Annotated in this window: 120 protein-coding genes, 2 pseudogenes and 1 riboswitch (1 of these 123 only partly in view); of the genes and pseudogenes, 33 read left to right on the top strand and 89 right to left on the bottom strand. The window is 35.2% G+C overall.

Annotated features, from left to right (window positions below; translation table 11 throughout):
• Positions 1-976, bottom strand: partial view of a Na+/H+ antiporter NhaC gene (gene nhaC, locus FOT98_RS16415; RefSeq protein WP_063263642.1) — the 5' portion only. The gene continues 428 nt to the left of window position 1, outside the view; only the first 976 of its 1404 coding nucleotides appear in the window; the start codon lies at positions 974-976; its stop codon lies beyond the left edge, outside the window.
• 329 nt (positions 977-1305) lie between these two features.
• Positions 1306-1965 (bottom strand): class I SAM-dependent methyltransferase, encoded by a 660-nt coding sequence (locus tag FOT98_RS16405; protein WP_063263644.1) that lies wholly within the window; start codon positions 1963-1965, stop codon positions 1306-1308.
• Positions 1966-2219: 254 nt separating this feature from the next.
• Here FOT98_RS16405 and FOT98_RS16400 point away from each other — a divergent pair, with 254 nt between their 5' ends.
• Together FOT98_RS16400 and FOT98_RS16395 are read left to right on the top strand one after the other, a co-directional pair.
• On the top strand, positions 2220-3185 hold the full coding sequence (locus FOT98_RS16400) for a DMT family transporter (RefSeq protein ID WP_063263645.1): 966 nt from the start codon (positions 2220-2222) through the stop codon (positions 3183-3185).
• Between the two features lie 16 nt (positions 3186-3201).
• Positions 3202-3876: a GntR family transcriptional regulator gene (locus FOT98_RS16395; protein WP_063263727.1), complete on the top strand. Its 675-nt coding sequence runs from the start codon at positions 3202-3204 to the stop codon at positions 3874-3876.
• A gap of 53 nt (positions 3877-3929) precedes the next feature.
• Here the strand turns inward: FOT98_RS16395 and fbpA are convergent, their stop codons facing one another.
• Positions 3930-4100 (bottom strand): Fur-regulated basic protein FbpA, encoded by a 171-nt coding sequence (gene fbpA / locus FOT98_RS16390; RefSeq protein ID WP_000098301.1) that lies wholly within the window; start codon positions 4098-4100, stop codon positions 3930-3932.
• A gap of 193 nt (positions 4101-4293) precedes the next feature.
• Positions 4294-5193, bottom strand: coding sequence for a cation diffusion facilitator family transporter (locus FOT98_RS16385; RefSeq protein ID WP_063263646.1), 900 nt, complete (start codon positions 5191-5193; stop codon positions 4294-4296).
• A gap of 265 nt (positions 5194-5458) precedes the next feature.
• On the opposite strand from FOT98_RS16385, the gene FOT98_RS16380 reads away from it, so the two are divergent.
• On the top strand, positions 5459-6532 hold the full coding sequence (locus FOT98_RS16380; protein ID WP_063263647.1) for a beta propeller repeat protein: 1074 nt from the start codon (positions 5459-5461) through the stop codon (positions 6530-6532).
• Between the two features lie 39 nt (positions 6533-6571).
• Here the strand turns inward: FOT98_RS16380 and FOT98_RS16375 are convergent, their stop codons facing one another.
• Together FOT98_RS16375 and FOT98_RS16370 are read right to left on the bottom strand one after the other, a co-directional pair.
• Positions 6572-7672, bottom strand: coding sequence for a DUF4179 domain-containing protein (locus FOT98_RS16375; protein WP_063263648.1), 1101 nt, complete (start codon positions 7670-7672; stop codon positions 6572-6574).
• Complete coding sequence (locus FOT98_RS16370) at positions 7669-8235, bottom strand: sigma-70 family RNA polymerase sigma factor (RefSeq protein ID WP_000840022.1); 567 nt, start codon at positions 8233-8235, stop codon at positions 7669-7671. The genes FOT98_RS16375 and FOT98_RS16370 overlap by 4 nt, the downstream gene beginning before the upstream one ends.
• Before the next feature lie 270 nt (positions 8236-8505).
• On the opposite strand from FOT98_RS16370, the gene asnB reads away from it, so the two are divergent.
• Positions 8506-10329 (top strand): asparagine synthase (glutamine-hydrolyzing), encoded by a 1824-nt coding sequence (gene asnB / locus FOT98_RS16365; RefSeq protein ID WP_063263649.1) that lies wholly within the window; start codon positions 8506-8508, stop codon positions 10327-10329.
• 42 nt (positions 10330-10371) lie between these two features.
• Here asnB and FOT98_RS16360 read toward each other — a convergent pair whose 3' ends face one another.
• On the bottom strand, positions 10372-11199 hold the full coding sequence (locus tag FOT98_RS16360; protein WP_063263650.1) for a PP2C family serine/threonine-protein phosphatase: 828 nt from the start codon (positions 11197-11199) through the stop codon (positions 10372-10374).
• Between the two features lie 125 nt (positions 11200-11324).
• On the opposite strand from FOT98_RS16360, the gene FOT98_RS16355 reads away from it, so the two are divergent.
• From FOT98_RS16355 to FOT98_RS16345, 3 genes are read left to right on the top strand one after another with little or no spacing between them, the layout of a single operon-like run.
• Positions 11325-11735 carry a MarR family winged helix-turn-helix transcriptional regulator gene (locus FOT98_RS16355; RefSeq protein ID WP_063263651.1) on the top strand — a complete coding sequence of 137 codons (411 nt, stop codon included), beginning with the start codon at positions 11325-11327 and terminating at the stop codon, positions 11733-11735.
• Positions 11719-12048, top strand: coding sequence for a DUF3147 family protein (locus tag FOT98_RS16350; RefSeq protein WP_061680584.1), 330 nt, complete (start codon positions 11719-11721; stop codon positions 12046-12048). The genes FOT98_RS16355 and FOT98_RS16350 overlap by 17 nt, the downstream gene beginning before the upstream one ends.
• Before the next feature lie 36 nt (positions 12049-12084).
• Positions 12085-12924 carry an alpha/beta hydrolase gene (locus tag FOT98_RS16345; RefSeq protein WP_063263652.1) on the top strand — a complete coding sequence of 280 codons (840 nt, stop codon included), beginning with the start codon at positions 12085-12087 and terminating at the stop codon, positions 12922-12924.
• A 35-nt stretch (positions 12925-12959) separates the two neighbouring features.
• Here FOT98_RS16345 and FOT98_RS16340 read toward each other — a convergent pair whose 3' ends face one another.
• The 6 genes and pseudogenes from FOT98_RS16340 to FOT98_RS16315 form a co-directional block, all read right to left on the bottom strand.
• Positions 12960-13331 (bottom strand): hypothetical protein, encoded by a 372-nt coding sequence (locus FOT98_RS16340; RefSeq protein WP_000461767.1) that lies wholly within the window; start codon positions 13329-13331, stop codon positions 12960-12962.
• Between the two features lie 247 nt (positions 13332-13578).
• Positions 13579-14148 carry a histidine phosphatase family protein gene (locus FOT98_RS16335; RefSeq protein WP_063263653.1) on the bottom strand — a complete coding sequence of 190 codons (570 nt, stop codon included), beginning with the start codon at positions 14146-14148 and terminating at the stop codon, positions 13579-13581.
• A 121-nt stretch (positions 14149-14269) separates the two neighbouring features.
• Positions 14270-14419 (bottom strand): annotated as a pseudogene (locus FOT98_RS16330) (serine hydrolase); the annotation flags it as partial.
• Positions 14420-14520: 101 nt separating this feature from the next.
• Positions 14521-15156: a cupin domain-containing protein gene (locus tag FOT98_RS16325; protein WP_063263654.1), complete on the bottom strand. Its 636-nt coding sequence runs from the start codon at positions 15154-15156 to the stop codon at positions 14521-14523.
• 162 nt (positions 15157-15318) lie between these two features.
• On the bottom strand, positions 15319-15480 hold the full coding sequence (locus FOT98_RS16320) for a hypothetical protein (protein WP_061680580.1): 162 nt from the start codon (positions 15478-15480) through the stop codon (positions 15319-15321).
• A gap of 65 nt (positions 15481-15545) precedes the next feature.
• Positions 15546-15662 carry a hypothetical protein gene (locus tag FOT98_RS16315; RefSeq protein WP_002075341.1) on the bottom strand — a complete coding sequence of 39 codons (117 nt, stop codon included), beginning with the start codon at positions 15660-15662 and terminating at the stop codon, positions 15546-15548.
• Between the two features lie 41 nt (positions 15663-15703).
• Between FOT98_RS16315 and FOT98_RS16310 the strand changes: the two genes are divergently transcribed.
• On the top strand, positions 15704-16126 hold the full coding sequence (locus FOT98_RS16310) for a YfmQ family protein (protein ID WP_061680579.1): 423 nt from the start codon (positions 15704-15706) through the stop codon (positions 16124-16126).
• A gap of 58 nt (positions 16127-16184) precedes the next feature.
• Here FOT98_RS16310 and FOT98_RS16305 read toward each other — a convergent pair whose 3' ends face one another.
• The 4 genes from FOT98_RS16305 to FOT98_RS16290 are packed head-to-tail and all read right to left on the bottom strand — an operon-like array spanning position 16185 to position 21122.
• On the bottom strand, positions 16185-17495 hold the full coding sequence (locus FOT98_RS16305) for an MBL fold metallo-hydrolase (protein WP_080467879.1): 1311 nt from the start codon (positions 17493-17495) through the stop codon (positions 16185-16187).
• On the bottom strand, positions 17441-19114 hold the full coding sequence (locus tag FOT98_RS16300; RefSeq protein WP_063263656.1) for an ABC transporter permease: 1674 nt from the start codon (positions 19112-19114) through the stop codon (positions 17441-17443). Before FOT98_RS16300 ends, FOT98_RS16305 begins: the two co-directional genes overlap by 55 nt.
• A gap of 12 nt (positions 19115-19126) precedes the next feature.
• The gene (locus FOT98_RS16295) at positions 19127-20152 is read right to left on the bottom strand and encodes an ABC transporter substrate-binding protein (RefSeq protein WP_063263657.1); all 1026 of its coding nucleotides are present in this window, start codon (positions 20150-20152) and stop codon (positions 19127-19129) included.
• Complete coding sequence (locus FOT98_RS16290) at positions 20130-21122, bottom strand: ABC transporter ATP-binding protein (protein ID WP_063263658.1); 993 nt, start codon at positions 21120-21122, stop codon at positions 20130-20132. Before FOT98_RS16290 ends, FOT98_RS16295 begins: the two co-directional genes overlap by 23 nt.
• Before the next feature lie 162 nt (positions 21123-21284).
• Here FOT98_RS16290 and FOT98_RS16285 point away from each other — a divergent pair, with 162 nt between their 5' ends.
• On the top strand, positions 21285-22178 hold the full coding sequence (locus FOT98_RS16285) for a LysR family transcriptional regulator (protein WP_063263659.1): 894 nt from the start codon (positions 21285-21287) through the stop codon (positions 22176-22178).
• A 40-nt stretch (positions 22179-22218) separates the two neighbouring features.
• Here FOT98_RS16285 and FOT98_RS16280 read toward each other — a convergent pair whose 3' ends face one another.
• Both FOT98_RS16280 and FOT98_RS16275 read right to left on the bottom strand, forming a co-directional pair.
• The gene (locus FOT98_RS16280; RefSeq protein ID WP_063263660.1) at positions 22219-22743 is read right to left on the bottom strand and encodes a COG3014 family protein; all 525 of its coding nucleotides are present in this window, start codon (positions 22741-22743) and stop codon (positions 22219-22221) included.
• Between the two features lie 126 nt (positions 22744-22869).
• A complete protein-coding gene (locus FOT98_RS16275) occupies positions 22870-24138 on the bottom strand; it encodes an MFS transporter (protein WP_063263661.1) in 1269 nt (422 codons plus the stop codon).
• Between the two features lie 119 nt (positions 24139-24257).
• Here FOT98_RS16275 and FOT98_RS16270 point away from each other — a divergent pair, with 119 nt between their 5' ends.
• The 5 genes from FOT98_RS16270 (at position 24258) to FOT98_RS16250 (ending at position 27198) form a co-directional block, all read left to right on the top strand.
• Positions 24258-25472 carry a helix-turn-helix domain-containing protein gene (locus FOT98_RS16270; protein WP_063263662.1) on the top strand — a complete coding sequence of 405 codons (1215 nt, stop codon included), beginning with the start codon at positions 24258-24260 and terminating at the stop codon, positions 25470-25472.
• Between the two features lie 66 nt (positions 25473-25538).
• Positions 25539-25718, top strand: a complete 180-nt coding sequence (locus FOT98_RS16265) for an H-type small acid-soluble spore protein (protein WP_016088502.1) — start codon at positions 25539-25541, stop codon at positions 25716-25718.
• Positions 25719-25895: 177 nt separating this feature from the next.
• Positions 25896-26231, top strand: coding sequence for an antibiotic biosynthesis monooxygenase family protein (locus FOT98_RS16260; RefSeq protein ID WP_063263663.1), 336 nt, complete (start codon positions 25896-25898; stop codon positions 26229-26231).
• Between the two features lie 2 nt (positions 26232-26233).
• Positions 26234-26827: a dienelactone hydrolase family protein gene (locus FOT98_RS16255; RefSeq protein ID WP_063263664.1), complete on the top strand. Its 594-nt coding sequence runs from the start codon at positions 26234-26236 to the stop codon at positions 26825-26827.
• A gap of 11 nt (positions 26828-26838) precedes the next feature.
• The gene (locus tag FOT98_RS16250; protein WP_080467880.1) at positions 26839-27198 is read left to right on the top strand and encodes a hypothetical protein; all 360 of its coding nucleotides are present in this window, start codon (positions 26839-26841) and stop codon (positions 27196-27198) included.
• Positions 27199-27222: 24 nt separating this feature from the next.
• On the opposite strand, the gene FOT98_RS16245 is transcribed toward FOT98_RS16250, so the two are convergent.
• From FOT98_RS16245 to FOT98_RS16165, 17 genes are all read right to left on the bottom strand, one after another.
• Positions 27223-27393, bottom strand: a complete 171-nt coding sequence (locus FOT98_RS16245) for a DUF3951 domain-containing protein (RefSeq protein WP_000602236.1) — start codon at positions 27391-27393, stop codon at positions 27223-27225.
• 62 nt (positions 27394-27455) lie between these two features.
• The gene (locus FOT98_RS16240; protein WP_063263665.1) at positions 27456-27767 is read right to left on the bottom strand and encodes an AzlD domain-containing protein; all 312 of its coding nucleotides are present in this window, start codon (positions 27765-27767) and stop codon (positions 27456-27458) included.
• Positions 27758-28483, bottom strand: coding sequence for an AzlC family ABC transporter permease (locus FOT98_RS16235; RefSeq protein ID WP_063263666.1), 726 nt, complete (start codon positions 28481-28483; stop codon positions 27758-27760). Before FOT98_RS16235 ends, FOT98_RS16240 begins: the two co-directional genes overlap by 10 nt.
• Positions 28476-29312: a TrmB family transcriptional regulator gene (locus tag FOT98_RS16230; RefSeq protein WP_063263667.1), complete on the bottom strand. Its 837-nt coding sequence runs from the start codon at positions 29310-29312 to the stop codon at positions 28476-28478. Before FOT98_RS16230 ends, FOT98_RS16235 begins: the two co-directional genes overlap by 8 nt.
• Before the next feature lie 177 nt (positions 29313-29489).
• Entirely contained in the window at positions 29490-30788 is a 1299-nt protein-coding gene (locus FOT98_RS16225; RefSeq protein ID WP_063263668.1) for an NtaA/DmoA family FMN-dependent monooxygenase, read from the bottom strand.
• Positions 30789-30955: 167 nt separating this feature from the next.
• A complete protein-coding gene (locus tag FOT98_RS16220) occupies positions 30956-31729 on the bottom strand; it encodes a flagellar basal-body rod protein FlgG (protein ID WP_080467881.1) in 774 nt (257 codons plus the stop codon).
• Between the two features lie 42 nt (positions 31730-31771).
• The gene (gene flhF, locus FOT98_RS16215; RefSeq protein WP_063263669.1) at positions 31772-33082 is read right to left on the bottom strand and encodes a flagellar biosynthesis GTPase FlhF; all 1311 of its coding nucleotides are present in this window, start codon (positions 33080-33082) and stop codon (positions 31772-31774) included.
• A gap of 14 nt (positions 33083-33096) precedes the next feature.
• A complete protein-coding gene (gene flhA, locus FOT98_RS16210) occupies positions 33097-35163 on the bottom strand; it encodes a flagellar biosynthesis protein FlhA (RefSeq protein WP_063263670.1) in 2067 nt (688 codons plus the stop codon).
• A gap of 24 nt (positions 35164-35187) precedes the next feature.
• Positions 35188-36234, bottom strand: a complete 1047-nt coding sequence (flhB, locus tag FOT98_RS16205; RefSeq protein WP_063263671.1) for a flagellar type III secretion system protein FlhB — start codon at positions 36232-36234, stop codon at positions 35188-35190.
• Positions 36235-36244: 10 nt separating this feature from the next.
• A complete protein-coding gene (locus FOT98_RS16200) occupies positions 36245-37006 on the bottom strand; it encodes a flagellar biosynthetic protein FliR (RefSeq protein ID WP_144291088.1) in 762 nt (253 codons plus the stop codon).
• A 15-nt stretch (positions 37007-37021) separates the two neighbouring features.
• Positions 37022-37297: a flagellar biosynthetic protein FliQ gene (locus tag FOT98_RS16195; RefSeq protein WP_001098080.1), complete on the bottom strand. Its 276-nt coding sequence runs from the start codon at positions 37295-37297 to the stop codon at positions 37022-37024.
• A 33-nt stretch (positions 37298-37330) separates the two neighbouring features.
• Positions 37331-38089 carry a flagellar type III secretion system pore protein FliP gene (locus FOT98_RS16190; RefSeq protein WP_001220586.1) on the bottom strand — a complete coding sequence of 253 codons (759 nt, stop codon included), beginning with the start codon at positions 38087-38089 and terminating at the stop codon, positions 37331-37333.
• Positions 38086-38406, bottom strand: a complete 321-nt coding sequence (locus tag FOT98_RS16185; RefSeq protein ID WP_000121176.1) for a hypothetical protein — start codon at positions 38404-38406, stop codon at positions 38086-38088. Before FOT98_RS16185 ends, FOT98_RS16190 begins: the two co-directional genes overlap by 4 nt.
• 12 nt (positions 38407-38418) lie before the next feature.
• Positions 38419-38778: a flagellar motor switch protein FliN gene (fliN, locus tag FOT98_RS16180; RefSeq protein WP_048566843.1), complete on the bottom strand. Its 360-nt coding sequence runs from the start codon at positions 38776-38778 to the stop codon at positions 38419-38421.
• A gap of 10 nt (positions 38779-38788) precedes the next feature.
• A complete protein-coding gene (gene fliM / locus FOT98_RS16175) occupies positions 38789-39775 on the bottom strand; it encodes a flagellar motor switch protein FliM (RefSeq protein ID WP_063263673.1) in 987 nt (328 codons plus the stop codon).
• A 14-nt stretch (positions 39776-39789) separates the two neighbouring features.
• Positions 39790-40014: a flagellar motor switch protein FliN gene (locus tag FOT98_RS16170; RefSeq protein ID WP_000775712.1), complete on the bottom strand. Its 225-nt coding sequence runs from the start codon at positions 40012-40014 to the stop codon at positions 39790-39792.
• Positions 40015-40077: 63 nt separating this feature from the next.
• Complete coding sequence (locus tag FOT98_RS16165; RefSeq protein ID WP_063263674.1) at positions 40078-40863, bottom strand: lytic transglycosylase domain-containing protein; 786 nt, start codon at positions 40861-40863, stop codon at positions 40078-40080.
• A gap of 256 nt (positions 40864-41119) precedes the next feature.
• Here FOT98_RS16165 and FOT98_RS16160 point away from each other — a divergent pair, with 256 nt between their 5' ends.
• Positions 41120-42217 (top strand): flagellin N-terminal helical domain-containing protein, encoded by a 1098-nt coding sequence (locus FOT98_RS16160; RefSeq protein WP_063263675.1) that lies wholly within the window; start codon positions 41120-41122, stop codon positions 42215-42217.
• A gap of 531 nt (positions 42218-42748) precedes the next feature.
• Here FOT98_RS16160 and FOT98_RS16155 read toward each other — a convergent pair.
• The 22 genes and pseudogenes from FOT98_RS16155 to FOT98_RS16050 all read right to left on the bottom strand — a co-directional run bounded on the left by FOT98_RS16155 (position 42749) and on the right by FOT98_RS16050 (position 61891).
• On the bottom strand, positions 42749-43696 hold the full coding sequence (locus FOT98_RS16155) for a DNA-binding domain-containing protein (protein ID WP_063263676.1): 948 nt from the start codon (positions 43694-43696) through the stop codon (positions 42749-42751).
• A 768-nt stretch (positions 43697-44464) separates the two neighbouring features.
• Entirely contained in the window at positions 44465-45373 is a 909-nt protein-coding gene (locus tag FOT98_RS16150; RefSeq protein ID WP_000075956.1) for a chemotaxis protein, read from the bottom strand.
• Between the two features lie 128 nt (positions 45374-45501).
• Positions 45502-45987: a hypothetical protein gene (locus FOT98_RS16145; protein WP_063263677.1), complete on the bottom strand. Its 486-nt coding sequence runs from the start codon at positions 45985-45987 to the stop codon at positions 45502-45504.
• A gap of 336 nt (positions 45988-46323) precedes the next feature.
• Positions 46324-46659, bottom strand: a complete 336-nt coding sequence (locus tag FOT98_RS16140) for a DUF3964 family protein (RefSeq protein ID WP_063263678.1) — start codon at positions 46657-46659, stop codon at positions 46324-46326.
• Between the two features lie 49 nt (positions 46660-46708).
• The gene (flgE, locus tag FOT98_RS16135; protein ID WP_063263679.1) at positions 46709-48058 is read right to left on the bottom strand and encodes a flagellar hook protein FlgE; all 1350 of its coding nucleotides are present in this window, start codon (positions 48056-48058) and stop codon (positions 46709-46711) included.
• Positions 48059-48074: 16 nt separating this feature from the next.
• Entirely contained in the window at positions 48075-48659 is a 585-nt protein-coding gene (locus FOT98_RS16130) for a flagellar hook assembly protein FlgD (protein WP_063263680.1), read from the bottom strand.
• Positions 48660-48662: 3 nt separating this feature from the next.
• Positions 48663-49871: a flagellar hook-length control protein FliK gene (locus FOT98_RS16125; protein WP_080467883.1), complete on the bottom strand. Its 1209-nt coding sequence runs from the start codon at positions 49869-49871 to the stop codon at positions 48663-48665.
• The gene (locus tag FOT98_RS16120) at positions 49864-50274 is read right to left on the bottom strand and encodes a hypothetical protein (protein WP_063263681.1); all 411 of its coding nucleotides are present in this window, start codon (positions 50272-50274) and stop codon (positions 49864-49866) included. The genes FOT98_RS16125 and FOT98_RS16120 overlap by 8 nt, the downstream gene beginning before the upstream one ends.
• 117 nt (positions 50275-50391) lie before the next feature.
• The gene (locus FOT98_RS16115; protein ID WP_063263682.1) at positions 50392-51696 is read right to left on the bottom strand and encodes a flagellar protein export ATPase FliI; all 1305 of its coding nucleotides are present in this window, start codon (positions 51694-51696) and stop codon (positions 50392-50394) included.
• Complete coding sequence (locus FOT98_RS16110; RefSeq protein ID WP_063263683.1) at positions 51693-52376, bottom strand: FliH/SctL family protein; 684 nt, start codon at positions 52374-52376, stop codon at positions 51693-51695. Before FOT98_RS16110 ends, FOT98_RS16115 begins: the two co-directional genes overlap by 4 nt.
• Positions 52363-53367 (bottom strand): flagellar motor switch protein FliG, encoded by a 1005-nt coding sequence (fliG, locus tag FOT98_RS16105; protein ID WP_063263684.1) that lies wholly within the window; start codon positions 53365-53367, stop codon positions 52363-52365. The genes FOT98_RS16110 and fliG overlap by 14 nt, the downstream gene beginning before the upstream one ends.
• Positions 53368-53380: 13 nt before the next feature.
• Complete coding sequence (locus tag FOT98_RS16100; RefSeq protein ID WP_063263685.1) at positions 53381-54961, bottom strand: flagellar M-ring protein FliF C-terminal domain-containing protein; 1581 nt, start codon at positions 54959-54961, stop codon at positions 53381-53383.
• Between the two features lie 22 nt (positions 54962-54983).
• The gene (gene fliE, locus FOT98_RS16095; RefSeq protein WP_063263686.1) at positions 54984-55283 is read right to left on the bottom strand and encodes a flagellar hook-basal body complex protein FliE; all 300 of its coding nucleotides are present in this window, start codon (positions 55281-55283) and stop codon (positions 54984-54986) included.
• 17 nt (positions 55284-55300) lie between these two features.
• Positions 55301-55714: a flagellar basal body rod protein FlgC gene (gene flgC / locus FOT98_RS16090; protein ID WP_000484674.1), complete on the bottom strand. Its 414-nt coding sequence runs from the start codon at positions 55712-55714 to the stop codon at positions 55301-55303.
• A gap of 20 nt (positions 55715-55734) precedes the next feature.
• Positions 55735-56206: pseudogene (gene flgB, locus FOT98_RS16085) on the bottom strand (flagellar basal body rod protein FlgB).
• A gap of 316 nt (positions 56207-56522) precedes the next feature.
• Positions 56523-56795: a hypothetical protein gene (locus FOT98_RS16080; RefSeq protein WP_063263688.1), complete on the bottom strand. Its 273-nt coding sequence runs from the start codon at positions 56793-56795 to the stop codon at positions 56523-56525.
• A complete protein-coding gene (locus FOT98_RS16075; RefSeq protein WP_001149522.1) occupies positions 56785-57153 on the bottom strand; it encodes a flagellar export chaperone FliS in 369 nt (122 codons plus the stop codon). The genes FOT98_RS16080 and FOT98_RS16075 overlap by 11 nt, the downstream gene beginning before the upstream one ends.
• Before the next feature lie 22 nt (positions 57154-57175).
• A complete protein-coding gene (locus tag FOT98_RS16070) occupies positions 57176-58573 on the bottom strand; it encodes a flagellar hook-associated protein 2 (RefSeq protein WP_063263689.1) in 1398 nt (465 codons plus the stop codon).
• Between the two features lie 19 nt (positions 58574-58592).
• Positions 58593-59456, bottom strand: coding sequence for a flagellar hook-associated protein 3 (locus FOT98_RS16065; protein WP_063263690.1), 864 nt, complete (start codon positions 59454-59456; stop codon positions 58593-58595).
• Between the two features lie 185 nt (positions 59457-59641).
• Positions 59642-60940: a flagellar hook-associated protein FlgK gene (gene flgK, locus FOT98_RS16060; RefSeq protein WP_063263691.1), complete on the bottom strand. Its 1299-nt coding sequence runs from the start codon at positions 60938-60940 to the stop codon at positions 59642-59644.
• A gap of 17 nt (positions 60941-60957) precedes the next feature.
• Positions 60958-61410 (bottom strand): hypothetical protein, encoded by a 453-nt coding sequence (locus FOT98_RS16055; RefSeq protein WP_063263692.1) that lies wholly within the window; start codon positions 61408-61410, stop codon positions 60958-60960.
• Positions 61411-61426: 16 nt separating this feature from the next.
• A complete protein-coding gene (locus tag FOT98_RS16050) occupies positions 61427-61891 on the bottom strand; it encodes a YaaR family protein (protein WP_000946323.1) in 465 nt (154 codons plus the stop codon).
• Between the two features lie 143 nt (positions 61892-62034).
• On the opposite strand from FOT98_RS16050, the gene FOT98_RS16045 reads away from it, so the two are divergent.
• Both FOT98_RS16045 and FOT98_RS16040 read left to right on the top strand, forming a co-directional pair.
• Positions 62035-62532 carry a hypothetical protein gene (locus tag FOT98_RS16045; protein WP_063263693.1) on the top strand — a complete coding sequence of 166 codons (498 nt, stop codon included), beginning with the start codon at positions 62035-62037 and terminating at the stop codon, positions 62530-62532.
• Positions 62533-62571: 39 nt separating this feature from the next.
• On the top strand, positions 62572-63354 hold the full coding sequence (locus FOT98_RS16040) for a CheR family methyltransferase (RefSeq protein ID WP_063263694.1): 783 nt from the start codon (positions 62572-62574) through the stop codon (positions 63352-63354).
• Positions 63355-63436: 82 nt separating this feature from the next.
• Here the strand turns inward: FOT98_RS16040 and FOT98_RS16035 are convergent, their stop codons facing one another.
• The 7 genes from FOT98_RS16035 to FOT98_RS16005 form a co-directional block, all read right to left on the bottom strand.
• Positions 63437-64153 (bottom strand): hypothetical protein, encoded by a 717-nt coding sequence (locus FOT98_RS16035; RefSeq protein WP_063263695.1) that lies wholly within the window; start codon positions 64151-64153, stop codon positions 63437-63439.
• Positions 64154-64180: 27 nt separating this feature from the next.
• On the bottom strand, positions 64181-65527 hold the full coding sequence (locus FOT98_RS16030) for an Ig-like domain-containing protein (RefSeq protein ID WP_063263696.1): 1347 nt from the start codon (positions 65525-65527) through the stop codon (positions 64181-64183).
• Between the two features lie 29 nt (positions 65528-65556).
• Complete coding sequence (locus FOT98_RS16025; protein ID WP_144291087.1) at positions 65557-67188, bottom strand: flagellar motor switch protein; 1632 nt, start codon at positions 67186-67188, stop codon at positions 65557-65559.
• 188 nt (positions 67189-67376) lie between these two features.
• Positions 67377-69389, bottom strand: coding sequence for a chemotaxis protein CheA (locus FOT98_RS16020; RefSeq protein WP_063263698.1), 2013 nt, complete (start codon positions 69387-69389; stop codon positions 67377-67379).
• 129 nt (positions 69390-69518) lie between these two features.
• The gene (locus FOT98_RS16015) at positions 69519-69887 is read right to left on the bottom strand and encodes a response regulator (RefSeq protein WP_000940577.1); all 369 of its coding nucleotides are present in this window, start codon (positions 69885-69887) and stop codon (positions 69519-69521) included.
• A 150-nt stretch (positions 69888-70037) separates the two neighbouring features.
• Complete coding sequence (locus FOT98_RS16010; protein ID WP_063263699.1) at positions 70038-70715, bottom strand: OmpA family protein; 678 nt, start codon at positions 70713-70715, stop codon at positions 70038-70040.
• 22 nt (positions 70716-70737) lie between these two features.
• Positions 70738-71571, bottom strand: coding sequence for a flagellar motor protein MotP (locus FOT98_RS16005; protein WP_063263700.1), 834 nt, complete (start codon positions 71569-71571; stop codon positions 70738-70740).
• Positions 71572-71743: 172 nt separating this feature from the next.
• Between FOT98_RS16005 and FOT98_RS16000 the strand changes: the two genes are divergently transcribed.
• Positions 71744-72346: an HD domain-containing protein gene (locus FOT98_RS16000; protein WP_061680533.1), complete on the top strand. Its 603-nt coding sequence runs from the start codon at positions 71744-71746 to the stop codon at positions 72344-72346.
• Between the two features lie 25 nt (positions 72347-72371).
• On the opposite strand, the gene hfq is transcribed toward FOT98_RS16000, so the two are convergent.
• Positions 72372-72560: an RNA chaperone Hfq gene (gene hfq / locus FOT98_RS15995; RefSeq protein ID WP_000400659.1), complete on the bottom strand. Its 189-nt coding sequence runs from the start codon at positions 72558-72560 to the stop codon at positions 72372-72374.
• Positions 72561-72614: 54 nt separating this feature from the next.
• Complete coding sequence (locus tag FOT98_RS15990) at positions 72615-72833, bottom strand: aspartyl-phosphate phosphatase Spo0E family protein (protein ID WP_063263701.1); 219 nt, start codon at positions 72831-72833, stop codon at positions 72615-72617.
• 238 nt (positions 72834-73071) lie between these two features.
• On the opposite strand from FOT98_RS15990, the gene FOT98_RS15985 reads away from it, so the two are divergent.
• The 6 genes from FOT98_RS15985 (at position 73072) to FOT98_RS15960 (ending at position 77715) form a co-directional block, all read left to right on the top strand.
• Entirely contained in the window at positions 73072-73191 is a 120-nt protein-coding gene (locus tag FOT98_RS15985; RefSeq protein ID WP_000120179.1) for a YjcZ family sporulation protein, read from the top strand.
• Between the two features lie 166 nt (positions 73192-73357).
• Entirely contained in the window at positions 73358-73825 is a 468-nt protein-coding gene (locus tag FOT98_RS15980) for a VOC family protein (RefSeq protein ID WP_063263702.1), read from the top strand.
• 7 nt (positions 73826-73832) lie between these two features.
• Entirely contained in the window at positions 73833-75047 is a 1215-nt protein-coding gene (locus tag FOT98_RS15975; RefSeq protein WP_063263703.1) for an MFS transporter, read from the top strand.
• A 128-nt stretch (positions 75048-75175) separates the two neighbouring features.
• A complete protein-coding gene (locus FOT98_RS15970; protein WP_063263704.1) occupies positions 75176-75625 on the top strand; it encodes an ArsR/SmtB family transcription factor in 450 nt (149 codons plus the stop codon).
• Positions 75626-75644: 19 nt separating this feature from the next.
• Positions 75645-76865 (top strand): MFS transporter, encoded by a 1221-nt coding sequence (locus FOT98_RS15965; RefSeq protein ID WP_063263705.1) that lies wholly within the window; start codon positions 75645-75647, stop codon positions 76863-76865.
• A 124-nt stretch (positions 76866-76989) separates the two neighbouring features.
• On the top strand, positions 76990-77715 hold the full coding sequence (locus tag FOT98_RS15960; RefSeq protein ID WP_063263706.1) for a sulfite exporter TauE/SafE family protein: 726 nt from the start codon (positions 76990-76992) through the stop codon (positions 77713-77715).
• 90 nt (positions 77716-77805) lie between these two features.
• On the opposite strand, the gene FOT98_RS15955 is transcribed toward FOT98_RS15960, so the two are convergent.
• The 6 genes from FOT98_RS15955 to FOT98_RS15930 form a co-directional block, all read right to left on the bottom strand.
• Positions 77806-78417, bottom strand: coding sequence for a flagellar motor switch protein FliG (locus FOT98_RS15955; RefSeq protein ID WP_063263707.1), 612 nt, complete (start codon positions 78415-78417; stop codon positions 77806-77808).
• Between the two features lies 1 nt (position 78418).
• Positions 78419-78964: a sigma-70 family RNA polymerase sigma factor gene (locus FOT98_RS15950; RefSeq protein ID WP_063263708.1), complete on the bottom strand. Its 546-nt coding sequence runs from the start codon at positions 78962-78964 to the stop codon at positions 78419-78421.
• A 187-nt stretch (positions 78965-79151) separates the two neighbouring features.
• Positions 79152-79736 carry a DJ-1/PfpI family protein gene (locus FOT98_RS15945; RefSeq protein ID WP_063263709.1) on the bottom strand — a complete coding sequence of 195 codons (585 nt, stop codon included), beginning with the start codon at positions 79734-79736 and terminating at the stop codon, positions 79152-79154.
• 85 nt (positions 79737-79821) lie between these two features.
• Positions 79822-80556 carry an oxygen-insensitive NADPH nitroreductase gene (gene nfsA / locus FOT98_RS15940; protein ID WP_063263710.1) on the bottom strand — a complete coding sequence of 245 codons (735 nt, stop codon included), beginning with the start codon at positions 80554-80556 and terminating at the stop codon, positions 79822-79824.
• Positions 80557-80829: 273 nt separating this feature from the next.
• A complete protein-coding gene (locus tag FOT98_RS15935) occupies positions 80830-81147 on the bottom strand; it encodes a magnetosome magnetite crystal formation protein family (RefSeq protein WP_000678044.1) in 318 nt (105 codons plus the stop codon).
• Between the two features lie 146 nt (positions 81148-81293).
• Positions 81294-81872: a YdcF family protein gene (locus FOT98_RS15930; protein ID WP_063263711.1), complete on the bottom strand. Its 579-nt coding sequence runs from the start codon at positions 81870-81872 to the stop codon at positions 81294-81296.
• A 160-nt stretch (positions 81873-82032) separates the two neighbouring features.
• Between FOT98_RS15930 and FOT98_RS15925 the strand changes: the two genes are divergently transcribed.
• Positions 82033-82698 (top strand): DUF421 domain-containing protein, encoded by a 666-nt coding sequence (locus FOT98_RS15925; protein ID WP_000923940.1) that lies wholly within the window; start codon positions 82033-82035, stop codon positions 82696-82698.
• A gap of 36 nt (positions 82699-82734) precedes the next feature.
• Here the strand turns inward: FOT98_RS15925 and FOT98_RS15920 are convergent, their stop codons facing one another.
• Both FOT98_RS15920 and FOT98_RS15915 read right to left on the bottom strand, forming a co-directional pair.
• Positions 82735-84090, bottom strand: coding sequence for an MATE family efflux transporter (locus tag FOT98_RS15920; protein WP_063263730.1), 1356 nt, complete (start codon positions 84088-84090; stop codon positions 82735-82737).
• A gap of 130 nt (positions 84091-84220) precedes the next feature.
• Positions 84221-85066 (bottom strand): MerR family transcriptional regulator, encoded by an 846-nt coding sequence (locus FOT98_RS15915; RefSeq protein ID WP_063263712.1) that lies wholly within the window; start codon positions 85064-85066, stop codon positions 84221-84223.
• Between the two features lie 268 nt (positions 85067-85334).
• Here FOT98_RS15915 and FOT98_RS15910 point away from each other — a divergent pair, with 268 nt between their 5' ends.
• Positions 85335-86498, top strand: a complete 1164-nt coding sequence (locus FOT98_RS15910; protein WP_063263713.1) for a cation:proton antiporter — start codon at positions 85335-85337, stop codon at positions 86496-86498.
• A gap of 63 nt (positions 86499-86561) precedes the next feature.
• Here the strand turns inward: FOT98_RS15910 and FOT98_RS15905 are convergent, their stop codons facing one another.
• The 8 genes from FOT98_RS15905 to FOT98_RS15870 all read right to left on the bottom strand — a co-directional run bounded on the left by FOT98_RS15905 (position 86562) and on the right by FOT98_RS15870 (position 93119).
• Complete coding sequence (locus FOT98_RS15905; RefSeq protein WP_186292118.1) at positions 86562-86924, bottom strand: DUF3986 family protein; 363 nt, start codon at positions 86922-86924, stop codon at positions 86562-86564.
• Positions 86924-88273: an aspartate aminotransferase family protein gene (locus FOT98_RS15900; protein ID WP_144291091.1), complete on the bottom strand. Its 1350-nt coding sequence runs from the start codon at positions 88271-88273 to the stop codon at positions 86924-86926. The genes FOT98_RS15905 and FOT98_RS15900 overlap by 1 nt, the downstream gene beginning before the upstream one ends.
• Before the next feature lie 180 nt (positions 88274-88453).
• On the bottom strand, positions 88454-90004 hold the full coding sequence (locus FOT98_RS15895; protein ID WP_063263716.1) for a solute symporter family protein: 1551 nt from the start codon (positions 90002-90004) through the stop codon (positions 88454-88456).
• 2 nt (positions 90005-90006) lie between these two features.
• Positions 90007-90348: a DUF485 domain-containing protein gene (locus tag FOT98_RS15890; RefSeq protein ID WP_063263717.1), complete on the bottom strand. Its 342-nt coding sequence runs from the start codon at positions 90346-90348 to the stop codon at positions 90007-90009.
• A 247-nt stretch (positions 90349-90595) separates the two neighbouring features.
• A complete protein-coding gene (locus FOT98_RS15885) occupies positions 90596-91225 on the bottom strand; it encodes a sterol desaturase family protein (RefSeq protein ID WP_061680516.1) in 630 nt (209 codons plus the stop codon).
• 81 nt (positions 91226-91306) lie between these two features.
• Positions 91307-91600, bottom strand: coding sequence for a hypothetical protein (locus FOT98_RS15880; protein WP_063263718.1), 294 nt, complete (start codon positions 91598-91600; stop codon positions 91307-91309).
• A gap of 19 nt (positions 91601-91619) precedes the next feature.
• Positions 91620-92252 (bottom strand): LysE family transporter, encoded by a 633-nt coding sequence (locus FOT98_RS15875; protein WP_063263731.1) that lies wholly within the window; start codon positions 92250-92252, stop codon positions 91620-91622.
• Positions 92253-92390: 138 nt separating this feature from the next.
• On the bottom strand, positions 92391-93119 hold the full coding sequence (locus FOT98_RS15870; protein WP_001005945.1) for a YqcI/YcgG family protein: 729 nt from the start codon (positions 93117-93119) through the stop codon (positions 92391-92393).
• A gap of 266 nt (positions 93120-93385) precedes the next feature.
• On the opposite strand from FOT98_RS15870, the gene cspB reads away from it, so the two are divergent.
• The gene (gene cspB / locus FOT98_RS15865; protein ID WP_001161731.1) at positions 93386-93583 is read left to right on the top strand and encodes a cold shock-like protein CspB; all 198 of its coding nucleotides are present in this window, start codon (positions 93386-93388) and stop codon (positions 93581-93583) included.
• Positions 93584-93702: 119 nt separating this feature from the next.
• Entirely contained in the window at positions 93703-93951 is a 249-nt protein-coding gene (locus tag FOT98_RS15860) for a DUF2564 family protein (protein WP_000534395.1), read from the top strand.
• 32 nt (positions 93952-93983) lie between these two features.
• On the opposite strand, the gene FOT98_RS15855 is transcribed toward FOT98_RS15860, so the two are convergent.
• From FOT98_RS15855 to FOT98_RS15845, 3 genes are all read right to left on the bottom strand, one after another.
• A complete protein-coding gene (locus tag FOT98_RS15855) occupies positions 93984-94160 on the bottom strand; it encodes a zinc-finger domain-containing protein (protein WP_000358801.1) in 177 nt (58 codons plus the stop codon).
• A 12-nt stretch (positions 94161-94172) separates the two neighbouring features.
• Positions 94173-94832 (bottom strand): ribonuclease H family protein, encoded by a 660-nt coding sequence (locus tag FOT98_RS15850; RefSeq protein WP_063263719.1) that lies wholly within the window; start codon positions 94830-94832, stop codon positions 94173-94175.
• 151 nt (positions 94833-94983) lie between these two features.
• Positions 94984-95469 (bottom strand): QueT transporter family protein, encoded by a 486-nt coding sequence (locus FOT98_RS15845; RefSeq protein ID WP_063263720.1) that lies wholly within the window; start codon positions 95467-95469, stop codon positions 94984-94986.
• 6 nt (positions 95470-95475) lie between these two features.
• A riboswitch (PreQ1 riboswitch) is annotated at positions 95476-95520 on the bottom strand.
• A gap of 132 nt (positions 95521-95652) precedes the next feature.
• Here FOT98_RS15845 and FOT98_RS15840 point away from each other — a divergent pair.
• From FOT98_RS15840 to FOT98_RS15830, 3 genes are all read left to right on the top strand, one after another.
• A complete protein-coding gene (locus FOT98_RS15840; protein ID WP_061680514.1) occupies positions 95653-96525 on the top strand; it encodes an aldose 1-epimerase family protein in 873 nt (290 codons plus the stop codon).
• A 71-nt stretch (positions 96526-96596) separates the two neighbouring features.
• Positions 96597-96983, top strand: coding sequence for a reverse transcriptase-like protein (locus FOT98_RS15835; protein ID WP_000573872.1), 387 nt, complete (start codon positions 96597-96599; stop codon positions 96981-96983).
• A gap of 13 nt (positions 96984-96996) precedes the next feature.
• Positions 96997-97902 carry a DMT family transporter gene (locus FOT98_RS15830; RefSeq protein ID WP_063263721.1) on the top strand — a complete coding sequence of 302 codons (906 nt, stop codon included), beginning with the start codon at positions 96997-96999 and terminating at the stop codon, positions 97900-97902.
• A gap of 2 nt (positions 97903-97904) precedes the next feature.
• On the opposite strand, the gene FOT98_RS15825 is transcribed toward FOT98_RS15830, so the two are convergent.
• Complete coding sequence (locus FOT98_RS15825) at positions 97905-98165, bottom strand: DUF6123 family protein (protein ID WP_001195212.1); 261 nt, start codon at positions 98163-98165, stop codon at positions 97905-97907.
• Positions 98166-98347: 182 nt separating this feature from the next.
• On the opposite strand from FOT98_RS15825, the gene FOT98_RS15820 reads away from it, so the two are divergent.
• Positions 98348-98908 carry a cysteine hydrolase family protein gene (locus FOT98_RS15820; protein WP_063263722.1) on the top strand — a complete coding sequence of 187 codons (561 nt, stop codon included), beginning with the start codon at positions 98348-98350 and terminating at the stop codon, positions 98906-98908.
• A gap of 43 nt (positions 98909-98951) precedes the next feature.
• On the opposite strand, the gene FOT98_RS15815 is transcribed toward FOT98_RS15820, so the two are convergent.
• Positions 98952-99812, bottom strand: coding sequence for a GNAT family N-acetyltransferase (locus tag FOT98_RS15815; protein WP_063263723.1), 861 nt, complete (start codon positions 99810-99812; stop codon positions 98952-98954).
• A gap of 122 nt (positions 99813-99934) precedes the next feature.
• On the opposite strand from FOT98_RS15815, the gene FOT98_RS15810 reads away from it, so the two are divergent.
• Positions 99935-114967, top strand: coding sequence for a DUF11 domain-containing protein (locus FOT98_RS15810; protein ID WP_144291086.1), 15033 nt, complete (start codon positions 99935-99937; stop codon positions 114965-114967).
• Between the two features lie 72 nt (positions 114968-115039).
• Here the strand turns inward: FOT98_RS15810 and FOT98_RS15805 are convergent, their stop codons facing one another.
• Positions 115040-115180: an FbpB family small basic protein gene (locus FOT98_RS15805; RefSeq protein ID WP_001228045.1), complete on the bottom strand. Its 141-nt coding sequence runs from the start codon at positions 115178-115180 to the stop codon at positions 115040-115042.
• Between the last annotated feature and the right edge of the window lie 163 nt (positions 115181-115343).

Below are 115343 nucleotides of genomic sequence, written 5' to 3'. Positions count from 1 at the left end.
CAAATCCTAAGCCGAAAATAATAACGGCCACTGAGCCAAGCATACCGTTAATTCCACCACGGTTTAATAACTTGTCAACAAACTCAACACCAGATTGAATTGAGAATCCGTTATACGCTGTTCCAATCGCCTCTCCAAAGTTCATGCCTTGGAAAAGAGTTGCCCAAATTGCACCAATTAAAGCTCCCATTGCAATTGTCGGCATAGACGGTTTCTTCATCGCTAATAGAACGATAACAATAACCGCTGGAACAAGCATCCATATTTTAATATCAAATTGCTTTAATAAAGCTTCTTTTAAAAACTCTACTCGATTCAAATCTACATTATCGCCGCCATACATCCAACCAGCTACAGTAAACATAATGCTAGTAATAATATAAGCCGGAACATCTAATACGAGCATAGCTCGAACGTGAGCAATAACATCTACTTTCGCCATAGAAGCTGCAAGAACTGTACTATCAGAAAGTGGTGATAATTTGTCACCGAAATAAGCTCCTGAAAGAACTGCACCAGCAACAAGCGGAAGTGGTAATCCAAGTCCCTCACCAATTGCCATCATAGCAATACCAGCTGTTCCTACTGTTCCCCATGATGTTCCTGTCGCGATAGAAGTTATCGAACAAATAATTAATGTTGCCAGTAAGAATATGCTAGGGTGAATAAACTCTAATCCATAATAGATTAATGTTGGTACAACGCCACCAGCAATCCATGTTCCAATTAAAGCACCTACTGCAACTAAAATCAGTATTGCTTCTAATCCGTTAGAAATCCCTTTCGTAATTGCATCTTGCAATTCTTGATAACGAAATCCTAATCTTAATCCAAGCGCAATTACTAAAAACCAAGAAATAAATAGCGCTAATTGAATTGGGAGATCAAAAATCGTTTGGAAGGAAAAGACAACAGCAAGAAATAGTAATAAAAGAACTATGATTTCTAGCATCGATGGTAATCTTACACTTTTCATTTTTTTCTCTCCTTACAAGTCGATAACATGACGTATGTCGTCTTACATGTATGTAATATACAATTAGCGAAGACAAAACAAAATTTTCATATTATTTCGATTTATTTTTCCAGTATAATATATTGGACACCTTTTCTATTGTAAAAGTAGATGTTACTTTTCGCAATGGAAAATATAAAAAATGTTACATTTTTTATATAGAACAATCCAAAAATAACCTTTTTAATATTTGCCACAACAAAACTTTTTACTATTCCCCATCTTTTAAGGGCTACCATTTTTCCCCACGCAAAAAAGCACACATCATTAAAATGATGCATGCTCCACTTTTATTTATACATATTTTGTATTTCTTCTTTATTTTTTAGTATTTCCACAAACTTATCGCTACAACCTTTCGGAAACAACACTCCGAGTCCATATGAATGCTCAAACTGAAAATGAGGGTATTTCGCTTTGACCTCATCCCAAAATTTATACACGCCGAAGTCTCGACCTTTCACCTCAATATCATGAAATAAAACAATACCGTTATTCGCAAGTTTCGGTAACCATGTTTTATAATCATGAGAAACTGCTTCATACGTATGATAACCATCAATATGCAACAAATTTATCGTTCCATCTTGAAACTGATCCACCGCCTCGTCAAAAGTAGATCGAATTAAATTCCCTATTTGAGGATAACTCATGTCCGTATATTTACTCACTATTTGAAAAACACCTTCTCCATATGGACCTGTATGCTCATCCCCTTCCCAAGTATCTACAGCAAAGCATTTTGTAGATAATCCTCCATCTTTTACGCCTTGGCAAAAACTGAAAAAAGAAGCTCCTAAATGTGTACCTAACTCAACTAATATTTCTGGCTTTTCAAATCGTACTAAATCATAAGCAAAGTTTAAATGTCCCACCCACGCAGAATTCATTCGAATATATGGACTATATTGATCAAATTCAAATGTTGGTTTATGAGTAACCCAGCTCATCACATTTCTCCTTCTACACATATTTTTAACAAACCAAATTACTCTTATCTTTATTTTTTTATCTTCTTGATTATGATTTAATTTTATAATTTCGCCTCGTTTTATTTAACCTAATCACTTATATCGTAAAGATAACTGGAACTACTAAAATCCCCGTCTCACAAAACAGAAATTTCAGTTTAATTTTTATGCATTTCGTGATATATTGCATATTGTATTCAAAATTTATTTTTAGAGAAAGGAAATAAAACTATATGGATCCAAATCGTTTAAAAGGAATCATTATGGTTGTAATTGGTGCTTGTTTATGGGGATTGTCCGGGACAGCTGCACAACAACTTTTCCAATATGAACACGTTTCTACTGAATGGTTAGTTACAATTCGATTGCTTATATCCGGCGTTATCTTGCTCATTATTTCGTCATTCGGAACGAGAAAAAAAGAAATATTCGGCATATGGAAACAAAAATCGGATGCTATTAAAATGATTTTGTTTGGCCTATTCGGTATGCTTGCTGTACAGTACACGTATTTTGCCTCTATTAAAGAAGGAAATGCCGCCGTCGCAACATTATTACAATATTTAGCTCCTATATTTATCACTGTATACTTACTTTTCAAATGGAACGTTCGTCCATCAAAAATTGATTTTATTTCAATTGCCCTTTCATTAGTAGGAACTTTTCTCTTACTAACAAACGGATCTGTTCATAACTTGGCTGTTTCTACACCAGCTATTATTTGGGGTATTTTATCTGGATTATCTCTTGCTTTTTATAGTTTATATTCAAAGGGATTACTAGAAAGATGGTCTTCCTCTGTTATCGTTGGATGGGGCATGATTATTGGGGGGATGGGTGTAACAATCCTACACTTTATTTCTACAAAAGAATTCATTTTATTATCAACAATGAAATATGTAAAACTAAGTACCCTACCGCTTATCACATTTGTCGTCATTTTCGGGACACTTATTGCATTTTATTTATACTTAGACAGCATACGATACTTGACTCCGAAAGAAACGACATTATTCGGATGTACAGAACCACTCGCAGCTATTATTTCTTCTGTACTTATATTACACGTACCGTTTCAATCTTTTCAGTTATTAGGGGCTCTTTGTGTCATTGTAATGGTGCTTATCTTAAGCCAAAAGCCTGATGAAGGGAAACCCGAATTAAAGCTTGTTCATGAGAAAAAGGAAAATATACAATGAAAGGATTGAATTCACTATGCCTATCCCTCAAAATTATAAAAAACAAGGAAGAGTTTCGGCAAAATCACTCGTTTTAAATCAACTACAAGATTGGATTATTGAAGGTGTACTGCAGCCTGATGAAAAAATTAATGATGGGGAATTGGCTGAAGCACTAGGAGTAAGCAGAACACCTGTAAGAGAAGCACTTCAAATATTAGAACTTTCTGGATTAGTGGAAATGGTACCTGGGCAAAAAACAAAAATTGCTCCTATTAAGTTAGACGACATACCTATCATTTATGAAACGATGGCTGGTCTTCACTCTATTATAGGAAAGCAAGCACTTCAAAACATTACAGACGTTGATTTGAAACTACTTTCTGAAATAAATGATGACTTTCAGCGCTCTATAGAGAACAAAAATGCAAAACAAGCTTTACAACTAGATATACAATTTCACAATACAATTTCTTCTATTGCTAAAAACCAATATATTGAACCCTTTCTAGAAAATATGCAACTTCACGTTTTACGTCTTGAATATTTGTTTTTCCAAAACTTCGTTCCAGCAAGTCAATCTATTGAAGAACATCATTCTATCATTCAAGCACTGCAGAAACAGGACGAAAAACAAATGGAACTAATGATGTCTCAAAACTGGCTTCGTCCAATGAAAGAAATATCAAAAATAATTTCTATGAAATACTAATAGAGCTGGTTACATACAATCGTAACCAGCTCACCTTTTACTAATCTATATAATTATGCCTGAATATCTGCATAATCTTCCATATCTTCGTACTCTTTTTCCAATTCCTCTAAAGACAGCTCGTATAATTGTCGGTCGCGAATTTTAAACACACCTGCTCCAATTAACTCATCGATTAAATGCCTCTTACGATTTTCAACAGCAAAACGGAGTTGACTACTCATCTTTTAAAAAACTCCTTTCTACGATCATTGAAAATGATAATCTTTATCAATTACCACTTTTGATTATAAAAGATGACTCTTTATAAGTAAAGTAATTTCATGAAATATTTACCTTACAAAGTATTTGTGGCCACATTATATATATGTATGCCGTGCGAAAAATGTTATGACACATTTTCTTATCCTTTTTCTTTCATACTTTGCAAGTTGTCTCACCATGATTAAACTCACCATCTATTTCTACTTGAATGGTGACATGTTCTACATGAAATTTTTCCTTTAATACATCCGTAGCCTCTTTTAATACACTTTGCGTTTCATTATCTTTAATAATCAAATGGCAAGTTAATACTTGAAAATCAGATGTGACAGACCATATATGCAAATCATGAACTTCTTTTACAACCGTAATATTTAATAATGTACTTTTTACCTCTTCAACATTTATGTGCTGCGGTGCACCCTCCATTAATATATGGACCGTATCACGTGTTACACGCCACCCACTAATAATGACTAAAATAGACACAAGAATACTAGCAATCGCATCTGCAGCAGTCCATCCGAAAAATTTAATACATAGCGCTGCAATAATCGCTCCGACTGATCCTAATAGATCGCCTAATACGTGTAAGAAAGCACTTCTTAAATTCAAATTGCCCTTCACATCTCCGCCTCTCATTAATATCCAAGCTGATAAAATATTAATAAATAGACCAAGTACGGCAATAATGAGCATCCCATTACTAGCAATCTCAACCGGTTCTTTAAAACGGCGTATTGCTTCAATAAAAATGTATACTGAAATGACAATAAGAACGACACCGTTACATAATGCTGCTAACATTTCGACTCGCTTGTACCCATATGTTTTCGCAGCTGTTGCTGTTTTTTCTCCAAGCTTAAACGCAAGTAAACTTAAAGCTAAAGATACCGCATCACTTAACATATGCCCCGCGTCAGATAGTAGTGCTAAACTATTTGTTACAAATCCTCCAATTACTTCAGCAATCATAAAACTTGTTGTTAGTACGAAAGCAATTAGTAACGCCTTTTTATTGTTAGAATGACCGTGATCATGTGAATGTCCCATACGAATGCTCCTTTAAGTGCAATATCTGTATGTTAGTATGAAACAAACTCCCCATCTTTATCCCGAATTAACGCCCGATTGGTGAAGGCTCATAATCAGTGACGGTGCCCCACACACTGATTAAAATTCCGCTTTATCCCGCTTCCTCTGTATACACACTTCGCTACTTTTCAAACAAGTCCTCTTTCTCAAATAAAAACAAGACTACTTCTTTTTTATTTTCATATTGTTTACTAAAGAAAGAATTTTTAAGGAGGGGACGAAATTGAAAAGACTATTTCTCTGTATGGAGCGTGAACTTGTTGTAGTGAAAGAACAATATGGTCACTTTGAAACAACATATCACTTACAAAATATGCAACCTACCTGTATTGCAGTTGATCCATTCCAACAAAATCGTGTATATTGCGGAACATTTGGACGAGGTTTATGGTTAAGCGACGATGGCGGGGATTCGTGGAGACCGATTGGAGATTCCTATCGTTACTTTGATTTCCCTAAAGAGGATGGTATTCTGCACTCCTCTATCACTTCCATAACGATAAGCTCAAATGAACAAGTTAATGGATATGGCCTCGTTTATGTCGGCACAGAACCGAGCGCTTTATTCCGTTCAGAAAATGGCGGTGAAACGTGGACTGAACTTAAAAATATGAAATCATTATTATCTTCTTATACGTGGGCTTTTCCGCCTAGACCTTTCACCCATCACGTTCGCTGGATTACAGTAGATCCAAACACTCCAAATACAATCCATGTTTCAATTGAAGCAGGTGCTGTTATTCAAAGTAATGATAGAGGGCATACATGGATTGATAAAAAATTTGGTGCTCCTATCGATGCTCATCAATTGCTTATGCATCCTGACGCTCCAAATCGCCTTTATGCATCATGCGGTGACGGATTTATGGGCGGACCTGATCGCGCATACCTCGAAAGTTATAACAGTGGAAACAGCTGGATCTCATGCAGTGAAGGACTTGAACATCATTATTTATACAGCATGGCTATCGATCCGGCCGATTGCGATACAATTCTCGTTTCTGCCGCACCAAGTGCTGACCTCGCTCATCACCGTATTCCTTATGAATCTTATATTTATCGTAAAACGAAAGATACTCCTTTCCAGCAAGTACAACAAGGTCTACCATCAGCAATTGGTACAGTCATTTCGATGTTTGCGACAAATCCTGCAGAACCACATACATTTTACACTTTAAATAACAACGGCCTGTTTCAATCCAATGATAGCGGCGAATCGTGGGAACAACTAAACATTCCGTGGAAAGATGAGTATAAAACGCAGCATCCGCATGCATTGCTCATAACTAATTCTTAACGAAAAGAGACTGCCTAATGGTTTTAGGCAGTCTCTCTTCTATTTCTTTAAATCAATGACAATATCATCCAACACTATATCTTTACTCTTCGCTTCTTTTTTCGGCACTTCAATTTTCTTCTCTTTTCCATTCACATACTCCACTCCACCATGATTTTCAGGTGTATGCACTCGCAAGTGCACACGAGGCGTAACGATAAGCTTTGTTGCATTTTCGTTTAACTTTTGGAATGTGGAACTCCATCGAATATTGTATGGATCGTTGCCACTTCCCCCATTTCCTTCACCCGAATAATCATTCCCTAAATCATCCTTAACCGTCAATTCAACATCTACACTATCCCATTCTTTCCTCGCATCCTTAGAAACTTCTTGATTATAATAAAGAATAAATGAAACCGGCGATATTGCGACCTTTTCCATATTTGCTTTTATACCTTCTTTTTCCGAACTTCCACCAATTGTTCTCTCTTTACTATCCACTGATTTTACAGTTAACGCGAAATTCCAATTACCTTGTATTGATTTTTTCCTATCTGGCATCTCTATTCCCTCTATATTCCATCTAAAGTTTACTTTGTCCTTTTTATTACTATCATGGTGCGTCGTTGTTACCATACCTACATACTTTTTTTCAGTAACTTTAGTCATTTTCCCACTTCCTGAACTACCATGAGCATCCATTATATCCAATCCGCCTAATATGATAGGATCATCCCCTAAGTCTTGCTCACTTTCCAGTGAATACGTTATAGATAATGTTCTGCCATCAGAGATTACATCATTAATTGTAACCTTAACCCCATTACTCTCTCTCGTCATATTCAATTCAGTCGAAAACTCTTTATAATTTTCATATAACCCTGTTCTACCATTATCTAAAAATCGGAATATGTCACCTACAATTGGCAATCCCCCGGCATACGTAGGAAATCCAATGCCCAGTGTTGCAACTGATAATCCTACTAAAATAGATGCAGCAGCGACACCTTTTTTCCAACTTTTCATCTTTTTCTTCGTACGTAGCGATTGTTTTACACTCCGTTTTACTTTTTCTTTTTCAATTTCAGAAGCCTCAATTTCTTCAAGTTCTTTTTCATCTATATCAATATTATTTAATAGTTCATAAATGTCTTTCATATGGCACTACCTCCAAAACTAATATTCGTAGCATTTTGTTGTAGCTTCTTTTTCCCACGGTACACACGATTATCGATCGCTGCCCGAGTTAACCCTAACTTGTCTCCTATTTCTTCTGTCTTCATACCGAGAAGATATTTCATAATGAACACCTTTTGATCTAACGGTTCTAATTGATTAATAAGCTTCAATAACTCTTCCCTATCTTCCATAACGATTAATTCATCTTCAGCTGACTTTTCCGTACTAATATGAAACTCATCTGAAATAATTTCTACTTTTCTAGTCGCTTTCCGGTAATAATCAATCGCTTTAAATTTCGCAATTGCCGCAATCCATTTTTTAAAGTCACTTGGCTCTCCATGAAATTTATTTGCGTTATTCCAAATGGAAAGAAATATATCGTTTACACATTCCTCAATGAGTCCGTCATTTTGAACTGGAAGAAGAACTTTGTGCGTGATTCCTTTTATGAGTGGTAAGTATGTATCAACAACGAATTCCAGCGCATCTTCTTTTTGCCGTTGTAATCTTTTTATAAAATTTTTCTCATTTGATTTCATGTAGCGATTCCCCTTATTTTTTTGTAAAAGCTTTTACACCCTATATAACGTCTTACAAAAAAATTTCTCTCATCTTTTTTTATTTTTTGTATGTTATGGAATACTTTCCCTAAGCCATTGTCTCACATAACTATGTATTACAAGAAAATTTTCTCAAGTCTACCTTTTAATTCATGTAGTACACTATTTATATAGTCACTCTTTAACTTAGTGTACATTTTATTTAGTTAATCTACTTTTCAACATTTTAAATTAGGAGATGAGATGTGTATGTGTGGAATTACAGGTTGGGTAGATTGGAAGGAAGATCTTTCAAATCAACATGTTATTTTAGAAAAGATGGCAAATAGTATTCAGCATCGTGGTCCTGATGCTGAAGGATTTTGGTTTTCACCTCGTGCGGCCTTTGCACACCGGCGTTTAATTGTTATTGATCCAGAAGGTGGGACACAGCCGAAGACATTTCGTGCTGGTGATTATACGTATGCTCTTACTTATAATGGAGAAATTTATAATTTCCGTGAACTGAGAGAACAACTTCGAAAATGTGGTCATGCATTTGAAACGCATTCAGATACAGAAGTGTTACTACATGCTTATTTAGAATGGAAAGAAGATTGCGTACAACATTTAAACGGAATTTTCGCTTTCGCCTTATGGGATGATCAGAAGCAACAATTATTTTTAGCACGTGACCACTTAGGCGTAAAGCCACTTTTTTATACAGAAAGAAATGACAGCATTATTTTCGGATCTGAAATAAAAGCGCTATTGGCTCATCCATCTGTTCCTGCTGAAATTGATTCGGATGGCATAAACGAAATATTTGGATTAGGCTTATTTCGAACTCCAGGATGTGGCGTCTTTAAACATATTCAAGAAGTGCGTGCTGGACATTCTATAACGTTTACACGTGATAAAAAAGTAGTTCAAAAGTATTGGAATTTAGAAAGTAAAGTTCATACAGACTGTACTGAAGATACATCATCACATATTTTATCTATTTTACAAGATACAGTAAAAAGACAATTAATTGCCGATGTTCCTCTCGTTTGTATGTTATCAGGAGGATTAGATTCTAGCGGGATTACTGCACTAGCGGGGAAAGAATTTGCTGCTGAAAATAAAACACTTCATACGTATTCCGTTGACTTTGTAAATAGCGCAAAAGATTTCGAGCTGACATTTGCTCGCACTGGTTTAGACGCTCCTTGGGTAAAACGCGTTTCTGAACATGTAGGGACATCGCATCATGACATTATCGTGAATGCTGAAGAATTAGCAAATCACTTATTCGTTCCCCTTCGTGCAAAAGATTTACCGAGTGCCGGTGAAATGGAAACTTCACTATATTTACTATTTTGCGAAATGAAAAAAGATGCAACTGTAGCTTTATCTGGAGAATCTGCTGATGAAGTATTCGGTGGGTATCCTTGGTTTCATCAAGAAGAATTACTATATGTAGATAAGTTTCCGTGGCTAACAAATTGGAAAAACACTTCTCCTCTTCTACTAAATGACGTAAATAGCCAATGCAACCTAGAAAACTATATTGATGCACGATTCCAAGAAGCGATACTTGAAGTACCTACTCTTGAAGGCGAAAGTAAAAAATCCGCAAAACAACGTCAAATGTTTTATTTATTTTTAACGAGATTTCTCCCTTTCTTACTTGACCGTAAAGACCGTATGAGCATGGCTGTAGGCTTTGAAGTTCGTGTACCGTTTTGCGATTATCGATTAGTTGAATATTTATGGAACGTTCCTTTCAACATAAAAAGCATTGATAATATTGAAAAAGGCATTTTACGTAGAGCACTACAACCTGCTTTACCTGACGATGTACGTAATAGAAGAAAAAGTGCTTATCCAACTTCACAAGATCCACATTATCTGCAAACAATCCGTCATTTATCACTCGACATGTGCAGTAATAAAAACAATCCTATTTTCTCACTTATTAATCATTCTACATTACTTGCCATTGCCGATGAAAGCAATAAAGAAATTAACAATTTTGAAGCAAGAAGTGCTATGGAATACATGCTTCAAGTAAATGAATGGTTAAAAACGTATCACATCCATATCGCTTAACAAAAAGGAGTTCAAGGATAAAAACCTTGAACTCCTTTTATATTAATTAGCGCATCGTTTATTTTCAGTATCAATAGACCATCCAATAATAGTGGCACAATCTCTACCTTTCCACTGCAGTACATTTGTTAATACTGGTTCAATCTGTAAGCAACTTCCGTCGTGCAATATTTCTACTAATGATTGATCATCATCAAACCTTTGTTTATCACATTCTAAAATACCGTCCGTTGCCATTACAATATGATTCATTCCTTTTTCTAATCCTCTTACACCTGACGTAAAGCAAGGTGTATTTGCCGCAAAAATATTTTTCCTACCGATATATTCGTAATTCTTTCGTTTATTTAATCGCCCTTTACCATTCTTCGTTTTCTCAGAATGAAATAAATATGCGAAACAATCACCAACTGATAACCAATATAAAAATTCGCCTTTTCGTAAACAAATTAAACATGCAAGTTCCTCATCATCTTGATCACATTTTTCAATAAACAACTCATCTGTAAATAACGCTAATAAGTACATATGTGTATGATGAAAAGCTAAATGTATCGGGTAGGAAAATAACTCTTTTAGTTTCTCTTTTCTTTCTGAGATTGCTTCTATTATATAATCAATATTTTTTGTTTTATGGTGTGTATCAAAAATCATAACAAATTCAAATTGTAATTCAGGATCCCACCAAGCAAGTACCGCATCTCCTCGTTCATATGCATCACTTTCTTGATTTCCCCCATATACGCCGACTGAAAGAGGACCACATTTTTCAACATGTATTTCATCTACATACATCTGTTCATGACTCATCCATTTGAATGTATTCACAGCTATCATCCTCTCTCTTGCTAAATGTATACCTTTACACATAGATTACCTTATATTTCAATAAAAATAAACTTTTTCAACATTTTTTATCCAAATAAAAGGGTTTTATTTCTATACTAACGAATATATCTTATTATACGATATAAAAAACAGGGGGCTTTATCATTATGAAAGACATTAATCAGCATTGGGAGAGCATTTATTATCACTTACGATACGAATATGAAGACAACCTTTCTCACCAAGCTATTCGTATTTTACAAATCGTTTCTCGCGAGAAAGATATAACAATTGGAAAAGTCGCTACTGAGCTTAGTCTCTCTCATAACACAGCATCTGAACACGTAAAGCGCCTTATTCAAAAAAGATTTATTATAAAAGAAAGAAACAAACAAGATGAAAGAGTTGTAAACCTTACATTAACGATAGAAGGCATTGAAGTATTAGAAAAGCATACTTTACTAGATAAAGAAAAGATAAAAATATTAGAATCTCAGTTATCAAAAGAAGAACAACAATTAATCGAAAAAGCCTTTTCGTTATTAGCGAAGGAGGCAAAATATGCATTTCCTCGTTAAAGTAATCGTCTCGGCACTTATTATCGGCGTTATTACTGAAGTCGCTAAACATTACAGTGCGATAGGCGGCTTTATTGCTGCCCTTCCACTCGTTAGTTTACTAAGTCTATTTTGGATTTCTTTTGAAGGCGGGAACAAACAAGAATTAAGTCAATTTGCGATAGGCGTATTATATGGATTTCCCGCATCCGCACTACTATTATTTATCGTCTATATTGGTTTAAAAAACTCATTTTCACTTAGTACATCTGTCCTAATGGGTATAGGGGTTTGGTGTATTGTTTTTGCTTGTCAAAAATTATTTCAAGCTTAGTTAGGAGGGTTTATTATTTATAAACTTGTAGAGGTATTGGGGCAAACTATAGAAGTATATATAAAAGGAAGTAGTAAACAAACGGTAGTCATTCAAACCGGGATGACTTGCTCATTTTACGATTGGCTTCCTATTATAGAAAAACTTTCACAACATTTTACAGTCGTTTCCTACCATCGCCCTGGTTACGGAAAAAGTGAACTAGGAAATCATTCCCGTACTACATTACAAGTAACAAACGAACTTTATATGTTACTACAAAAACTGGATATTCACGAGCCAATCATTCTAATCGGTCATTCCTATGGCGGCTTATGCGCACAACATTTTGCGATGCTACATGAAGATAAGTTGGAGGCACTTATTTTAGTTGATTCTACTTCCATGAACTTACACCGACTAGATGAACTTCATTTACCAATTTCTGATCAGACTGACTCGGATGACATGTGGCTTCAAAAATATAATACGTACTCCAAAATGAATGTAGACATGCTTTATAATGAACTAAAATCTATACTCGTTAATCAACCAAGACAATACATTGAATTTTCTACCTCGCCTCTATTATATAAAGCGACAGCTTCTGAACTATGTGAGTGGAAAAATTGTGCTCGCTCAATAAAAGAGCTACATAAAACATTAGAAACACCTTTAATCGTTATCGGTAGAGACCCTCAATATTCTATTACTCAGTTGACTGAAGGCGGTATGCCAAAAGAGGAAGCGATACAACTAGAAGCAATGTGGCAAGAACTAATTCATGAACAATTACAGCTCTCAATACATAGCCAATATATACTTGCCGAACATGCTGGTCACGGAATCGAAATTGATCGGTCAGATATTATTATTGAAGTAATTCAATCTCTATAAAAAAAGGAAGCAACTAACGCTGCTTCCTTACTTATCTATTCATAATCTTCTTCATCATCGATTTCTTCGTAATACGAATTCCCATTACTTACATAAATAGGGCCATTCGCAACGTCAATACGTAATACCCATGCCCATGGCACAGCTAAACGCTTATGTATTGCTCGCCAAAAGCTCATTGATTTTCTTTCGTACTCCTGGAACTCCTGAAGTAACTCTTTGTAGGAGGAACCGTCTAACTGAATATTTGCTTCTAGCAAACGAGAATGGGCATAGTACTGCAGCTCAAGTTCAGCAGCAATTTCCATTTCTTCTTCCGTTGCCATACCAATAATTGTTCCATCTGCTGGTGCAATTTCATATACGTTGTGAACTTCAATAAGCCCTTCTTTCTCTTTCTCAAACATGTAAACAGCCTCCTTTAACACATAATTTTTATGTTACAAAGTCATACTTCTACAATAACTTCTCTCTTTCCTCTTTTTTTGATAAACTTTTACAAATTATTTACCCCGCATTAACGGGCAGTAAGACCCCCACCTCAAAATTCAGCGAAAGCAAAGAAGTTAGATGGGGATCAACTGCCCGTAAAAGCCCGATTGGTGAAGGCTAATAATCAGTGGGGGATGAACAAAACCCCCACTGATTAAAGTTTCACTTTATCTGATAATCTGTAGACTGTATTCTTTCAGCAGAACTGAAACAATTATTATTAAAAGTTAATTTATACACGTCAGGCATATGAAGGGTTTTCCAAAACTGAAAATCATATTTCGAGTCAAAATAATTCATTAGTAATACCATAATATTCCCATGAGTACCTATTACAATATTCTTACCTTTATATTTTTTTAATATACTTTGCATACATGTTACAACGCGTCTTTGTGCTACATCATTTGATTCTCCGCCTTCGTATGCATAATTCCAATCTCCCCACACTTTCTCCATAGCATCATTAAAATCCTGTACCGGCTCTGTACTTAATAATCTTTCACGCAAATCTTCTTCTATTTGTATCGATACATGATATGTATTCGCAATTCCTTGTACAGTTTGGATTGCCCTTTTGTACGGGCTAGAAATCACAACATCAATATGTTTATCTTTTAACAAGCGTGTTACATTCTCTGCATCACAATGCCCTTTTTCAGATAACGGCCGTCCCCGTTCTTCTTTTGTATATGTAGAGTGGGCATGGCGAACGAAATATATTGTCGTCATTTTTCAACTTCCTTTCTTATTTTCAATCTATATTCAATGAAGTAAATAAGAAATCCTGTATCATAAAAAGAAAAGGACACTTTCTAAAAAGCGCCCTTGTTTACATAATAAAATTATTTCATTATAATTTCTTTCTAAACTCTTCATCTTTTATAGCATCTTGAATAAAATAAGCTATATTATTTCTCAGCTTTTGGTATGCAACTTAATCTTCTATATCGTTAAACATAATGACAGCTTCTACCTTATTGCCTTTTTTATCTGTAGTATACGATGTGAACTTGTCATGACTAGTAAGCTCTAACTCTGTTAAACTATCATTTACTCTTTCTATTCCAAGCCTATCTAACAAATATGTTGTAAAAGAAAGAGTTACTCTATTTCACATGATGTTATTTGTCCATTTAACGTAACGATTATTTTTGAGTCATCACTTTCTTTACTATCTTTTAGTCGATTGGAGTTAGGAGGACCAATTACAACTGACTCCTTAATTGGCGAAAGGTCCTTGCCTAATTTTTCTGCACTTACACCGTATGCAGCTTGAAATACTTCTGGTGGTGTTAATCTAAGTATGTCTGATCCTTCTGCTGTTTCAAACTGATCGTTATTGAAGAACAAATGTAATTGTACTTCTTCTGTTACCGCTGTGATCCAATGCCACCATCCCATTGGAATAAAGACAGTTTGCCCCGCTTTTACATGATAATTTTGTAATTGATTCGTTTCGGGATTTAAAATGGATGTAACTGCTTCTCCTGATACTACAACATCCAACTCCCACGCATTCGGATGCCAATGCGGTTCTCGCATATGCCCTTTCGTCATAAATAAATCAACAAATGCTCCACCTATCATCGCTGGTAACTGAGTTGACGTAACTTCATATGCAACGTTTTTCTCATCCCTTTTAAAAAAGATATTTTTTCTCGAATCAAAGAAAAGGTTTGGAGTTCCTGAGCTTTTCTTTAAGTTTTTATTATCTGGAACATAACCTGAACTACTCATTTTATCCCTCTTTTCCACTCCGAACATTTCTACTTTCACACTGTATCGTATGGAAAAAATGTATGAATGTGCCTAAGCATTAACATAACAAAAAAACATGCCTTCATAAGGAGAGCATGTTTTGTGATATTATTCACATTATTTAGTTAAAAAACAAACTTTTTACTTACCATGATGTAACATTAAATCACTAAGTTCTTCTTCAATGTGATTTAATTTCGCAACGCCTTCTTTCCATTTATGAATATAACGTGATACCCCGACAATAAATAAACCAATAATTGTAGAAAGAATAATACCATATACGATTGTTACAGTACTCATAGTTACACTTCCTTATAATTAGTAATGTTGTTATTAGTTATGTTTTTATTATAAACCTTTTTCTTTTAAAATACTTCGATTTCAACTTTTTGTAACAAAATTGATTTTTCTAACATTTCGTTCATGAAAATGGCATATTTTTCACAAATTATACAAAACTTCACCATATGTACTATTACCATATGAGTTATATTATTTAATAGAATAAAGGGGATGATATACTATGACGACTTGGTTTATTGTTATGTTAGTTGTATTTGGGGCATTTAAAATTATCGTTTCTAGTCTTCCTAACTCTGTTATTGAATCCATCATTAGCAAGTACGAAACACATCCACAACTTGAAGAAGAGAATGCGACTGTTACAATCAATGGAAATAACTTAGAAGGCGAACAAAAATCCAAAATTATTCATGATTTTAACGAAGGATTATTTTTAGATCGCTATTATGCACCACCATACAATGAGGGCACACCTTTAATCATCAATGCAAAACGTGGTAAAAAAGATTTTGTCTTTTACATTTATAGTCATGAAGAGCATGTTGATGTTGTAAAGCAATATAAAAAGAAGGTAGTTGCTTATAGTTTACGCTCTAAAAACCTTCAAAATAATGCTATGTTCGTGTCAGCTGACTTAGCTTAATACTCATATATAGGAAAAAGGAATCCATATGTCTACGGATTCCTTTTTCCTATATATATTAGGTTACTTCTACACATTCCATTGCAAGTGAATACACATTTTCATACCCCGCCGTGCTAAGCTGTTTCTGTAATCGATCCGTATCCTCTTTCAAAGCATGTACTAACACCGTATGTTTTGGTAATAGTGTATTTAACATTGCCTTAACGTCACTTATACTTTGATGAACTTTATAAGGAACTCGCTTCACCCTACACCCTTTACCTACGCGTTCTTTCAAAACTTTTTCTGCAAAACTCCCTTTAGCAATATGCCCAGTAAAGATAATGGAATTTCGTTCTTCATGCCGAAGTTGTTCATAATATAACTGCGCTCGCTTCGTTTGCATATTCGCATCACTCATGACAACTATTCCATAACTATTTTGCGTACGGCTGCCATGATCCATAACGATTATGTTTCTTTTTAAATTCTCCATAAGCCCTTCAAGTTCTTCATTGTTTTTGAGCCAATCTTTATATACGAACATCTCTTGAAATCCATCCAAAATTTCTTGATCTACTATAATGGGAAGTTCTCTATATTTTTCATATAGATACAATACGATATCTTGCGCCCTACCAAGCGGTGGCAACGGTAGTAATGCTATTCCTTTCTTTTGAACAACTCGCTCAATTTCTGTACACAGTTCTTTCACTCGTTCATGTTGCGAAACATCATCAGTATGATAAGCGGCATCTACGATTGCAACTTTTATATCACCACGCAATTTCTCAGGTAAATTGGCTCGTAGTATGTTAGACTCCGCTGAATAATCCCCAGAATAAAATACATATGTATGACTCATATCTACTAAAAACCAAACAGCCCCTAATACATGCCCACTATATCCCCACTGAAACCGTAATGTAGGAGTAACCTGTATCCATTCATTCGGATTACTAATCTCATCAATACAAACATAATTTAAATCTTTAACATTTTGGTTGTTATAAGGTACATTCCATCCCTGCGCTAAATTGTAGTTTCTCCATTTTTCATAATAAGCGGGAAGTTGCTCCATCGTATAACGAGTCGTCCAAATTTTATTCTTATATCCATACTTTGCTAATAAAGGTAATCCCATCGTATGATCTTCGTGAATATGTGATAAAAATACTGCATCTAAAAATGGTACAACTTCCCTCTCTATTTTGGGATAACTATCCTCATATGACCGATTAATACCACAGTCAAATACTATTTTCGTCTCTTTATTTTTTACGAAGTAGCAGGAACGACCATATTCTCCCGCTCCTCCCCATACTTCTATCCTCATCCTGCTACCCCTTTTCGCTTTTGCTCCATATGTTGCAGAAGTAATAAACATACTGTTGTAAGTCCAACTGAAACGACAGCCATCGCCATTCCAATAGATACTTCTCCTTGTTCAAATTGAGCGAAAATAAATGTTGCTGACGTTTCTACTGATGGAGGTAATACGAGAAGTGATGCTACTAATTCTCTTATCGAGATTGTAAATGTCATCGCCCATCCAGCAAGAATGCCCGGGATAATAAGGGGGAATATTATCTTTCTAAAAATGTAAATATAATTTCCAGAAAAAATACTTCCAGCCTGTACTAGAGAATCATCAATTTGTCCAAGCGCTGCTTTTACATACTGCACCGTATAAGGTAAAAAAAGAACGACGTACGTTACGATAACCATGACTGGTGTATTGTAAATTGACAGGGGCATATAGGGTGAATTCCAGAACAAAATAAGCCCTACAACCATCACGATTCCTGGTACCATATTTGGTAACATACCGCACATATCAAGCCATTTTTCAGAGGACTTTTTCCCCTTTCGAATCATAAGCGCCAAAAAGACTCCAATAGTAGCAGCAGTAATTGCTGTTATAAGTGAAAATAGAAAACTGTTCCATAAAGCCTCTAATCCTGGAGATCCAATTGTAAACAATGCTTCATAATGGCTCGTTGTAAAGTTGTTTAATTGTAGACCGCCGCCTCTTAATTTTGATAATGAAGCAATCAGTATAGAAAAATACGGGATTCCAATTGATACGATTAATAAACCAATTACATAAACCCATGCTACAACCCGTGTAAATATAGACAATGTATACCTTTTAGATTTCACACCTTTTCCACTAACCATTGCATATGAGTACTTTCGATTCAATACATTTTGCATATACCAAATGAGCATACATGCACTAAGTAATAAAGAAGATAATGCTGTTGCGCTACTAAAATCAATTGGCCAACTTGAAATAAATTTATGAATCTCTGATGTTAACACATGAAATCCTATTCTACGTCCGAATGTAGCCGGTGTTCCAAATTCAGCAATCGTCTTTACGAAAATAAGTAAAGCACCCATTACATAACTTGATACTAATAACGGCAATATGATTTTTCGTAAACGATAGAAAAAGCTTCCACCATGAACTGCTGCCGCTTCTTCTTTACTACTTCCGATTTGAAGTAAAGTATTCTTCAACATGAAGTAAAGGAATGGGAATAAATGCAGACTCATTATTAAAACCATACCTCCTAAACTAAAAAACGAAGATGAAATTGTCTTTAGCATCGGAAAAAACTGCTCGAAATAGCCGTTCGGCTGCATGAACAAAATCCAGCCCATCGATCCAATATACGGCGGAGTCATAAATGGAATCATAAAAATAATATCCAATTTACTATACTTTCCAACATCTGTTTTACTCATAATAAACGCTAGTGGAAATGCAAATATGGTCGCTCCTATTACTACGAGTACACCTAAAAGCATCGAGTTTAGAAAAATCCCAGCTAATCCACCACTCTGCATCACTTCAAAAGGCTTTAAAAAATTCCAACTACTATTTTCATATACACTAGAAAATAAAATGAGGAAAAGCGGAATGACGATTAACATCGCCACAAGTAACAACGCTACCGTCATTCCAACTTGTCTTACTGATATGAATCGATTTACCATGTAATCACCATCTTATTGAAATACTTTCTTAAATTGTTTTCCTATTTCATCTTGTTCTTTCTCAACTGTTTTCCAATCAATATTTAATACCGGAATTTCTTCTACATTCGGTCTATTTTCAGCTTTTATATCTGTTCTACCTGGCAATAAATACGCTTTAGCAACTTGTTTTTGCACATCATCTGATAATAAATAATCAATAAACTCTTTTGCACCTTCTACATTTTTACTATCCTTCATAATCCCGGCTGCTCGTGGGCTAATAACTGTTCCGCTTTTTGGATAAACAATATCAACCGGTTCACCCTTTGCTTTTGCACTGTACGTCATATAATCAACACCAGCAATGACCATGTCTTTCGCACCTGTTACTACAGGATCTAACGCTTCTTGATTTGCTCCTGCGACTGTAACTTCATTTTTCTTAAGCTGTTCAAATAAATTCCATCCATCTTTTCCATTCTTTTTCACATATCCTGTTACAAAGTCTAAAGCTGAACCTGAAAGTGCTGGATCTGGAAGATTCACTTTTCCTTTCCATTCCGCTTTCGTTATATCACTCCAATCTTCAGGCGCTGTCTTCACATTTTTTGTGTTATACACAATTCCTAACGCTGAAGCACTATATCCGAAATAATGTCCTTTATCGTCCGACCATTCAGAACGAAGCTTATCAGCTTGTTTCGCTTCTTTATAAGCTAACGTTTGCCCATCCTTTTTTAATCCTTCCATCGCTGGTAATGATGCAAGTACGACTACATCAACGACTGGATTTTTCTTTTCAGCTTCCATTCTCGCTAAAATTTTACCTGTTGTTCCTTGAAACATTTCTACTTTTATACCTGTTTTCTTTTCAAAGTCCTTTTGAATCTTTTCTGCTAATCCTTTTGGTCCTGCACTATATACAACAATTTTCTTTTCATTCGTAGCTTTACTCTTTGCATCTGCATTGCCTGTCTTTGAACTACACCCTGTTACTACAGCCGAAAATAATAAAGTACATACAAATAAAGACTTAAGCGAACTGAATTTCTTCATACGATTCTCCCCCTATATGATGAATACATTTTTTTGGCACATATAACGATACTGGCTTACCGATGCTTAATTTACTATTGTGATAAGCTGTCCATATTCCGAGTGCCCCCATGTTTACTTTCATTTCATACCGTTCTCCTACATATGTAACGTGCTGAATTTTACCTGTATACATTTCACTCACTTCATTTTTCGTCCAGCTTACATGTTCTGGACGAACCATTTGTTTCCCCTCTACAAGCCAATTTGCTTTACCAACAAATTTTGCAACAAATTCATGAGATGGCTTCACATAAATGTCTTCTGGAGTTCCTTTTTGTAATACTTCTCCTTGTTTCATAACAATAATTTGGTCTGACATTGACATTGCTTCTGTTTGATCGTGCGTGACATACAATGCCGTTAAACCGATTGAATGAACGATATCCATAAGCTCTAATCGCATTTCTTCTCGCAAAATTGCATCGAGTGCACTCAGCGGTTCATCAAACAAAATAAAATGCGGTTTTGTTACAATCGCTCTTGCAAATGCGACGCGTTGCTGCTGTCCACCAGAGAGCTCATGCGGATACCTTTTCTCCATCCCTTGCAGGCGAACTCGATTTATTGCATCTTCTACTTTTTCCCGTAATTGATTCGTTTGCTTTGTAGCCCTTAAACCAAATGCAACATTTTCAAATACTGTCATATGCGGCCATAAAGCAAAATCTTGAAATACCATACCGATATTACGTTCATGAGGAGATGTTTTGATTTTTTTTGCACCAGAATACATGCACTTATCTCCAAAATATATTTCACCTTTATCTGGCTCTTCAAGTCCTGCAATCATTCTAAGTAAAGTCGTTTTCCCGCATCCCGAAGGCCCTAAAAGTGTAGTGAATTCACCTTGTTTCATGACAATTTGTAACGGTTTTAACGCCTGTGTTTTTCCAAACGTCTTTTCTAATCCATGAATTTTAATATCCATCGTTTCACCTCTCTCCCCTCACTCTTAACCTGCTTTCATTCTATCTGGAAGATTTATACTGAATGTTAATGTACTGTAAAGATTAAATTAAAAAACTTCTAATAAACTATTTATTTCTATAGATTTTTTCTATAGTTAAAATAAAAAAGGCGGCAACTCATAATGAATCTTTTAAAGTTAGAAATTGTAGTGCTTATTAAGAAATATAAAAAACTTACGATAGTTGCAGAAAAACTTGGTGTTAAACAACCTACTATTACATTCCATATAAAAAGCTTAGAAGAAGAACTCGGTGTGCCTTTATTTGAATTACGTTCTGGAAGATATTTCTTAACAGAGGCTGGTGAGGCATTGCATCATTATGCTTGTAAAATAGATGCACTTATGAAAGAAGCTAGGCGGGTCACACAAGAGTTTAAAGATTTTCATAAAGGTGCTATAACAATTGGTGCTAGTTATGTACCAGCAACTTATCTTTTACCAGAAATTATTCACCAATTTCAATGCGAATTCCCAAATATAAAAATAACGATTATGGTAAAAACAGCTCCTGAAATTCGAACGATGTTACAAAATCATGAAATTGATCTCGGAGTAATTTCTGCGGCACCGTTTGATGAATCACTTTTAAAAGAAACAAAAATAATACCTGATACACTTGTTCTTGCTTTCTCAAAAGAACATCATTTTTCAAAAAAAGAAAATGTATCATTACAAGATATCGAAAAAGAACGTATACTATTGCATCGTAACCCATCTACAACGAGAGATTTACTTACGCAATGGATGTTAGAACATAACATTACGTTCCAATCTGAAATTGAATTAGATTCATTAGAAACGATGAAACAAATTTTAAAATATGGGAATGGAGTTGCTTTTATTTCTAAACTCGCTATTGAACAAGAAGTACACCGAAATGAACTATGCTACATACCCATCCCTGGATTTGAATTTCAACGTAACATTTATACGATTCATCATGAGGACAGGTGGAATTCTAAAATTATTTCTTTTTTACTACATAGCATCACTTCTTATACAGCAAAAAATTAAAAGGCTGTCGTTATACACGACAGCCTTTTAAACTATTACTCTATTTATTTTTCTTCGCTTCAATTTTTGCTTGTGCCTCTTCAGCCTTATCTAATGCTTCTGAAACTTTCTTCTCTTTTTCTTTTACATCATCGATACTGTCGACAGCTTTAATGAGTTTATCGATTCCTTCTTCTTCTACTTTTCTCCGTTTTGCCACTCTTTCATTTACTTTCTTTTCCACATCTTTTGCTTTTTGAAGCATATCCTCTGCATTTGATGTTACAGCTTTTTCAAGTGCATCGTCTTTTTTCTTTTGTAGCACTTCATTTGCAATATCTTTCGTTTCTAAATACTTACCATCTTTTAATGCTGTCGCACCGCGATCCAATAACTGCGCGACTTCTTTATATGCCTTCGCTTCATTTCCTGTTTTCTCTTTTTCCGCTTTTTCAAACCACATAATCGCATCACTATATTTTTCATTTTTCAATGATTGCATACCAGTTTCAATATACGTGTCATAATTACTACATCCAGCCATTACAACTAACAGAAAAAGCATAACAAAACTTAATTTTTTCATGATGTTTTCTCCTTTTCTTTGTCTGCTCACTATACTGTAACACACATGAAAAAGAGTTTCAAAAACTAAAATACTAATTTAGTCATTTTTATAATGATAAGTTAATTTTTTATTATTTTCTTATTTTTAAACCGACACATCCACTTGTTTTTTTGCCATATGTTGCTTTACCCCAACTAATACAACTAACAATAAACCTCCGCCTAATGTCATCATAACAATGCTAGTAGGCAACATATCTAATAATAATCCATATACAATCATACCGAGTGGTGCGATTGCAGTAGCAATTGTTTCAAGTAGGCCAAACACACGCCCTAAATAGCTCGGATCTGTCGTTTTTTGCATATGTACTTGCATCGGAATATTTACAATCATAATTGCTATACCCGTTAACATCATAAAAGCAATATAATAAATAAAACTTGCCACTTTTGGAATGGTAACTAACAATGGGAAAACTGTACATAAACTTAAACCCGCAAATAAAAACAGTCCAGTATAAATAGAACGAAACGGATTCTTCACTTCTTTACGCACTGATAAAGCAATCGCACCCATCAGCATCCCGACTGCTAACATTCCCTCTACAGTACCGAGCTGCTTTGAAGATAGATGCAATGTATGGACGATAATATATGGAAGTGCTACGGTTAACCCACATGCAAAAAAGTTTACCCACAGCGCTATTTTCATTAAACCATATATTTCATGCTGTCGTTTTACATATGAAAATCCTTCTTTTATACTCGTCAAGAAACGCTCTTTACTCTCAGCCACTTCTTTTTTGTACAAATCAAATACAATAAATAATTGCAAAATAACGGCTAAAAAGAAAGTAATACTATTTAACAAAAAGAACGACTTAATGGAAAAGAAACCAAATACAACTCCGCCAATAATCGGCCCTAATATATTTGATAAAGAAGCTGCTGTTTGATTTAAAGCACTCGCTTTTTGAATACGCCCTTCATCTACTAAACTCGGAATAGACGAAGTTAATGCAACAGAATAAAAACTGGCACAAATTGATAATAATGCTGCTGAAACATAAATAAAAAGAAGTGATGGTCCAAATATAGTAGCAAGAATAAACATAATAAGCATCGTTAAGCTACTTAATAAATCAGTGCCAATGACAAGCCATTTTCGATTCACACGGTCAGCTACAGCACCCGCAATCGGACCGCAAATCATCCTTGGAAGTGATCCGCAAACGAGCGTAATTGCAAAACCCATTCCTGAACCAGTTGTCTTTAAAACGTATAACCCCATCGCAAATGTATAAATTCCTGCCCCTAATAAAGACGTCATCTTTCCAATCATCATTAAAATAATATTTCTCGTTGCAATCTTCATTCTTGTATCATGTTGTCCTATACTTACATCTCCCATAATGACTCTCTCCCCTTAAAAGTTAAATTGTGTTAAACTTATTATATAATCGACTTTCCAATTTTTACAACAAAAAGTTAAATACAATTTAACTTTTCCAATGATAAAGGAGCAATAATATGGCAACTCTCGGTGAAAAAATTAAAGCGCTACGTAAAGAAAAAAAACTTACACAAACAGAGCTGGCAGGTTCGGAACTTACAAAAAGTATGCTTAGTCAAATTGAAAATGGAAAAGCTACACCTTCCATGAAAACATTACAATATATCGCTGAAAAACTAGGATGTGAAACAAGTTTTTTACTAGAAGAAGATGATGGAGAAATTGCAGAACTCATTACAAAAATGGAGCAACTCATAAAGGAAAATAAATGTGATGAAGTGTATAAGACCCTACTACCTATCGTTCAAAAAGAGCTCCCTTCTACTTTAAATACGGCTCGTATATACAAACAATTCGTAACTGCCGCAGTGATTATAAAAGATTACAACATTGAATCTTACGTAGAAAAAGCTGTTTCTATTTTTGAAAAATATAAGTTATACCGCGACAGTACGGAAACAAAATTAAAATTATCTTTTGCAATATTCACACGTAAAAAGTATGCAGAATGTTTACAACTTATATCTAATATTAGAAATGATTATGAAGAGAAACATTTAGAAATGGATCTTATTATACATATTGATTTATGTTTATATGAAGCCATCATATTACTAGCATGTGGCGATTACAAAAAATGTGAAGAAACGATATTAGAGACACTCGCATTTTCAAAAAAACATCAAGTGTATTATAAAACAGATGTATTTTACCGGATTTTATCTTACCAAAAAGTCATTACAGTTGATAAAGAACAATATTTATATTACATAAAAAAATCTGAGCAATTTGCCATTTTTACAGAAGACACTCTATCCATTGCGATGATCGATATTTTAAAAGCTTACTACTACAACACGATTACTAATGAATATACAATCGCATTAAAACATGTAGAACAATTTCGAGAAAAACTAAAAGATCAGCCAATTTTTCAAGACGACGGATTGTATTATCTTGAAAAAGGAAAAGCTTTATACGGATTAAAACGTTACGAAGAAGCTTTACAAGCATTGCAACGTGCTATTATACCAGATTATATGAACCATCCGCTTGATCAATCGTGGCTTACAACAGCAGGTGCATATCGTGCACTTTGTTACGTCAAACTGAATGATAAAAAAAGAGCTCTTGAAGAAGCAACAAAAGCAAATGAAATGTTACAATCGTATCCAGATTCTATTTTCTCTGCATTTATTAAAGAAACATTACAAATAATACAAAAACTTTAAGAATGTCTCGAAATGGTATATTATTCCTCCTTTTTAGCAAAGATAATAATGATGGGAGGAATATAAATGAATATTCAACGTGCAAAAGAGCTTTCTGTGTCATCAGAACAAGCGAATGTCAGTTTTCAAGGCATGCCTGTTACCATTCAACACGTCGATGAAAACAACGAAACCGCCCGCATATATGAAGTAAAAAATCCAGGACGCGAATTAACTGTTCCAGTTAATAGCTTAGAGGAAATATAAAAAATGCCACTTCATTTTTTTGAAGTGGCATTTTTCTTACTTTCATATAAATTCTCTATCCCCCTTGTTTTACAACAACTGAAAAAATAAGAATCTTCTACTTCTTTTCTTTTTTTAACCTGCTAAAATACAAACTATGAATGAATTATTCGCACTATATATTAAGGGGGAAAGATAATGAAATTTGATTTAGAAAAAAACAAGCATTACTATGCAGTTATATTCACTTCTAATTTATCAAATGATACGACAGATTATAGTACCGTTGCCAACAAAATGGAGGAACTTGCAAAACAGCAACCTGGATTTTTAGGTGTAGAAAGTGCACGTGATCATGCAGGACTCGGAATCACCATTTCTTATTGGGAATCACTTGAGGCAATTGAAAACTGGAAACAAAACGCCTTACATAAAGAAGCAAAAAAAAGAGGCCGCGAGCAATGGTATGAAAACTTCCACTTGCGCATATGCCTTGTTGAAAAAGAATTTAAGTTTCATAGAGGTACATTGTAACGATGAAGAAACAATTAGCTCTCGTTGCTGTTCATGAAATATATGGTGTGAACGACCATATGCATCACGTTACCCAACACTTCACTTCATCTCATATAGATATATTCTGTCCTAATCTTCTACAATCGCTACATGCATTTCATTATAGTGATGAAGAAAAAGCATATCATTTTTTTATGAATCATATTGGATTTGATGATGGAAAAAAGAAAATTGAAGAATTCATTACTCGTCTCTCTAGTCGTTACACACATATTGGACTTATTGGCTTTAGTGTTGGTGCTACCATCTCATGGCTATGCAGTAACAATCCGAAAATAGATTTTATTATCGGATGTTATGGTTCCCGTATACGTGACTATATTCATATAAAACCAACATGTGCAACCCTACTTATTTTCCCTGAAAAAGAAGCTAGTTTTTCAGTATCCTCTTTAATTCAAACATTGCAGCAACAAAACAATCCTTTACTAGAAATACAACAACTACACGGTGAACATGGATTTCTAAATCCGTACACTGAAAAATATAACGAGAACTCTACTAAACAGGCATACAATATTATAGATTCATTTCTTGCAAAAACAATCTTTTAAAGGAGATCTAAATGACACTTACATTACTCTTATTTCTTTTCATATTCATTGCCTTTTTCGCAGCGCTAACTATCATTTTTATAACCGTAAAAAAAGGGGAGTTTTTCAAACGCCCCCACTTACAATCTATTATCGTATGCATTTTATTTTTTATCAATTGGATCTTATATTTTACAACTTTTTATACGTTACTTCCTGAGAAAGTTAGCGAATTCATATTCCTGCCCATCTGGTTTTTTCTTTGTCTTTTAGGTTGTATCGTTTTCTGGCGCGAATGGAGAAACAATCGTGTGTTCTCCATATGTATCGGTTTTCTTTCTTTTATTAGTTTTCTATTTGGGTTATTGTTGTTAGTTCTTTCGGGGATGTAATAGAAAAGGAAGAAAAGTCAACAATCAACTTTTCTTCCTTCTATGTTTACCTTTAGTTTTCACTGTCACTGATTCACAAGGTGTGTAATATATTTGAGGTGTCGCCTTATCAACAAACATCATAAACGTAATGAAACCGATAATAAAGAAAATAAACAACGTTAACAAAATTGCGCCTATCGTTAAAAGTATCATAACACCACCCCTATATCGTTCATGTTATTACACTTTTCGCTATTATATGAGCGTAATCCTTTTTAGAAAAAGAAACGTAACAAAATAATCACAATCACGCCCGTTAATACTGTACCTAATAAACTACGAGTATATATCGCTACAAGAAATGTTGGAATTGCTGCGATAAGGTAATCCCACTGCATCGTCTCATGCATAAATAATACTTGTGCTAAAAGTGCTGCTAATATCGCAATTGGTATGTAATTTAACCATTTTAAACCCCAGTCCGGAATTTGAAGTTTACTAAATACGAGTAGAGGTAAAATACGTGGCACGAGTGTAACAGCTCCTGCTGCTAGTAAAAGTAATAGTACTTCTAATCTTATTTCCATTTTTCAATCACAACTCCAATCGTCGCAGCTAGTAATGTTGCGATAATAACCGCTATACTATCTGGCATAAATAAGTGTGAAACGTATGCGATCATCATCGCTACAATGGCAACGGTAAGATGAATTGCTAGTTTTGGTTTACTACTTATGAGCTGAAGTACAAATAGCCCGATAAACATTGCTGGTAATGCATAATCCATCCCGTACGTATGCGGATCAGGTATCCACTCACCAAACAATCCACCAATAATAGTAGCAAGAATCCAATTTAAATAGGCTGTTACATTTAACCCCATCATCCACCTGTCGCCTACATATCCTTTTTGCGCTGCGTGTTGCACTGCAACGCCGAACGTTTCATCTGTAATTTGAGAACCGATCATTACGTTTTTTAATAAAGGCAGTTTCGTAAAGTACGGCGCGAGCGCAGCACTCATTAAAAGGTGGCGTAAATTGACAAAAAAGACGGTGAAAATGATTGCTGAAGCAGGCGCACCGGCTGCATACATACCAGCTAATATAAATTGGGCAGAACCTGCATAAATTAAAGTGGACATAAACGCAATTTCAATGATGGAGAAACCTGCTGTTTTTGCAATTACACCAGCTGCTATACCGATGCTCAAATAACCAAATACAGTCGGTAAACAATCTTTTACTCCTTGCTGAAATGTATCATCGCTCTGCAAAGCTATATGTGCCTGAGCTTTACTCATTCCTATCATCCTCCATTCCTTCCATCGTTCGTTTTCCTGTTACGACATGAACTAAATCAATATTTTCACGCCATAACGTATCTAACTTATCAGCTCCAAATTCCTTTGTGATTTCTTCGATCATAATATCGTGCCGCACATACTCTGTAGCAACGAGAACTAGTGCTGGGTCATACGTTGTAACGGCCCATGAAGTACTATCATTTGAGAAGTTCGCAATTAATACTTCCTCTCCATCACGAGCAATAACAGTTAAATGACCACCCATTCTCTTTTCAACAACGTGGGGCGTCATATAATTATGATGAAACGTCGCGCCTATTTTTGTATGGGAAGCGCCAAATAAGATCGAAAATATATGTACACCCTCCTCTTCCTTTTGATGAATATATGGTTCAATTTCATGCACTTGATCTTCCCATACAGAAATCCATAACTCTTCCTTCGCCCTATTAATTATATTGCATATTTCTTTTACAACACGATCATTGGAGCGAATATGCGAAATTACATCTATTTGTCGCTCTTGTTCTAAACCATTTAATTTTTGGTCTAAAAATTCAAAGGACTTTTCAAAATCTTTTCGCATTCGATTCATTAACTCCGTAGCTGGTACTGGTACATATTTCACTGGTTCAGTAGGAACAATATGCACCGCTCCTTTATCCATCAATTTACCGAGTACTTCATAAATCATCGAACGAGGTACCCCTGTTTGTTTACTCACTTCATACCCTGTTACTGGGGAATGTTTTAGTAGTCCAATATACGCTTTACATTCATACTGGGAAAAACCTAACTTTTGTAATTCCTTTATAACTTCATCCATCAGCAATCCCTCACATTCTATATAACTCTCATCTCAAAATGATACATATATATTAGTAGTTATTAGTATACCTACTAATATAAAAAAAACAGACCCGTAAAGTCAATTGATAATTCTGAATTTTAACAAAAAATAAAAAACCTTCTTATGAAAGGCTTTTTATACGTAATCTTTCTGTTATTTTAACTGCAAAGGTTTTGATAGCTTTCCCCCTAAATGCTCCCGTAAAGTAGAACCTGTATATTCTTCCCTAAATACACCGGCCTTCACGAATAAAGGAATAACTTCACGAAAGAATAGATCTAGTGACTTTGGAGGTCCTCCTGGGATAGCAATAAATCCATCTAACGCTCCTGCCTCAAACCTATCCATAATTTGTTTCGCAACGTCTTGCGCTGTACCAACTGCAACCCAATGAGCCGAGCCAACAACTTCTGGTCGTTCTAGTATTTGCTCAACAGTTGGTTCATTTTTAATAATGTAGTTCCGTAATAATTCAGCGTGTGTTTTACTGCGAACAGTTTGATCACGGCTTGGCAACATCTCTTCCGTAATCTTACTTTCTAGCGGAATCCCTCTCGCGTCTAGTCCAAGAACCATTTCGAGTAACGAGTATCTCTTCTCTTTTGTGAGATGTTGATGTGCTTGCCTATGCATTTCTAACGCTTCTTCATATGTATCACCGATAAAGAAATATAATCCAGGTAATACGCGTATATCATCTTGGTTACGGCCATGCTGTTCTGCTCTTCTTCTTAAATCTTGACGCAGTTCTATTCCTGATTCTACATCTGGCGTTGCAGCAAAAATTGCATCCGCGACAGAAGCCGCAAAATTCCGGCCTGACTCTGAAGCACCTGCTTGAAATAATGGCATTTCCCCTGAAATATGCTGCGGAATATTAAGTGGGCCTTTCACCTCAAAATATTCGCCATTATGCTCAATAGGCTTTACCATCTCTCTAATCACATCAGGATTATCTACTTTCAATACTTCATAAGGGTGACTTCCCCAAAGTTTTCTTACTAACGCTGTACATTCTGCCGCTTTCGCGTATCGCTGCTCTGATGATGGCATCTCTTCCTCACCAAAGTTTTCAGCACCGTCAATGGATGTGACAATATTCCATCCTACTCGGCCGTTACTAATCCAGTGTAAAGATTGTAATTGCCTCGCTAATATATATGGTGGATAAAACGAAGTTGAAGCAGTTGTAACGACTCCAATTTTTTCTGTTGCATACGCAATAGCAGTAAAAAGTAACGTCGGATCTAAAATGACATTTCCCTTATTACGAGCAATTAAATCTGGATGCGCCACTAAATAATCTGCTTTAAAAACAAAATCTAACTTCGATTCTTCTGCTTTTTTCGCTAACTCTACTTGCTCTTCAATTCCCGAATTAAACTCACTTTCTTGCTCTTTCTTTCTAGAAATTAAACATAAACCAATGCACAGTTGTTTTTTTGTAGACATACACACCATCCCCTTATTTTTAATTTACCTAGTTAAGCAATGTTGCTATCATTATGAAGTTCCATTCTAATGAAAAAAGATAAAATGATATTGATAATCATTATCATTTTATGATGTAACTGAACTAAAAGCAATAATAAAAAAAGACTTCCGCTATGGGAAGTCTCTTATCTCAATATTTCATTCGCTTCTTTTTCATAAATTTTATCAAATGAAGTCATAACTCGTTGTGATGCTGAAATCATTTTTTGATCTGTCATAAGATCAGCCATCTCTTTCGTCATATCTACATTTGAATTTTCTAGCATATGGTTTTTTACCGCCCCTGTTCCGTTCGGTAAATCAGCAATGTTTCCTTCTGCTAGTGTAAAGCTTTTGTTCTCTCTTTGCACGAGACGGGCATTTGCTTCTGCATCTACTGTTTTTGTTTGCAAGCGAGCAATATTATTTTGTGTTACTGCATCATATAACGTACCGTCTGCTTGTACAGCTACTTTTGCTCCTTCTGGAATACGAATACGTTCATTATTCTCTCCCATTACGAAAGCTCCTGAAGTTGTTTGTAAATAACGATCACTATTTACTGTAAAACTGCCATCTCTCGTTAAAAACGTTTCATCATTTTTAGATGTAACGAAAAATGATGTTGTACCGGCTGTACCGTCATCTAAAAAGAAATCTGTATCACTATTTGTCATTTGTATATTTCCTTGTACTAAGTTCACATGCGTTGCAGCTGGAACTACAGCGTAATCGACCGAACCGATATTTGTCACAGCCCCATCTCCACGGCGATATGTGTCTTGTACATCAAATACTTTAGAAGTCATATTTTCTGCTTTAAATCCTGTCGTTTGAGCATTTGCAACGTTATTCGAATGAACATTAATACGCTGCATGTAATTCATCATACCCATAGAACCTATATAAAGACCGTTCATACTCGTTTGAATAAGGCAGTTGCCTTATCCTTCACCTCTTTTCTATGATGTTTGCAACATTTGTTTCGCTAAATGTTCAGCTGTAGCGATATGTATATGTTGCTTCACGTCTTGTCCGTCTGTCATTAATACAATTGGAGCCGATGATACTGCTGGAATTTTCAACAATTCACCACTACTTGCTGTTTCATCAAATTTTGTAAATACGATACCATCAATATGAATATCTTTAAAATTCGTAATGATTTCAATCATATCTTTACTTTTCATCGAAGCTGATAACGTTAAACAAATATAATCTGGCTCTACTTGTCCCATCGTTTCAATCATTTCTTCCACTGTTTCTGACGCACGATAATTTTTTCCAGCTGTATCAATTAAAATATAATCGACACGCGCTTCTTCTTTAAAATACGTAAGCGCTCTTGTCATTGCAGCTTCATCACGTACAGCGATTACTTCAAATCCAATTGTCTTGACGTAATCTTGCAGCTGCTGTACTGTTCCAATGCGTGAATGGTCTGTCGTAATAAAACCGACCGTTTTTTTCTTACCGTGAAATTGCCATGCCATTTTCGCCAGTGTCGTCGTTTTTCCAACTCCAGTTGGACCGATTAATGCTATTGTTTGTACTTCTTTTTCAAAAACGTTTTCCGTGTTGAAATGAGATCTCATATCTTCCAATATATATCCGATCACTTCTTCTTCTGTAATCATCGTCGCATTCTCAAACTTCACTTTTAACTTTTCAGCATATGCATGAATGAAGTATTGTTCTACATCGTTTTGTTCTAGCATGCGAATTACTTTTTGAATAATAAACGGTACAGATTCTTGCTTTTCTTTTTTTACAACCACTTCTTCTTTCTTGACAGGAACGACTTTTTTCACAGGTTTTTGCTTTTTCGTTACTTTCGTTTCTTCCGTCTGTTTCACAACGACGATACCTTTTTCAAACAACTTTAATAGTTTCTCTTTCTTTCTTGTCCATTCTTCACTATTTCCTGTTTGCATCGCCGCGTATGACATAGAAGTCGTCACGTTTTCTAAATTGTGCAGTACCGATTGAATTCCGTTCGACTTCACAATTTGTTCTGAAGGACCATTCACAACATCCATTAATTGTTCATGAAAGTGAGCTGTACCTTCGTTCACTTCTTCTTGTTTATCCTCTGGAAAAGCAACTAACATTTCATAATTCTTTTTCCAAAAAAACGGGATATTTCGTTTTACACTTTCATCGACAACGTAATAATAATCTGTACCATATTGGTCAAATAACTTTCGATACAATTCATTTTTCGAAGCTGCTTTTATTCGCATTAACGCTTCTTTCTTTTCTGTATTTTCCATTACTTCACCCCCTACTATTCAATGTAAGCAATTTGATCTACAACAATTTCTGGAGCTAATTCACTAATACAAAGTACTTGTGCTTCTATTTGATAACGCTCTAGCAGTCTTACAATCGCAAATCTGAAATCTTTTCTACGCGTTAATAATACTGGTTCTCTTCCCATTAAGCGGGCTTGTTTAAATACGCGCTGTACTTGCTCAACAACTCGCGATTCTAAATCTAAATCCCAGTTTAATAAATAGCCTTGATAGGAATTGTTCACAACGTCCGCATCTAACTCGATTGAATCTGAGAAGAGCGCCGCGTATATTTTACCGTCAGGATTTTTCGCATTTTCACAAATAACTTTTGAAATACATTCACGGACGAATGACGTTACACCGTCAACGTGGTTTTGATAAATTTCTTTTCCATCAATAATACCTTCAATAATTGTTGGTAAATCACGAATAGAAATGCCTTCTTTTAGAAGTTGTTTAATAACATTTTGAACGAGTGATAAGTCGATTTCTTTCTTCTTAATCTCTTCTAATAAAACGCCATTATCATTTTCAAGTGAGTTAATTAAGTCTTTTACATGTTGACGCTGAATTAACTCATGAAGATTACGTCTAACAACAACATCTAAATGCGTAATTAATATGCTAAGTGGCTCTAATACTTGATAGCCTTTCATTTGTGCATCTTGTACCATATGTTCTAAAATCCAATATCCATCTTCACCGAAAATCGGATCTTTCGCGGGTTCTGCATCTAAATCAGCCATTACATTTGGCGTTTTCAGTGCTAATAAGTAGCCTGATTTTAAAACACCTTCTGCTGCCTTCGCACCTTTAATACGAATAATGTAACGTCCGCGTGGTCTAAAACTCGTATTATCTTTAAAGTTAATACCAGGAACGTTAATACCAAGATCGGTAATAATTGATTTCCTCATGAGAACAACTTTATCACGAGCTGTTTCCCCGTTAATTTTCTGCTTTACAAGTGCTGCTAAATCTAAACCGAGCTCTACAATAATTGGATATTTATCTGTAAATACTCCGAATGAATCTTCCACTTGTTGCAGTTGCTCATCTTCGCCTTGAATCATTTCTATTTCTTTTTGAAGCTCGTCTTCTTTTTCTTTCTTTATTCGGTTTTTATTACGAATTCCTAAGAAGATAATTGTTCCACCAACGAGTGCAAATGGTAGAAATGGTAGCGGAGTAAAAATACCCATTGCTATAAATAAACCACCAAGCGCATATACAACAACTTCATGTGCTAATAACTCTTTAAAGATTCCTTCTGTTACTGTATCCGGTGAACCGTCAAATACACGCGTTACGATAATACCCGTTGAAATCGCAAGCATTAACGAACCGATTTGGTTTACGATTCCGTCACCGACAGTTAACTGTGTATAGTGAATAGCCGCTTCAGCAAAACTCATACCCTGCTGCATCATGCCGACAATTAAACCGAAAATAATGTTTACGAATAAAATGACAATCCCGAAAATAACGTCCCCTTTAATGAACTTCCCGGCACCATCCATCGCTCCGTAAAACTCTGTTTCCATATTTAACTTTTTTCGTTTTGCCTGTGCATCTTTTTCAGTAATAATACGCTGGTTTAAATCTGCATCGATTGACATTTGTTTCCCAGGTAAAGAATCAAGTGTAAAACGAGCCGCAACTTCAGCTGTACGAGACGCACCGTTTGCAACGATAAACTGGAATATGATTAATACTATAAATATAACAATCCCAATTAATAAGTTCCCGCCAATTACGAACTGACCGAACTCTTCAATAACATGCCCCGCATTTCCGTCTGTCAAAATCGCTCGCGTCGTCGATACGTTAATCGATACGCGGAAAATCCCGATTAATAACAACATCGTTGGAAATGACTTTAATTCATCCCACTCGTTAATACTTGTTGCTCGCATATAAATAAGCACTGACATACTTAGTAAAAAAACGATTACGATATCAAGTATAAATGGTGGAAGTGGAATTAAGAGCGCCACTACGAATGACGCTGCTAAAAAGATAGAAAAATAGGTTCTTGCAGAATCTATCTTAAACACAAGAGATCTCCTCCAACCGCGCTATTACACTTCAAGTTCATTTGTTTGAATTAAATAGCGCATAACTTCAATTACAGCTACGTATAAATCTTCTGGAATCGTCTCATCTTCCTCGACTTGATAATATAAAGAACGAGCAAGTGGACGGTTTTCCACCATTGGTATTTCTTGTTCACGGGCAAGCGTTCGTATATATAATGCGAGCTCATCTTCCCCTTTTGCAACGACAATTGGCGCCGCATCAACTTGTTTATTGTACCGAAGTACGACCGAAATATGAGTCGGGTTGTTTACAATAAACGTTGCACCATCCATTTTCTTCGCAATTGTCCCTTGCAAGATGGCATGCATAAAGTTTTTTCGTTTTCCCTTTACTTGCGGGTCCCCTTCATTATCTTTATGCTCCCTTTTTACTTCTTCTTTTTTCATCTTAATATCTTGTTCGTATTCCCACCTTTGATAAATAAAATCAATAATAGAAAGAACAATTAATATAATTAAAATTGCTAAAAAGATAAATTTAATTTGCCTTATAATTTCAGAAAGTGACGCAGTCCAGTTAAATCCAATCATACTCACGATCTTCTCTAAATTCTTTTTAAAGAGAACGTAAGAGACGTAACCGATTAATCCCATATAAAACAGTGATTTTAAAATATCTACTAAACTTTTACGACTAAACAATCTCGTAAAATAGTTTTTCGGGTTAATACGCGACGCTTTCGGCTTAATAACTTTAGAAGAAAATAAGAAACCGACTTGAATCATATAATTAAATAAATGAAAAGCGTATACGAGTATTAATATCGGTGCTGATACTTTTAGTAATAAAATACCCATTAAATAAAAATACTGTGTTGAATCTGTATTTTTTCCAATTTGATCAAACAGTACCGCTACAGAGTTCGCAATCTCAAACCCTAACCAATCTCCGAAAAAGTAAACGACAACTGCTAATACTAGTATGGAAAATAAATTATTTAAATCTTTACTCCGGGCAATATTCCCTTCTTCACGCGATTTCTTACGCTTCTGCGGGGTGGCCTTTTCTGTTTTATTATCCTTTGCCATGCGCGTCCCCCTACTTCGTTAAGAAAAAGTTAAATAGTTTCGTATATTCTTCAAGCAATACGTCCGTCATATTTTTAAACACATAACCGAGCATTGGTACACTCATCGCAATAAACAAAATACCACATGTGATTTTAATGACATACGCATTCATAAAAACGTTTAATTGCGGAGCGTTTTTTGCGATTAAAATTAAAACAAAGTTAATGATAAACAAACTTCCCATAAGCGGAAGAGCAATTTCAACCGCTGATGTAATCGCAAATAATAACGTTGCGAGTAGACTATCTAAAAAACTAGTCGTCAGCAATTTTGAAATCGCCTCTGTATATTGAAACGACTTTAAAATCGTGGCAACGAAATAATTAATGCCGCCAAGTGAAATAAAAATAATGAGGAAAAATATATCAAAAATGGTTGAAAGTAAAGTAGACTGTGAACCTGCATTTACATCAAACAAACTTGCCTGTGATAAACCGATATCAAAGTCTAAAATATGCCCTGCCATTTTTGGAATATTCCACAGCATTTCTACAATTTTTGAAAGCGATAATCCAATTACAATTTGCGTACCTGCATAAGCTGCAACGTCCCAAGTTGTCTTTATGTGAGAAACATCAACTTGATCGGCAACTGTAATCGAAAGAGCAAGTCCAACTGTAGCCTTCGCCATCGCTGGAATGGATCGACCTGAGAAAAACGGTAAAAAATATAAAAATGAAGTAATACGGCAAAACGCAAAAAACGTCGCCGCCCATAATTCCATATTCATTTCAGTTCACCTATCTTAGTACGAACGCAATAGCGATGGGATTTTATCAAATAAATCTAAAATAAGCATCGTTAACTCTTGAAACATCCACGGACCTAAAATGATAATAACGAGCACAATACTCGCCATTTTCGGTAAAAACGTCAGCGTTTGCTCTTGAATTTGCATCATCGCCATAATAACCGCGATAATAATAACGACAATCAAACTTACAACGGCAATCGGCATTAAAATCATAACCCCTTTATAAAAAAAGGTTTGAAAAATATCTATAATTGGTGACGTATTCATTTATATGACTCCTATCACATAGCATCAAACTCTTCAGGCGACCGTTTTAAACATAATGTCGACGATTTTTGTATATCCACCCAAATATACGAAAACGAGTATTTTAAATGGTAAACTTAAAATCATCGGCGGTACCATCATCATCCCGAGGTACATTAAAAGTGTACTAATAATTAAATCTATAAATACAAACGCTAAATAAATGAACATCCCCGTTAACAATCCTTTTTGAATTTGCGTTAACGTAAAGGATGGTACGAGCGTAAATAAAGAAAGATCTTTCAAATCTTTCGGTAACTCTTCTCCGCGCACTTTCAGCATCATCTTTAAATCATGCTTATACGTATGCTTTGACATATACTCTTTCATAATCGGAGCTGTCGTCTCCGCAGCTTGACTTACTGTTATTTTCTCTTTCGTCATCGGATCCCACACATCGCTCTTTAGCTGCCCGAGTACAGGCTGCATCGTAAAGAGTGATAAAAATAAGGCAAGTCCAACGAGCACTTGGTTCGGTGGTAAATTCATTACCCCAAGTCCTTGACGTGTAATCCCAAGAACGATCATAAAATAAGTAAAATGTGTAAATAATAGAACGATAGAAGAAGATAATGATAAAAGGGTAACGAGCGCAAATAGCTGTACACTAGAATTACTCGTAAATTCTTTTCCATTTTCGAAATTAATAAAACCGTTTTGGGCCGCATACGCTGGATTTACAAAAATAATTGAAAAAACGATAGAAAATACGAAAATAACGGCTAATAATGATAACTGTTTCTTTATTCTCATGATGGATCCTCTACTTTTTTCGTTTCACTCTTCACCGCATCTTCTAGCGCTTGTTGAAACTGATTTCCTGTTCCTGTTAATTGCACAGATTGGACACCGTTATTACTAATAACAGTGAACACTTGCTTGCCATCTACTTCAAATAAAAAGGCACTCGTTTGATGATTTAAATAAACGCCGTCCTTCACTTGAATATGGCCATTTTCACCTTGTTTAAAAAACTGCTGCTTGCGCGTCTTTTTCGTCATATAATATGCACCGTAGCCGAGCGCACCAAACAGTAAAACGACTTGAAATAAGGTCGTCATATACGACATATGACTCCTCCTCTACTCTTTATCTAGCATTTGACTTTGCGCTTTCATAAGCGCAGCTTGCTTCTTATCAGCTTCAATTTCAGAAATGATAATACCGAACTTCTCGTCCATTACAATCGCTTCCCCAATGCCAACTTTCATATTACTTAAATACACATCTACTTTATGTCCTAAGTTTTTCTCTACTTCAAGAACATCGCCCACTTTTAATTGCTTCACATCACCGAGCGTAATAGATGATTTCCCAAGCTTTACACCAAGTTCAATCGAAATATCCGAAACAGTATCAATATGTGCTTTACCCGCTTCATTTCGCTTTCCTGCAAATTCTTCTAATCCCATTAATGACACAGGAGATACTTCATGCTTCATATGGATCCTCCTACTCTACAAAACTTTTAAATAGGAGCGCCTTACGCGTTCCATCTTTACCAATAAAACAATTAAATTTATGTTTTCCATCTACAAAACCGAGTAATTCATCTGAAACTTTCGTATGAAGCGGAATAATATCGCCTTCTTCAATTTGTTCAATGTCACCCATTGTCATCTTCTGCTCACCAATCGCAACATGAACGGGTTTAAACACTTGATTTACTTTCACTTCCACTTCAGACGTGTACTTTTTACGCTTATCCGAAGAATGTTCGACAATATTTTCAGACGTTAACTTATCCATAATTTCTTCAACAGATAAGAACGGAATACCGATACGCACCGTCGTATTCCAAAAATCTGTTTTCATATTTACGTTCAGTAATGAAATGATATCGCTCGCTGTCGTAATCTTTAATGCATTCGGATCTGTCTCTGTCGTTACAAATTTCGGTTTAATTGCCACAACACTTTCAAACGATTGCTCTAAGTTTTTACATAGAAGTGCAAAAATATTATCAAGCGTTAAAAACTCGAATGCAGTTAACGGTCTACGCATCGTAAAATTACGTTTACTATCTCCGCCAAGCCAACACTCATGAATGTAAATAACAAATGCTAAATCAATCTCAATAACAATTTCTCCAAGCTCTGGAAGTCCGAGATCAATGACGCAATATAAATAATAATCTTTCGGCATTTTCTCCACATACTCACTCGTAAATGGAACTTGCTCCACTGTCGAAGGATCTAACTCAATCGGAATACGCATACGCGCAGATAACGTCTGTGACGTCTGTTTACCAAACGTAGACGCAATCGCTTGCAAACTACGTAAATGTTCAACACCGAACTTCTCCGGTCTATTAAAATCATACTCTTGAAATTTATCTTGCTTCCCTGCTTCTTGTGCGAAAGCTGGCATTTCCTCGCCTTCATTTACCGCCTTCAGCAGGGCATCAATTTGCTCTTGGCTTAATTTATCGCCACTCATGAAAATCCCCTTCCCTACCTTTTCAATTCAACGATTTCAACATACATCTTGCCATTCTTCGTCAAAATCTTTCCGGTTCCAATCTCTTCATTCTCAAGCATAAGACGCACCGTATTTTTCGTTGAATTTTCAAGACGATACAATGTACCTTTCGTAATATGAAGCAGATCTTCAATCTTCTTTTTCGTATTTCCGATTTCAAAATAAATTGTTAACGGAATATCATCTTGTAATTTCAAATCTAGCCAACTCCCATATCATGTTCACGAAAATTTCATGTTCTCTCTATATAATGAAATCTCTTATTTTGAAACGTCGATATTTAATATTTTTTTAATATATCCTTGCGTTTCTTTAAATGGAGGTACGCCTCCGTACTTTCTCACATTACCAGGACCAGCATTATAAGAAGCAAGCGCTAATACTAAATCACCGTTATTTTTCTTTAAATAACCGCTTAACTCTTTCACGCCACCTTCAATACTTTCAGCTGGTGAAAATGGATTTTTTATACCCATCTCTTTCACATTCGCTGGCATAAGCTGCATAAGTCCCATCGCTCCTGCATGTGACACCGTTTTCGGATTGAAATTAGACTCTACTTCAATCATTTTTTGAATTAACGTTTTCGGAATTCCATATGAACGGCTCACGCGATCAATAATATCCTCATACTTCCCTTCATTTGAAGAACGTATTTTTTGAATATTATACTTCTTCGTTAATCCCCACGTATCAACAGCCTCATTTTTCGTTTCCGGGAAACGTCGTTCAAACTCTTTTTGTGCAACTTGCACTTCATCAACTTTCTTCGTTTCAGGCTTTTCCTCCGGCTTACTTACTTCCTCTACTTTATGAATAGATTCTACCGGTTTATTTACAACCGCTTCTATTTTCGTAGATTGTACCGGCTGACTCATATCTTCTACTTTTGCCGGCTGCGTAGTAGCTTTCGTCTCCTTCATAGGATCGCTTTGCAGCTTCTCCTGAAACCTACTACTAACAAAAGCCTGCGGACTACTTAATTTTTGCTGAAACTGTCCTTTTTTATATGCAAGTACTTCTTTTACTATATTTCCAACTACCATAATATCACCTTTTCGGTAAACAAAGATAATCTAATATTAGAGTTTTTTCGTAAAGTTTGCAATAATCCTTTGCAATTATATTGTAATAAAAAAACGACTAAATTGTTAAACTGTTATTTTTTTATATTTATTAATTCAAATTTTCAGTTGACACTTGATATAGCAAGGCTTAAAATAAATTCGAAATCGATTTTTTCGCATATTACCGTTTTTCAATTTGCAGAAAAGTCAATATAAAAAAATGGGGGTTCTTTACATGAGAATTAATACAAACATTAATAGCATGCGTACGCAAGAATACATGCGTCAAAACCAAGCTAAAATGAGTAACGCTATGGACCGTTTATCAAGCGGTAAACGTATCAACAACGCTTCTGACGATGCAGCAGGTCTTGCAATCGCAACTCGTATGCGTGCACGTGAAAGCGGATTAGGTGTTGCAGCTAACAATACACAAGATGGTATGTCATTAATCCGTACAGCTGATTCAGCAATGAACTCAGTATCTAACATTTTACTTCGTATGCGTGACCTTGCAAACCAATCTGCCAATGGTACAAATACTTTAGACAACCAAAAGGCTCTAAACAAAGAATTTGACGCATTAAAGGAACAAATTAATTATATCGCTGAGAACACACAATTTAATGACAAAAATTTATTAGATGGTTCTAATCCAACTATCTCTATTCAAACTCTTGATTCAGATAAAGCAAGTAAACAAATTGAAATCGAACTTGGAAGTGTGTCTACAACTTCATTAAATATTTCTGAATTAAAAATCGACGGTACGAAAACAAAAACTTTATCTGCTGGTGATTTAACGCCAGCAACAACACACGCAGCTACTTTACAAGCATTAGATACAGATAGTACAGCAGAAGAGATCCAATCAGCTGTTGATAGTTTCACAACAGCTTTTGATAAAGTTAAAGACTTTATGAGTGATGCTAATGTAAAAGCCGTTAATGATGCAATTATCGCCTACTCAAAAGACAAAAGCTTTGCAAACGCAAATGCAATTGAGGCTGCATTCACACCTAATGTTCCTACAGCAGGTGTCACAGCTAATGTAACTGCAAATACTGCAATTAAATCAATTGATGCTGCTTTAGAAACAATTGCTTCTAACCGTGCAACTCTAGGTGCTACATTAAACCGTCTTGACTTTAACGTAAACAACCTTAAGAGTCAATCTGCTAGCATGGCTTCAGCTGCTTCTCAAATCGAAGACGCTGACATGGCGAAAGAAATGTCTGAAATGACTAAGTTCAAAATCTTGAACGAAGCTGGAATCAGCATGCTTTCTCAAGCCAACCAAACTCCACAAATGGTTTCTAAATTATTACAATAAGCCATTTGAGATTAATAAACCTCTCCGCAAGCGGAGAGGTTTATTTTTTCTATATAGATAGATTAAACGCTTTCTTTTTTGCTTGAATAGAAGCTCTAGCCATATTTTAAAGCGGTCAGGGCTTATTTTAGTTCTATTCCCTTGTTTTAAAACAAAAAGATACAATAAGCATAAGACTTTCTATCCTTCCATAGCCTTTTATTAGCTTTAAAATATCAATCTATTAACCTATAAGGGTGGCTATTATGCATATTGGTACGAATGTTTAAAGTATGAAGGCTAGGCAGTCGTTGTATAGTATTGAGCATGATCAATACTATGGATTATTTTGAATAAAGTAAGAAATCAAATGATACTGCAAATAATCCGGCAAATGTGGCTATTATAACTCGGTTCTATACGAGAGCTAATCAAATCCCCCCAACTTATCACAATTCTAATTACTATTTTCTCCTTCAAACATTCCCACACAAAACAAAAGGGAAATACATATAAACTATGTACTTCCCTTTTATTTTGTACCCAATACTTCTATGGTGCTATCGTCATAACTTGTCCTCTACGGTCGATCCTTATTTTCATTTTTCCATCTTGTGCGTTATATACTCCTAGTTTATGTAATTCTAGTTTGCATTCTTGTACGAAGGTTGGTAATTTACGAATTTGATTGACATCCGAACTTTTAATAAAATTAGTTAAATGTTGCGTCATGTCTTTCACATCTTGCACAAGTTCTTCTTTTTCTCGTTTTAACCTTTCATTTTCCAATTGTAGCGTTCGTAATTCACTTTCTAGACTACTTCTATTCGACTCTTCTTTGAAATGCCCTGCGGCCATGCTAGAAAGCTTATAAATACCTTCCATAAACTGATGTAGTTCATCTTCTTTTCTTTCACTACATTGACTAATTGTTTCAAAGTTATCAACGATACCAGATATAACTGTTACGAGGCTTTTTTCATTCTCTGTATTTTCAACTTCTTTTCTTAATTCATTCTTGTTTTCTGTTTTCATCTCAACAATTGGTTCTTTTACAGGCGTATATTTTCGCTTTCGTCCTGGTTTTTGTTTTTCAACATTTTCAAATGGTATTTCACATTTTTTTAATTTGTAATACGTATTTTGTAATTGACTTTCTGTTTTTGGGAAAAGATTTAGTTCATTTTTACTAACGTATTTTGAAATATTAATAATGTTTAAACCGTGACGTTGGCAAAATTGATACACTTCATACAGTAACTCTAGTTCAGACTTCAGCCATGTAATCGCTGATTTTTCATACGCTCGCATCCCGCCATTTTTTTCTACATCTATTTGAAATAATACCATTCTATTATGTAAATCAACTAGTTCTTCATACTTTACTTGGAATTGTTTTTCTATTTTTTTTAATTCCGCTTCTAGTTGCATATCGTTCATTTTATTATTTGACATGTTTTGTAAGAGACTTAATACATTAATTGCTGTGTGGTGATACATAATCTGTGCCACTCCCCCTCATCCTTTCGCAATTCTCATCTGACTCCCATGCCTTTTCAGAAAATAGCAAATTTTACATATCCATATTATAACATTTCGAAATTGTCTGTCAAATAATAAACATACAAAAATGTATAGAAAGTATAGAAATAGAAAAAAGGATTTTTCAATTAATATGTATAATTGCATATTAATCACATTTAATTATATTATATGGTATTTTGAATATATTTTCACCGAAAAAGTTTATCTTACCACGAAATATTACTAAAATAATCCAAAGATACGTTTTTATATTTTTAAATCAAAAATCTTCAAATAAAGATTTTTCATACATACAACCTCAAACACTCCAAAAACGTTCCATCTTTCCACCTATACAGAGTATAAAATATTAAAAAGGAACTAACCAATACTACACATGGCTAGTTCCCTTCTCTCCACTAAAAGAATAGAGTTGTAAATAGAATCTGCAAATCCTTACTTCTTCTATTTACCTAAAACCACTCCATATCTCTGGTCTCACATGGTACGGCGCTCCATTAGGCACTGACCGCTCCACACATGCTAGTTTCTCTATTCCTAATAAATAGAAAAACATGATATATCAGCTTTTAAAAAACCCTCTTGGTCGCTCACTTTTCCTCTGTACCTAAAACCATTCCATATCTCTGGTCTTAACATGGCATAGGCCTCTATTAGGCACTAACCGCCACCACACATAGCTAGAGCTTCTATTCAAGCAAAAAAAGTGCTTTTAACACTCTTTTACAACACTAACTTATCTACTAAGCCGATTAACTCTTGAATATCTGGCTTACTTACTTGAGCATTCGCCCCCACAGCTTCGCCTTTATGGAATAATTCATTTGTAATTAATGAAGAGAAAATAACAATTGGTAAACGATTCGTTACTTCACCATCTTTAATTACTTTCGTTAAATGGTGTCCATCCATTTTCGGCATTTCAATATCCGTAATGAGCAAGTGAATATGTTCAAACATTTTTTCCCCTTGCTCTTTCGCTAGCTTTTCAATTTGCGCTAACGCTTCTGCACCATTGCTAAAGAAATTCATTTTCGTATATCCAGCTGATGATAATGTTTCTTCTAATATTTGACGAAGCATCGCTGAATCTTCCGCAATATAAATAACTTTTTCAGCACGATCTGTTTTTTGCTCTAATCCTGCAAGTGATTTATTGTCATAACCAGTATTGCTAATTTCGCAAACAATCTTTTCATAATCTAATAGTAAGATGATTTTTCCATCTAGTTTTACAATACCAGATGTCGTTTCTTCTAGTCCCATAGACAATGAAGCTGGTTCATCAATTTGTTCCCATGAAATTCGTTGAATACGATGCACTTCATCCACACGGAAAATAACTTTCATTTGGTTTAATTCCGAAATGATAAATTTCGTTTGATCAAGTGGCTTTGTCGATTTTAAATTAAGAGCTGTCGCTAAGTTAATAACAGGTAAAATTTCACCGCGTACTTGAACAACACCTTCAACTGCATGATGAGATTCTGGCACAGTTGTAACAGGGAATGGATTAATGATTTCGCGTACTTTCATTACGTTAATACTAAATAGGTTTTCACCAACAGTATATGTAACAATCTCTAATTCATTTGTTCCGCTTTCTAATAAAATACTTTGTGCTTGTGACATAAAGGTGTCGCTCCCCTTTCATTATTTCCGTATATCTAATTATTAAGCTTTATTAAAACGAAAAAGTCAACTATCTATATGAAAAATATAGATAGTCGATCGATTCATTTCTTTATTTAAAAAAGTAATTATTCTTGTATAAACGAAGCGAGTGCCTCTAATAACACTTCTTGGGCTCCTACAATTTCTGTCGGCATAGCTTCCCATTTTTTCGAAAGCTCCGTTTCTACTCTTATTCTTAACTCTGTGTTCATTTGTTCTAGCACATATTCTTTTGTTGCTATATCAACATCAAGTAGCGCAAGTGCATACAGTTCCGGATCATTTATTTTTTCAAATAATCGTTTTAATACTGCCGGTGCTATATGTTTTAATTTTTCAATATGAATTTCTTTATCCGAAAATAGTAACTCATATTGAATAAAAGTAACATTTTCTTTAATCACTTTAAAATAGCAATTATTTTTTTTATCATTTACAAAATAACCGTTCGAATCTGCAATAATACTCTCTACTTTACGAATTAAATCCGGCAAACTACTCGCCGCCATTACAGTCCGCTGCTCAACCTCACTCGGCGAAATGAATGTAACGCGATACTTATTCTGCGCCATCCTCCTCACCTCTCCTTTTATAGAAATTCAGTCTAATTGTATATAACTTAAACGTATTTTATACCACTGCTGCTAGACTAGGATAAATCCTATCGTCAACCGCTTTAGAATCACTCGACATCTCCGGCCTTCCATACCAGTCAAGAATCTATTAAGTACTAAGCGCCACTACACTACACTTCGCTTACCTTACCTCTTTTTCAACTAACCTAGCAACTCTCCATATCTCTGGTCTTACACACCGGTCGAGACTCTATTAGGCTCTGACCGCTACCAAACACCGCCAGGTCCACTCTCAAAACCTAAAAAAAGGCTTTAAGATCTTTTAAAATCTTTTTAAGATCCTTTCAATAACTCGATGTTATTGAACCAAAACGCTATCTGCTGATCCGCAATATCCGGCAACGTAACAAAAAACTCACGACACTTCATCTCATCTTTAAACAGTTGGTACTTCCAAACGCTACTGCTACCAACACTTACGAAATAAAATTCGTGAATACGGCCAATGATTGCTTGTTTTTCACCAAATGAATAGGGAGGCACTTGCTTAATTTCAAATTGATCTGGTAAATATACATGCTCTTCTCGTTCCATTTTTAACAATTGCTCGGCAAGTTCACGTTTATTTTCGAAAAAAGGCAATTGTAAAATTCGTTCTTGTCTTGTCATACGAATAAAAAACCCTTTCTACTACATTACAATTTTTCTATATTATATATTATCGAATTAAGTTTACAACTTCATTTAATACTTCATCTGACACTTTAATTACTTTCGCATTTCCTTGGAATCCGCGTTGATATAACATTAAGTCAACGAATTCTACAGATAAATCTACGTTTGAACTTTCCTTCGCTCCACCACGTATGTTACCAGCACCATTCTCACCTGCAACTCCAATTGCTGGAATACCTGACGATGGCGTTGCAATGTAATTACCATTTCCTGATTTCATTAATCCACCTGTGTTTGGGAATGTAGCCATTGCTACTTGTCCTACAACTTTCATACTACCATCTGAATACCTCATCATAACGAAACCACCATCAGAAATAGAATAATCATTTGCAATTGCTGCCGGACGTCCTGCTACACTTGTTGCTGTAAGTGTTTTTCCAGTTGGATAATTTGTTAAACCACCTAAATTCAACTCTAGTTCTTTACTAGCAAATGGAATCTTTATAGTCCCACCTTGTGTAACCTCTCCTGTATTAGGATGACGTTGCACATCTTCGTCCAGTTTTTCTAATTTACCAGTTTTATCAAATTTAATATTTTTCGTTAAAGGTGTACCGTCTTCCCCATTAACAGGCTTAAATTCTTTTTCATTTTGAGAATCATTTCTCATAGAAAATGTATATGTATATTCTCCTGGAACAGGTACATCAACAGTCTTTTCGCCATCTCCATCGCCATTACCATCTCCAACAGGCTCTTTTCTTGTAACCTGTTTAATATCTAAACGTAATGTGATTGAATTTCCTTCATCATCATAAATTGTAAAATCTGTAGATAGATTTGTTTGATTTCTAGATAAGTTCCCAGCTAGTGTTGCCTTATCAGTTACACTTCCTCCTACTGCCGAACCAACAGGAAGTTTTATTGCACTCGGTTGCGATGAAAAATCTATTTCTTGTGTACCTGGTTTGACACCATATCCTAATACGTATTTTCCACCTGTAGCCGTTATAAAATTGTCAGCAGATGCACCGAAAGAACCTTTTCTTGTATACTCTACGTTTCCTCCGTTACGGTCCCCAACTATAAATAAACCATTTCCCTCTATTGCTGTTTCCATCTTCTCGCCAGTTAAAGTAATAGAACCATCACTAAAGTCTGTAGATGTACCGCTAAATTTCAAACCATTACCAACACTCTTTGGATTCGTACCGGCATAAGAAGCATCACCACGTGAACCAACCGTATTATTATATAGTAAATCATCAAAAATGGCTTTTTGCTTCTTATATCCTGCTGTTTGCGCATTCGCAATATTGTTTGAAGTAACACTTAATGCATTTTGTGTTGCATTCATTCCTGTAATACTTGTATATAACGCTTTAATCATAACTTATGTACACTCCTTATTTATTTTCTTTAACTTCTTCAGTTTCTCCAACCGTTTCTGTATTTTCTTTTTTCTCATCTTCTGGATTTGTTTCTGTTATCGGTTTATCTGAAACTCTTTCTACAAAGCGGGTTGAGACAACTTGGTTACCAATAATAAGTTGGACATCATTATTTTCAGCAAGTCGCACTGTTTCCACTTGACCAATTACTTTTTCTCCCTTGTCATTAACACCTTTAACGTACTTTCCTAAAAACTTCATCCCTCCATCAAGAGCTGTCGAATACATCGTTGCTTGAAGCTTATCAACGGCTTTCGTCATATTCTGTACTTGTTCCATAAGGGACAGTTGAGCTGTTTGATTCATCATTTGATTCGTATCCATGGCATTAAACGGATCCTGCTGTTGAAAACTAGCTAAAAAAAGCTTTAAAAAATCATCTTTATTCATAATACCAGGTGTGTTTTGAGTACCCGTTGATACCCCATTCGCTTTTTGAACTGGCGATTGTACACCGTTACTAGACGTATTATTATTCTGTGCTCCTGCTTGCAACGGAATATGATTTGTACTCGTTGTATTTAATCCAACTGTTGGCACGCTTTATTCCTCCAATAATCCCGCAAATTCTTTTGATTCTTGTTTCTCATGTTTCGTACTTGCTAATTGCTGTTTTTGCCTTTGCTCTTGTTCTCGCTGTTCTTTACGATTTTCATCTTTATCTGAATAGCTAATTTGAATATTGATTTCTTTTTCCTTTAACTTCAGTCTCAATTCATCAAAAATGATTTCCACACGTTTTTTCGCATCGTGTTTTTCCATTTCTACATGAACATCAATTTGATCTCCATGTTTTTTCATAAACACAGTTAATGTACCAAGTTTTTCTGGATTGAGCTGGAATAAAACACGCTCTTGTTTCACTACAAATTTTTGCAGTGCTTCTACTTGCGCTTCCATTTTCTTCCCTAAGTCAGGCAATGTCACTTTCTCAGTCGTTCCGTTTTGTTTTACTATTGGGTCACTGCCCACTGTTTTTTGAAATAATTCAGCTCCATGCATCTCTGAGTCATTCACTATAACTGTTTCTTCGTTTTGAACTAATTCTTTTTCTTGAACTTTTACAGAGCCTTTAGCCGAATCCTTTGCTGAAATTTTTTCTAAATCTAGAGCTCTCTTTACTATCTCTTCATCATTTTCATTTTTTAGAATTTCCACGTTTTTCGGTTCTTCTTGTTTCTTTGCAATATTACAAGTCTCTGTTTCTACAACTTTCAATACTTGCATCGTTTGCTCCGGCATCGTCACTTTATCTAACACCATTTGCATTGTATCTTCTAAACATATAGCATTTTTGATATTCATATTGGAAAGGAGTTCTTGTAATTGTTGTAATTCACCTGCGGGTAATTCGTTAAGTTTTATATTTCCATATTCTTTATATAGCTCTTGTATTTTTTGTATGTATTGATATAACAATTCTGGCTGCACACGTAATTGCTCAATTGCAACCATTTGCTCAGATACAGCTAACAATAACTGTTTAGTTTCTTCTTTTTCCTCTTTCGTTACAGTAGGCTTTTCTTTCGTTACAGTTTCTTTTGTGAGAATATATTCTTTCTTCTCTATTTCTGGTGCTTCTTCTCGTTTCGGTTTCTCCGTTTTCGGCTGGTTCTCATTTTCCATTCTCATCGCACGATCAAATGAAGAATCATCACTTTTTGATTGTACTTCTAGCCCTTTTTCGTTTTGCGGAGGTAAACTTTGTTGCACCGGTAATACAGACTGTATCACTACATTCACCTCATCCATTCATACACATTTTCAAATCAAGAAGTATTTTTTCTTCCTGCTTTTCTCGTACTTTTGCAAGCTTTCTACAATCTTCTTGATACATCTCATCAATGACACGTTCTTTTTCTTTTACTTGTTCTAAAAGGCTTTCATTTTTTCGAATAAAATCCTCTGTTTTTTTAATTTTTCGATTCCATTCTTCTATTCTTTCAGGTGAAAACGTATGTGAGGATAGCATACCAGCCATAATACGTTGCCCAGTTTGTACGACTTTACTACGCGATTTCACAACATATAAATCATATTCTTTTTTTTGTTCTATTTTTCTTTTTTCAGCTGTTAATTCATACACTTCTTTCAAAATCTGTTCTTTTTCTTGATTTATTTGCAATTTTATCGTGTCGTACTGCTGCTTATCCACCTGTTTTCATAGCCCCTTCCTATTATAACGCTCTCTTTTTCTATTATATAGTTTTTTTACAAAAAAATCTGTGAAATATTAAAAAACAAAAAAATAAGACCTGCAGGGCGCGAGGTCTTATACAATGTGGTGCACTGCTTGAACAATATCATCAAATTGGAAACGATCTGATCGACCTTGTTTTAAAAATGAATTTATACCTTCTACTTTATTTTTACATTCAAAAACATAAGCATTTTCTTCATTTTCTTGAATCGTTCCTAATTTAAAATATAATTCATTTTCTTTATAAATAGATAAAATTTTTCTTATTTCATTTGCCAGTTGCCAATGGGTTGGCGAAACGATTTCTTCCATAATCCTACTTACTGAATCTAGCACTGAAATAGCAGGATAATGACTGAGTGTTGCAAGCTCACGTTTTAATACAATATGTCCATCTAAAATACCACGTGCTAAATCTGGTACAGGACCGTTTAAATCGTCTCCATCAACGAGTACAGTATAAATACCTGTTATAGACCCCTTTTGCGTTTTCCCGGATCGCTCTAACAGCTTCTTCATATAACTTTCCATTAAAAGTGTTTTACCACCAATCGGTAACTCTTTAACGGCAATATCAACACTTCTACGCGCATCAGCAAAACGAGTAACAGAGTCCATCATAAGTAATACGTTATTGCCTTGGTCTCGGAAGTATTCAGCGATGGATGTTGCAAGCTTAGCTGCGCGAAGTTGCATAAGGTGACTTTCATCTGAAGTCGCTACGACAACGACGCTTTTTTTCATGCCTTCCTCACCTAATTCTTTTCGAATAAAGTCTTTTACTTCTCGGCCACGCTCTCCTACTAAACTAATAACGTTTATATCAGCTTTTGCATTTTTGGCAATCATTCCGAGTAAAGTAGATTTACCAACACCTGATCCAGCGAAAATACCAATCTTTTGACCGATGCCAATTGTTAGCATAGAATCAATGGATTTAATTCCGGTTTCAAATACATCGGTAATCTCTTCCCGTTCAAATGCATGAATAGGGGGAGCATCTAACTTTATTTTTTGCAATGGAATATTTTCAACGTTCTCATTTAACACTTCGCCATTTGCACTTAACACTTTTCCGAGTAAATGATTACCACGAGGAATAACAACATCTTCAGCAATTAATGTAACGGAATCTCCGTAACATACTTTCTCTGTCTGTTCAAATGGGAGTAACATATTGTTTTCTTTTTCAATCGCAATTACTTCACATAAAACGCTATGTTCTCCAACGAGACAAACATCTCCAATTTTCGCCTTTGGCCCTTTTGCTACGAAAAACTGTTCTTGCACACTATGAACTTTACCAACTTTCGTATAAAACGGCGTTTCAATAAACGTATTCCATTTTTGGTTTTCATTCATTAACAGTCGATTCATACATTTTGCTCCTCAAACAACTTCTCTTCTTCCCATTTCTGGCGAAGATTCGCAAATATAGGTGCAAATTTAAATTCAAAGAACTCTTTCTCTTCTTCTAGAACAAATTCACCGAACTGTAAGGAAAAATCATATTTCCATTCTACTAATTGTAGTAACCAATACTCTTTCGTATTTTCCTTCTCTTCTTGAATACGTTCAAATGTTTCTGGATGTACGGTAATGACTAATTTTTCAAAAGAAGTAGGCAATGTTTGAACGATGCCCGTTAATATAGGTAACACATCAAGTAATCTAGCATCTACTGCTTGATTCACAATTTTTTCTGCTAGTTGAAAAGATTGATCCCATAACAATTCCGTCCATTCGTATGCTGTTTCTTGTTGATCTTTTTGAAACTGTATATGTGCCGATTCTATCTCTTTCATCTGCTGCTGAACATGCATTTGAAATTGCTCTTGATCCTGCAATAACTGCTGACGCTCTCGTTCTAACATTTGCTGTTCTTGCCTTAGTTGACTTAGTTCAACATGTAATGATTGTTGCTGGGCAAGAAGCTCTTCATGATCCACCTGTATTTCTTCTATGTGAACTGGTATTGGTTTTGGAAATTGTAATTCATACGTTTCTTCAGAAAAAGAAACAGAATTCTTCGGAATTCTGTTTTTAAATAAGGACATCATCTTCACCTCTTTGAACGATAATTCTTCCTTCTTTCTCTAGCTTTTTCACTGTACCTGTAATTGTTTGCTGTGCTTTCTCAGCATCCGTCATCTTAAGCGGTCCTAAGCCATCTAATTCTTCTAGAATCATCTCTTTACGGTTTGAAGACATACATGTAAATAGTTTCTCTTTAATTTCTTCTTTTGCAATTTTAAGTGCTTTCGCAATGACACCGTTATCTGTAATTTCCTCTAATACACGGCGAAGCGCAAGATCTTCAAGACCAAGTAAGTCTTCAAAGACAAACATATTTTCTTTAATTTTCTCAGATAACTCATAATCAACTTCATCCAGCTTTTGAAAGACTGTTTTTTCAACGCCTCGTGAAACGTTATTTAAAATGTTCACGATTGTTTTTAAACCATCTGTTTTATTGATTGCACTAAATGCCATATTATTTAATTTCGCTTTTAATAACTCCCCAATTTGATTAATTAACTCACCGTCAACCTGCTCTAGTTTCGCAATACCCATTACCGTTTCTACTCGCTTATGATCTGGCAATCTCTCAATTAACTGCGAAGCAAGCTGCGGTTTAATATAAGAAGCGATAATGGCAATTGTTTGTGGTGATTCATCATTAAGCACTGTAAGAAGTGGCTCTAAATCTGTAAGTGAGTTTAAGAATTCAAATGGATTATCTTTGTTATACCAAAGGTCTTCCAATAATTTTTCCAGCTCATCTTCTGGCATATTTTTAAATATGCGACGAATGTACTCTTTATCCGGAGTGACTAAGTTCAATTCTTTTACATTAAGTTCATATAAGAACTCCCCTAGTACATTCTCTAACGTTTCTGGTTTATATACACGAAACTTCGCGATTTCACGAAGTAACACTTCTTTTTCCTCGGCCGTCATATATTCAATGACTTTCGCTGCCACCTCTTCATTTAATGTACGAATGAGGATGGCAGCTTTTTCTTTGGAGGAGATTTCATCTAACATCGTTGTTCCTCCCTTACTGTCCGTTTAACCATTTTTTAATTACTTTTGCAGTACCTTCTACATGTTCCTTCGTAGCATCCTGTACTTGTTCATCTAACGTCGGTTCTTTCGGTTCTTCTGGTTCAGGTCTTGCTTTTGGCTCTGGTACTATTTTCTCTTCAGGAATTTCCATAATACTTTCACTACTTGCAGCAACTTCCTCTTCTGCTAAGTATTCTTCATATTCCTCTTCTTCTTTCTTTCTCTTACGTCTTGCTAAGAAGAACCATAATAGACCAACGAGCGCTAACACGCCTCCTATAATTCCACCGATTAACCACCAGTTCATACCACTTGCTTCTGGCTCTTTCTTCTTCTCTTCTTTCGGTTGATCAAACTGAACTGTTACCACATTAACTTGACCATTTGTAAAGTTTCCATTTGGATCAGCTTGAAGTCCAGCTGCTGTACCAATTGCTTCTTTGAAAGTTGTCATATCAATTCTTCGTTTTACTAACGTATCATTATCTACCCATACAACAACATTTGTTTTCGTTAATTCTGGATGTTTCTTAATCGTTTCAACTGTTTTATCTATTTCATAGTTTTCGATTTTGTTACCATTTTTATTATCGTAGACGATTTTTCCATTTTGATTATTGTTCGTACCGTAGTTTGGCACTTCGCCGTTTGCCGTAATGCCAGCACCTTGCTTCGTATCTGCTCCTTCTTGCGCAGTAGAGCTTTCCTCTTGCTCTTGTTTACTACGAAGTACACCTTTATCACCATATTTTTCAGACTGACGTGTAACTTCGTCGTAGTTCACAGATACTTTCGTATTCACTTTATATTCATTCGGCTTAAACATCGTCATTAACGTTGCATCGATATCTTGCTTTAATTTACCTTCAATTTGGTGTTGCATCTCTACTTCTTTCTCATAAGAAGAAGAACTACTAGAATGCGCTTCATCTGCCCCTTTTGAGATAACACCTTTTTTGCTATCTATAACACTCACTTCTTCGGCTTTTACACCAGGAACTGCCGCACTAATCATTTGCTGTACACCCGCAACTTGATCAGCCGTTAATAGTTGACCACGTTTCACACCAACCGTAATCGCCGCTGTCCCCTTTGCTTTTTCTTCATCAAAAATTGTCTCTTTTTCAGGTAATGTAATTTGAACATTTGCCGTTTCTATCGCCGCAAAGTTTCTTACAATATCTTGCTCTAATTGCTTTTTCGTACCGACAATTTGCTTCATTTTTTTATCTTGCTCACTTGAACCGAGCGAGCTTTCTAATAAAATTTCCTCACCGCTTTTTGAATTAAACGGTAAGCCCATTCCATTCATTTCTTTTCGAACCCATGGAGCATCATTCTTTTGCACACGAATCGAACCATCGGCTGCTAATTGGTAATCGACACCTAGCTTCGATAATTCTGCTGTAATCTCTTGCTTGTCTGCATCATTTAAATTTTGATATACAACAACATATTTATCTGGCAAGGTGAAGTATAAAAGTGCTCCTGTTACAATTGCTAAAAGCGCAGCACCAATGACTAACTTATGCCACGTCTTTAACGATTGGAAAACATTTTTTAACTTTTCCATTTAAACACACCCGTCCATTTTCCTAAATTTGCATATTAATTAGTGACTTATAATTTTCAATAAGATTATCACGTACAAGAGCAGCCGTTTTCATTTGAGACTCAGCTTTCTTTTGCTGAATTAAAACGTCATGTGTTTCTCCTACCCCTTTTGTTAATAAATCATATACTGCTGTTTGCGCATTGTTTTGTGTTTGATTCATATCTTCCAATAAATCAATAAACTTCTTCCCCTCGACTACAGGTGTTTCTGAAGTTTTCGGTGCACCAATTGACTGAATCGCGCCAAATGGCTGTGTATGTAACATTGGTTGGATTTTCATCTTCCCATATTCCCCCTTTATCCTCGGCCGATTTCTAAATCTTTATCAAGCATTTTTTTATTCGCATTTAATACACTTGTATTTGCTTCGTACATTTTTTGAGCAACCATTACATTCGTCATTTCAGCAGTCACATCTACATTCGGATAACGTACATATCCTTCTTCATTTGCATGCGGATGCGTCGGATCATACACTAAGTTTTCAGTTTTGTCTGCTTCAATACTTTTTATTTTCACTCCGTTAGTAGGTGTCCCGTCTAACATATTCGCAAAACTATTATTTGATTCAAGCACTACACTACGGCGCTCATACAAATCTGCCCCCGGAGCTGCCGTTGTATTTGCATTTACAATATTATTTGAAGTAACTTCCATCCACTTTCTCGCTGTCGTTAGCCCTGATCCACTTGCATTAATTGCCTGAAACATCGTTGTCTCTCCTTCTACTATTAACGTCCACGCGCTGCTTGGTTAATTGCGTATTGTGTATTAATCGCGTTAATTGAAATACCATATAATTGGTTTGCTTTCATTAAATCTAGCATTTCTGTCGTTACATCCACACTATTTCCATCTTTATTTGTTTGCATTGATTTCGTTTGAATCTTTGCATACGTATTTTTCGTATTTACTGTCGGTAAGTGCATTTCATTCGTTTGATATAAATCTGGATTGCTTTTTAAATCCGCAGCATTGCTCTTATATAATGCACTACTCTTATTCATTTGCTCAGCAAATGTAACGTCTTGTGCTTTATAGCCAGGTGTATTCGCATTTGCAATATTACTAGAAACGGTATTTCGTTTCGTCACTAAATAATTCATATAATGGCTTACATCACTCACTAAATCTGGCATACTCCACACCCTTCCTTTTTAACTTATCATTTTGAACATAATGATCCACTGATGGAAGTTTCACTTCATTATTTAATTTCTTATATGTATTTATTAAAATATTTACTATTATGTACCCTTACATATTTTATTCCATTTTTACATTGTTGTCTTTAGAAAAATACAAAAATATAAAAAGAATATAAAAAAAACTGTATACGCGTAGGAATCTATATAACATTTCAATATATTTACGACGAACTGAACTCTATTTTTATATTATTTAGATTACTCCTATTTTTTACAGCCATAAAATGAAACCTCAACCAGCGGAATTCTTTATTCACATGAAGGAATGGGCCCCCCTTTTAAAAAGAGGAATCCGTTCCCGCACATTATTATTAATATTTACCGTAAAATGAATTTGCTTTCATTCGCCCATCATTTGTCATAATCATTTCTTCCAAAATCTTTTGCTTATCTCGAATATGCTGTGCTGCCTTAATGATGAATGGGCTTACTTCTGCCGCAACTTTCGTGCGCGTTTCTTCATCCAATGTCATCATCCAGCGATTTAACATCGCACTCTTCTCAGCAAACTCTCCATCTGACACTTGCAATTCACCGATTTCATTAAAACAGCCGACAAATGCTCGATAAATATCATTGTTCATTTTCAAGCGCTCCGCGGTAACCGTCTATTAGATCTTGTAATACTTTCACAATCGCATCAATATCTTTCGCTTCACGTGTTACTTTCATCGTTTGAATTTGAACGCTAATCCAGTCATATAAACCATAAAGACTATCATATAAATCTTTCGTAATTTCAGGATTTAATTGAAGCTTTAATTCTTCAAAAATACGTTCTAACTTTTCAAGAAGTGCATCTCCTTCTTGTAGTTTAAAAGTATGTAAAAGCTCTTCTAAATTACGAAACTCTACAATGCATCTTTCATAAATAAAAATTGTATTTTTAATCGGATTACTCGTCATAATATCATTTTGCATATAACGTTGCCATGCTTGCATACGATCACTTCCTCAACTTTCATTAATCATCACTTTTTTGTTTTGTCATTGCTTTAATTGTTTTTAATTGGCTATCTAGCGCCGCTAATGTACTTTCTAGCTTTTGATACTTTTTCACGATTTCATCTTGCTTTTGTAAATTTTGTGACTCGATGTCTTTTATCTTCTTATCTAAATCACTTACACGTGAATCAATGTTTTTCACACGTTCTCCAACTATACCTTTATCACCGAATAATTTATCAAGTGGTTCTTCCATCATTTTTCCTAAACCGTTAGAACTAAAGAAAAATTGCTTCGCTGCATCTGGCTTCTCTTTTAACGCTTTCGTTAATGCTTCGTCATTAACTTCCATCGTTCCATCTTGTTTTAATTGAATACCAAATGAGAATAAATAATTACCATCTTGAGAAAATGTTACGACATTATTCATCGCTTGGCGTACACTTTGCATAATCGTTTGCCCTTGGAAAGCACCGCCTTTTCCAGCAAAAATATCTACTGTAGAAACAGCCTTATTATAATCCGCAACCATCTTTTTAATAATATTTGATGCATCTGTTACGTTTGAGTCACTTACTGTAAACTTCAGTTCTAGTCCTTTTTGATCTGCAGCTTTTACATCTGAACCCGCTCCACCACTAGACTTATTTTCAACTATCGGATCTGTTACTTTTAAAAGCTCAACCTTAACACCAGGAAGTGTTTCAATTGTGTTGCTTGCGCTTTGTTCTTCGACACCATTGATACTATATATTGCATCTAACGCTTCATTAATCGTGTTTAATTTCACTTCCGTAGAACCTTCCACTTTCGAATAAAACAAATCTGTAAGCACATTTGACGGTGTTTGTTCCAATTTAATATTATTCGCTGCCCCTTCTTTCGTAGAGGACATAAAAATTTTCTTACCAAGTGTATATGCTGATACACCATAATCTCCATCATTAATTTTATTAATTAAATCTTTATATGTCATATCAGTTGTTACTTTTATTTCTTTTTCACCTAGTTTTATCGTTTCATTTCTTGGAAGCTTCGCGTTTATATCCGTTATTTCATTAGATGCAATTTGATGACGCTGTGCAAGTTGATTAATTTTTATGTTAAAAGTTCCCGCAATAGCCCCGCCATCAGCTTTTACATTAATATAACCGTCTTGTGATGTTGTTACCTTTTTTTCATTCCCTTTAAAAGCCGCTAAGTTTTTAAAGGTTTGCGTGAAAGAACTAAATTCTGATTTTAAACTTGTATATAAAAGTTTATCTTGTGAAAGGCTATTTTTTTCATTTGTATACGGCGTTTTTCTCATATCCAGTGCATTCATTTCTAATTCAACGAAATTAGAAGTATCGATCATGTTATTTCCGAGGTTCCAAATCTGTTGTCTACCGCCAATACCCGTTAACGTTCCTGCCATATTTCTCACTCCTTATTGATTACATGTAGTCTAAAATACTCGTTTTACTCATCGTGCTAATCGCTTTAAGCGTCGCTTCATATGTCGCATTTATGTAAGCTAAGTCAGAAATTGCTACTGCTAAATCAACATCTTCAATTTCTTTACGATTTTCTTGAAGTGCTAAATTTTGCTCACTTAAAATGGTCTTAAACGTATCTACAGTGTTCATCGTAGAACCAACTTCCGTCGTACGATTAATAACACCATCTAAATTTTTCTTATTTTCCGCTAAAAACGGTTGTAACGCTGTTTGATCACCACTTTGCAAAGCATCCTTCATCTTTACTAACGTTTGAATAGCAGGTGTCAATAAGTCCTCACCTTTACGAAATGCTTTAATTTCATAGCCATCATTCAGCTTCCACATTACATCTTCATTTCCACCTTGGTATGTACCATCCTCCGCAAATGGCGGTTTCTCTGCACTATTCCCACCAAAAAGATAGCGGCCTTGTTCTTTCGTATTCGCTAAATAGACGACTTGTTTTAAAAGTTGATCCACTTCTGCCCCAATTGCTTTCAATTCTTTTTCACTATTCGTCCCATTTAACGCTTGCACTGTTAATTGATCCACTCTCGTTAAAGATTTCACAATTCCTGTTAGTGTATTTTCTGTCTGACTTAGTACATTTCTAGAATCCGCTATATCTTTTTGCATTTGTTCAATATTCGCCAATGAATGTTGAATCGCAAATGATTTACTTGCTGCAAGTGGGTCTTCACTCATAAGAAGATTTTTCTTCCCTGAAGTTACTTGATTTCGATGAAATTGCTGTTGCACATTCAAATCCATTAGCTGATTCTTTGCCCAGTTTGCATTTTGAAACGTAGATACTCTCATCTTTATCTTCTCCTTTATGTATTTTCAATTAATTTGAAGAAGAAACCAGAACTATTTCTGGCTCTCCTTCTCGCTAACTTATCCTGCAACCGTTCCATACCTCTGTTCTCACACCGATAGGTCCACTGACCACTTCTACCCTCTGTTGGCCCTATCTTCAAACATAAAGGAAAAAATACCTTCCTTTATCTAATAATCGAAAACAGGCTATCAAACACTTCATTCATCGTTGTCATAGCTTTAGAATTCGCTATGAAATATTTTTGGAAGGCCATTAAATTAACCATTTCCTCTTCCATATTCACGCCTTCAATGCTCATTTTTTCTTGTTGAATACCTTCTAATAAGTCACCGTGAATATTTTTATACGCATTTACTGAACTTTTATCAGACGCTACACCTACTAAAAGTTGATCTAAAGCTTTTTTATATGTAAGTCCAGGTTTAAACTCTTCCTCCGTAATACCTGCAAGTCTGTTTGCAGTTTCAGCTGAAATTTTCATTTTCGAAATATCTTTTGTAAAATCAGGGTTTATTTCAAGCTTTTTCGCACCTTCTCCAACAAAGAAATCTTTATTCATAACTGTATTCACTTGTTTTTTTAATGAATTTACAAATCCATTCAGATTATCTTTATAACTAGTAATCTTTGCTTTCGTATCAATTGCTGATTGAATCGCCCCACCATTTAATGGGATATTTGTTCCGTATATTTGTACCGACATAGGATCCTTATCCTTCTGTAATTGAAGTGGATATGTGTCTTGTCCATTTACTGTTAAAACACCGTTCATTCTAACGGTGGCGATATTAGGGTTTGTAGATTCATATGATACTTCTATCTCTGCATACTTAGACATTTCTGTCATAATACGATCACGTTCATCTAATAGTTGATTCGGTACTTGTGTACCAGCTTGTCCGATTTTTTTGTTCGCTTCTGCTAAATTATTAGCAAGTCGATTAAATTCATCTACGTGAGCTTCTATATCTGCTGTTGTTTGCATTTCAATTTCTTCAAACTGTTTTGCAAGTCGATTTACTTGGTTCGTAAACTTCCCCGTTTCAGCAATTAATGTGTCGTAATAGTTCGATTGCTCTGGATTTTTTGCCACTTCACGAAAAGCATTAAAGAATCCGTCCATTAAACTAGATAATGAGTTTTTACCTGTCGTTCCTACCATAGACTCTACTCGTGACAGAGTTGAATTCATATATGCATAGTAAGAGAACTGTGACATTTGATCGTTAAACTGTTTCGTCTTCACTTCATCTGTAATACGATCCACACCTAACGTTTGTACACCGTATCCTATTCTCTGTTCCGGTGAATGCCCATTACTTGCTCCAGCAGAACCGAAATTCACTGCTTGACGCACATAGCCCGGTGTATGAATGTTAGACAAGTTTTGTTTCGTCGTTTGTAATCCCATTTGTGCCGCTAACATGCCCGATAACGGGGTATTATAATCAGATAATCTCATAATGCTTCACTTCCCCTTTACAATAGTTCGTTCATAAAGATTTGCGAATTATTGTTTCGTTCTAAGTTATATTCAGAAACGGAATCCACAATACTTTCTGTAGTTTTTAATAGTACGTTTAAGTAATATTGATTTTTCAAAAGAATCATTTTTACATTCTCTTCTAATTCAGTTAAGTTTTTTTGTAATTTTTCTATTTTTTCAATTTCTTCATGAGAAAAATACGAAAATAACGCACTTACGCGAAATGATTTCACTCCCTGTTCTTTACAAAATTGAACAACCATTTCTTCAAATGAATTTGATAACTTTTTCAAACCATCAATATACTGCAATTGCTCTACTTGCAGTTTTTGAACCGCATTTACATTTTTATGTTTTAAATTCTCATATATTTGTTCTCCAAGCGTTTGAATATTTTCATATGCTTTTTGAATAATAACGAGCTTTTCATATAATTGTATATACATATAGCTTCCTTCCCTTTTACAAGACTAAATTTACAATTAAACCGTGGATTTCTCCAATTTGATTTAACATTTCTAAATGTCCCGTTTTTGTATTAATTAAATTCATAACATCTTCTAACTCATTCAATCCCATTTCTGCCTGCTTTACAATCGTCATTTTTTGTGAATATCCATAACGTGGATGACGAGACATGACATCTTTATATTGCAATACATTATCAACGTAAAAATTCAAAAATGATTTTACTGTATTTTTGTATTCCATTACGTTATCAAGTGTTAATTCCATTTCAATTTTCTCTTTAATTTCTCCAATATTATCAACAAACGCTTCCATTTGTTCTAACAATTTATCTTTTTTCGGATCTGCATGCAAATTATCCGAAAATGCAAGTCCTGTCCTGACATTTGCTTCTTTCGGCATTTGAGTAGCAGGCGGTATATGCGATAAAATTGGATTATGCGAGATAGAACGCAGCATATATATCACCTATTTATTTTTTTATTTCTTCCTAAAGTTAATCGTAAAATCTAGTTATTTATAATTATACTCTGAACACTAATATTTTGCAGTTATTTTTTATAGAAGATATGTTACAATTTAGCATGAGGTGGCACAATTCTATGAATATTTTTCTTTGTGGTTCAAATCAATTAACAGCATTAGATCAAGAAGAAATTAAAAAATTTTTAACTGACTATGCTCACAAACATAAAATTTACATATTATGTTATAAATCTATTGAAAATGAGGTACTTCGTTTTTTCGTCGAAAACGAAAGACTCGCTCAAAATTTATGCCTTTACACGTTACAACCGTTACAAGCAGTAACAGATGAATTTCAAGAAATCGTTGATTATTTAAAAAAACACGGAGCCGAGTATGTTGCTTTTGATCATCCTTCCGACTCTATTTACCGATCAGATTATATGTTTTTTGTTAAACAAATTATTGAAGATACCGATTTAGTTCTCTGTTTTTATAACGGAGACAAGCATACATCTGTCATTCCCGTTGATATTGCAAAAGAAGCTGGCATTGATGCTGTCATTTATGATTTACCAGGTTTACATGAAAAGCAAATGAAAAAAAGCTTTGAACAAAAAATTCGTATGATGTAAAGGGGGCGGCACAATATCGTTATTGTGCCCAGTGTAAATATGATAATTGAACAAGATTATGATCATTTTATCGCGAGTTTTAAACAACAATTCAATATGGATATCGCTTCGTATAAACAAGATAGAATGCGCCGTAGAATCGATGCTTTTATTTCAAGAAAAGGCTTTGAAAACTACACTACTTTCTTAAATACTTTACGTGTCGATCAAAGCTTATTTTTAAGTTTCATTGACTATATTACAATTAACGTTTCAGAGTTTTTTAGAAATAAAGAACGTTGGCAAACACTAGAATCGAAAGCACTGCCAAAATTACTCGAACAAAATAACGGAAAATTAAAAGTTTGGAGTGCCGCTTGCGCTGCCGGTGAAGAGCCATATACACTCTCTTTAATTTTATCGAAACATCTATCTCCATTTCGCTATGAAATACTAGCAACAGATCTTGATTTTCATATTTTAGAGACTGCAAAGCGTGGTCAATATACGGAACGTTCTTTAAAAGAATTACCTAGCGATTTGAAAGAGCGTCATTTCACAAAAGAGGATGATATATATTCATTGCATCAAAACATGAAGCAAAACGTCACGTTCAAACAACATGACCTGTTAATGCAGTCATTCGATACAAATTACGATTTGATTATTTGTCGTAACGTAATGATTTACTTCACAGAAGAAGCAAGAACTAAGCTTTACGAAAAGTTTAGTCGTTCTTTACGAAAAGGCGGGGTGCTATTTGTTGGTAGCACAGAACAAATTTTAACGCCCGAACGATTCAATCTTCAGCGCTTTGACACATTCTTTTACGAAAAAATATAGAAAAAACAGGGTAAATTCACCCTGTTTTTTTGTATTTTTCACCAAAATCATAACGAAGAATTGCGGGATTCCATTCATTTTCTTATATAACTCGAATCAAAATAATACAAACAATCCATATAAAGAGAAACAGAAACGTCATGGACCATTTATGTTCTTGCATCGTTTGTTTCAACGCCTGTGATAATTGTGTCATATTCATTTCTGCAAGTGCTCTCCATACACTTACATCCCGCTCTTTAGCTGTGCGATCCGTGACACTAATTAAAATGGTTTCATTAGATAATTTCGTTATATACGCAGTAATAACCGTTACCATTAAATTTATATTTCCTTCCGACGAATCACTCTCCACGTTAGAAAGGAGTGCACTTACATCTAGTAACGGAATATGTACCTTTCTACCAAATGATAGTTGTACTTCAGCGAAATCATACGTTCCATCTAACAAAGGCAGTTCTTTTATATGCGCCTGTTTCACAAGCCCTTGCAAGCTTCTCATTATTTGTTCATATACTTTTTCGGTTTGCTTTCCTTCTCCAGATAACACGTGTAACTTTTTAAAAAGTTGTAACACTGTATCCATCTCTTTAGAAAGCATTTCTTTCACAATCTTTCCGTCACCTAAGCTAGCAAGTAAAATTCCGATTTCATTATTTTTCATAATGATTTTGGAATGCCCAGTAAACACTAGGTTACTACGTTTTCGTTCTTTCTGAATCTCATGTTCTGAAATAGCTGCAGGCTGTTTTAATGGTTGTAGCGTCTTATTTTCAATTGTCGTACGTTTAATTTCCATTTAAGCGCCTCCACTACGGTGAAATAATTAGCCCCATTCTTTATTACTCTTTAAAACTAAAAACAGTACGAATAACCCCGACATAATCGCAAACACGTTAGAAGCTTGTACCCCTTGTTCACTATTTTCTTCCTTTTTCTTTTGTGGTTCTTCTATTTGTTCTTTCTTTTTCGAAACAACTCCATTGTCATTTCTACTTTTTTTCTCTTTTTGAGCCTTTCCATCACTTACTTCCTTATGATCCTTCAATGGCTCTTTTATAAAGTAAGTAATATCTTCGTTCTCTTTCAGCGGCTCTTTTATAAAATCGTTTATTTTCTCGTCTTGCTTCGGAATTTGGACAACTGGTGGTTTTTCTTCCTGTAGCGGAACCTCTTCTTTTGAGTCTTCCTGCTTCTCAGGTTCTTTCTTCTCTTCTAATTTATCTTCATTCTCTCGTTCTTCTACCTTTTTATCCTCTTCTGTTTTTTGCTCCAAAACAGAAACGATATACTCACTTGCCTCAACCCGTTTATTGCCGGCCGCATCCACTACCTTTACAAGTAGCTCGTATGTGCCGATTGGCAACGCATCCGTTATTTCAAATGCTTTTTGCCATTCCATATCATGCTTATTGTAATCTAATAAAATTGTAATCTCTTTATTGTCTTTCCCCTTTAGCATAACTCGAACTTCTTTCACAACCGATTCTGCGTCTGCCGCCTTCACTCGTACACGTATAGAATCGCCTTGTTTTCGTTCAATTACGTTATCCTTCGCCTCGTCAACAGTAACTTTATACAACTTCGGTAACTCTTTATCTATTGTTGGTGTTTCATTATTTATACGAATAAGAGGAACTTTCACTTCATTTTCTAAGATCTCTTCTTTCTCATTTTCTTTATAACTTTGAACGAGCTGCAGGTTCCAATCACCTTGCAAATCAAAAATCCCGACCTTATAGTTAGCAACCCATCGCTTCGTTTCTTCTTCATAGTTAAAAGATATCATTCTTTCTTGCTCATACGGATTGCTGTTTTTTGGCAACTGCAACATACCTTTTATACTTTGAATATTTTTCTCTTTTGGCTCTACAATAATCTGCACTTCTTCGCCAACCTGTAATTCTTGCTTATTTACTGTAATAACCACTTGATCCGTCTCTATCTTTTTTTCGGTTTCTTGTTCATTTTTCGCTTCTTGTTGTTCCTCTTTATCTTGCTTCATTTCCACTTGCTCTGGCTGCTCTTGAACTTCCTTATTTTCTTCTTGCACATTCACTTCATTTATATTTTTCTCTGGCACATTTTGCTCTTCCGCCTGACTTTGCAGCGGGAAGAGCAAGCACACATATATGCATAGCCAGCAAATTAGAAAAAACTTTACGTTTTTCATCCGCCTGTTCAAACTCCTATTTCAATGCCTTATAGTGATTTCGTCACTTTCACTCCGAAAAATCCATCTACATTTACAAGTTCACCATATGCCACCAATACATCATTTACATAAATTCGAATTGGTTCATCAATATCTTCATCTAAAACAACGGCTTCATTTTCTTGTAAACTTAATATATCTTGAATTGTTTTCACTGTACTTCCAAATACAAATTTCACGTTCATTTCTACATTTTGTAGAATGGATGTATCCATATACACTGGCTCAATTTGTTTCACTTCTTTAAATTCAATCGGTTGTACAACAGGTTCTACAACCTCTTCTTCTATTTCTTCCTCAACAATCTCTTCTTCTGCTTCCACCATTGGATATAGCAGTCGTCTTACCATTTCTTTCGCTTCTGAAATTGGTAAAATTTGATACATTTTTGATTGAAGCAAGTCGCCGATTTCAAGATTAAACGTTATTTGGACAAGCTCATCCACTTCCATTGCTTCTCCCAAATATTCCATCTCTTCTTTTAATGTAACAAATTTAACGTCTGGCGGCGTCATGTCCATTTTCTCTTTAAACATTTCTGACATTGCTGTTGCAGCATGCCCCATCATTTGGTTCATGATTTCTTTAATACCGCTCAGTTCTAATTCGCTAAGCTCTTTCTCAGGGTCGATCTCCCCTGTTCCCATCATCATTAAATCTACCATTGTCAAAGCAACATCTTTCGTAAATACGAACACGTTCTCATTTTTTAAGCCTTCAACAAAATCGACATTTAAAATAACAAAAGGAACTGGTACTCCGTCATAATGACGCACATTAATCGCTTCTACATTTGGTGTACTAATCGTAACCGGTTGATTTAAAAGCGTTGATAATACAGTTGAGGCTGAACCGATAGAAATGTTCGCAATTTCCCCAAGCACATCTTTCTCTTCTTGTGTCAACTGCTCTTTTTCAACATGTTCTTCTACAATTTCAGCTTCCACTACTTCTGCCGGCTCTTGCTCTTCACCAGACAATTGCAGTAATTTATTTATCATCTGTTTCGTATGTTCAACTGGAACAATTTGTACAAGTTTAGAGTTTACTAGATTATCTATTTTAAGGTCAAATGACACTTTAACAATCGTATTATTTCCAGTTATTCCAGAGATTTCCTCCATCTCTTCTGATAGCTTTACAACTTTAATTGTCGGCGGAGACATGTCTACTGTATCTTGGAAGAATTCCGACATAGACGTCGCTGCGAATCCCATCATTTGGTTCATCGCTTCTTGTACAGCACTTAGCTCTAATTCGCCAAGTTCTTTCCCTTCTTCCACTTCACCTGTCCCCATCATCATTAAATCAGCAATCGATAAAGCAACATCTTGCTGAAGGACAAGTAAATTCTCCATATCTAACCCTTTTGTAAAATGAATGTTTAATACAACATGAGGAACCTCAACATCACTTGTATCATATAAATCCACTAACTCTACATGAGGAGCAGTTATACTTACTTGCCTATTTAAAATTGTTGATAATACTGTCGAAGCTGAGCCAAATGATATATTTGCGATTTCGCCAAGAATATCACATTCTTGAGGCGTTAAAAGCTCCATTTCTTTATCTAGCACAATTGTGCTCGTATCCCCTTTTGTGTGTTGCTCAGGCATTTTCCCTGCCTCCTCATTTTTGTTTTTCTATCAAATGAATACACTTTAACTCATTCTATTTTAGCAAACTTCCTACACTAATCGTGAATATGTATTTATTTCCATTTATACATTAATTTTCTTATATTTGCATAGTTAACAAAAAGCTCCCCAATTGTTTACAAGTGGGGAGCTTTCCTTCATTCCTATTATAAACCTTCTGGGTTTAAAATGAGGACCACTCGTCCATCGCCGAGAATCGTCGCGCCAGAGAAATAGTTCGAACTATCTGCAAAGAAGTCGCCTAATGACTTTAAGACTATTTCTCTTTGACCGATAATTGTGTTTACGATAAGTCCATAGCTACGATGTGTATTACGAACAATTAACACAGGAACCATTTGACTATCATATGACCCAAACGCCTCATCTACTGTTTTTTCACCAAATACAGTACTTAAATGCTTCACTTCAATAATTTGATCACGATAGTTTAACACGTCTTTTCCTTGTACGGATTGGATGTCTTCTCTCTTAATTCGAATCGCTTCGACAATGTTACCAAGAGGTAGAGCATAGCGCGTGTCATTTGTTTGAACAAGCATGGATTGAATAATAGATAACGTTAACGGAAGTTCAATTCTAAATGTACTTCCTTTTCCTTCCTCTGAATCAATAATCAAATGCCCACCTAGACTATGAATTGTATGTTTTACAACATCTAATCCAACGCCACGTCCTGAAAGATCCGATACTACTTCAGCTGTACTAAATCCTGGTTGGAAAATGAGGTCATACACTTCACGATCCGTTAATTTATTTGCCTCAGATTCTGTTACAACGCCATTTTTAATCGCTTTTTCTAATACTTTTCCTTTATGAATACCATTTCCGTCATCCGTAATTTGAATAACGACATGATTTCCACTATGAAACGCTTCTAATTTAATCGTACCTGTCTCATTTTTTCCTGCATCACGACGTTGTTCAACAGTTTCAACCCCATGATCAATCGCATTACGAATTAAATGAACAAGCGGATCACCAATTTCATCAATTACAATTTTATCTACTTCAGTGTCTTCACCTGTAATTTGTAAATCGATTTTTTTTCCTAAATCTTTCGCTAACATACGTACCATGCGCGGGAAACGATTGAAAACCGTTTCTATTGGTACCATACGCATATTCAATAGTACATTTTGAATATCTTTTGAAATATCACCTAATCGATTTAAATGCTCAATTAACTCCTTGTTTTGAATCGTCTGTGCCAATTCATCAATACGCCCACGTTCAATTACACTTTCTTCAAACATGTTCATTAATCGTTCGATTTTCTCTAATTGAACACGAATGGAACGATTCTCACCTTTAGCATTTTTCGTTTTTGCAGCGCTTTTCGTTGGTGTAGCACTTGCTGGTTGCTTCGCTGCCTCCATAGGGGCTTCGACCTGCGTAACTACATCCGATTGGATCATTTCTTCTACTTGCACAACTTCTTCTGTAGCAAACTTCGAATCTACTTCCTGTAAAGATTCTCCTTGTTTCACTACTACTTTTTCAATTTCAGAAACGTGAAGGACTACCTGTTTCAATTCTTCTACACTACGATCCGTATTCATAAATACTGTGAACTCAAATCCGAAAGCATCTGCTTCGATTTCTTCAATACTAGGAACCGTTTTTTGTATATCACCTATATTTTGCAGTGCTTCAATACACATAATGGCACGTACTGCTTTTAAAATAGCTTGCTGTTCAACGGTTATATGCACTTCATGCGAAACTGCATCATCTATGCTTATAGACTCTTGCTCTACATGCTCCGCACTAGTTTCTACATTTCCGTTCAATAGCGCTTCTAATTTTTGCTTCGTTAAGACTACATCAATATTACCCATTCCGCCTTGCTGCACATCTGCAACCATTTTCTCTAAATTATCAATGCACTCAAAAATCACATCAATAATATTCGCATGTACTACTATATTCCCATGACGAATTTCATCTAAAACGTTTTCCATTTTATGCGTTAAATCCGCCATTTCCGTAAATTCCATACTTGCAGACATACCTTTGAATGTATGGGCTGAGCGGAATATTTCTCCGACTACGCTCATATCAGCAGGATTTTGTTCTAAAATTAGCACATTTTCATTTAGCGACTGCAAATGTTCTTCCGATTCTTCAAAAAATATATTTAACAGATCTGTTTGCATTTTCATCCCCTACCTGTCTAACAAACATTTCATTTATGTATAACAATTTAGTGTTTTAAAACAAGAAAAAAGGGGGCCACACATCTTTCCGTTATCACTGTTTTGATTCCTTGTGGCACCCCTTTTATATTAGCTATTTGCTACTTTTGTTAGAGCTTCGATTACACGATCTGCTTGGAATGGCTTTACAATAAAGTCTTTTGCTCCACCCTTAATTGCATCTAATACCATACCTTGTTGTCCCATTGCTGAACAAATAACAACCTTTGCACTTGAATCAATTTTCATAATTTCTTTTAACGCTTCAAGTCCGTCCATTTCCGGCATAGTAATATCTAATGTTACAATATCAGGTTGAAGTTCTTTATATTTTTGAATCGCTTCTACTCCATTCTCTGCTTCTCCGATAACCTCAAATTCAGAATTACTTTTTAATAAGTTTTTAATCATCGTTCGCATAAACATTGCATCGTCTACAACTAAAATTTTATGTGCCATTCTATTTGGTTCTCTCCTTCTATGTATAAATATATCTTAATATTTCACCTTATCATTCTCACTCATTATACAAAATAAAACGATAAAATTTAATATTTTTTTAAAAGAATTTCTGTATTTTTATTATTTTATTACTAAAATAAAAATATACTATTCTTTAATATAAATGACAACGCGACGGTTTTTCTCCCAATTTTGCGGTGAATCATTTGGTACGACTGGTTTTGTGTCTGCATATCCGACCGCAGCTAGCCTTTTATCCTCCACATTATACACTTCAATTAAATGGTGAATCATATTAGCCGCCCTCGCTGAAGACAATTCCCAATTAGAAGGGAACTTCTCGTTATGGATCGGTCTACTATCTGTATGCCCTTCCACGACAATCGGGTTTGGTACAGATTGAAAAAATCCAACTAATTGACTAATGATCTCTTTTGCTTCAGGTTTAACGTTCGCATCACCCGTATCAAATATTAAATTATCTACTATAACGACGCTCACTCCCGTGTCTTCTCGGTATACATTCACTTGACTAATACCGTTACTATCTACATATGCTTTTAACTTTTTGTACAAGTCATCCATTCGCTTTTTTGAGATCATTTTTTCATCATTTTTTTCATGTGAAATATCTGGTATTGTATTTTCCATTACTTTTGCATCAACTTGCTCCGCGTCACTAAACTTTTCAAGCATCTTTGATAATTTTACTGTATCTTGCTTTGATGTAGCAACTAGTAATACAAAGAAAGTTAATAATAACATCGTTAAATCTGTAAAAGTCGTCATCCAACGAGGCGATCCCTTTTGCGGTCGTTTCATCATAACCATAACACTCCTTGCAATATTAGGCTGCTCGTTTTACTTTTTTCATCTTTGTTTCATATACATATGTATCTAGTTTCAACTTTAATTTAGAAGGAATTTGTCCACGATACAATTCTGAAATTGCTTCAATAACAAACTTCTTCTCTGTATATAAATCTTCAATACCACGATACACTTTTTCAGCAAGAGGGATTGCAATCATATTTGCAAGTACTGATCCATACAATGTCGTTAACATCGCAACTGCCATCCCTGTACCAATTTGCGATGTGTCTTGCAAGTTTTGAAGCATAATAATAAGACCTATTAAAGTCCCTATCATGCCCCAAGCTGGAGCAAAATCACCAATTTTATCTAATAATGTCGCTCCCTTTCTTAACTCATACACTTCTGTTTCAACATCTTTCATTAATACTTCTTTTAATTCCTCTTCATCATAACCACTTAACATAAGTTGAATTCCTTTTTGAATAAAAGGATTGTCTACTTGCTCTCCATCAACTTCCAAAGAAAGTAATCCGTGTTTTTTAGACTTTTTTGAAAAATCAACAAACAAATCCGTTAACTGTTCTAAATCTTCTTCTTTTCTATGTAAAACAGTAAAAATACTTTTCGTATATTTTTTTATTTCTCCAAATCGATACGCCACAACAATTGTCGCTGTAGTTCCCCCTATGACAATTAAAATAGATGAAACATCTAAAAAGTTTTTAAAAGCTTTTATTCCGCCGCCGCCAATCATAATTGCCGCTATTACTATGGCAAAACCTACTATAATGCCAACTGGGCTAGAAATGTCAAACTTCCTTTTTCTTCTTTGTGGTCTAGCAAATCCTTGATTTTCGTCTCCCATATTCCTGCCCTTCCCTTTTCATTTTTATAAAACATTTTTTTATTTTAATAATGCGTTTTCACATATAATGTTTATTATACGCTTACCATCTATTTATCGCAATATACTCATAAAATTGACACATTTCATTTCCATATTAGAATTATAGTATAGAAATATGAGGAGGATCACGATGGAACATAACATTTTACAAGTCATTGCACTAGCAGAAAAACTAAAATATGAAATGCGACATAGCTGGCTTTCTAACGGACGTCAAGAAAGCGTTGCTGAACATACGTGGCGCATGTCTCTAATGGCCATTTTAGTTGAGCCTTATTTAGATCAAAAAGTAAGCATTGAAAAATTACTTAAAATGGTTATTATTCACGACCTAGTCGAAGCTGAAGCTGGTGATATTCCTGCTTTTGATACAATGAATAGTCATGAATTACAATTACAAAAACAAAAAAATGAGCAAGAAGCCATTTTAAATATTAAACGAACATTAGAAGGTTCTCTCGGTCAGGAATTATATGATTTATGGATGGAGTTTGAAGCGAAAGAAACGTACGAAGCAAAAGTAGCTAACGCACTTGATAAGCTTGAGGTGAAAATTCAACATAACGAAGCTGATATTGATACGTGGCTTCCAATTGAGCATAAAATGACATTCCAAGTAGCAAAGCATACAAACTTTGATTCTTTCCTATCTAAATTACAAAAAATGATTGAACAAGATGGAGAAAAGAAACTACTCGCTGCCGGCATTGACGTGGAAGCTTGCAAACGATAATGAAAAGACACTCAATTTGAGTGTCTTATTTCATTATCGTTGATACAGCCTGCTTATAAATCAGTTGTTGTTTTCCATCAACTAACATTAAAATAGTAAATTTATCTATCGCAACAACTTCTCCTACTATTCTAACGCCACTCTTTAAAAATATTGTAACGATACCTTTTTCTTCTTTTATTTGCTTATATAACTCTTCTTGTAAGTGTTCCAAATACTGTTCTCTCCTTTTTCGCAAAATATCTTAATATAAAAAACTATAAATTATTTATTTATGTACTTTATCTTTTACATTCATAAACTTATTAATAAGTATATCTAAATCTCGGCTAAATAACAAAACTTTATCATGTTCCAATCCATGTCTAGCAACAAGTTGAATTAGCTCTTTCTTTTTGTTTTCTATTTTATTGTATAATTTTCCCATCTCCATCTCTTTACTAAAACTCCCTTTTCCCATAATATTACTTGTAAAATTATAGTACAAATCCTCTCATAAAAAAATATAAAAATGGTTTTTTTTACAATTTTTATATTTTTTATGAACAAATCGCAAATTATATAATAATTCATTCACATATCACTAGCCCAACATACAATCAAAATAACCATACAGGCGTTTGTCTAATTCCAAAAGAGACTGGCTCCTTTTCCATACAAAAAACATATTGTATATAGTAGTCCATGAATTATATAGATTAACTTACTCAAAAGGAGGAAAACATATGAGCTATGGTGGAAGTTGCGCTGGTTTCGGCGGTGGATTTGCTTTGCTTATCGTACTATTCATCCTTCTAATCATCATCGGATGTAGCTGTTGGGGTGGCGGCGGATACGGATACTAATATATCCTATCCTTAACAAATGAACGAAAAACTATACGAAAACAGCTCATATTTGAGCTGTTTTTTCATACTTTCGTATGAATGAATATCCCTCTTTTTTGCGATTCCAACTAATAAAAAAACGTTTACTATGAAATTAAGAAATACTTTACTAAGGAGGATTACAATGATTAAAGGTCTTTACGAAGCACATTTACCTGTCCGCAACCTAGAGATATCAATACCTTTTTATGAATCACTTGGACTGAAATTATACAAAAGAGGAGATGATATTGCTTTCTTTTGGATTAAAGAAAATGAAAGTTGGCTCGGTCTTTGGGAAGGCACAGAATACAAAGTTAATTATCATCCCTCTTTACGACACATCGCCTTTCAAGTAAGCTTACATGATTTAGAAAATGCGATTCATTGGCTAAATCAAAAAGGCATTTCAGCACGAAAAGATTTCGGAATGGAACCAATTGAACCGATTGTTTTTCCAGAATTAGCGCATGCCGCCGTATACTTTAACGATCCTGACGGAAATAGTTTAGAATTGATTGCACAATTACCTGTTGGACTTCCTACAGCGGAGAAAGTGTATTTAAGTGAGTGGAAAAAACAAGTTCAGGCATCATCATTACATAGGGATTAATCTTTTTATGTCAGTTTCTTATTCCGCACTTCTAAAAACAAATAATAACTTCAAAAAACTATTTTACGGTCAAACGTTAAGTGTACTTGGAGATTGGTTTCATACTGTAGCTTTAGTAACATTCGTCTATAGCATAACGGAATCTCCGTTTATGATTGCACTCACTTTTATAAGTAAAGGATTGCCTCAACTTCTGCTTAGTCCTTTCATAGGCGGGATTGTAGATCGTTTTTCTAAAAAGAAGATTCTGATTTTTACCGATATTTTACGAGGCATAATCGTCCTCACTTACTTATTTGCAATATATAAAATTGAGATTATTTTCATTTCTAATATATGTTTAGCTGTACTTTCTTGTTTATTTGAGCCGGCTAAACAAGTAACCTTAAAAAATATCGTACACCAAGATCATTTCGTAACTGCTAACTCTCTTTCTAGTATAATGAATGGTTTTATGTCTATTATGGGGGCTTCTTTAGGCGGAATCCTTGCACAATCTTTACATATTGAGTTCGCTTTTTTAGTAAATAGCCTGTCATACTTTATTTCAGCCTATTTTATTTATAATATGAGCGTCCCTTCTCATGATACTTGTAACACAAAAAAAGCATTTTTTACTGATATAAAAGATGGTTATACATACATATTACAAACTAAAATTATTTTAACCTTAATTCTTGTCGGCATTTCATGGGGCATGATTGGAGGTGCTTATCAGCTACTTCTAACAATCTATGCCGAAAAAAATTTTCACACGAATATCGGAATTTTATATACGGTTCAAGGGGCTGGGCTTATGATGGGTAGTCTCCTCGTTAATCTATATATATCTCATAATAAAGAAAGAATGAAAAAAGCATTTGGCTGGGCCTACTTCCTACAAGGAATTTTCTTTCTCGCATTCATTTTATCCGATCAGCTTATTGTCGGTATTATTACATTGCTCTGTATGCGCATAGCAGGAGGAGTCATCGTTCCACTTGATACGACATTACTTCAAACTTACACGAAGGAAAATATGATGGGTAAAGTTTTTTCATTCCATTATTCCATTTATGGATCTCTTATTCAGTTATCTATGTTTTTTACAGGAGTGCTTCTAGAAGTTCTTTCTCCGCAAGTTATCGGTACCTTGTTGGCTATATGCTGTATTTTTGTTAGTTTTATATGGCTGTTCTTGTATTACAGCGGGAAACTGAGTAAAGAATCCACTATCACTTAATAGCATGTTTATGTACATGCTATTTTTATGTATGTCGAAATATAAAGGAAAAAGGCGATTTATTTTCCTTACGTTCTAATTTTTTAGAACGTACAATAAATTTAGATTATAAGAAAGGAGATGTCGTAATGTTTGACGATAGACTTACTATTTCAGCTGAGCAGCAGAAGCTCATTTCTAATGCAACTCGCATTCAAATTCTCCACCTTTTAAAAGACGAAGCACTCACTGCAAAGCAAGTAGCTACTAAACTAAATAAATCTGCTGGTAGCGTACATTATCACGTTCAAATTTTATATGATGGAGGGTTACTTGAATTAGTAGACACGAAAGAAAAACGGGGAATTATTGAAAAATATTACAAGGCAAAATCTGCTCATTTCTATATTGAAGAAAGCGGCACAGAAGGAACGAATACAGGTAGTCATATTGTATCTCATTTATTTTTAACTCCAGAGGAATTACAACAGCTTACGTGGGAAGTTTCACAAGTTTTATTACGCTGGGAAAACAAAACCGCTCGTCAATCAAACTCCGAAGAGGAATACGCTATTTCCTGCAGGATAAAAAAACAATGAAAGAAAGGTCCAGCTGCTCATGAAAAATAAATTATTATTATTGTCGGGAACAGGAATTTCTCGTTTAGGTGATTTTATGTATCTCATCGCCCTAAACGTAATGGTGTTAAATAGTACAAACTCCCCTGCTGCTGTAGCAGGATTATGGATTGTAGGTCCAATTGCGACCGTTGTTACAAAAATATGGTCTGGTAGCATAGTAGATCGATTAAACAAACGGTCCATTATGCTCATCACAGATATAATTCGGGCATCTCTCATTGGCTGTATTCCACTATTTGATTCTATTTGGGCCATTTATATTTTTATCTTTTTAACTCGCATCGCTACATCATTTTTCGATCCAGCATCATTTTCTTATAGAACAATGCTCATACGAGCTGAAGAACGCGCTCAATTCAATGCTTGGAATAACTTTTGTACAAGCGGGGCTTTTATTATCGGTCCAGCCCTTGCTGGAATACTTCTCACCACGTACTCAGCATCCTTTGTAATTTACTGCAACTCACTTTCCTTTCTACTTTCTACTATTCTCATTTATTTCTTACCAAACATTACACTACAAACAAAGCAAAACGAAGAAGTTGCAAATACTTTCGTACAAACATTACGAAGTGATTGGAAACAAGTTTTTTCATTCGCTCGAACGGAAACTTACATCATTCTCATATTCGTTTTATTTCAAGCTACTATGCTTGTTTCTATGGCGCTCGATTCACAAGAAGTTGTATTCACAAAACAAGTACTGTTTTTATCCGACATGGAATATAGCATGCTTGTTAGTATAACTGGTGCTGCATATATTTTCGGTTCATTTCTTGTTTCTCTCTTTGCTAAACGATTACCGATTCAACATTGTATCGGATTCGGTATGATTTTTACAGCAATAGGTTATGTAATTTTCGCCTTTTCAAATTCATTTATAGTCGCGGCAGGCGGTTTCATTTTACTTGGCATTTCTTCATCATTTGCTGGTACTGGCTTTATCACATTTTATCAAAATAACATCCCAGTTCATATGATAGGACGTATTGATAGCGTATTTGATTCTATAAAAAATTTCATCCAAATCTTTTTCATTTTAGCAATTGGGGCATCCGCACAATTTCTTTCGGTTCAAATTACTGTAATCATTAGTTCATTACTCATTCTTCTCCTTTCCTGTTTATTAGCAATCCGGGTTATGACGCCTTCACGAGAAAAATATTTTAAGGCTACAGGGTCATCATTGGAATATTAAATGCATCATAAAAAGCGGCTATTTAGCCGCTTTTTTCCCGTTTTAAAGGACAGTAAGCCCCACTGATTTAAGTTTCACTTTATGTTAAAATATGTATTGGATTTGATTATGTAGGAGGGTTATTTTGGAGATTATATTCACTTTCGTATGTATTATATTAGTAGCTTCTATTTTACAAACAAGTACAGGTTTTGGCTTTTCTATTATGGCAACACCTTTCTTACTCATGCTATTTCTACCACAAGAAGCTATACAAATAAATATTATTTTATCATTAATTATTTCCATATCACTCATTTGGAAAATAAGAACAGACATTGATTTTATTCTACTGAAAAGATTAATTTTCGGAAGTATAGTTGGTGTTCCTTTTGGTATTTTAATTTTCACTTCTATTAACATCAACACATTTAAATTAGCAATTAGCATCCTGCTCTTACTATTAACGTTGATGCTAATATGCAACTTTAAGATTAAATCAACAAAATCTAGAGATTTTATAGTTGGCGGATTATCTGGTCTTTTAACGACAAGTATCGGTATGCCAGGACCACCCCTGTTACTTTACTTTACAGGAACGGATACGAAAAAAGAGAAATTGAGAGCAACTACTTTAGCTTTTTATCTATTTATATATTTCATTAGTCTACTAACTCAAATACTCTTTACTGGCACAAACAAAACAATTTGGGAATCAAGTTTTTATGCTATTCCAATCGTATTTCTAGGTTTGTATATAGGTCAAATTATTTTCAAATGGCTTAATCAACGGATTTTCAAAATATTTACGTATATCCTTTTAAGTTGTACGGGTATGTATCTTCTTATTGAGAGTTTACATTTGTTATAAGTAAGCTTTTCAAGATAAAAGATGCTTTAGATTGTACAAAAACATATAGACTTAAACGATAAAAAGCGGCTATTATGCCGCTCTTTATTTTCACATTAAATATTTTAAAACTAAAAGACCACCCATTGCTATTACAAAGACATTGAAAAAAATCATCCAACGTTTTTCAAATTCTTTATATCTCTCTTCTTTCACTCCACATTGTTTTAGTTTTTCAATTAAAATTGTTAATTCTTGATTATACTCTTTACTTCCTAATTGTATAAAATTATTATTTATATTAATTCCATATACATTCTTCATTTTTTTATGTCGCGAAACTGCTTGAATTGAGCTTATTAGCACATTGTACTCATTTATTTTTTTAAAGTAGCAATCTAACGATATAATTCGTAATCTTGTATTTGTTAAAACAATGTAATAATAAAAAGTAGCACCTGCAGTGAATATATTCGGTATAACTTTAGAATTTACAAGGCTCCCCTCATCCACTAATATTTCACATTCGATTTCTTCTCCTTCTTGTAACTCTTTCCGAACTGATTCTTCCAATATTTGCATCGTTAATTTCTTCAATAATTCCCCGTTTTTCACATAATACTTATCTATATTTATAGACTCATTCGCTTCTTTCTCTAAACGTGTAATTTCTTCCTCTGAATATTGGAGCTCATTTAACATAGACAATAATCTTTTATCCATATTACACACTCCCTTTCCACAATTTTTGAAGCTTTTTCTTCCCACGAGAAATTCTATTGTATATATAATCCGCCGTTACTTTTAATTCTTTCGCAATATCGTCAATGGAATATCCATCAATATACCTCTTTAAAAAGATATATCGATCTTTCTTATTTAAATCTTGGACGATTTCCATAATCTCTTCTTCTTTTTCTATTTCATACCTATCATGAATACCTGTATCTATTTCTACGTCTTGAGCGATTTTATTCTCTTTATATACTTTCTTTTTATATTCCAATGCCTTTAATTTAGTAATACCAATCATCCAAGATTTTAAGTTTCCCTTTTCTATATCAAATTGGTCGATATTAAACCAAATGACAGTAAATACATCGTTATAACAATCATCCACAAATTGTTTTTCAATAGGAGTACTTAATGATTTATGAATAATGTACAAAATTAATTTTCCATACTGATCAATCACTTCTTTCAAAGCATCTTGATCATGTTTTTTCATAGCTATAATTAAATCCTCTTCAGAATTGAAAATCATAAGCATCTTCCTTCCTCAATTCCCCTTTAGCAGCTGCCTTTACTTACTATTGTTATTTCATTCTCATTTTCTATCACTTTTGTAAAAAATTCTTAATTTTTATTTCTATGTATAATGATAACAAATAAAATACCTAAGTTCAGAAAGGATTATCTACATTCCGAACTTAGGTATTAACAATCAAACTATTCACTTATACTAACGTTTCATCAAAAATCTCTGTTACATTTTTAAAGTACTGCAAGTTCTCCTTCGCTTCAGCTTCATTAAATAAATTGAGCTGCTTCATTATTTCAGCAGCAAATTCCACGTACGCAGATCCTACCGCTGTTATGATTTTCCCATCAACGGTTACATCTTTATTTTGTTTATATTCCCATTCATGTAAATGCGCTAATTGTTTTTCATCTGGTGTTAATGATGTTGAGAATTTCTTCTTATTAAGTACTCCTGCTGCATGTAGTAAAGATGTCCCTGCACAAATACCCGCTATCCATTTATTTTGCTTATGTAATTCGTTCACAATAGATAACAACTTTTCATTTTCTAAATAGTCAAAAATATGTCCTCCTGGTACGATAAGCACTTCATAGTCCGCTACTTCAATAAGCTCGATAGAGACATGTGGTTGACACAAAAAACCACCTTCTCCTGTAACTGTTTTGCCGTCTATTGTTGCTGTTATTATTTCGAATTCCTTACTTATTAAAAATAAACTCGCTATATTCACTTCAAATTCTGCAAATCCATCAAATAAAAAGATTAATGCTTTTTTCATATTATCTCCTCCTCCTATACTTATTCGAAGACAATCATATTTCTCCTCCAAAAAAGGCAGACCTGGATACAGGTCTGCCTTTTACTCATTTCTTATTAAATCCTTTTTCACTTAAAAATTCTTTCATATGCATTCTTTTTTCTTTAGCCATAAACGAACTCATTGATTCCGTCCATGTTACGTTCTTCTTATTTGATGATCTTTCTTTGTAATACGAACTCATCGTTTCATCGTATTCGTTTAATAATTCATCATATTTCTTTTCATCATATCCATTTTCATGAAGGATTGCTGCTACTGGTAAACGTGGTTTCACTCCATGTTCTTCATCTGGTACACCAACTGTCATTCCGAATACAGGATATACTTTATCTGGTAAATGAAGCAATTCACTTACTTCTCTCGGATTATTACGAATACCACCAATATAACAAATGCCGTACCCTAACGATTCTGCTGCTAACGCTAAGTTTTGCGCGAAAAGCGAAGCATCTACCGTTGCAACGATAAAGTCTTCCACTCCTTCATGCTTTATCTCTGTACTATGCTGTTCACACGCTATTTCAAGTCGTTTTAAATCTGCACAACAAACAAAGAATGCTGCGCAGTCTTTCACGTGACGATTTCCGGATAACTCTGCTAGTTTAGCCTTTAGGTCTTGATTTGTTACATATATAACAGAATACGCCTGTACAAAATGTGAGGAAGCGGCATGCTGCGCAGCTTGTACCATTCTTTCTACTACATCTTTCGGAATTGATTCTTCTTTATATTTACGAACTGAAACGTGTTGCTCCATTTTATGTATAATCTCATTCATGAAAAACACTCCTTTTTTCTCTTCATAATGAAAAATTAACATATCTTTTTTAATATTCACAACTTATAAGCACAAAAAGAGCAATTCTTTTTGAATTGCTCTTTTTAAAACGTCTATTAATACGGTAAATGAAATTATATCGGCGATTTTTCAAATATATCGACGATTCCATGCACTATATCAACGATTTTTCAGATATATCGCCGATTCGACAAGGAATATCGACTTACCGACAAATAACGACAAACTCACATCGAATTATTTCTTATTTTACTACGCTGTTTTCAAAACTTTAATACCTTTTACGATATTCCAAATGAAGTAATAAATCCCTACAAGAATGAACACCGCATATGTGATCATCATGCCAATTCCAGCACCATCAGATTGATTGAAGCTTAAGCCATATATGCCGGATACTGCTAAGCCACCAAATAAAATCGCATACGGGAAAATATGGGACCAAAATGCTTTTTTCGCGTGGTATTTCACTTCATCCTCCGCAACGAAGTACACGATAATTGGCAGTAAAAATGGTGCAAAAAAGATACTAAAGTAACATAGTGAAGATAATATATTATTTCCTTTCATCCGATTCACCTCTATTGTTTTTGTTATCTTCATTATGTCAGGAATCCATTCCAGAAACTATCGCTTTACCTTTCACAAACATGACACTTTTGTAAGATTTTCATCAAAAGTAATCCCGCCTAGATTTCCAGGCGGGATTACTTTCTCTATATTCGATTCATAAACCAATATTGCGTAATGGCTAAATACTCTCGTATATTCGATGGAATGACAATTCGCTTCGGTGTTTCGGCCGGAAGACCTTCTAATTGTAACCCTTGTTTTGCTGCTATTTTTTTCGCTCTGAACATATGAAAATCGTTTGTTACGATCATTCCTTTTTTCATATCGCTCGGAATTAACGGTTTTGAGAATTTAATATTCTCATCTGTACTCGTTGATTTATCTTCCATTATAATGCGGTCTTCTGCAATTTTTAGTTTCATTAATCCATTTTTCATTGCTAATGCTTCTGAAATATCTTCCCCTTTTCCTTTCCCTCCAGATACAATCGCAGTTGTCTTCTCATGTGATTGTAAATATTCAGCTGCTTTATCAATACGATATTGCAATGAGTATGATGGTTTCGTTCCGTTGACTTTCGATCCTAATACAATTATATAATCCGCATCGTAGGTGGCATTCATTTGTCCATGCTTATAAATGTTATATTGTAAAAATCCCGCATAAACGGCGCAAACCATTATAATTCCTATCATATACTTAATTATTTTCTTCTTTTTCATATCAATATACTCCTAAGTTCTTTGCTTCTTTCATGATAATATCCATTTATTTGTTTGTATACAGACAAATTCCAGTTCACCCTAATTTATCCTCTGGGAAGTAATATTTATATTCCTTTCGGGAAAAGTAAGTACAACTTTGCACGAAGGAGTGTCTCTATTGCTTCTCTTTTTATGTAACGTATCGTTCTTTTTTATCTTATTTTTACTATCACTTAAGATGCTCGGTAAATCAGCTTTAGCCCAACTAACTCCTCATGATTTTGGTGCTATTATCTTTTTATCTTATTTAGCTTTTCAGGCCATACCAGTCTCTGGTGCTTTGCAAGCCTTTCTCGGTATGGTTGTTATTACATGTTTGCATTTACTTCTTACAAAATTAAGCTTACTAAACAAACTAAACCGTTTCATTCTCGGACATCCTATCATTTTAATTAAACATGGTGACATTATTTTTGAGAACTTACAAAAAAGTAGATATCCGATCGCTGAACTACTTTCTAACCTTCGCGTCGCAGGATATCCAAGTGTTCACGAAATTGAATACGCTATTTTAGAAGCGAATGGAGCCATTAGTATTTTACCTAAGCGTGAGCTTGTACCATTAACTCCAAAAGATTTGAACATAGATGTTACGTATGCCGGATTACCAATTGCCCTTATCGTTGATTCGCAAATTCAATACGATAACTTAAAGTTAATTCATAAGGACGAAAAATGGTTATATAAAGAATTAAAAGAAAAGGGCATCACTAATATTAAAAGCGTTGCTTTCGCGTCTGTTCAAGAAACAGATGGATCATTTGCGATTAGTTTAAAAGCATAAAAAAATCCCCTTACTTGCTCAAGGGGATTTTCTTCATTATATCGCTTCTTTCTCTCCCGCCATATTTAATGGAACAGGATGTTTCATACGATTCATCGTAAATACGATAATCGCTGTCAATACTTCAGCTACTGGCATAACGAGCCAAATTCCATTTATCCCAAATAATTTTGGCATAATCCATAATAATGGAATAATAAATAGTAACCCTCGGCTCATTATAATAAGCACTGATTTTGTAGTTTGTCGCACGGATTGGAAGTACTCTCCATACACAATGTTATAGCCTAAAAATACATATTGGATAAAGAACAAGCTAATACCCGTTAATGTTAACTCCAACAACTCTGGAGATTGGACATCAAATAGACCAATAATATATTTCCCGAAGAATAATCCGACAATTATTGCAATACCACCGAGTACTACCGCAATTTTTACAGCGAACTTTAATCCTTCGCGCAATCTCTCTGATAAATTTGCACCATAATGGAAACTAGCAATTGGTTGTAATGCTGCTCCAACACCGAAGAATAATAGTAATGTCATCGCATGAATACTATTTACCATCGCATAAGAAGCGACTCCTACTTCTCCAGCATATTGAACGAATGCGATATTAAAACCAATCGTTACAATCGCTACTGTACTTTCTGCTGTAAAGCTCGGGAAACCGATTATCATAATTTGTTTAACTGTATCCCATTCAAAATGGAATTTCGTCCACTTTAAAATACTACTTTTTCTAAAGAAGTGCGTTAATAATACAAGGAAACCGATCGCTGCCGAAAGAATAGTCGCTGAAGCAGCACCTGTTACGCCCCATCCAAAGATAAAAATAAAGATATAGTCAAACACTATATTTAATACAGCCGTTACAACTAGACCTGCCATTGCTAAATTAGGATTTCCATCATTTCGTATAAATGTACTTAAAATATTTTCTAACACGTATATCATTCCAAACGTTAATAATACGTGTAAATAGTCTAACGCATACGGTAAAATCACTTCGTTTGCACCGAATAAGTATGCTATATCTTCTATTCTCCATAAGCAAATCGCTGCTAACACACCTACGATCATTACTGCTACCGTCATAGATTGCGTAAAAATAGACCTTGCTCTTTCTACTTTATTTTCACCTAGTGCAATGGAGTATAAAGTTGCCCCACCCATTCCAATCCATAATGAAATAGAGAAGAAAATTGAAAAGGCTGGAATAGCCACGTTTACTCCTGCTAAACCATTTGCGCCAACTCCTCTACTAATCATAACCGCATCAATCACAATATTAACTGACATTAATACCATTCCAAGAACAGCCGGTATTAAATATGAAATAAATAAACTTTTTATCGGTTTTTCTCTTAACTTCTCTGTTGTTTCCATCATATAAATGCTCCTTTTTTCAATGCTCTGTTCACAGTTTAAACCTTAAAGTTACTTGAAGGTCAATAGAGAATTAAAAAATAGGTAACTTAATTATTCTGGTTGATGCCAATTTGTTATGATACGAGCCCTACAACTTATTGCTTTGTTTTTTCATGATAGGAATTTGAATTTCTGTTACTTGCTCCTCTGGATTTTCTGTTACAGACCAATCAATTAATGCAATCTCAATCGCATCTCCACTTACTTCGTATCCTTCTTGATCAATATATTTCATTACCTTCTTATATGTTTCATCCGTTTCTTCATATGGTCCATGGTGATATACGCAGGCAAATATACCTTCTTTAATTTCATCTGAACTATGCATTTGAAAAGGCATGTAATCCAGCAGAATAAAAACACTGCTATACGCTTGAAACTCATTTTGCATTAATCCTTTTTTTGCCACCGTTACACCGATATCTCCAGAAAATAAACTATCATCCATTTGTTTCATATTTTTTTGCAGCGAATGAATATAGTACTCAAACATATCATCCGTCGTATTCGGGGCAACAGCAATGGCTGTTATCTTTCGCTGCGGGATCTCTTTAATTACCATTTGTTCAGCTTTTACTTTTGTTGCTTCCTTAATTAAATGAATTCTATGCTCCATTTTCGCCAAAGCATACTCAATTTCTCTTTGTTTTTTCAACATCATTTCTTGTTGTTTTTCCAGTAAATTGAGTGCGTATGCTGGATTTCTTTCATCAATATATTTCTTAATTTCCTTTAATGGAATATTTAATTGGCGTAAAAACTTAATCGTATCTAATAGTGAAAATTGATCGATTGTGTAATAACGATAATTCGTTTGCGGATCTACAGTAGACGGATGAAAAATACCTTTTTCATCATAATAACGTAATGTAGATTCTGCTATATTATGCATTTTTGCCATTTCTCCAATTGTAAAACGTTTATTTAATAACATATACCCTTCTCCAATTCATAAAAAATATATCCTTATTTCTTCTTATTATATAGTGATTCTCTCCATACCTAAATCGAATCCTATCATGAAAATCTGCTATTTTTTCATTGATTTTTCATACATTTTATTATATATTAATTACAGGTTCAAATTACGAGTTCAAAAGAACTTGTAATCAGACCCTTTGTTTAATGGGTTTTACATATTTTCATTAGGCAAATTCCGAGAAATCGTATGATAAAAATAAAAATGATGAGGAGAGGATCCGATGGATTTCGAATTTTTCTTTCAAATTGCACTTATTTTATTAAGTACAAAGCTCGCTGGTGATCTTAGTGTTAGATTAGGTCAACCTTCTGTACTAGGTAAATTAATTGTCGGTATCGTTATCGGTCCAGCTATATTAGGTTGGATTGAAAATTCAGAGCTTCTAACACAATTAAGTAATGTCGGTGTTATTCTTTTAATGTTTATGGCAGGACTTGAAACAGACTTAGAGGAATTAAATGCAAATCGTAATTCTTCTTTAGCAGTTGCACTTGGAGGTATCCTTCTTCCATTCATAGGTGGTTACGTTTCTGGTCTTGTTATGGGGATGGAACAAGGAAATGCTGTATTTTTAGGATTACTTCTATGTGCGACAAGTGTTAGTATTTCCGTACAAACACTTCGTGATTTAGGAAAGATGAAAACACGTGAAAGTACAACTATGCTGGGCGCGGCTGTATTTGATGACATTCTTGTTGTTATTTTATTAGCATTTGCAATGAGCTTCTTAGGTACAGACGATGTTAACTTAACAATGGTTATCTTGAAGAAAGTTGTATTCTTCGCTTCTATTATTTTAATCGGATGGAAAGGTGTACCTGCAATCATGCGCTGGTTATCACCACTGCGCGTATCTGAGTCTATCGTGAGCGCGGCTCTTATCATCTGTTTCTCATTCGCATATTTCGGTGAATTATTAGGAATTGCGGGTATTATCGGTGCTTTCGCAGCTGGTATCGCTATTTCTCAAACGAACTACAAACATGAAGTAGAAAAGAAAGTAGAACCAATCGCTTACGCTATGTTCGTTCCAGTATTCTTCGTAAGTATCGGTATGAATATTACATTTGACGGTATTGGCAATCAAATTTGGTTCATCTTAGCATTAACAGTAATCGCTGTATTAACGAAACTAATTGGTTGTGGCTTAGGTGCACGAATGACTGGATTTGACGCTAAGTCTTCTGCAATTATCGGTGCTGGAATGGTTTCTCGTGGTGAAGTTGCACTTATCATCGCAGGAACAGGACTTTCTTCAGGTCTACTAGCACAAGATTACTTTACAGCTATCGTTATTGTCGTTATTTTAACTACAATGATTACACCACCAATGTTAAAATACACTTTTGGTGCAAAAGATAAAGCAATGAAAGCAAGTAAATAAGCTTTCTACAATAAAAAGAGATTACTATCTTATAAGATAGTAATCTCTTTTTTCATTTTATCTTTAAACAATTCCGTTCGTTTTTAACCAATTTTCAAACATAATTCGTGCTTCTTCATCATCCATATCATTACTAAATGAATACACCATAATGCCGTAATCATCTACATATTCACCTAGCTTCATTTTCTCCACTTTCTTATAAAAATCGCCTGCTTCATAGTGCGGAATATAAGCATCCCAAACTGGTTCATTTATTCTTTTGTACGCCGTCACTTCTAAATCATATCCATCTTCATAATATCCGAGGTGATAATGTTGACTAGGATCATATTTCTTCATAATAAATTCCCCTCCCTTTGAAAATTTATCATATTTCACATAATAAACAAAAGCGAGCTGTATATTACAGCTCGCTCGATTCATTAAATACGTTCCATCGCTGTCTTCAACGTTCCAACAACAAAAGCGATTTCTTCACTCGAAATAACAAGCGGTGGTGCTAATGTTAAGACGTTATTATATCCTGCTGTTGTCATACCGTTTCGTCCTATAATTAAACCTTTTTCTTTACAAGCATTTACAACACTTGCAATTTTGTCGTTATCAATTGGCTCTTTCGTCTCTTTATCATTTACAAGTTCAATTCCAACTAGTAGACCTTTCCCTCTAATATTCCCAACTAGTGGATGCTCTCCAATTTCTTCTTTTAATTGCTCTAATAAAAGCGAGCCCATTTGTGCAGAACGCTCAATTAAATTTTCATTTTCCATAATCTCTAAGTTTTTAAGCGCTAATGCACAAGCCGCAGGATTTCCACCAAATGTATTAATATGACGGAAGAATTCATATTCTCCCTTCCCTTTAAATGCTTCATATATTTCTTTTTTCACAGCTGTCGCTGATAATGGTAAATATGCGCTCGTAATCCCTTTTGCCATCGTAATAATATCTGGCTTCACATCATAATTCATAAATCCAAATGCCTTCCCTGTACGTCCGAAACCGCAAATTACTTCATCGCTAATGAGCAATGCACCGTGTTTTTGACACGTCTCATGAACGGCTTTCATATAGTCTTGTGGCGGCATTAATATGCCTCCGCCCGTAATAATGGGTTCCATAATAAAAGCTGCAATCGTTTCACTTAATTCCCATGTCATAACGCGATCTACTTCTTTTACACATTCTACATCATAAATGTCCTCTGCTTCTATTCCAGGCATACGATAACAATCTGGCGGTGTTACATGTAAAAACCCTGAAGCAAATGGCTCATATTGATATCTACGCTGCGCTTGTCCCGTCGCTGCCATCGTAGCCATTGTATTGCCATGATACCCGCGGTAACGTGATATAAATTTATAACGATGCGGCTCACCTTTTTGCGCATAGTATTGCCTTGCTATTTTAAAAGCTGTTTCGTTCGCTTCCGAACCACTATTAGAGAAGAAAATAACATACTCTCCTCCAAGCCACTCATTTAATTTTTCAGCAAGCTTTATAGCCGGTTCATGTGATTGTGACATCGGAAAGTATGATAATGTTTGTAATTGTTTATAAGCCGCCTCTGCGAGCTCTTTTCTGCCATATCCACTATTCACACACCAAAGGCCACTCATACCATCTAAATATCTTTTCCCTTGTATATCTTCAACCCAGCACCCTTCTGCTTTTGCTCCTACCATTGTACTACTTGGACTAAAGGGACGCATTCCGTGCCAAACATATTGCTCATCTTTTGCTAACAATTCATCAGTCTGTTTCGTTTTCATCATTTCTTCCACCTTCCATAACAACTTATTTTTCACAAAAGCTGCGCTGGTGCCATGATGATTTAATTTTCTCCCTGCTTATTTTCATTCCACAAAATTAAGACAAAATCCTACTTACAATACAGTAATATTTACAAGAAAAAAAGAGCTTTTCTTATATATCGAAAAGCCCTTCTCTTTTTAATGGGAAGATGCATCACTAATACCATGACCAGTATTAGATTTCACAAGAATCTCATCAAATTTCGCTGCATCTTCTTTCTTACTAGATAACACGGTTCCTAAATATGCTGCAAGGAATCCAAGCGGAATGGAAATAATTCCAGGTGTCGTATATGGGAAAATCGCTTCCCCAACAAATATAGCTTTCCCAGCTACAGGGTTCCAAACATTTGGACTTAACGCTACGAGAACAATTGCTGATACTAGACCAACAATCATACCCGAGATAGCACCTGTCGTATTAAAGCGTTTCCAATATATTGTGAATAATATAACTGGTAGATTTGCACTCGCTGCAACTGCAAATGCTAATGAAACTAAAAATGCTACATTCAATGTTTGAGCAAATAACGCTAGTATAATGGATAATATCGCTACTCCAATAGACGCATAGCGGGCCATTGAAACTTGCTCTTTTTCCGTTGATTTCCCTTTACGAATAATTTCATTATAAAAATCATGTGCAAATGCTGATGCGGCTGTTAATACAAGTCCCGCCACTACAGCCAAAATCGTTGCAAAGGCAATGGCTGATACGAAAGCAAATAAGAAATCTCCACCTAACGCTTTCGCTAATAAAGGTGCTGCCATATTACCAGCAGGATTCGCTTTAATAATCGCCTCATTCCCTACAAATGCCGCTGCCCCAAACCCTAAGAAAATTGTCATAATATAAAATGCGCCAATTAACCACGTAGCGTATACAACAGATTGACGTGCTGTTTTTGCATCACGTACTGTAAAAAAGCGAACAAGAATATGTGGTAATCCGGCAGTACCAAGGACTAGTCCTAAATTTAAAGAAAGTGTATCAAGACCATCTTTATACTTTACTCCTGGGTTTAAAAATGAATCTTTTAATGGTGTAGCTGTTTTCATTTGAGCAAACATTTCAGTCACACTAAAATTAAATTTTGAGAAAACGATAACAGAAATAATAAATGTACCCGCCATAAGTAATACAGCCTTAACAATTTGTACCCAGCTCGTCGCAGTCATTCCGCCAAATATAACGTACACTGTCATTAATGTACCAACGATTAAAACGGATGTCGTATATTCGATCCCTAATAATAATTTAATAAGTGCACCAGCCCCAACTAATTGTGCAATCATATAAAAAATTGAAATCGTCATCGTATTAAGCGCTGCAACTCCGCGAACTTTTTTCGCATCAAAACGCGCCGCAATCATATCTGCTAGCGTGTATTTCCCTAAATTTCGAAGTGGCTCTGCAACTAAATATAATACAACTAAGTAAGCAACTAAGAAACCAATACTATAAAAGAACCCATCAAAACCAGTTAACGCAATCGCTCCGGCTATACCAAGAAAAGACGCAGCAGACATATAATCTCCTGCAATGGCCAGACCATTTTGCCAACCAGTTAATCCCCCTCCAGCTGTATAAAACTCACTCGCATTTTTCGTTTTCTTCGATGCAAAATAAGTTATGACGAGTGTACCAAGAACGATGATTAAAAATAGTGCAAATGCAGTTGTATTCAAAGTCAGCCCCTCCCTTTTTTCATATCTTGTAGAATGTTTTGCGAGATTTTATCAAAGGATTCTGCTTTTTTGCTATAAATCATACATAATGACCACGTCATGATAAATTGCGCAAACGCAAACACCCATGCCCACGTAACATCCCCAAATGCTGGTGTATTGAGCACCTTTGAATACGATGTTAAAATAGGTAATGCAATAAAAAAGCTTAAAAAGAAAATACTCATCGGAACGATAAACTTCTTTTTCGTATTTAATAACAATTGAAATTCTTCTGACTGAACAACCTCTGTATAATTCACCTCATTTTGTAACTTACGTGCTGACGTATCATCTCGTTTCATTATCCAATCCCCTCCCTTACTAGAAATACAATTCCCCCTTGTATACCTAAAGACTAAATTTTATAAATATTCAGAAACTTATTTTCATTTTAGACAATCCATACATTCCTGCAAAGATTTTTCGATAGACATTTTTCGGCATTTTCCCCTAAGTTTTTAATATACTTTTTCAGCATAAAATTTCCGTATTGCAATCTCATACTAGGCAAAATTTGATGCTCATTAAAACAAAATAAAAAAGTAGTGCTTATCGCACTACTTCTGTCTTTTTCTCTTTTTCTAAATTACGAGCTGTTTCGCTTAATTCAACGTCTTTTCCATCTTTAAGCGTTCCAAATATGAAATCGAATACTGGATTTGAAACACCAAACCAAAACTTTTCATTTTTATAATGGTGTAATATGTGCTGTTTTTTAAGCCAGCGCCCAAACTTTGTGAACGGACGAATTGGCTTATGTGCAATATAATGTTTCCATTCATAAACGAGAAGCATGATAATCATTCCGATTCCAAATGAAAGTGTAATAGTAACACTTTTTGTTATAGCGTATGATATAAGTAAATATATAGTAAAGCTAGGTATACTAAACCATACAGGCAAGAATAATAGTTTTAAATCATCTGGATATACGTGATGATCATAATGTAATCTTCTTAACATTTTTAATAAAAATACGTTTTTTGGTGGCTTTAAGTGAAATAAAAATCGATGTGTCATATATTCGTTAAGCGTATAAAAAACAATCCCAAACAAACACGCTAACATACCGATCCATGTGAATAATTGCATTTTTAAAATAATGATGAAAATAAATAAAATACTATACATAATAACGATATCATGTTGTAAAAAGAACTCTTTCCCCACTCTCTTCATTTTCCTTCCCCCTTTTCCAAAAAAACAGCCGCAACATATCGTTACGACTATTTCTATTATTTTATTTTTATTCGATTCACTTTACAAATTTGCCTGTTGCTCTATTGTCGAGAAAAAATTGTTCGATCCAAATATATTTTGCTTCGGAATAATATGTTCCACCGCAAACACTGTTACTTCTCCTCTTTGAACCTCTCCAATAATGAGCCCAAATATTTCATGATTCACTGCAAACGTCGGTTGCTTTGTTTGTAGTAATCTTGCTGCATTATGAAATACCGCTTCATATAGTGGATTCCTATCAGTAATTTCTTTTCGGATTTTTGGTGCTAGCGTAATAATAATTTCTCTTCCGTCAATAGTGGTTCGATACATAAAAATCTCCCCTTCAATCTTATGTGAACAACTGTAAAGCTTTGTATGCAAAATGGATAGAATATCCTACTAAAATAATACCTGCTCCGGCTGTTATATAGCCAAGTGCTTTTTGCTTTAATAACGTCCTGCCAAAATGGACAGAAAAAGCGATATTTAAATTCCATAAAATAATGCCAACGATAATACAAAGACTATACAAAAAGGCTTCTTGTTTCGTTACTTTCGTAAGCAATGAGCTAAGTGTACTTCCGTATATACCAAACCAAAAAACAAGATTTAATGGGTTGGATATCGCAATTAAAAAACCTGTCATAAACGATTGTTTAAGGCCACCTACCTCTTCCTTTTTATATTCCATATTCGTGTGGGAAATTCCTTGTTTTACACTTTGAAATCCTAAATAAAATAATAAGAAAAACCCTGTGCAATACATAAAAGCTTGTACATATGTATACATAAACACAGAAGATAAACCGAAATAAATGAGAAGCATAAACAAAATATCTGCAGTCATTCCACCAATTCCAACAACCCACGCATGCCAAAAACCTCGTTCAATTCCTCGTTTTAACATTTCAATATTAATCGGACCTACCGGCGCAGCTAATGAAATACCTAATACAATTTGTTGTATAATCGCTCCAAACATCGCTCTATCCTTTCTACTTCCTTTACTATTAAGTAATGATGTAATGATTAAAAATAGACTAGCTTTCATCAAAATATTTACTACTAAAATACCCTTTTTTATCCAAAATATGCAAAAGAGCCATCCGGATGATGGCTCTTACTTTTCTAACTTATGAAGAAAAGGACACTTTCCTTTTATCGGCTCTACATCGTCTCCTATGAAGTATTGTTTCCATTCCCGATGATCTGGATCACCATAATGACTAATGTTAGGATGCTTCGGCAGCTGATCCCACTTTTCAACTCGATCTCGGACCGTTTGCCTTGAATATGCTCCTTTAGGACGATCTCCTTCTAATCCATCAAAGATGGTGCGTGGTTGAAACCCAATAACGAGAGAATTTCCTAAATGCCTAGTTTTTCTTTGTTTATAAGCCGGCGCATTTCCAAATGCGAATATCGGTTCACCACCAAATGAAAATTCCCATAAGTAATGGTCTGGGTCTTCAGGAATTTGCTTCGGCCATGTCTGATCATCGTTTTCATGTAAATATTGTAGTACTTTCCAAAAGTAATCACGGTAATATTCCAGTGATTGTTCCTCACATTCCGGTTCCACAAAAAGAAAAAACCCTCTTCTTACAATTGGTCGCTCTTTCATTAACTCTAAAAAAGATAACATTGTATGTGGCAAATGACTCCAATCATTATGAGAGAGAAATGAATAGCGAAGTTCATTCTTTTTCAAAGCTGTTAAGCCGAAATAGCACGGAAAAGTTGGTTCTAGCACGACACTCGAAAAATTTTGAAATTCTTTTGTAACCCAATTTGGTATGTCAGTTCTCGTTCTCATTCCTTCATTATCTAATAAATAAGACTCATTCATTCTTTCTTTCACCTCATTATGTACAGCATTCAATTAAGAATATTACATACTCGGCCTGTCCTATACCTATTTAAAAATCTGGCTGAAAAATTATTTAAAAATACAAAAAAATAAAATCGCTTACTTGACTAAATTCTACCAATTCGTGTATATTTAAATTAATCATTTAGCAGAATATTCAAGATTATAGCATTTTTAGTTTATATTATCTTTCAAATGAATTTCACTAAATGAAAAAAGCAAATGTTTTTAGGAGGAATTGTAACATGCAAGGAAAAGTAAAATGGTTTAACAACGAAAAAGGTTTTGGATTTATCGAAATGGAAGGCGCTGACGATGTATTCGTACATTTCTCTGCTATTCAAGGTGACGGCTACAAAGCTTTAGAAGAAGGCCAAGAAGTATCTTTCGATATCACTGAAGGAAACCGCGGACCTCAAGCTGCTAACGTAGTAAAACTTTAATCCAACATATAACAGGAGGTTACCTTATTTGGTAACCTCCTTTGTTATTCCTTTGTATATTTCCGTTTTACAGAGCAAAAACTATGTGAAATGCGCAATATACAAAGGAGGAAGTAATAATGGGATCAGAAGTAAATGATTTTGAAGAAGTGAAATTCCGTGTAGAAACAGCACAAAAAATGGTAGGATCAGCGACAATTTCAATGGATCCAGATACATTAGAGCATGCTACTACTGCTGTAGAAGCCGCTCGCTCTCAGCTTGAAATTATGAAATCTGTGGCAACAGATTTAGATGAGCCATTCTTAATGAATGAAGAAAAAAAATTAAGCAAATGCGAGCATCAACTAAACGAAGCTAGACACTAAAAAACATCCAGAGAACTTTCTCTGGATGTTTTTTATGACAACTGTTCTCCATACTTTTTCAATGTTTCTCCAACTGTACATTGCCTAATACAAAAGGAATGAGCATAATACTTACTATTTGTCTTTCGATTATGTTCTCGCAGAAAACACCCTTCACAATACGTTTCTAATAAGTCATTTACCTCTGTAATGAGTTGCTTTTTATCCACCTTTGCACCTCTCTATTCGGTTATTTCTTTATGACTATCAATGACGGTTCCTTCTAATGCTTGCGTAGCTAATTGATGCGCTTCTTTATTTTGTTTTCTAGATATCGGTTCACATACAAGCTTTAACTTCATTTGCTTCGCTTTTTGTTCAATTTGATCTAAGTAATGATTTAAATGCTCATCATAACAAGGCCATTCTCCAGCCAATTGCTGCAGTACAACTTGAGAATCACCACGAAGCGTAACTGCTTCATACTTAATTCCTAATTCCTCGAGTATATTCATGCCATATAGTAATGATGCATATTCCGCTTCATTATTATCATATATACCTTCAATATATGCATTACGGCGAATTCGGTATTGTTTATTCCCTTTTTTATAGTATACACATATACCTACCCCAGCTTCTTTCGTCTGTACATCATAACCACCATCAAAATAAACGAATATTTCTTGTAGCTCTTCCTCCACTTGTTTACTCAGCTTTTTCATTTCCTTTAATGACCATTCTGCATCCATTTCATCATAAAATGATAGTTCTTTCACTCTTCCTGTTTTCTCAAAATCCTCTGCAAATTGCAGTACATTTTCTATGTTCATATAATCTGTCGTTAATTCCGTCTGCAAACCGTGCTTCGTTTTATACAACCAATGAATTTTATATTTCATACTAGATTCCCCTTATATAAGACTTCTTTTATGTAACCAGCTAATGAAAGCCTCACTTTATTTTATTATATTGTATCAAGAGTCACAGCATTATATTCAATTTGCTTACATACAAAAAGAGCTATCCCTATAGGAATAGCTCTTTCATCTATTACATAAATCTTTCAAATTGTACTCGTTTATTAATCCAGTACATGACAGGCATACCAATTGCCATGACAACAAATTCACCGATGGCACACGTTAACCAAGTCAACATAAATGGTAAATCAAATGCAAGATGAAGCTCAATTGCAATCATAAACATTGTAATTGTAAAAATAGCTGTATTAAAGATCATACGAGCCCAAACACCTTTAATAAATCGCATAGAAATAATCGTTGCAACTAATGCAAGAATAGATTGCCCTACTCCAAATACTAAATCATAAGCGATCATTGGTGAGAAAAAGAGATTTGTTAAAAATACACCTAATACAATTCCGTAAATTGCTTTCTTATTAAATACAACAAGATGATTAAACATCTCTGAAATACGAAACTGTACATTCGTAAAGCCAAATGGCTGAATAAGCATAGAAACAGCAATATATAATGCCGCTAAAATACCATTACCGACTAATGTTCTAATATTCATGACAAAATCTCCTTAGTTTTTTTACGTGGGATGGTTTCGAACCACGTTATTCGTTTTTTAAGCAACAAGATTATATTCTACGCAATACACTCCCTTTCGTCAATAGATTCCTATCATTAACTACCTTTTTTCTTTTAGACAACGTATAATAAAACATATGAAAGTTTTAGGAGGTTTCACTTCATGACAGCAACAATTCAAAATGAAAAAGTGATCGTTTCCATTTCTGACAAAGGTGCAGAATTACAAAGCGTTCGCTTAAAAGAAGATAACACTGAATATTTATGGCAAGGCGATTCTACTTATTGGGGGCGCCGCGCACCAATTTTATTCCCAATTGTCGGCCGATTAGTAGATAATACATACTACGTAGATGGTAAACCATATTCTTTAACACAACACGGCTTTGCTCGTGATCTTACATTCTCTGTAAAAGAACAAAGTGAAACGAAAATCACTTATATTGTAACTAGTAATGAAGAAACATTAAAAAAATACCCATACGAATTCGAATTACTCGTTTCTTATGAGCTGGACGGACAAATCGTTCATGTAACATATGAAGTAAATAACCCTACTTCAAAAGAGATGTTCTTCTCAATCGGAGCACATCCTGGTTTCAACTTCCCCTTATTAGAGGGCGAATCATTTACAGATTATCATTTATCATTTAATGGTTCTGAACGCTTAGAAACAAGCGTATTAGAAGGACCTTACCTTTCAAGTAAAAAGCAATTAATCGCTGAAAATACGCATGAATTACCACTTACATACGATTTATTCAAAAATGATGCACTTATTTTTGAAAATATGAATACGGATGAAATCTCTATCCGTTCTCATAAACATAATAAATTTGTAAAAGTAGAATTTGACGGATTCCCATTTGTCGGCGTATGGACACCAGGCGAGAATGCACCTTTCTTATGTATTGAACCTTGGTACGGAATTGCCGATGAAGTAACTCCAGCAAAAGATTTCAAGGAAAAAAAAGGAATTCAATCTTTACAAGCGAATGAAACATTTACATGTCGTTATAGTATTACAATCGGCTAAGTTACTCTATCCCCTACTTAAAAGGAAACATATAAGTAGGGGATCATCTTATCATTTGGAGGTTTCTCATTTTGATTGAAGTATATATTGATGGTGCATCAAAAGGAAATCCTGGTCCTTCTGGTGCAGGCGTATTTATTAAAGGGGTGCAACCAGCTGTACAATTATCATTGCCCCTTGGGACAATGTCCAACCATGAAGCAGAATACCACGCTTTACTTGCTGCATTAAAATATTGCACGGAGCATAATTATAACATTGTCTCTTTTCGTACAGATTCGCAACTTGTCGAGCGAGCTGTCGAAAAAGAATACGCAAAAAATAAAATGTTTGCACCGCTATTAGAGGAAGCACTGCAGTACATAAAAAATTTCGATCTCTTTTTTATTAAGTGGATTCCAAGTAGTCAAAATAAAGTAGCTGATGAATTAGCTAGAAAAGCTATCTTACAAAATTAACGGGGGTATGGGTGTGAAAAAAGATTGGATTGCTCCTCTTGCTTTATTATTTGTCTCTTTTATTTGGGGAGCTACATTTGTTGTCGTTCAAAATGCTATGTCTTTCGTTGGTCCATTTACCTTTAATGGTATTCGCTTTTTATTCGCTGGAATTATTTTATTATTCGTTCAAATGATTTTCGCAAAAAAAACTACAAAACAAGATATAAAACAGAGTAGCCTCGCTGGATTAATCGTTGGATTCTTTTTATGTGTTGGCTATGTGTTACAAACATTTGGCTTACTGTATACAACCTCTTCAAAAGCAGGTTTCTTAACAGGGCTTAGTATCGTTATGGTACCCATTTTGTCTTTTATCTTTTTAAAACAAAAAGCTTCCATTTTTATCGTACTTGGTATTGCTGTAGCAACAGCTGGTTTATACTTATTAACAGCTGGTGATTCTTTTCAATTAAACATTGGAGATATACTCGTTCTCGGTTGTGCAGTTGCTTTCGCTGCTCATATTCTCGTTAACGGTTTCTTTTCTAAGAAAATATCACCTTTATTGTTAAGCACGTCGCAAGTATTAGCTGTCGGCATGTTTTCTTCTATTTGCGCCTTTTTATTTGAAGATTGGGAAAAATTATTTTCAGTAGCACTATGGACGAATTCTTCCTTTTTATTTGCTCTATTTCTAACTTCCCTATTTGCAACATCCATTGCTTTTTTCATTCAAACATCAGCACAAAAACATACGTCTCCAACGAGAGTAGCAATCATTTTCGCAATGGAGCCCGTTTTTGCTGCCTTAACAGGCGTTCTCGTGGCAAACGAACAACTTTCTATTTCTGCTATTATCGGATGCTTATGTATTTTTCTAGGCATGATTTTTGTTGAATTACCTTCCAAAACAAAAAAAGAAGCGCAGGCTGCATGAAGTTACGCTTGTAACTTCCGCATAAAAGCCTTTGCGCTTTTTTTATCTGTAATTTCTTCTTCTTTCAATCGTTCTAATAACGCAACAAAATAACTCCCATCAAACTGTAATTGATGTTTAATTGTCGCTTCTATTGCTGCGTTCACAATTCCATCAGATGCACCAGTATATCCTTGTCCGAACATAATAAACCCTTGTGCTTCCTCTGATAGTTTAAATCCTTTCGTATGTAAGAATGAAAGATAATCTTCTACTGTTTGCATGTTATTCCCACCTACTCAAAAATTCTCCATCTCCTATCATACATGTTTTTACACGCTATGAGAATGAAATTTCTTTGACAACTTTGTAAATCTATCGTCTACTTCATAGACAATGGAGGATTTCTCTACAATATGAATGAATATGTATAGGGGAACTTATTTCATATTAAAGGGGAGACACGATGAAACAAGCACTATTAATTATCGATGCGCAGCAAGAATTAATGGATGGAAATGAACAAGAAAATGAAGTTTTTCGTAAAACCGAGTTATTATCTACACTAAATACAGCCGTACAGAAAGCGATAGATTCAAATGCCCTTATTGTTTTCGTAAGGGATATCGATGTTGCTTCTGGCAGCGGAGAAGGATTTGAAGTACATAATCAAATTCAAGTACCTAACTCTGCAGTCCTTATTAATAAAGCAGCAACAAACGCATTCTATGGCACTTCTTTACTCGAACTTTTGAAAGAAGAAAAAATTAACCATATCGTTATCGGTGGATGTAAAACAGAACATTGCATCGACACCGCTGTTAGAACAGCTACTGTACAAGGATTTGATGTTACATTAATTAAAAACGGTCATTCCACAACTGATTCTAGCGTATTATCAGCAGAGCAAATCATTGGTCATCATAATAAAACTCTACATGGACATTATAATGTTGATCATTTTTCAGTTGTTAGAGATGTCGAAGAAGACCTTTTTGAACCTATTCATGATCAATATCGTGATTAAGTTGGTTATAAAAAAGAATCCTTTTCACGAAAGGATTCTTTTTTCACCCAAAAACTTGTGCTGCAATGCTATACAGTTCATTACTCCTTTTTAATAATTCATCGCTATTTTTCATCATAATTGGTGGTGTATTAACCTTTTGAAAACCAGTAATCTCTAATTCTTTCATAAAACCATTCTTTCCTTCTGGTACATCCATTCTTAATTTACCATGATGTTCTCTTGCTAAATGATGAACAATTCGTATTGCCATTTCATCATTTTTAGCAACGACTGGACCTATTATTTTATTTTCTGATGTTTGTATACTTAAACCGTAACCTAATACATTTTGTTCCTTGTCCTTTACAACAATGCACAGTTCACTTTGTATCATTCTTTTCGTTAAAAACTCTTCTCTATTTGTTCCAAACGCACACTCATCCAATTTTATTATTTCTTCTAAATCACACTCTTCATACTTCACCATATAATCTTCATTTCCCACACAATAATCATTCACATTGTACGAGCTACATATGTATTTAGAAACATAGCTTACTACTCTAAATCCTAATTTTTCATATAGAGGCTTTCCTTCATCCGTAGCAATAAGCATAATGGGAGTTTGAACCGATACGCTCTTCATGCATGCATCCGTTATCGCCTTTCCAATCCCTCTCCCCTTATAATTCGGATGTACAATGACCATTCCGATAGACGCTAATTTCTCCCCATATAATATAATTGCCGCACTAGCAATAAGTTCCTTCCTCTTATTCCACACACCGTATACGATACCTGAATCAAAAATAGTCTCAATTTCTTCTCTGTTATAATCCCACCCAATATAAGAAGATAATGCTACAATATCGCCTATTTGTTCTTCCCTAAGACGTTCCACCTTAATTTCCAATTCAAGCATACTTCATCCCCTTATCTAGACATTTAAATCATTATTATCAAATCAACTTGTACATGTTTCACTTTATCTGTCACACACATATCCTATTTTGACCAAGACTATATTGTAAATGAGGTGACAACATGCCCATTACGAATCGATTTTCTACCACCACTAACGGCGCACTCGCTATTACAGGAAATACTTTAGGCTTAAGTAAAATTAGTAATCTAAACCGTGCTGGTACAATCGGGGCAATTGGTGCATTCGCAACTACGAATACCGCTTTACAAGTAACTACTTTTCCTGCGGGTACAACATTAAACTATACACAAAATAGTTCTACCGCTATTTTAAATATCCCTGCTGGTAGTACTATTCTTTATGCAGAACTTGTTTGGGGTGGAAACTACTTATCTCGTGATCAAAATATTACGAGTGTATTAGGAAACCCTGTTTCTTTTACAACACCTGTGTCAACATACTCAATTACCCCTTCAACCGTTACAGCTTCTAATCAAACCTTCGTTTCTGGATCTGTCACATTTGGATTCTATACGCGTTCCGCAGATGTAACATCCCTCGTTCAAGCTGGAGGATCTGGCTCTTATACAACCGGCTCTGTCCCTGGACTTGTTGATCCTTTAGATGCTTCTAACGGAGCTATCAATTCTTCTGGATGGACGCTCATTGTCGCTTATCAAAACGGTTCCTTACCCGCAAGAAATTTAACAATTTACGTAGCTGGTAACCGTGTATCTGTAGAAACTGGTAGTGCAGATGTATCTGTCTCAGGGTTTTTAACACCTGCTGGAGGACCTGTAAGCGGGAGATTATTTATAAGTTCTACTGAAGGGGATGCTGATTTAACTGGGGATCAAGCATTATTTGGACCGAATTTCAGTTCATTAAATGCCTTATCTGGGCCAAATAATGCTGTAAATAATTTCTTCGGTTCTCAAGTGAATAACGCTGCCGGAAATTTAGATACAACTGGGACATTTGGAACACGAAATCAAAGTGCTTCTACAAGTACAAATATCTCCGCTGGAAGGCAAGGCTGGGACATTACTTCTATTGATATTTCTCCTTATTTAACAAATTCCCAAGTCTCCGCCGCAATCCGTTTAACAACTAACGGAGATGCATATATGTTAAATACAGTCGGATTACAAATTAATATAAACTCGCCTAACATACAAGCAACGAAAAGCGTGAATAAAAGCGTAGCTGCAATTGGAGACGTCCTCACTTATACCGTTACTATCCCTAATACCGGGCTTCTTCCCGCCAATAACGTTATTTTTATAGATAGTCTTCCTAACGGTACCTCCTTTATACCTGGCACTGTAACGATAGATAACGTACCTCAAACAAATGCAAATCCAGCTGCTGGTATATCTCTTGGAACAATTAATAATAACGCTTCTCGTACAGTAACTTTCCAAGCAACTGTCGTTTCTCTTCCAAGCCAAAACCCTATCTCTAATACTGCTAATATTACATTTCAATATACACCAATTGCCGGTGGAACGACTTTTAACGGCCTTGCAACAAGCAACTCTGCAGGAACACAAATTAACCTCGCAGATATTAATGGTACAAAATCAGTTAACAAAATCTTTACCGATATTGGCGAAACGTTAACTTACAGTATTGCCTTAGCTAATATAGGAAATATCGCCGCAACTAACGTTTTATATACAGATCCGATTCCTAGCGGGACTACTTTCATTCCAGGGAGTGTAACTGTTAACGGCGTTACTCAAGCTGGTGCAAATCCCGCTAATGGTATATCTGTCGGTACTATTGCTGCTAATTCTATGACTATTGTTTCATTTCAAGTATTCGTTCCTTCTATCCCGCAAACAAATCCAATATTAAATAGTGGTACAACAACTTATCAATACATTCCTGTGCCAAATCAGCCGGCAGTAAGTGGGACTGATACGACCAATATCGTATCTACTCAAGTGAATAACGCTACTGTAACTATGGCAAAAGCAGTAGATAAAAATTTTGCAGATATTGGTGATACATTAACGTACACCGTTTCCTTTACAGGTACAGGTAATACGAATGCGAACAACGTTATTTTTACAGATGTCATTCCTACCGGAACAACTTACGTCCTTAACAGTTTAACAATAGATGGCACGACACAAGTAGGTGCAAATCCCGCTAACGGTGTGAACATTGGATCAATCCCAACTGGCTCAACAAAAACTGTTTCATTTCAAGTAGTAGTAAACACAATACCCGCGTCAAATGTCGTATCTAATGGTTCAAGTGCTTCTTATCAATATACCGTCAATCCTAGCCAATCACCCGTGACAAAAAACATTTCTTCGAATTTCGTTTCCACTCAAATTAACAATGCGAATTTAACATTAACAAAATCAACAAATAAACAATTTGCTACAATTGGCGAAACAATTAGTTATACAATTCTTATTACAAACAGTGGAAATACAGCTGCAACTAACGTTCAACTAACAGATCCACTTCCAAATGGAACGATATTGACTCCTAGTACTGTGACACTAAACGGAGTTTTGCAAAATGTAGATTCTCTCATTGCTTTACCTATTGGCACAATTCCTGGCGGTGCCACTGTTACTCTTTCTTTCCAAGCAACAGTCATCAATATTACCGCCCAAAATCCTATCATTAATAATGCTTTCGCTTCTTATTTATATACTGTAAATCCCAGTCTGCCACCAACTTCAAAAACAGCAAATTCTAATTCAGTTACATCAACAATTAGACTAGCAAATCTTCATGCTACTAAGTCTGTAGATAAAACATTTGCGGAAGTTGGAGATGTATTAACTTATACCTTTGCTCTTACAAACGATGGAAATGTTGCGGCGAACAATGTAGTACTATCCGATTCAATTGCGAATGGTACTGCCTTTGTACCGAACAGTGTCATAGTTAACGGCATTACTCAGCCAGGCATTACACCAACTAGCATTACTATTGGTAGTATTAATGCTGGGACTACAATCACAGCTTCATTCCAAGTATTAATAACTAGCATCCCAAATCCAAATCCTATTTCAAATAGCGCTTCTATTGCCTATAACTTTATTGTGGATCCAAATGCTTCCCCTGTAAGTAAGAACACAACTTCAACCACTACATTTACTCAAGTGAATGACGCAAATGTCATTTCAGACAAAGCAGTGGATCGAGCGTTTGCTACCGTAGGAGATATATTAACTTATACCGTTACTTTGACGAATGCAGGAAGTGTTTCCGCTGATAGTCCTACTTTCGTTGATACGAATCCTGACGGTACTACCTTTATCCCAAACACTTTCCTTATTAATGGTGTACTCCAAAATACCGCCGATCCAAATGTCGGTGTTCCGTTACCTTCCATTCCTGCTAACGGCTCACTTACCGTCTCTTATCAAGTAACTGTCACCTCTTTACCCACACAAAACCCAACAATAAATTCATCTAGTACACAGTATAGCTTTATTTTAAATCCGGGCGACCCACCAACTATAGAAACATCTTTAAGTAACACTGTAAGTACACAAATCAACTTAGCAAATGTAGTTATTGTCAAACAGGTAGATTTAACTATTGCAGATGTTGGGCAACCGATCACATACACAATTGCCCTAGCTAACCCTGGAAATACTCCAGCAAATAATGTAGTCGTTACCGATATACCCCCTCCTGGCACAACTCTCGTACCAAATAGTACTTTTATAGGCGGCGCTTTACAGCTAGGTGCGGATCCAAGTGTCGGTCTTCAAGTCGGTACGATTCCAGCAGGCGGCATTACAACAATTGTTTTCCAAATTAGTGCAAATAGTTTACCTTCACCAAATCCAGTTCAAAACAGTGCTGCACTTCAATATAGCTTTATCGCAGATCCAAATTTACCTGCTGTTGTTAGAAATGCTACTAGTAATATAGTAACGACACAAATTAATACCGCTAATATTGTTGCTACGAAACTAACTAGCACAAATTTCGCTGATGTTGGTGATGTCATAACTTATGCAACAGTTTTAAGTAATAATGGCAATATACCTGCCTCCAATGTAACGTTTACAGATATCATTCCAGCTGGTACTATCTTCCTTCCTAACACTGTAACGATTAACGGTGTTCCTATAGCAAATGCAAATCCTGCTAACGGTATTCTTATTGGTACGATAGGAGCAAATTCATCACGTACTGTTGCATTCCAAGTTTTTATACCAACTATCCCTGCTGTAAATCCGATTACAAATCAATCAGGCACTACATTCCAATACACGTACGATCCATCCAAGCCAGCCGTCATGCAGATGGTGGCATCTAACACTGTACAGACAACTATTAATAACGCCTCTATTACCGCTACAAAATCTGCAGATAAACAGTTCGCTAACGTAAATGACATTATTACGTACACAACTACTTTAACGAATAACGGAAACACACTTGCGTCAAATGTGATATTTACAGATGTAATCCCAAGTGGCACATCGTTTATTCCTAATAGTGTAACAGTAAATGGGAATACACTCCCTAATGTAAATCCAGCAAGTGGCATAGTAATCGATCCAATAAACCCTAATGCAAATACGACCATCTCGTTCCAAGTGCAAGTAAATTCCATCCCGAATCCAAATCCAATCCCTAATCAAAGTAATACAGCTTACCAATATGTCGTAAATCCTAACTTACCTCCAGTATCCTCTAATGCGTTAAGTAATGTAATAACAACTCAAATTAACAATGCTACTATTCTCGCTACGAAATCAGTGAATACACCGACAGCTGCAATTGGAGATATCGTTACTTATACGATTGCAGTTACGAACACAGGAAATATCCCTGCTAGTGCAACTGTTTTAACGGATGGACTTGGTGCAGGCGCATCCTTTATCCAAAATTCCGTAACTATCAATAATGTTCCTCAGCCAGGATTAGACCCATCACTTGGTATTCACTTAGCAGATATTTCGCCTGGAGATACTGTATTCATTACTTTTCAAGCACAAATTTTAGCTATACCACCTAGTGGCACATTAACAAATAATGCTCTTGTAAATTATGAATATACCGTGAATCCAAACCAATCACCTGCTGTTGGTAGTACAATTACGAATACGACGGTTACTCCAATTATTGATGCTACTCTATCTATAAATAAAACTGTCAATTCAACATTCTCTACTATCGGAGATACACTTACTTTCACTTCTACCATTATTAATTCCGGCAACACTACCGCAAACAATGTTATTTTTACAGATTTAATTCCAAATGGTACGACGTTTATTCCAAATAGTTTTACAGTAAATGGAACAACCATCCCTAATGCAAATCCACAAAACGGTATCAATATCGGTAACATAAATTCAAATGCATCATTTATACTCAGCTTTCAAGTAAACATTACAACTCTTCCAAACCCTAATCCAATTCCGAACAAATCATCGCTTCAATATAGCTTTATTGTTGATATAAATGAACCGCCTGTTTCACGAACCGTTAAATCCAATAAAACTTTTACACAAGTAAATACTGCCTCCGTTATCGCAACAAAAACTGCGAGCAGTGCATTTGCTGCTGTTGGAGATACAATTACGTATACAACTACGCTCACTAATAGCGGAAATACTACCGCAAACACACCTGTTTTTATCGATATATTACCACCTGAACTTTCATTCGTGCCTGATAGCGTCCAAATTAATACAATCCCACAACTTGGATTTAGACCAGATAACGGGATTTCTTTAGACGCAATTCCAGTTGGAGGAACGACAACAATTAGTTTTCAAGCGATCGTTGGTTCAATACCAGCTACAAATCCAACGTTAAATCAATCTAGCACAACATACTCTATCATTGTGGACCCTACCCAGCCACCAGTTACAGAAACAGCTACAAGTAATCCAACTTTAGTGCAAATTAACGAAGCAACCATCCAAGCAACAAAAAGCGTGGATCGTCTATTTTCTGACATCGCTCCTGGAAATTCATTTTTAACGTATACAGTTTTATTAGAGAATATAGGAAACACAACTGCTACGAATATCATTTTTACAGATCCGATTCCAAATAATACGGTATTTATAGAGGATAGCGTTCGAGTAGGTGGGGTTTTATTACCTGGAGTAAATCCAGCAAATGGGATACCCATTGGGGATATTATTGCAGGAGATTTTATAAACGTTACCTTCCGTGTGCAAGTAGTTAGTATCCCAAATCCTATTTTTACAATCGGACCCGGAGGACCAAACTCACCGGTTGTAAACGGCGCTTCTATTAATTATCAATTTATGACAGGACCTAATTTACCACTTGTTTCACGAAGTACGTCATCTAATTCTGTTTCGACACAAATAAATGCTGGGGAAATTGCTCTCGTTAAATCTGTAGATAAAGCTTTCGCAACAATTGGCGATACCATTTCTTATACAATCACATTAAGTAACCCTGGAAATGTCACTTCACAAAATATAATTTTCACGGATATTTTGCCTGATGGAACGACATTTATATCTGGCACTCTTGTAAATGATTCTGGTGCGCAGCAAATTGGAAATCCCGGGAACGGGATTCAGATTGGAAATATAAACCCTGGTAGTACGGTTGCTATTACGATAAATGTACTTGTAACAAACATTCCAAGCATAAATCCAGTTTCGAATTTTAGTTCTGTACAGTTTGCACATGTGGTCGATCCTAGCCAACCTGCTGTATCACAAACGAATATATCTAATACAGTTTCAACAAAAATTAAGAGTGCTATATTAACAACTACAAAAAGTGCCGATAAATCCATTATTTCTGTCGGAGATACAATTACGTATACAACTACGATTACAAATACCGGTAATACACCAGCAACGAATATAACATTCACAAGCGCTATTCCAGCTAACACTACATTTATACCAAATTCGGTCACAATCAATGGTCTTCAGCAAATTGGTGCACAGCCTGCACTTGGAGTAACTATACCAAATATCGCTCCTGGTGAAACAGTAACTGTTACTTTCCAAGTAAATGTTATTTCAGTGCCACCTTCAAGTTCGATTATGGGTAATGATACGATTTTATACTCTTATACTGTTGATCCAAGCTCAGCTCCTGCTACTACTTCTACTTCAACGAATATCGTTACAAACCCTATACTAGATGCTATGATAACGATGATAAAATCGGTCGATCAAACACTTGTAACACTAGGTGATACCATTACCTATACAACAATTTTAACGAATAACGGCAATACAAATGCAACAAATATTACGTTCACTGACCTTATTCCAGACGGCACAACGTTCGTTTCCGATAGTGTCACAATAAATGGCATCACACAACTTGGCCTTACTCCTAATACAGGTATAACGATTGGATCAATTGCTCCTAACAGCTCAATATCTATAGCATTTCAAGTTACCGCTACTTCTACACCAGCCCAAAATCCTATTGCCAATTCCGCTACTGCTTCTTACACATTCATCGCCGATCCTAATGCACCAATTGTTTCAAGAACTGCTACTTCAAATACAGTGTTTACTACCATTAATACTGCTACCATTCTTTCATCAAAACAAGTCGATAAATCATTTAGTCATATCGGGGACACACTCACTTATACTGTTACTTTAACAAACAACGGAAATTCATCTGCACAAAATGTTATATTCACAGATACTGCGCCGAGCGGAACTACATTTATTGCAAACTCATTTTCTATTAATGGCATTCCTCAAAGCGGTGCGGACCCATCGAACGGTGTAAATATCGGCCCTATAACAGCTGGGAATACAGTAAATGTTTCGTTCCAAGTAACTGTTACCTCTTTACCAACACAAAACCCCGCTGTAAATTTCTCATCAACATCGTATCAATTAGTCTCGCCGCCTGATGCAGAAACTTCAATTAGTAATCCTGTTTCAACGCAAATGAAAGAAGCTATATTATCCATGACGAAAAATGAAAATGTATCCTTTGCAGATATCGGGCAAACTGTTTTTTACACTACTTCTATTTCAAATATAGGAAATACGGATGCAATTAATATTGTATTCACAGATGTATTATCAAGTGGACTCACATTTGTTCCTAACACATTAACTGTCGATGGCATTTTACAACCTAATGCGGATCCAAATACAGGTGTATTACTTGCAGCACTTCCACCAAATGAAATATATAGTATCGTCTTTCAAGTTACAGTGAACAGCATCCCCCCTAGTAATCCAGCACCAAATATAGCATCCACGACTTATGCGTTTACTGTGGACCCAGGGAATCCGCCAGTATCGAGTGCAGCTACTTCCAACACGACACTTCTTCAAATAAACAACGCAAATATTATTAGTACAAAAACAGCAGATCTTACTTTTGCTGATGTTGGTAATACAATAACATTTACACTTAACCTTCCTAATACCGGGAATACGACCGCTACAGATGTAACCATTATTGATATTCTGAATAGCAATCTCACTTTCGTTCCGAATAGTTTCACAGTTAATGGGCAAACCATCCCAAATGTCGATTTATCTACCGGTGTAAATATCGGTTCCATTCCTGCTGGTAATACGGCCATCGTTACTTTCCAAGCAACAGTTGCTACACTTCCAACACTTGACCCCATTTCTAACGCTGCTTCTACCACATATCATTATGTCGTTGATCCTAGCCAGCCACCTATTACAACCTCCAATCAATCTAATACAACGACAACACAAATTAATAGCGCTATCCTTACCGCACAAAAAAATTCAAATGTGGCAACAGTGGATATCGGGCAAGATATTGTCTACACCGTTACAATAACAAATAGCGGAAATGTTAGTGCGACGAATGTTATTTTTACCGACCTGATTCCAGATGGCACTTCCTTTGAACCGAATAGCTTTACAATTAACGGAACTAGCATCCAAAATGCAAATATCATTACAGGCGTTCCAATTGGCGATATCGCGCCAAACCAATCTGTCATCGTAGCATTTCATATTAATGCCGATGAAATTCCGCCTATAAATCCAATTACCAATCAAGCTAGCGTTAGTTTCCAACATATTGTCAATCCAGCTAATCCTCCTATTTCAAAAAACATTACTTCTACTACCGTTTCCACAAAAATCGAAAGTGCAATTTTAAACACGATTAAAATAGGTGATAAAGCTTTTGCAACAATCGGTGATACGATTACGTATACAACTACGATTACAAATACGGGAAATATTTCCGCTAACAATGTTGTCTTCTCAGACCCTTTACCGACATGGACACAGTTTGTTGCAGGATCAGTTATTGTTGATGGTGCTCCATTACCTTCCGCTTCTATTATTAATGGCGTTGGTATCAATACAATCACTCCAAATCAAATGGTAACAATTGTATTTCAAGTACAAATCGTAAGCAATCCAACAACATTCACAACAGAACTCCAAAACTTAGGATTTGTAAACTTCCAATATAACGTAGGAAATGCATTACAAGCTCAGCCTGGCAATGTGGAAACGAACGTCTTCGTTACTTCTATTAATTCAGCAACGCTTTCAGCTGTAAAAACTGCTAATACAGCCTTTGCGAATATCGGAGACACGATCACTTATACAGTTTTACTTCAAAATAGCGGCAATACAAACGCTACGAATGTAAATTTCTCAGATTCGATTCCAGCAGGAACGACTTTTGTTGAAAATAGTTTCACTGTAAATGGAAGTACCATCCCAGGTGCCAATCCAAATAACGGAGTGAATATCGGAACTGTGAATACTGGTAGTTCCTCAACCGTTACGTTCCAAGTCATCGTTACATCTACTCCACCTTCGAACCCAATTACAAACGTTGCATCTATTCAATACGAATTTATAGTTGATCCGACTTCTCCTCCTGTTACAGGTACTATAACTTCTAATAGTGCTTCCACACAAATTAATAACGCGACTGTTACAACTGTTTTAGAAGCAAATCGATCAATTGTATCTATCGGAGATATCATTACGTATACAGCAACATTAACGAATACTGGAAACTTCCCTGCTAATTCTGTATTACTCATTAATGGAGTCCCTGAAGGGGCATTATTTGTTCCAAATAGTGTTACGCTTAACGGGATTTCACTTCCAGATGCAAGTCCAACTCTCGGTATTCCAGTTGGTATCATCGCACCAGGTGATTCTGCTACGATTACATTCCAATTTCTTGCAAGTTCTATTCCACCGCAAGGAGCGATTATAAATCAAGCACTTACAAGTTACACGTATATTGTTGACCCAAGTCAACCTCCAGTTACAGCAACATCTTCATCTAATACGGTTAGTACAGCTGTCGTTGATGCGTCCCTATCCGCAATTAAAAATACAGATTCTCTCGTACAATCTCCTAACGGTACAATCACTTACACTGTAGTCGTTCGAAATAACGGAAATACAACTGCAAATACAGTTACTTTAACAGATTTGGTCCCAGAAGGAACTGCTTTCATTCCGAATAGTGTGACTATTAATACCATTTCAGTTCCAGGTGCTGATCCAAGCGTAGGGATCTCATTAAATTCCATTGCACCGTCAGAAATTGTCAACGTCACATTCCAAGTGATCGTTCAATCCATTCCAAGTGTGAATCCAATCTCTAATACAGCCCGTATTGACTATACTTTTATCGCCGATCCAACGGCTCCTATCATCTCTCGAACCATTACTTCTAATCCAGCTTTCACACAAATTTCGGACGCGAATGTGCTTTCTTTAAAAGCAGTCAATGCACAACAAGCAACAACAGGGGATATTTTGACCTATACGATAACACTAGAAAATACCGGAAATATTCCAGCTACTAATCTCATATTTTCAGATACGATTCCAGAAGGTACTACATTCGTAGAAAATAGTTTTACACTTAACGGAACAGCTATACTTGGTGCAAATCCGAATGCAGGTGTTACTTTGCCTAACCTAGCAGCAAACGCTACTCACCTTATTTCGTTCCAAATTCTTATTAACGATCCATTCTCACAGCAATCGATTACAAATCAGTCTAATACAACATATACAATTCAACCAGACCCAGGGCAACCACCTATTACTGAAACATCTACAAGTAATATTGTCATTACAAATTTCGTGCAAGCACAATTAACAATTACAAAAACGTCCAATCCGATAACTGTAGATATTGGCGGAACTATACTTTATATTTCTGAAGTGAAAAATACCGGAAGTGTTGACGCAATAAATATTACTTTTACAGATTCTATTCCAGCTGGGACTACATTCGTTCCAGACAGTGTCACAATTAACGGTGTACTTCAGCCTGGTACAAATCCTGAAAACGGAATACCAATTGGAACGATTCCACCAAACAGTTCCAAAACAATACTATTTCAAGTACAAACAAATAATCCACCAACTGAAACCGAAATTGTAAATCAATCATCTGCAAATTACCAATATGTAAGTATTCCTACAGCTCCACCAGTGAATCGCTCTGCAAATTCTAATATCGTTACAACATCACTTCAAAATGCAAATATTATTTCTGTTAAACAGGCGAATGTTACTTTCGTATCCATCGGGCAAAATATCACTTACACAAATACACTACAAAATATAGGAACTATTCCAGCTAACAATACTGTGTTCATTGACAATATTCCAGAGGGTACTATATTCATTGAAGATAGCTTATCAATAAACAATGTAATTCAGCCTGGTGCGAACCCTGAAAACGGAGTAACTCTCGGCACGATACAACCAGATGAAACAGTCACTATTTCATTTCAAGTACAACTTACAAGTATCCCTTCCGGCAACACAGTCATTAACATTTCAGACACTTCGTATGAATACCAAATTGACCCTAGTTCTCCTATTATTCAGCGTAGATCGTTATCAAATGCAGTAAATACTGAAGTGCGGACAGCAAATGTTAGTGCAATTAAATCCGCCAATAGATCCATTACACGCATCGGTCAAATCATCACGTATACAGTCGCCGTTACAAACGCTGGTACAGTACCTATTACAAATACTCTCCTAATTGATGCAATTGCCGCTGGCACCACATTCGTTCCAAATAGCATCCTTGTAGATGGCATACCAAGACCTAATGAAAATCCAAGTATCGGTATCAATCTTGATATCATTCTTCCAAACAATACGATTATTGTTACGTTCCAAGTAAATGTAACTTCTATACCATCACAAAATAATATTAATAATATCGCTGTCATTCACTATGAATATCAACCGGAACAAAGCGCACCACCAATTTCAGAAACGACCTCTTCCAATACTACAAATATACAATTTATTGATGTTATTCTTATCGCTACAAAATCCGCTAATAAAGTATTAGCAAATATTGATGAAAGCGTTGAATATACAGTATTCATTCAAAATAACGGATCCACTGCAACTAACTCCATCTTTTTTACAGATACTATAGAAGATGGAACAGTATTTATTCCAGGAAGTGTCACGGTTAACAATACTGTACTTCCTGCAGCAGATCCAAATATCGGATTTTCCATTCCTAATATTGCGTCAGGTCAAGCGACTACAATAATGTTTCAAGTTTCCGTTACGAATTTACCAGCTGTAAATCCAACGCCTAATACTGCAAACATCGTCTACGACTTTATTTTCAATCCTGACTTTGCACCAATTCAAAAATCCACTACTTCCAATACTACTTTCGTTCAAATTAACGACGCTGATATCGTTTCACTGAAAATTGTTGATTTAACTTCTGTAACGATTGGTGACACTTTAACTTATACAACAAATTTAACAAATATAGGAAACACAGATGCTACTGCTACTTTATTTACAGACAATATACCTGATGGAACTACCTTTATAGAAGGTAGCGTTTTAGTAAACAATATTCCTCAGCTTAACGCGAACCCAAGTGCCGGTATACTTGTAGGAACGATTGCTCCTAACGCTTCTATCCCTGTCACGTTTTCCGTTACTGTGGTATCTCTTCCAGCTAGCAGTCGTATCCAAAACCAATCAACTTCTCGTTATACAATTAGTGGCGAAGAACAAATATCGACTAGTAATATTACCTTCACTGAAGTTATTTCAGCTAATGTAATTGCAACAAAAACAACGCCTATCCAATATGCCGATCTACAAACGATTATCCCTTACACAATTTCCATCACAAACAATGGGAATATACAAGTAGAAAACATTATTGTTACTGATATCATCCCATCAAATACGAGCTTTATAGAGAATAGTGTTATTGTAAATGGAACTGCTCGCCCAAATGACAATCCACTTAACGGGATACAACTTGATAACATTCCACCTAATACGACAGCAACTATTCTATTCCAAGTACGAGTTACTTCGATTCCGCAAACAAATCCAATCTCTAACACGAGTACAATTGAATACCAATACACGATACCAAACCAGCCGCCTATTACCGAAACTATTCTTTCATCAGCTGCCGTAACAGCAATTCATCATGCAAATTTAAATAGTAATAAAGCTGTTGACCTTGCATTTGCAACAGTCGGTGACACGTTAACGTATACGATTACACTCAATCAAACTGGTAATGTTGCAGCAAATGATGTAATCATTCAAGATATGATTCCTCAAGGTACTACGTTTGTAGAGAATAGCGTTGTTGTAAACGGAGAAACTCTTCCGGGAGTTAATCCAGTAAGTGGTATACCAATTGGTTCTATAACTGTTGGCGGAAATGCTATCGCTTCATTCCAAGTAACCGTGACTTCTATCCCAACTCCAAATGAACTGACCAACCAAGCCATTACTACCTTTAACTATATAGTCAACCCAAATAACGTGCCTGTTACGAATACAACTACAACAAATACCGTCACAACAACTGTCCAAAATGATAATGTCCTTGCCATAAAGTCTGTTAATGCTACGAATGCATTACCTAGTCAAACTATAACGTATACAATTACAATTACGAATAATGGTAATGTGACTATTGAAGATATCCTTGCCATAGACACCGCACCAGTAGATACTACCTTCGTTACGGGTAGCGTTACGATTAACGGAATCAATCAGCCTAATGCGAATCCTGAAAAAGGTATTTCGTTAGGAAATCTTGCTCCTAATGCATCTACTATCATTACTTTCCAAGTAACAATATCTTCTTCAACTCTTCAACCAGCAATTCATAACGATGCTTCTGTTTCCTATACCGTTACCATTGACCCGAATGAACCACCTATTACAATTACAAAGCAAACAAATGTCGTTACAACAACAGTGGTTGATCCTATGGTTCGTATTAACAAAACAACTGACACATCTATCGCCGTTATAGGGGATGTTATTACATTCACATTAGAGGTATTGAACCATTCCCCTATTCCTACAATAAGTACTTCTATTTTAGATACCATTCCAACTGGTACAACATTTATAGAAAACAGCGTAACAATTAACGGCACTCCGGTTCCAAATGTCCGTCCAGACACTGGTATGAATATCGGCGCTTTACCAGCTGATTCAGTAGCAACGATAACATTTAAAGTTCTCGTCACTTCTATTCCTTCAAACAGTACAATTATTAATTCTGCTTCCGTCACAGCCGCATTCCAATTGACACCGCAGGACCCAATTATTACTTTTATTGTTAATTCAAATATCGTTCGTATACCAGTTCAATTTGTAACTGCGACAGTAGTGAAAGATGCTTCCGTCAGCTCAGCTTATTTAAACCAATATTTTAATTATACGGTGCGTATTACGAATACTTCTGACATTTCACTTTCAAATGTTTCTTTACAAGATACCATTCCAGCAGGTTTACAATTTATGGACGGTACTGTCTTTATTAACGGCGAACGCTCTCCACTAGCGAATCCAAATATCGGTTTCCTAGTTGCTGCTAATTTGGAACCAAACGAAACAATTATCGTATTATTCACAGTTCAAGTGAAAAGCCCACCTGTTACTAATGAATTTAAAAACACGGCGAATATTTCATTACAACTTCAAGTTTCACCTACCGACCCACCAATTACAGTAACCGTTACAAGCAATGAAAATATCGTCACCTATATTTCAGAAAATCCAGATGAAACACTTCCAAATTTAAATTGCTTCTTTGACGGGGAACGTTTTATACGCATTACTCCTCGAAATATACGAAATTACTTTTGGGCTTGGATTTGGTGGAAGTAATAAACAAGAAAAAGCTTGTAGTTTAGATACTATCCAAACTACAAGCTTTTTTCATATACAAAATTATCATACTCAATTACTAGCAACTCTGTATGCTACATGTCGTTTCTCAATTCTTTCTTCAATTTCTTTCATATTTTCTTTATTATTTAATAGTGATTGTTTATTTTCAATTAATAATTGTTTAAAAGATTTTCTCACTTTTTTTCTCATTTTCATTTTCCTCCTTGGGGGATGGTTTATATAAAGTGAAACTTTAATCAGTGGGGGTTTTCTTCATCCCCACTGATTATTAGCCCTCACCAATCGGACTTTTATGGGCAGTTGATCCCACATCTAAATTTTGAGGCGGGGGGTCTTACTGCCCATTAAAGCG

The sequence above is a fragment of the Bacillus sp. HY001 genome, from assembly GCF_007558965.1.
Classification (GTDB): Bacteria; Bacillota; Bacilli; order Bacillales; family Bacillaceae_G; genus Bacillus_A; species Bacillus_A mobilis.
The sequence above is the reverse complement of the archived record's forward strand: the minus strand, read 5'-3'. Positions and strand labels throughout refer to the sequence as shown.

Bases quoted from the DNA above. Each gene is read 5' to 3' on its own strand.
- FOT98_RS16080 (WP_063263688.1), bottom strand. From the start codon at position 56,795: ATGAACAATGATATTTATCGAGCATTTGTCGGCTGTTTTAATGAAATC.
- FOT98_RS16310 (WP_061680579.1), top strand. From the start codon at position 15,704: ATGACGACTTGGTTTATTGTTATGTTAGTTGTATTTGGGGCATTTAAA.
- FOT98_RS16395 (WP_063263727.1), top strand. From the start codon at position 3,202: ATGCCTATCCCTCAAAATTATAAAAAACAAGGAAGAGTTTCGGCAAAA.
- FOT98_RS16195 (WP_001098080.1), bottom strand. From the start codon at position 37,297: ATGAATACGTCACCAATTATAGATATTTTTCAAACCTTTTTTTATAAA.
- FOT98_RS16275 (WP_063263661.1), bottom strand. From the start codon at position 24,138: ATGGGAGATGTAAGTATAGGACAACATGATACAAGAATGAAGATTGCA.
- FOT98_RS15905 (WP_186292118.1), bottom strand. From the start codon at position 86,924: ATGAATCGAGCGAGCTGTAATATACAGCTCGCTTTTGTTTATTATGTG.
- FOT98_RS16375 (WP_063263648.1), bottom strand. From the start codon at position 7,672: ATGAAAGACATTTATGAACTATTAAATAATATTGATATAGATGAAAAA.
- FOT98_RS16235 (WP_063263666.1), bottom strand. From the start codon at position 28,483: ATGAGTAAAGCTCAGGCACATATAGCTTTGCAGAGCGATGATACATTT.
- FOT98_RS16340 (WP_000461767.1), bottom strand. From the start codon at position 13,331: ATGTTTGAGAAAGAGAAAGAAGGGCTTATTGAAGTTCACAACGTATAT.
- FOT98_RS16360 (WP_063263650.1), bottom strand. From the start codon at position 11,199: ATGTGTAAAGGTATACATTTAGCAAGAGAGAGGATGATAGCTGTGAAT.
- FOT98_RS16255 (WP_063263664.1), top strand. From the start codon at position 26,234: ATGAAGAAACAATTAGCTCTCGTTGCTGTTCATGAAATATATGGTGTG.
- FOT98_RS16045 (WP_063263693.1), top strand. From the start codon at position 62,035: ATGAATATTTTTCTTTGTGGTTCAAATCAATTAACAGCATTAGATCAA.
- FOT98_RS16325 (WP_063263654.1), bottom strand. From the start codon at position 15,156: ATGAGTAGTTCAGGTTATGTTCCAGATAATAAAAACTTAAAGAAAAGC.
- FOT98_RS15945 (WP_063263709.1), bottom strand. From the start codon at position 79,736: ATGAAAAAAGCATTAATCTTTTTATTTGATGGATTTGCAGAATTTGAA.
- FOT98_RS16315 (WP_002075341.1), bottom strand. From the start codon at position 15,662: ATGGTAATAGTACATATGGTGAAGTTTTGTATAATTTGTGAAAAATAT.
- FOT98_RS16385 (WP_063263646.1), bottom strand. From the start codon at position 5,193: ATGGGACATTCACATGATCACGGTCATTCTAACAATAAAAAGGCGTTA.
- FOT98_RS15955 (WP_063263707.1), bottom strand. From the start codon at position 78,417: ATGGATAAAAGATTATTGTCTATGTTAAATGAGCTCCAATATTCAGAG.
- FOT98_RS16040 (WP_063263694.1), top strand. From the start codon at position 62,572: ATGATAATTGAACAAGATTATGATCATTTTATCGCGAGTTTTAAACAA.
- fliE (WP_063263686.1), bottom strand. From the start codon at position 55,283: ATGAAAATCCAACCAATGTTACATACACAGCCATTTGGCGCGATTCAG.
- FOT98_RS16305 (WP_080467879.1), bottom strand. From the start codon at position 17,495: ATGTTTATTACTTCTGCAACATATGGAGCAAAAGCGAAAAGGGGTAGC.
- FOT98_RS16230 (WP_063263667.1), bottom strand. From the start codon at position 29,312: ATGGATGAAGTTATAAAGGAATTACAAAAGTTAGGTTTTTCCCAGTAT.
- FOT98_RS16125 (WP_080467883.1), bottom strand. From the start codon at position 49,871: ATGGATGAGGTGAATGTAGTGATACAGTCTGTATTACCGGTGCAACAA.
- nfsA (WP_063263710.1), bottom strand. From the start codon at position 80,556: ATGAATGAGATTATACATAAAATGGAGCAACACGTTTCAGTTCGTAAA.
- FOT98_RS16160 (WP_063263675.1), top strand. From the start codon at position 41,120: ATGAGAATTAATACAAACATTAATAGCATGCGTACGCAAGAATACATG.
- asnB (WP_063263649.1), top strand. From the start codon at position 8,506: ATGTGTGGAATTACAGGTTGGGTAGATTGGAAGGAAGATCTTTCAAAT.
- FOT98_RS15950 (WP_063263708.1), bottom strand. From the start codon at position 78,964: ATGCTTATGATTTTCAATTCTGAAGAGGATTTAATTATAGCTATGAAA.
- FOT98_RS16200 (WP_144291088.1), bottom strand. From the start codon at position 37,006: ATGAATATGGAATTATGGGCGGCGACGTTTTTTGCGTTTTGCCGTATT.
- FOT98_RS16240 (WP_063263665.1), bottom strand. From the start codon at position 27,767: ATGGAAATAAGATTAGAAGTACTATTACTTTTACTAGCAGCAGGAGCT.
- FOT98_RS16270 (WP_063263662.1), top strand. From the start codon at position 24,258: ATGGCAACTCTCGGTGAAAAAATTAAAGCGCTACGTAAAGAAAAAAAA.
- fliN (WP_048566843.1), bottom strand. From the start codon at position 38,778: ATGAAGCATGAAGTATCTCCTGTGTCATTAATGGGATTAGAAGAATTT.
- FOT98_RS16150 (WP_000075956.1), bottom strand. From the start codon at position 45,373: ATGTCACAAGCACAAAGTATTTTATTAGAAAGCGGAACAAATGAATTA.
- flhF (WP_063263669.1), bottom strand. From the start codon at position 33,082: ATGGAAAATACAGAAAAGAAAGAAGCGTTAATGCGAATAAAAGCAGCT.
- FOT98_RS16320 (WP_061680580.1), bottom strand. From the start codon at position 15,480: ATGAGTACTGTAACAATCGTATATGGTATTATTCTTTCTACAATTATT.
- FOT98_RS15870 (WP_001005945.1), bottom strand. From the start codon at position 93,119: ATGAATGAGTCTTATTTATTAGATAATGAAGGAATGAGAACGAGAACT.
- fbpA (WP_000098301.1), bottom strand. From the start codon at position 4,100: ATGAGTAGTCAACTCCGTTTTGCTGTTGAAAATCGTAAGAGGCATTTA.
- FOT98_RS16350 (WP_061680584.1), top strand. From the start codon at position 11,719: ATGCATTTCCTCGTTAAAGTAATCGTCTCGGCACTTATTATCGGCGTT.
- FOT98_RS15880 (WP_063263718.1), bottom strand. From the start codon at position 91,600: ATGTATCGAACCACTATTGACGGAAGAGAAATTATTATTACGCTAGCA.
- FOT98_RS15825 (WP_001195212.1), bottom strand. From the start codon at position 98,165: ATGCAAACAGTAGAAGATTATCTTTCATTCTTACATACGAAAGGATTT.
- FOT98_RS15845 (WP_063263720.1), bottom strand. From the start codon at position 95,469: ATGAATATTAGAACATTAGTCGGTAATGGTATTTTAGCGGCATTATAT.
- FOT98_RS16250 (WP_080467880.1), top strand. From the start codon at position 26,839: ATGACACTTACATTACTCTTATTTCTTTTCATATTCATTGCCTTTTTC.
- FOT98_RS16335 (WP_063263653.1), bottom strand. From the start codon at position 14,148: ATGACGACAATATATTTCGTTCGCCATGCCCACTCTACATATACAAAA.
- FOT98_RS16295 (WP_063263657.1), bottom strand. From the start codon at position 20,152: ATGAAGAAATTCAGTTCGCTTAAGTCTTTATTTGTATGTACTTTATTA.
- FOT98_RS15900 (WP_144291091.1), bottom strand. From the start codon at position 88,273: ATGAAAACGAAACAGACTGATGAATTGTTAGCAAAAGATGAGCAATAT.
- flgC (WP_000484674.1), bottom strand. From the start codon at position 55,714: ATGTTTCAGGCAATTAATGCAAGTGGATCAGGGCTAACGACAGCGAGA.
- flhB (WP_063263671.1), bottom strand. From the start codon at position 36,234: ATGGCAAAGGATAATAAAACAGAAAAGGCCACCCCGCAGAAGCGTAAG.
- FOT98_RS15930 (WP_063263711.1), bottom strand. From the start codon at position 81,872: ATGAAAAAGAAGAAAATAATTAAGTATATGATAGGAATTATAATGGTT.
- FOT98_RS16050 (WP_000946323.1), bottom strand. From the start codon at position 61,891: ATGCTGCGTTCTATCTCGCATAATCCAATTTTATCGCATATACCGCCT.
- FOT98_RS16010 (WP_063263699.1), bottom strand. From the start codon at position 70,715: ATGATGAAACGACCGCAAAAGGGATCGCCTCGTTGGATGACGACTTTT.
- FOT98_RS16055 (WP_063263692.1), bottom strand. From the start codon at position 61,410: ATGTATATACAATTATATGAAAAGCTCGTTATTATTCAAAAAGCATAT.
- FOT98_RS16290 (WP_063263658.1), bottom strand. From the start codon at position 21,122: ATGGATATTAAAATTCATGGATTAGAAAAGACGTTTGGAAAAACACAG.
- FOT98_RS15920 (WP_063263730.1), bottom strand. From the start codon at position 84,090: ATGGAAACAACAGAGAAGTTAAGAGAAAAACCGATAAAAAGTTTATTT.
- FOT98_RS16300 (WP_063263656.1), bottom strand. From the start codon at position 19,114: ATGGTAAATCGATTCATATCAGTAAGACAAGTTGGAATGACGGTAGCG.
- FOT98_RS16115 (WP_063263682.1), bottom strand. From the start codon at position 51,696: ATGAATCGACTGTTAATGAATGAAAACCAAAAATGGAATACGTTTATT.
- FOT98_RS15850 (WP_063263719.1), bottom strand. From the start codon at position 94,832: ATGAAATATAAAATTCATTGGTTGTATAAAACGAAGCACGGTTTGCAG.
- FOT98_RS15915 (WP_063263712.1), bottom strand. From the start codon at position 85,066: ATGTTATTAAATAAACGTTTTACAATTGGAGAAATGGCAAAAATGCAT.
- flgK (WP_063263691.1), bottom strand. From the start codon at position 60,940: ATGAGATTATCTGATTATAATACCCCGTTATCGGGCATGTTAGCGGCA.
- FOT98_RS16400 (WP_063263645.1), top strand. From the start codon at position 2,220: ATGGATCCAAATCGTTTAAAAGGAATCATTATGGTTGTAATTGGTGCT.
- FOT98_RS16220 (WP_080467881.1), bottom strand. From the start codon at position 31,729: ATGAACGGTCTTTATATAGGTTCTATGGGTATGATGAATTACATGCAG.
- FOT98_RS16405 (WP_063263644.1), bottom strand. From the start codon at position 1,965: ATGAGCTGGGTTACTCATAAACCAACATTTGAATTTGATCAATATAGT.
- FOT98_RS16025 (WP_144291087.1), bottom strand. From the start codon at position 67,188: ATGCCTGAGCAACACACAAAAGGGGATACGAGCACAATTGTGCTAGAT.
- FOT98_RS16165 (WP_063263674.1), bottom strand. From the start codon at position 40,863: ATGGTAGTTGGAAATATAGTAAAAGAAGTACTTGCATATAAAAAAGGA.
- FOT98_RS15885 (WP_061680516.1), bottom strand. From the start codon at position 91,225: ATGAAGAGAGTGGGGAAAGAGTTCTTTTTACAACATGATATCGTTATT.
- FOT98_RS15985 (WP_000120179.1), top strand. From the start codon at position 73,072: ATGAGCTATGGTGGAAGTTGCGCTGGTTTCGGCGGTGGATTTGCTTTG.
- FOT98_RS16070 (WP_063263689.1), bottom strand. From the start codon at position 58,573: ATGGCAGGAACGTTAACGGGTATTGGCGGTAGACAACAGATTTGGAAC.
- FOT98_RS16075 (WP_001149522.1), bottom strand. From the start codon at position 57,153: ATGCAAGCATGGCAACGTTATATGCAAAATGATATTATGACGAGTAAT.
- FOT98_RS16020 (WP_063263698.1), bottom strand. From the start codon at position 69,389: ATGCAAACAGATCTGTTAAATATATTTTTTGAAGAATCGGAAGAACAT.
- FOT98_RS16260 (WP_063263663.1), top strand. From the start codon at position 25,896: ATGAAATTTGATTTAGAAAAAAACAAGCATTACTATGCAGTTATATTC.
- FOT98_RS16015 (WP_000940577.1), bottom strand. From the start codon at position 69,887: ATGGCACATAAAATTTTAGTTGTAGACGATGCAATGTTTATGCGAACG.
- FOT98_RS16280 (WP_063263660.1), bottom strand. From the start codon at position 22,743: ATGAAAAAATTAAGTTTTGTTATGCTTTTTCTGTTAGTTGTAATGGCT.
- FOT98_RS16100 (WP_063263685.1), bottom strand. From the start codon at position 54,961: ATGGAAAAGTTAAAAAATGTTTTCCAATCGTTAAAGACGTGGCATAAG.
- FOT98_RS16225 (WP_063263668.1), bottom strand. From the start codon at position 30,788: ATGTCTACAAAAAAACAACTGTGCATTGGTTTATGTTTAATTTCTAGA.
- FOT98_RS16030 (WP_063263696.1), bottom strand. From the start codon at position 65,527: ATGAAAAACGTAAAGTTTTTTCTAATTTGCTGGCTATGCATATATGTG.
- fliM (WP_063263673.1), bottom strand. From the start codon at position 39,775: ATGAGTGGCGATAAATTAAGCCAAGAGCAAATTGATGCCCTGCTGAAG.
- FOT98_RS16155 (WP_063263676.1), bottom strand. From the start codon at position 43,696: ATGTATCACCACACAGCAATTAATGTATTAAGTCTCTTACAAAACATG.
- FOT98_RS15810 (WP_144291086.1), top strand. From the start codon at position 99,935: ATGCCCATTACGAATCGATTTTCTACCACCACTAACGGCGCACTCGCT.
- FOT98_RS16355 (WP_063263651.1), top strand. From the start codon at position 11,325: ATGAAAGACATTAATCAGCATTGGGAGAGCATTTATTATCACTTACGA.
- FOT98_RS16005 (WP_063263700.1), bottom strand. From the start codon at position 71,571: ATGGGAGACGAAAATCAAGGATTTGCTAGACCACAAAGAAGAAAAAGG.
- FOT98_RS16140 (WP_063263678.1), bottom strand. From the start codon at position 46,659: ATGACAAGACAAGAACGAATTTTACAATTGCCTTTTTTCGAAAATAAA.
- fliG (WP_063263684.1), bottom strand. From the start codon at position 53,367: ATGTTAGATGAAATCTCCTCCAAAGAAAAAGCTGCCATCCTCATTCGT.
- FOT98_RS15975 (WP_063263703.1), top strand. From the start codon at position 73,833: ATGTCAGTTTCTTATTCCGCACTTCTAAAAACAAATAATAACTTCAAA.
- FOT98_RS16065 (WP_063263690.1), bottom strand. From the start codon at position 59,456: ATGAGAGTATCTACGTTTCAAAATGCAAACTGGGCAAAGAATCAGCTA.
- FOT98_RS15935 (WP_000678044.1), bottom strand. From the start codon at position 81,147: ATGAAAGGAAATAATATATTATCTTCACTATGTTACTTTAGTATCTTT.
- FOT98_RS16370 (WP_000840022.1), bottom strand. From the start codon at position 8,235: ATGAAATCAAATGAGAAAAATTTTATAAAAAGATTACAACGGCAAAAA.
- FOT98_RS15875 (WP_063263731.1), bottom strand. From the start codon at position 92,252: ATGTTTGGAGCGATTATACAACAAATTGTATTAGGTATTTCATTAGCT.
- FOT98_RS15860 (WP_000534395.1), top strand. From the start codon at position 93,703: ATGGGATCAGAAGTAAATGATTTTGAAGAAGTGAAATTCCGTGTAGAA.
- FOT98_RS15805 (WP_001228045.1), bottom strand. From the start codon at position 115,180: ATGAGAAAAAAAGTGAGAAAATCTTTTAAACAATTATTAATTGAAAAT.
- FOT98_RS15890 (WP_063263717.1), bottom strand. From the start codon at position 90,348: ATGAAACGAGATGATACGTCAGCACGTAAGTTACAAAATGAGGTGAAT.
- FOT98_RS16265 (WP_016088502.1), top strand. From the start codon at position 25,539: ATGAATATTCAACGTGCAAAAGAGCTTTCTGTGTCATCAGAACAAGCG.
- FOT98_RS16285 (WP_063263659.1), top strand. From the start codon at position 21,285: ATGAATCTTTTAAAGTTAGAAATTGTAGTGCTTATTAAGAAATATAAA.
- cspB (WP_001161731.1), top strand. From the start codon at position 93,386: ATGCAAGGAAAAGTAAAATGGTTTAACAACGAAAAAGGTTTTGGATTT.
- FOT98_RS16190 (WP_001220586.1), bottom strand. From the start codon at position 38,089: ATGAGAATAAAGAAACAGTTATCATTATTAGCCGTTATTTTCGTATTT.
- FOT98_RS15970 (WP_063263704.1), top strand. From the start codon at position 75,176: ATGTTTGACGATAGACTTACTATTTCAGCTGAGCAGCAGAAGCTCATT.
- FOT98_RS15965 (WP_063263705.1), top strand. From the start codon at position 75,645: ATGAAAAATAAATTATTATTATTGTCGGGAACAGGAATTTCTCGTTTA.
- FOT98_RS16110 (WP_063263683.1), bottom strand. From the start codon at position 52,376: ATGTCCTTATTTAAAAACAGAATTCCGAAGAATTCTGTTTCTTTTTCT.
- flgE (WP_063263679.1), bottom strand. From the start codon at position 48,058: ATGATTAAAGCGTTATATACAAGTATTACAGGAATGAATGCAACACAA.
- FOT98_RS16035 (WP_063263695.1), bottom strand. From the start codon at position 64,153: ATGGAAATTAAACGTACGACAATTGAAAATAAGACGCTACAACCATTA.
- FOT98_RS15980 (WP_063263702.1), top strand. From the start codon at position 73,358: ATGATTAAAGGTCTTTACGAAGCACATTTACCTGTCCGCAACCTAGAG.
- FOT98_RS16185 (WP_000121176.1), bottom strand. From the start codon at position 38,406: ATGTCGTATATGACGACCTTATTTCAAGTCGTTTTACTGTTTGGTGCG.
- FOT98_RS16000 (WP_061680533.1), top strand. From the start codon at position 71,744: ATGGAACATAACATTTTACAAGTCATTGCACTAGCAGAAAAACTAAAA.
- FOT98_RS15820 (WP_063263722.1), top strand. From the start codon at position 98,348: ATGAAACAAGCACTATTAATTATCGATGCGCAGCAAGAATTAATGGAT.
- FOT98_RS16145 (WP_063263677.1), bottom strand. From the start codon at position 45,987: ATGGCGCAGAATAAGTATCGCGTTACATTCATTTCGCCGAGTGAGGTT.
- FOT98_RS16245 (WP_000602236.1), bottom strand. From the start codon at position 27,393: ATGATACTTTTAACGATAGGCGCAATTTTGTTAACGTTGTTTATTTTC.
- FOT98_RS15840 (WP_061680514.1), top strand. From the start codon at position 95,653: ATGACAGCAACAATTCAAAATGAAAAAGTGATCGTTTCCATTTCTGAC.
- FOT98_RS15910 (WP_063263713.1), top strand. From the start codon at position 85,335: ATGGATTTCGAATTTTTCTTTCAAATTGCACTTATTTTATTAAGTACA.
- FOT98_RS15815 (WP_063263723.1), bottom strand. From the start codon at position 99,812: ATGCTTGAATTGGAAATTAAGGTGGAACGTCTTAGGGAAGAACAAATA.